This is a genomic window from Clostridium sulfidigenes (assembly GCF_052067195.1).
Classification (GTDB): domain Bacteria; phylum Bacillota; class Clostridia; order Clostridiales; family Clostridiaceae; genus Clostridium_J; species Clostridium_J sulfidigenes.
In genome coordinates this window covers 1-115,343 of record NZ_JBQHQR010000012.1, presented here as the reverse complement: position 1 = coordinate 115,343, position 115,343 = coordinate 1, and the positions used below count along the sequence as shown (strand labels likewise).

At 30.4% G+C, this 115,343-nt stretch carries 104 protein-coding genes, 9 tRNA genes and 1 riboswitch (1 of these 114 running past the window's edge); of the genes, 98 read left to right on the top strand and 15 right to left on the bottom strand.

Annotated elements, in window-relative coordinates:
• The 5 genes from ACTNBA_RS14010 to ACTNBA_RS13990 form a co-directional block, all read left to right on the top strand.
• Window positions 1–549: the 3' portion of an ABC transporter ATP-binding protein gene (locus ACTNBA_RS14010; RefSeq protein ID WP_147522031.1), read on the top strand. 162 nt of this gene lie to the left of the window's left edge; 549 of the gene's 711 nt are visible here — the last part of the coding sequence; the start codon falls outside the window, past its left edge; its stop codon occupies window positions 547–549.
• Window positions 542–2,131 carry a hypothetical protein gene (locus ACTNBA_RS14005; protein WP_441074811.1) on the top strand — a complete coding sequence of 530 codons (1,590 nt, stop codon included), beginning with the start codon at window positions 542–544 and terminating at the stop codon, window positions 2,129–2,131. The genes ACTNBA_RS14010 and ACTNBA_RS14005 overlap by 8 nt, the downstream gene beginning before the upstream one ends.
• 340 nt (window positions 2,132–2,471) lie before the next feature.
• Window positions 2,472–4,757, top strand: coding sequence for an RNA polymerase recycling motor HelD (gene helD / locus ACTNBA_RS14000; RefSeq protein ID WP_441074810.1), 2,286 nt, complete (start codon window positions 2,472–2,474; stop codon window positions 4,755–4,757).
• A 248-nt stretch (window positions 4,758–5,005) separates the two neighbouring features.
• The gene (locus ACTNBA_RS13995) at window positions 5,006–6,667 is read left to right on the top strand and encodes a glutamine--tRNA ligase/YqeY domain fusion protein (protein WP_441074809.1); all 1,662 of its coding nucleotides are present in this window, start codon (window positions 5,006–5,008) and stop codon (window positions 6,665–6,667) included.
• A 190-nt stretch (window positions 6,668–6,857) separates the two neighbouring features.
• Entirely contained in the window at window positions 6,858–8,906 is a 2,049-nt protein-coding gene (locus ACTNBA_RS13990; RefSeq protein WP_441074808.1) for a family 10 glycosylhydrolase, read from the top strand.
• Window positions 8,907–8,987: 81 nt separating this feature from the next.
• On the opposite strand, the gene ACTNBA_RS13985 is transcribed toward ACTNBA_RS13990, so the two are convergent.
• Window positions 8,988–11,015: a sensor histidine kinase gene (locus ACTNBA_RS13985; RefSeq protein WP_441074806.1), complete on the bottom strand. Its 2,028-nt coding sequence runs from the start codon at window positions 11,013–11,015 to the stop codon at window positions 8,988–8,990.
• Window positions 11,016–11,258: 243 nt separating this feature from the next.
• Here ACTNBA_RS13985 and ACTNBA_RS13980 point away from each other — a divergent pair, with 243 nt between their 5' ends.
• Window positions 11,259–12,359 (top strand): ion channel, encoded by a 1,101-nt coding sequence (locus ACTNBA_RS13980; RefSeq protein WP_441074804.1) that lies wholly within the window; start codon window positions 11,259–11,261, stop codon window positions 12,357–12,359.
• A 96-nt stretch (window positions 12,360–12,455) separates the two neighbouring features.
• Here the strand turns inward: ACTNBA_RS13980 and ACTNBA_RS13975 are convergent, their stop codons facing one another.
• Window positions 12,456–14,024 (bottom strand): MutS-related protein, encoded by a 1,569-nt coding sequence (locus tag ACTNBA_RS13975; RefSeq protein ID WP_441074836.1) that lies wholly within the window; start codon window positions 14,022–14,024, stop codon window positions 12,456–12,458.
• 197 nt (window positions 14,025–14,221) lie between these two features.
• Here ACTNBA_RS13975 and lexA point away from each other — a divergent pair, with 197 nt between their 5' ends.
• Window positions 14,222–15,724, top strand: a complete 1,503-nt coding sequence (gene lexA, locus ACTNBA_RS13970; RefSeq protein WP_441074803.1) for a transcriptional repressor LexA — start codon at window positions 14,222–14,224, stop codon at window positions 15,722–15,724.
• Between the two features lie 107 nt (window positions 15,725–15,831).
• Here lexA and ACTNBA_RS13965 read toward each other — a convergent pair whose 3' ends face one another.
• Window positions 15,832–16,200 carry a hypothetical protein gene (locus tag ACTNBA_RS13965; protein ID WP_441074802.1) on the bottom strand — a complete coding sequence of 123 codons (369 nt, stop codon included), beginning with the start codon at window positions 16,198–16,200 and terminating at the stop codon, window positions 15,832–15,834.
• 181 nt (window positions 16,201–16,381) lie between these two features.
• Here ACTNBA_RS13965 and ACTNBA_RS13960 point away from each other — a divergent pair, with 181 nt between their 5' ends.
• The 10 genes from ACTNBA_RS13960 (at window position 16,382) to ACTNBA_RS13915 (ending at window position 27,061) form a co-directional block, all read left to right on the top strand.
• Entirely contained in the window at window positions 16,382–16,915 is a 534-nt protein-coding gene (locus ACTNBA_RS13960) for a TDE2712 family protein (protein ID WP_035134804.1), read from the top strand.
• 193 nt (window positions 16,916–17,108) lie between these two features.
• Window positions 17,109–17,897, top strand: a complete 789-nt coding sequence (gene murI / locus ACTNBA_RS13955) for a glutamate racemase (RefSeq protein ID WP_441074800.1) — start codon at window positions 17,109–17,111, stop codon at window positions 17,895–17,897.
• Window positions 17,898–17,977: 80 nt separating this feature from the next.
• Window positions 17,978–18,493 (top strand): peptidylprolyl isomerase, encoded by a 516-nt coding sequence (locus tag ACTNBA_RS13950; RefSeq protein ID WP_035134808.1) that lies wholly within the window; start codon window positions 17,978–17,980, stop codon window positions 18,491–18,493.
• 15 nt (window positions 18,494–18,508) lie between these two features.
• Window positions 18,509–18,880: a DUF3783 domain-containing protein gene (locus ACTNBA_RS13945; protein ID WP_441074799.1), complete on the top strand. Its 372-nt coding sequence runs from the start codon at window positions 18,509–18,511 to the stop codon at window positions 18,878–18,880.
• A gap of 83 nt (window positions 18,881–18,963) precedes the next feature.
• On the top strand, window positions 18,964–19,656 hold the full coding sequence (locus ACTNBA_RS13940) for a helix-turn-helix domain-containing protein (RefSeq protein ID WP_346848788.1): 693 nt from the start codon (window positions 18,964–18,966) through the stop codon (window positions 19,654–19,656).
• Between the two features lie 59 nt (window positions 19,657–19,715).
• Window positions 19,716–21,437 carry a S8 family peptidase gene (locus ACTNBA_RS13935; protein WP_441074797.1) on the top strand — a complete coding sequence of 574 codons (1,722 nt, stop codon included), beginning with the start codon at window positions 19,716–19,718 and terminating at the stop codon, window positions 21,435–21,437.
• Window positions 21,438–21,530: 93 nt separating this feature from the next.
• A complete protein-coding gene (locus tag ACTNBA_RS13930; protein ID WP_441074796.1) occupies window positions 21,531–22,895 on the top strand; it encodes a peptidoglycan-binding domain-containing protein in 1,365 nt (454 codons plus the stop codon).
• Window positions 22,896–23,057: 162 nt separating this feature from the next.
• On the top strand, window positions 23,058–23,735 hold the full coding sequence (locus ACTNBA_RS13925) for a response regulator transcription factor (RefSeq protein ID WP_346879853.1): 678 nt from the start codon (window positions 23,058–23,060) through the stop codon (window positions 23,733–23,735).
• 1 nt (window position 23,736) lies between these two features.
• On the top strand, window positions 23,737–25,248 hold the full coding sequence (locus ACTNBA_RS13920; RefSeq protein WP_441074793.1) for a HAMP domain-containing sensor histidine kinase: 1,512 nt from the start codon (window positions 23,737–23,739) through the stop codon (window positions 25,246–25,248).
• Window positions 25,249–25,282: 34 nt separating this feature from the next.
• Window positions 25,283–27,061: a heme NO-binding domain-containing protein gene (locus tag ACTNBA_RS13915; RefSeq protein ID WP_441074791.1), complete on the top strand. Its 1,779-nt coding sequence runs from the start codon at window positions 25,283–25,285 to the stop codon at window positions 27,059–27,061.
• Between the two features lie 105 nt (window positions 27,062–27,166).
• Here the strand turns inward: ACTNBA_RS13915 and ACTNBA_RS13910 are convergent, their stop codons facing one another.
• On the bottom strand, window positions 27,167–28,063 hold the full coding sequence (locus ACTNBA_RS13910) for a radical SAM protein (protein WP_441074834.1): 897 nt from the start codon (window positions 28,061–28,063) through the stop codon (window positions 27,167–27,169).
• 162 nt (window positions 28,064–28,225) lie between these two features.
• A complete protein-coding gene (locus ACTNBA_RS13905) occupies window positions 28,226–29,299 on the bottom strand; it encodes a YkvI family membrane protein (protein WP_441074833.1) in 1,074 nt (357 codons plus the stop codon).
• A gap of 490 nt (window positions 29,300–29,789) precedes the next feature.
• Between ACTNBA_RS13905 and mnmL the strand changes: the two genes are divergently transcribed.
• The 3 genes from mnmL to ACTNBA_RS13890 all read left to right on the top strand — a co-directional run bounded on the left by mnmL (window position 29,790) and on the right by ACTNBA_RS13890 (window position 32,262).
• Complete coding sequence (mnmL, locus tag ACTNBA_RS13900; RefSeq protein WP_441074789.1) at window positions 29,790–30,725, top strand: tRNA modification radical SAM protein MnmL/YtqA; 936 nt, start codon at window positions 29,790–29,792, stop codon at window positions 30,723–30,725.
• Window positions 30,726–30,759: 34 nt separating this feature from the next.
• Window positions 30,760–31,476: a 2-phosphosulfolactate phosphatase gene (locus ACTNBA_RS13895; RefSeq protein WP_150845450.1), complete on the top strand. Its 717-nt coding sequence runs from the start codon at window positions 30,760–30,762 to the stop codon at window positions 31,474–31,476.
• Between the two features lie 531 nt (window positions 31,477–32,007).
• A complete protein-coding gene (locus ACTNBA_RS13890) occupies window positions 32,008–32,262 on the top strand; it encodes a phage holin family protein (protein ID WP_441074788.1) in 255 nt (84 codons plus the stop codon).
• 74 nt (window positions 32,263–32,336) lie between these two features.
• Here the strand turns inward: ACTNBA_RS13890 and ACTNBA_RS13885 are convergent, their stop codons facing one another.
• Window positions 32,337–33,512, bottom strand: coding sequence for a class I SAM-dependent rRNA methyltransferase (locus tag ACTNBA_RS13885; RefSeq protein ID WP_035134828.1), 1,176 nt, complete (start codon window positions 33,510–33,512; stop codon window positions 32,337–32,339).
• Between the two features lie 263 nt (window positions 33,513–33,775).
• Between ACTNBA_RS13885 and ACTNBA_RS13880 the strand changes: the two genes are divergently transcribed.
• From ACTNBA_RS13880 to ACTNBA_RS13725, 32 genes are all read left to right on the top strand, one after another.
• Window positions 33,776–35,332 carry an ABC-F family ATP-binding cassette domain-containing protein gene (locus ACTNBA_RS13880; protein WP_441074786.1) on the top strand — a complete coding sequence of 519 codons (1,557 nt, stop codon included), beginning with the start codon at window positions 33,776–33,778 and terminating at the stop codon, window positions 35,330–35,332.
• A gap of 283 nt (window positions 35,333–35,615) precedes the next feature.
• Window positions 35,616–36,290, top strand: a complete 675-nt coding sequence (locus ACTNBA_RS13875) for a SatD family protein (protein WP_441074784.1) — start codon at window positions 35,616–35,618, stop codon at window positions 36,288–36,290.
• On the top strand, window positions 36,280–37,104 hold the full coding sequence (locus tag ACTNBA_RS13870; RefSeq protein ID WP_441074782.1) for a DUF3307 domain-containing protein: 825 nt from the start codon (window positions 36,280–36,282) through the stop codon (window positions 37,102–37,104). Before ACTNBA_RS13875 ends, ACTNBA_RS13870 begins: the two co-directional genes overlap by 11 nt.
• A gap of 381 nt (window positions 37,105–37,485) precedes the next feature.
• On the top strand, window positions 37,486–38,655 hold the full coding sequence (fliB, locus tag ACTNBA_RS13865) for a flagellin lysine-N-methylase (RefSeq protein WP_441074780.1): 1,170 nt from the start codon (window positions 37,486–37,488) through the stop codon (window positions 38,653–38,655).
• A 179-nt stretch (window positions 38,656–38,834) separates the two neighbouring features.
• Entirely contained in the window at window positions 38,835–39,689 is an 855-nt protein-coding gene (locus ACTNBA_RS13860; RefSeq protein ID WP_441074778.1) for an AraC family transcriptional regulator, read from the top strand.
• 199 nt (window positions 39,690–39,888) lie between these two features.
• On the top strand, window positions 39,889–41,031 hold the full coding sequence (locus ACTNBA_RS13855) for a 1-propanol dehydrogenase PduQ (protein ID WP_035134840.1): 1,143 nt from the start codon (window positions 39,889–39,891) through the stop codon (window positions 41,029–41,031).
• Window positions 41,032–41,636: 605 nt separating this feature from the next.
• Window positions 41,637–42,467, top strand: coding sequence for a MerR family transcriptional regulator (locus ACTNBA_RS13850; protein WP_035134842.1), 831 nt, complete (start codon window positions 41,637–41,639; stop codon window positions 42,465–42,467).
• Between the two features lie 453 nt (window positions 42,468–42,920).
• The gene (locus tag ACTNBA_RS13845; protein ID WP_150843634.1) at window positions 42,921–44,012 is read left to right on the top strand and encodes a DMT family transporter; all 1,092 of its coding nucleotides are present in this window, start codon (window positions 42,921–42,923) and stop codon (window positions 44,010–44,012) included.
• A gap of 4 nt (window positions 44,013–44,016) precedes the next feature.
• The gene (locus tag ACTNBA_RS13840; protein ID WP_035134846.1) at window positions 44,017–44,283 is read left to right on the top strand and encodes a hypothetical protein; all 267 of its coding nucleotides are present in this window, start codon (window positions 44,017–44,019) and stop codon (window positions 44,281–44,283) included.
• A 120-nt stretch (window positions 44,284–44,403) separates the two neighbouring features.
• Complete coding sequence (locus tag ACTNBA_RS13835; protein ID WP_035134848.1) at window positions 44,404–45,516, top strand: membrane protein; 1,113 nt, start codon at window positions 44,404–44,406, stop codon at window positions 45,514–45,516.
• Complete coding sequence (locus ACTNBA_RS13830; RefSeq protein ID WP_150843637.1) at window positions 45,503–45,769, top strand: hypothetical protein; 267 nt, start codon at window positions 45,503–45,505, stop codon at window positions 45,767–45,769. Before ACTNBA_RS13835 ends, ACTNBA_RS13830 begins: the two co-directional genes overlap by 14 nt.
• Before the next feature lie 294 nt (window positions 45,770–46,063).
• A complete protein-coding gene (locus ACTNBA_RS13825) occupies window positions 46,064–46,360 on the top strand; it encodes a BMC domain-containing protein (protein ID WP_035134852.1) in 297 nt (98 codons plus the stop codon).
• Between the two features lie 25 nt (window positions 46,361–46,385).
• Entirely contained in the window at window positions 46,386–46,694 is a 309-nt protein-coding gene (locus tag ACTNBA_RS13820; RefSeq protein ID WP_035134854.1) for a BMC domain-containing protein, read from the top strand.
• 40 nt (window positions 46,695–46,734) lie between these two features.
• The gene (locus tag ACTNBA_RS13815) at window positions 46,735–48,228 is read left to right on the top strand and encodes an aldehyde dehydrogenase family protein (protein ID WP_441074776.1); all 1,494 of its coding nucleotides are present in this window, start codon (window positions 46,735–46,737) and stop codon (window positions 48,226–48,228) included.
• 49 nt (window positions 48,229–48,277) lie between these two features.
• Window positions 48,278–50,818 (top strand): choline trimethylamine-lyase, encoded by a 2,541-nt coding sequence (gene cutC, locus ACTNBA_RS13810; protein WP_441074774.1) that lies wholly within the window; start codon window positions 48,278–48,280, stop codon window positions 50,816–50,818.
• A 108-nt stretch (window positions 50,819–50,926) separates the two neighbouring features.
• Window positions 50,927–51,880, top strand: coding sequence for a choline TMA-lyase-activating enzyme (gene cutD / locus ACTNBA_RS13805; protein ID WP_150843640.1), 954 nt, complete (start codon window positions 50,927–50,929; stop codon window positions 51,878–51,880).
• A gap of 39 nt (window positions 51,881–51,919) precedes the next feature.
• Window positions 51,920–52,273 carry a BMC domain-containing protein gene (locus ACTNBA_RS13800; protein WP_035134859.1) on the top strand — a complete coding sequence of 118 codons (354 nt, stop codon included), beginning with the start codon at window positions 51,920–51,922 and terminating at the stop codon, window positions 52,271–52,273.
• A complete protein-coding gene (locus ACTNBA_RS13795; protein WP_035134861.1) occupies window positions 52,270–52,716 on the top strand; it encodes a EutP/PduV family microcompartment system protein in 447 nt (148 codons plus the stop codon). Before ACTNBA_RS13800 ends, ACTNBA_RS13795 begins: the two co-directional genes overlap by 4 nt.
• Window positions 52,717–52,722: 6 nt before the next feature.
• Window positions 52,723–53,403 carry a cobalamin adenosyltransferase gene (locus ACTNBA_RS13790; RefSeq protein WP_346873954.1) on the top strand — a complete coding sequence of 227 codons (681 nt, stop codon included), beginning with the start codon at window positions 52,723–52,725 and terminating at the stop codon, window positions 53,401–53,403.
• Window positions 53,385–54,230, top strand: coding sequence for an ethanolamine utilization protein EutJ (gene eutJ / locus ACTNBA_RS13785; RefSeq protein WP_035134865.1), 846 nt, complete (start codon window positions 53,385–53,387; stop codon window positions 54,228–54,230). Before ACTNBA_RS13790 ends, eutJ begins: the two co-directional genes overlap by 19 nt.
• A gap of 18 nt (window positions 54,231–54,248) precedes the next feature.
• Window positions 54,249–54,551 carry a BMC domain-containing protein gene (locus ACTNBA_RS13780; protein ID WP_035134867.1) on the top strand — a complete coding sequence of 101 codons (303 nt, stop codon included), beginning with the start codon at window positions 54,249–54,251 and terminating at the stop codon, window positions 54,549–54,551.
• Window positions 54,548–54,811, top strand: coding sequence for a EutN/CcmL family microcompartment protein (locus tag ACTNBA_RS13775; RefSeq protein ID WP_035134869.1), 264 nt, complete (start codon window positions 54,548–54,550; stop codon window positions 54,809–54,811). Before ACTNBA_RS13780 ends, ACTNBA_RS13775 begins: the two co-directional genes overlap by 4 nt.
• Before the next feature lie 78 nt (window positions 54,812–54,889).
• Window positions 54,890–55,552 carry a EutQ-related cupin domain-containing protein gene (locus ACTNBA_RS13770; protein WP_441074772.1) on the top strand — a complete coding sequence of 221 codons (663 nt, stop codon included), beginning with the start codon at window positions 54,890–54,892 and terminating at the stop codon, window positions 55,550–55,552.
• A 17-nt stretch (window positions 55,553–55,569) separates the two neighbouring features.
• On the top strand, window positions 55,570–56,247 hold the full coding sequence (locus tag ACTNBA_RS13765) for a BMC domain-containing protein (RefSeq protein ID WP_441074770.1): 678 nt from the start codon (window positions 55,570–55,572) through the stop codon (window positions 56,245–56,247).
• Window positions 56,248–56,281: 34 nt separating this feature from the next.
• On the top strand, window positions 56,282–57,868 hold the full coding sequence (locus ACTNBA_RS13760) for an acetaldehyde dehydrogenase (acetylating) (RefSeq protein ID WP_441074768.1): 1,587 nt from the start codon (window positions 56,282–56,284) through the stop codon (window positions 57,866–57,868).
• The gene (locus ACTNBA_RS13755) at window positions 57,868–58,518 is read left to right on the top strand and encodes a phosphate propanoyltransferase (protein ID WP_346870047.1); all 651 of its coding nucleotides are present in this window, start codon (window positions 57,868–57,870) and stop codon (window positions 58,516–58,518) included. The genes ACTNBA_RS13760 and ACTNBA_RS13755 overlap by 1 nt, the downstream gene beginning before the upstream one ends.
• Before the next feature lie 72 nt (window positions 58,519–58,590).
• Window positions 58,591–58,881, top strand: coding sequence for an ethanolamine utilization microcompartment protein EutM (gene eutM / locus ACTNBA_RS13750; protein ID WP_003358305.1), 291 nt, complete (start codon window positions 58,591–58,593; stop codon window positions 58,879–58,881).
• A 194-nt stretch (window positions 58,882–59,075) separates the two neighbouring features.
• Entirely contained in the window at window positions 59,076–59,852 is a 777-nt protein-coding gene (locus ACTNBA_RS13745) for an HAD family hydrolase (RefSeq protein WP_441074763.1), read from the top strand.
• A 26-nt stretch (window positions 59,853–59,878) separates the two neighbouring features.
• Window positions 59,879–61,198: an erythromycin esterase family protein gene (locus tag ACTNBA_RS13740; protein ID WP_441074761.1), complete on the top strand. Its 1,320-nt coding sequence runs from the start codon at window positions 59,879–59,881 to the stop codon at window positions 61,196–61,198.
• A 29-nt stretch (window positions 61,199–61,227) separates the two neighbouring features.
• Window positions 61,228–62,538 carry an erythromycin esterase family protein gene (locus ACTNBA_RS13735; RefSeq protein ID WP_441074759.1) on the top strand — a complete coding sequence of 437 codons (1,311 nt, stop codon included), beginning with the start codon at window positions 61,228–61,230 and terminating at the stop codon, window positions 62,536–62,538.
• A 62-nt stretch (window positions 62,539–62,600) separates the two neighbouring features.
• A complete protein-coding gene (locus ACTNBA_RS13730; RefSeq protein WP_441074757.1) occupies window positions 62,601–63,185 on the top strand; it encodes a DUF4269 domain-containing protein in 585 nt (194 codons plus the stop codon).
• A 101-nt stretch (window positions 63,186–63,286) separates the two neighbouring features.
• Window positions 63,287–63,477, top strand: a riboswitch (cobalamin riboswitch).
• Window positions 63,478–63,615: 138 nt separating this feature from the next.
• Window positions 63,616–64,041, top strand: a complete 426-nt coding sequence (locus tag ACTNBA_RS13725) for a hypothetical protein (RefSeq protein ID WP_150844605.1) — start codon at window positions 63,616–63,618, stop codon at window positions 64,039–64,041.
• A gap of 54 nt (window positions 64,042–64,095) precedes the next feature.
• On the opposite strand, the gene ACTNBA_RS13720 is transcribed toward ACTNBA_RS13725, so the two are convergent.
• Window positions 64,096–64,989, bottom strand: coding sequence for a DUF1002 domain-containing protein (locus ACTNBA_RS13720; RefSeq protein ID WP_441074755.1), 894 nt, complete (start codon window positions 64,987–64,989; stop codon window positions 64,096–64,098).
• A 237-nt stretch (window positions 64,990–65,226) separates the two neighbouring features.
• Here ACTNBA_RS13720 and pepV point away from each other — a divergent pair, with 237 nt between their 5' ends.
• Both pepV and ACTNBA_RS13710 read left to right on the top strand, forming a co-directional pair.
• Window positions 65,227–66,630, top strand: coding sequence for a dipeptidase PepV (gene pepV / locus ACTNBA_RS13715; RefSeq protein WP_441074753.1), 1,404 nt, complete (start codon window positions 65,227–65,229; stop codon window positions 66,628–66,630).
• A 332-nt stretch (window positions 66,631–66,962) separates the two neighbouring features.
• Window positions 66,963–67,418, top strand: a complete 456-nt coding sequence (locus tag ACTNBA_RS13710) for a YdeI/OmpD-associated family protein (protein ID WP_441074752.1) — start codon at window positions 66,963–66,965, stop codon at window positions 67,416–67,418.
• Between the two features lie 264 nt (window positions 67,419–67,682).
• Here the strand turns inward: ACTNBA_RS13710 and ACTNBA_RS13705 are convergent, their stop codons facing one another.
• Window positions 67,683–68,069 (bottom strand): YmaF family protein, encoded by a 387-nt coding sequence (locus ACTNBA_RS13705; protein WP_441074832.1) that lies wholly within the window; start codon window positions 68,067–68,069, stop codon window positions 67,683–67,685.
• Between the two features lie 363 nt (window positions 68,070–68,432).
• Between ACTNBA_RS13705 and ACTNBA_RS13700 the strand changes: the two genes are divergently transcribed.
• Entirely contained in the window at window positions 68,433–69,674 is a 1,242-nt protein-coding gene (locus ACTNBA_RS13700) for an HlyC/CorC family transporter (protein ID WP_441074750.1), read from the top strand.
• 91 nt (window positions 69,675–69,765) lie between these two features.
• Here the strand turns inward: ACTNBA_RS13700 and ACTNBA_RS13695 are convergent, their stop codons facing one another.
• On the bottom strand, window positions 69,766–70,446 hold the full coding sequence (locus ACTNBA_RS13695; protein ID WP_441074748.1) for a lysoplasmalogenase: 681 nt from the start codon (window positions 70,444–70,446) through the stop codon (window positions 69,766–69,768).
• A 437-nt stretch (window positions 70,447–70,883) separates the two neighbouring features.
• On the opposite strand from ACTNBA_RS13695, the gene ACTNBA_RS13690 reads away from it, so the two are divergent.
• Window positions 70,884–72,791, top strand: a complete 1,908-nt coding sequence (locus ACTNBA_RS13690; RefSeq protein ID WP_441074830.1) for an endonuclease MutS2 — start codon at window positions 70,884–70,886, stop codon at window positions 72,789–72,791.
• A 102-nt stretch (window positions 72,792–72,893) separates the two neighbouring features.
• Here the strand turns inward: ACTNBA_RS13690 and ACTNBA_RS13685 are convergent, their stop codons facing one another.
• Complete coding sequence (locus ACTNBA_RS13685) at window positions 72,894–73,337, bottom strand: hypothetical protein (protein ID WP_035132539.1); 444 nt, start codon at window positions 73,335–73,337, stop codon at window positions 72,894–72,896.
• 141 nt (window positions 73,338–73,478) lie between these two features.
• Here ACTNBA_RS13685 and ybaK point away from each other — a divergent pair, with 141 nt between their 5' ends.
• The gene (gene ybaK, locus ACTNBA_RS13680) at window positions 73,479–73,955 is read left to right on the top strand and encodes a Cys-tRNA(Pro) deacylase (protein WP_441074747.1); all 477 of its coding nucleotides are present in this window, start codon (window positions 73,479–73,481) and stop codon (window positions 73,953–73,955) included.
• Window positions 73,956–74,024: 69 nt separating this feature from the next.
• Here the strand turns inward: ybaK and ACTNBA_RS13675 are convergent, their stop codons facing one another.
• The gene (locus ACTNBA_RS13675) at window positions 74,025–74,678 is read right to left on the bottom strand and encodes an HAD family hydrolase (RefSeq protein ID WP_441074746.1); all 654 of its coding nucleotides are present in this window, start codon (window positions 74,676–74,678) and stop codon (window positions 74,025–74,027) included.
• 162 nt (window positions 74,679–74,840) lie between these two features.
• Here ACTNBA_RS13675 and ACTNBA_RS13670 point away from each other — a divergent pair, with 162 nt between their 5' ends.
• The gene (locus ACTNBA_RS13670; protein ID WP_441074744.1) at window positions 74,841–75,257 is read left to right on the top strand and encodes a hypothetical protein; all 417 of its coding nucleotides are present in this window, start codon (window positions 74,841–74,843) and stop codon (window positions 75,255–75,257) included.
• A gap of 152 nt (window positions 75,258–75,409) precedes the next feature.
• Here ACTNBA_RS13670 and ACTNBA_RS13665 read toward each other — a convergent pair.
• A tRNA-Pro gene (locus ACTNBA_RS13665) sits at window positions 75,410–75,485 on the bottom strand.
• 213 nt (window positions 75,486–75,698) lie between these two features.
• Between ACTNBA_RS13665 and ACTNBA_RS13660 the strand changes: the two genes are divergently transcribed.
• Together ACTNBA_RS13660 and ACTNBA_RS13655 are read left to right on the top strand one after the other, a co-directional pair.
• A complete protein-coding gene (locus ACTNBA_RS13660; protein ID WP_441074743.1) occupies window positions 75,699–76,124 on the top strand; it encodes a hypothetical protein in 426 nt (141 codons plus the stop codon).
• Window positions 76,125–76,204: 80 nt separating this feature from the next.
• Window positions 76,205–77,440 carry a glycoside hydrolase family 10-like protein gene (locus tag ACTNBA_RS13655; protein WP_441074741.1) on the top strand — a complete coding sequence of 412 codons (1,236 nt, stop codon included), beginning with the start codon at window positions 76,205–76,207 and terminating at the stop codon, window positions 77,438–77,440.
• An 18-nt stretch (window positions 77,441–77,458) separates the two neighbouring features.
• Here the strand turns inward: ACTNBA_RS13655 and ACTNBA_RS13650 are convergent, their stop codons facing one another.
• Together ACTNBA_RS13650 and murC are read right to left on the bottom strand one after the other, a co-directional pair.
• A complete protein-coding gene (locus ACTNBA_RS13650) occupies window positions 77,459–78,385 on the bottom strand; it encodes a PhzF family phenazine biosynthesis protein (protein WP_441074740.1) in 927 nt (308 codons plus the stop codon).
• A 77-nt stretch (window positions 78,386–78,462) separates the two neighbouring features.
• The gene (murC, locus tag ACTNBA_RS13645) at window positions 78,463–79,839 is read right to left on the bottom strand and encodes a UDP-N-acetylmuramate--L-alanine ligase (RefSeq protein ID WP_441074738.1); all 1,377 of its coding nucleotides are present in this window, start codon (window positions 79,837–79,839) and stop codon (window positions 78,463–78,465) included.
• Window positions 79,840–80,273: 434 nt separating this feature from the next.
• Here murC and ACTNBA_RS13640 point away from each other — a divergent pair, with 434 nt between their 5' ends.
• The gene (locus ACTNBA_RS13640; RefSeq protein WP_156964321.1) at window positions 80,274–80,417 is read left to right on the top strand and encodes a hypothetical protein; all 144 of its coding nucleotides are present in this window, start codon (window positions 80,274–80,276) and stop codon (window positions 80,415–80,417) included.
• An 80-nt stretch (window positions 80,418–80,497) separates the two neighbouring features.
• Here the strand turns inward: ACTNBA_RS13640 and hutG are convergent, their stop codons facing one another.
• On the bottom strand, window positions 80,498–81,520 hold the full coding sequence (gene hutG / locus ACTNBA_RS13635; protein WP_441074737.1) for a formimidoylglutamase: 1,023 nt from the start codon (window positions 81,518–81,520) through the stop codon (window positions 80,498–80,500).
• Between the two features lie 257 nt (window positions 81,521–81,777).
• Here hutG and ACTNBA_RS13630 point away from each other — a divergent pair, with 257 nt between their 5' ends.
• The 37 genes from ACTNBA_RS13630 (at window position 81,778) to ACTNBA_RS13450 (ending at window position 115,188) form a co-directional block, all read left to right on the top strand.
• The gene (locus ACTNBA_RS13630; protein WP_150844620.1) at window positions 81,778–82,011 is read left to right on the top strand and encodes a hypothetical protein; all 234 of its coding nucleotides are present in this window, start codon (window positions 81,778–81,780) and stop codon (window positions 82,009–82,011) included.
• A gap of 267 nt (window positions 82,012–82,278) precedes the next feature.
• Window positions 82,279–83,109 (top strand): pur operon repressor, encoded by an 831-nt coding sequence (gene purR, locus ACTNBA_RS13625; protein WP_035132520.1) that lies wholly within the window; start codon window positions 82,279–82,281, stop codon window positions 83,107–83,109.
• A gap of 95 nt (window positions 83,110–83,204) precedes the next feature.
• Window positions 83,205–83,489 (top strand): septation regulator SpoVG, encoded by a 285-nt coding sequence (gene spoVG, locus ACTNBA_RS13620; RefSeq protein WP_035132518.1) that lies wholly within the window; start codon window positions 83,205–83,207, stop codon window positions 83,487–83,489.
• A gap of 440 nt (window positions 83,490–83,929) precedes the next feature.
• Window positions 83,930–85,300, top strand: a complete 1,371-nt coding sequence (glmU, locus tag ACTNBA_RS13615) for a bifunctional UDP-N-acetylglucosamine diphosphorylase/glucosamine-1-phosphate N-acetyltransferase GlmU (RefSeq protein ID WP_441074736.1) — start codon at window positions 83,930–83,932, stop codon at window positions 85,298–85,300.
• 21 nt (window positions 85,301–85,321) lie between these two features.
• Window positions 85,322–86,281: a ribose-phosphate diphosphokinase gene (locus tag ACTNBA_RS13610; RefSeq protein WP_035132514.1), complete on the top strand. Its 960-nt coding sequence runs from the start codon at window positions 85,322–85,324 to the stop codon at window positions 86,279–86,281.
• A gap of 259 nt (window positions 86,282–86,540) precedes the next feature.
• Window positions 86,541–87,227 carry a response regulator gene (locus ACTNBA_RS13605; protein ID WP_346870894.1) on the top strand — a complete coding sequence of 229 codons (687 nt, stop codon included), beginning with the start codon at window positions 86,541–86,543 and terminating at the stop codon, window positions 87,225–87,227.
• Between the two features lie 3 nt (window positions 87,228–87,230).
• Entirely contained in the window at window positions 87,231–88,652 is a 1,422-nt protein-coding gene (locus tag ACTNBA_RS13600; protein WP_441074829.1) for a HAMP domain-containing sensor histidine kinase, read from the top strand.
• A 33-nt stretch (window positions 88,653–88,685) separates the two neighbouring features.
• The gene (locus tag ACTNBA_RS13595; protein ID WP_441074734.1) at window positions 88,686–89,813 is read left to right on the top strand and encodes a S1C family serine protease; all 1,128 of its coding nucleotides are present in this window, start codon (window positions 88,686–88,688) and stop codon (window positions 89,811–89,813) included.
• 127 nt (window positions 89,814–89,940) lie between these two features.
• On the top strand, window positions 89,941–90,510 hold the full coding sequence (pth, locus tag ACTNBA_RS13590; protein WP_441074732.1) for an aminoacyl-tRNA hydrolase: 570 nt from the start codon (window positions 89,941–89,943) through the stop codon (window positions 90,508–90,510).
• A gap of 23 nt (window positions 90,511–90,533) precedes the next feature.
• On the top strand, window positions 90,534–94,049 hold the full coding sequence (gene mfd / locus ACTNBA_RS13585; RefSeq protein ID WP_441074730.1) for a transcription-repair coupling factor: 3,516 nt from the start codon (window positions 90,534–90,536) through the stop codon (window positions 94,047–94,049).
• 86 nt (window positions 94,050–94,135) lie between these two features.
• Complete coding sequence (locus ACTNBA_RS13580) at window positions 94,136–95,137, top strand: peptidylprolyl isomerase (protein ID WP_441074728.1); 1,002 nt, start codon at window positions 94,136–94,138, stop codon at window positions 95,135–95,137.
• A gap of 148 nt (window positions 95,138–95,285) precedes the next feature.
• Window positions 95,286–95,834 carry a stage V sporulation protein T gene (gene spoVT / locus ACTNBA_RS13575; RefSeq protein ID WP_035132504.1) on the top strand — a complete coding sequence of 183 codons (549 nt, stop codon included), beginning with the start codon at window positions 95,286–95,288 and terminating at the stop codon, window positions 95,832–95,834.
• A 217-nt stretch (window positions 95,835–96,051) separates the two neighbouring features.
• Window positions 96,052–97,587, top strand: a complete 1,536-nt coding sequence (locus ACTNBA_RS13570; protein WP_441074727.1) for a putative polysaccharide biosynthesis protein — start codon at window positions 96,052–96,054, stop codon at window positions 97,585–97,587.
• 17 nt (window positions 97,588–97,604) lie between these two features.
• Window positions 97,605–99,068, top strand: a complete 1,464-nt coding sequence (gene yabN, locus ACTNBA_RS13565) for a bifunctional methyltransferase/pyrophosphohydrolase YabN (RefSeq protein WP_441074725.1) — start codon at window positions 97,605–97,607, stop codon at window positions 99,066–99,068.
• Window positions 99,069–99,178: 110 nt separating this feature from the next.
• Window positions 99,179–99,454, top strand: coding sequence for a non-specific DNA-binding protein Hbs (gene hbs / locus ACTNBA_RS13560; protein ID WP_035132498.1), 276 nt, complete (start codon window positions 99,179–99,181; stop codon window positions 99,452–99,454).
• A gap of 106 nt (window positions 99,455–99,560) precedes the next feature.
• Window positions 99,561–99,821: an RNA-binding S4 domain-containing protein gene (locus ACTNBA_RS13555; RefSeq protein ID WP_346848845.1), complete on the top strand. Its 261-nt coding sequence runs from the start codon at window positions 99,561–99,563 to the stop codon at window positions 99,819–99,821.
• A 76-nt stretch (window positions 99,822–99,897) separates the two neighbouring features.
• On the top strand, window positions 99,898–100,194 hold the full coding sequence (yabP, locus tag ACTNBA_RS13550; RefSeq protein ID WP_441074724.1) for a sporulation protein YabP: 297 nt from the start codon (window positions 99,898–99,900) through the stop codon (window positions 100,192–100,194).
• A 7-nt stretch (window positions 100,195–100,201) separates the two neighbouring features.
• Window positions 100,202–100,594, top strand: coding sequence for a spore cortex biosynthesis protein YabQ (gene yabQ / locus ACTNBA_RS13545; RefSeq protein WP_441074722.1), 393 nt, complete (start codon window positions 100,202–100,204; stop codon window positions 100,592–100,594).
• Between the two features lie 125 nt (window positions 100,595–100,719).
• Window positions 100,720–100,986 carry an FtsB family cell division protein gene (locus tag ACTNBA_RS13540; protein WP_035132490.1) on the top strand — a complete coding sequence of 89 codons (267 nt, stop codon included), beginning with the start codon at window positions 100,720–100,722 and terminating at the stop codon, window positions 100,984–100,986.
• An 81-nt stretch (window positions 100,987–101,067) separates the two neighbouring features.
• The gene (locus ACTNBA_RS13535) at window positions 101,068–101,484 is read left to right on the top strand and encodes a S1 domain-containing RNA-binding protein (protein WP_035132487.1); all 417 of its coding nucleotides are present in this window, start codon (window positions 101,068–101,070) and stop codon (window positions 101,482–101,484) included.
• 208 nt (window positions 101,485–101,692) lie between these two features.
• Window positions 101,693–101,781: transfer RNA gene (locus ACTNBA_RS13530), tRNA-Leu, on the top strand.
• A 5-nt stretch (window positions 101,782–101,786) separates the two neighbouring features.
• Window positions 101,787–101,862: transfer RNA gene (locus tag ACTNBA_RS13525), tRNA-Met, on the top strand.
• 3 nt (window positions 101,863–101,865) lie between these two features.
• A tRNA-Met gene (locus tag ACTNBA_RS13520) sits at window positions 101,866–101,942 on the top strand.
• A gap of 33 nt (window positions 101,943–101,975) precedes the next feature.
• Window positions 101,976–102,064: transfer RNA gene (locus ACTNBA_RS13515), tRNA-Leu, on the top strand.
• 5 nt (window positions 102,065–102,069) lie between these two features.
• A tRNA-Met gene (locus tag ACTNBA_RS13510) sits at window positions 102,070–102,145 on the top strand.
• 3 nt (window positions 102,146–102,148) lie between these two features.
• A tRNA-Met gene (locus tag ACTNBA_RS13505) sits at window positions 102,149–102,225 on the top strand.
• A 33-nt stretch (window positions 102,226–102,258) separates the two neighbouring features.
• Window positions 102,259–102,347, top strand: a tRNA-Leu gene (locus tag ACTNBA_RS13500).
• Window positions 102,348–102,352: 5 nt separating this feature from the next.
• Window positions 102,353–102,428: transfer RNA gene (locus ACTNBA_RS13495), tRNA-Met, on the top strand.
• A gap of 423 nt (window positions 102,429–102,851) precedes the next feature.
• Entirely contained in the window at window positions 102,852–105,254 is a 2,403-nt protein-coding gene (gene spoIIE, locus ACTNBA_RS13490; RefSeq protein WP_441074720.1) for a stage II sporulation protein E, read from the top strand.
• Window positions 105,255–105,420: 166 nt separating this feature from the next.
• Window positions 105,421–106,851 (top strand): tRNA lysidine(34) synthetase TilS, encoded by a 1,431-nt coding sequence (gene tilS / locus ACTNBA_RS13485; RefSeq protein WP_441074719.1) that lies wholly within the window; start codon window positions 105,421–105,423, stop codon window positions 106,849–106,851.
• The gene (gene hpt, locus ACTNBA_RS13480) at window positions 106,844–107,383 is read left to right on the top strand and encodes a hypoxanthine phosphoribosyltransferase (RefSeq protein ID WP_346848849.1); all 540 of its coding nucleotides are present in this window, start codon (window positions 106,844–106,846) and stop codon (window positions 107,381–107,383) included. The genes tilS and hpt overlap by 8 nt, the downstream gene beginning before the upstream one ends.
• Window positions 107,384–107,537: 154 nt before the next feature.
• Window positions 107,538–109,553: an ATP-dependent zinc metalloprotease FtsH gene (gene ftsH / locus ACTNBA_RS13475; RefSeq protein WP_441074717.1), complete on the top strand. Its 2,016-nt coding sequence runs from the start codon at window positions 107,538–107,540 to the stop codon at window positions 109,551–109,553.
• A gap of 190 nt (window positions 109,554–109,743) precedes the next feature.
• Entirely contained in the window at window positions 109,744–111,414 is a 1,671-nt protein-coding gene (locus ACTNBA_RS13470) for a formate--tetrahydrofolate ligase (RefSeq protein ID WP_441074715.1), read from the top strand.
• A gap of 304 nt (window positions 111,415–111,718) precedes the next feature.
• Entirely contained in the window at window positions 111,719–113,203 is a 1,485-nt protein-coding gene (locus tag ACTNBA_RS13465) for a carboxyl transferase domain-containing protein (protein ID WP_441074713.1), read from the top strand.
• 12 nt (window positions 113,204–113,215) lie between these two features.
• Window positions 113,216–113,590 (top strand): OadG family protein, encoded by a 375-nt coding sequence (locus ACTNBA_RS13460; protein ID WP_346848853.1) that lies wholly within the window; start codon window positions 113,216–113,218, stop codon window positions 113,588–113,590.
• A gap of 25 nt (window positions 113,591–113,615) precedes the next feature.
• Entirely contained in the window at window positions 113,616–114,032 is a 417-nt protein-coding gene (locus ACTNBA_RS13455; protein WP_441074712.1) for a biotin/lipoyl-containing protein, read from the top strand.
• 16 nt (window positions 114,033–114,048) lie between these two features.
• Window positions 114,049–115,188, top strand: a complete 1,140-nt coding sequence (locus tag ACTNBA_RS13450) for a sodium ion-translocating decarboxylase subunit beta (protein ID WP_346848855.1) — start codon at window positions 114,049–114,051, stop codon at window positions 115,186–115,188.
• The last annotated feature ends 155 nt before the right edge of the window (window positions 115,189–115,343 follow it).

Genomic DNA, 115,343 nt, shown 5'->3' with positions numbered 1-115,343 from the left:
GATTCAGGGGAGGTCATCTTAGAGAATGGATTGGGTAATGAAGGAGAGTTAGATTATTCTAATATAGGATTTGTTTTTGCAGATCCAGTATTACCAGAGTTTTTAACAGGTTATGAGTTTGTTAAATTCTATATAGATATAAATAAGGATAAGATTAATGACATTAAGACCGTAGAGGAATATTTAAATATCATAAAAATATCTAAGGTTGATAGTCATAGATTAATTAAAACCTATTCTCACGGAATGAAGAACAAGCTCCAGATGTTATGCTTTTTAATAAGTAGACCACCTGTAATTTTATTAGATGAACCACTAAGTTCTTTTGATGTAATTGTGGCGCTAGAAATTAAAAATTTATTAAAGGAAATAAAGAGTGAGCATATAATTATATTTTCAACCCATATATTACAACTTGCCATGGATTTATGTGATGAAATAGTAGTTCTTAATCATGGAATATTAGAGCAAGTTCCAAGTGAACTTATAAGAAGTGGAAAGTTTGAGGAAAGCATCATGGAAATTTTAAAGGAGGACAATTATGATTAGAACTTTTACTAATACATACAAATTCTCCTTTGTACAAGGTGCAAATACATTCATATATTTCATCAAGAGGATTCCGCTAATAGGTAAAAAAGTTCCAGAGAGTTTTTACAGTAAAACAAAGGCTAAAATTACTCTTGGAATTATATTTGAAATAATGTCTTTTTTATTTGGCTTTATTAAAAAAGCTGTTTATATTGGTGTGATGATAGCACTTCCTGCTCTGTACCTCTCAAAGGAAAGCGGAAATTTGCAGGAAGTAGCTCTTCAAATATTTTTTATTTTAAGCTTTATTCTAGGACCCATTATAAATACTACTTTAATGCCACGAGATGAAAAACCTTTCAACATGATAAGATTAATGAGGGTGGATGCTAAAAAGTACTTTATAAGTGAAATGGTTTATACCAGAATTTTAGCTTTTATACATTTTACTCCCGTGATGATGGTACTGTTTTCTCCAGTAAAGGGATTAATTTTGACCTTTGAGTTTATACTCATTAGATTCATATGGGAGTTTATACATTTATTTGTATTTAGTAAATTTAACAAGATGATATCAAATATGGATATATTTATTGGGACATTGGTGATTATTTGTCCTTTACTAGCTTATGTTCCTTTATTTTTTCATGTTAATATAGGACTTCATAGGTGGATATATGATTACAGGATTATTATCCTATTATTTTTATTGTCAGTTTTATCTCTTAGATATATCTTTAAATACAAAAGATTTAAGGATATTGGTAAAATTATATGCACTAAGGATAATGTTTTAGAGAAACAAAAATTAGTAAAAGATGTTAAGTTTAAAGATGTAGAAATAAATGAGAAGAAGATAAAAGTAGAAGACTTGAGTTCCAATATCTATGAAAATAAGCAAGGCTATGAATATCTTAATGCTATATTTTTCAAAAGGTACAAAAAACTTTTATCAAAGTCTTCAAAATATATAATTATAGGAAGTTTTATAGTAACAATGGTTGCCATTGGATTTATATTGTGGAAACCAAGTGGTAAGGTGGGGATTATAGATTTTTTCAAGAATAAAACTTCTAGTTGGATATTTGTAATGTACTTTTTATCTACTACAGAAAGAATTTGTAAGGCTATGTTTTTTAATTGTGATATAAGCTTACTTAGATATGGGTACTATAGACAAAGAGAAGCTATGTTTTCTAATTTTAAATCTAGGTTAAAAAGGGTGGTTGTCTTTAATATTCTTCCTGCTTTAGTAATTTGCTGTTGTATAATTTTCATACTAATAGCATCTGGAGACCCTAAGGCAATATTAGAATTAAGTTATTTATTTTTAAGTATAATAGCCTTGGCTTGCTTTTTTTCTATACATCATTTAGCCATATATTATATAATTCAGCCATATACTGCTAACTTAGAGGTTAAAAGTCCACTATTCAGAGGAATTAATACAGTAATGTATGTAGTTTGTTATATGTGTTCAGGAATTGATAGCTCTTCATATATGTTTAGTATAGGAGTAACCATATTCACTGTAATATATATGATTATAGCATTAATATTAGTTTATAAATTAGCACCTAAGACATTTAAGCTTAAATAGATAACAAATATTAAAAAACTTCTATTATTTTCTATAAATATAATGTATAATATATAGGCAACTCATAAACAAAGAAATATTTCATTATGATTATGATAAGCTCTTAGAAAATTATACAATTAATGCACAAAATAATATTACATTATAAGCAAAGAGGAAGAATCCAAAGGATTTTTCCTCTATATTTTTTCATAAAATAGATATGTTTTATTAAATTTAATTAGACTTCATATTACTTTAAATTTACCTTCTATTAATAGGCAATAGATAATATTGAGGTCTACTTGGTTTTGCTATTAAAAAATATCTACAAAATATAAGAAGTGAGAGGTGAAAAACAATGACAATTAATAGAGAAGAGACTTTGAAGGAAGAAATGAAATTCAGTAGTACTAAGGAATGGATAGAAGAACAACTTTTAAAGACTGAGAAAAAGTGTGAAGAGTATGAAAATAAAGTAGCAACTCTTAAAAAATCTTCAAGGGGTACTTTTAGTACAGAACTAATTTTAGCCCAAAACATTCAAGACTTCGCCAATAAAGATTTGCACAAGTATAGTGAAAGCAAAGATAATCCATACTTTGCAAGAATTAATTTCAAGGAAAAGATAAGAGAGGTGGAAAGCTTTTATATTGGTAAGTTTGGACTTATAGATGAAGTTAACAACGAAGAGGTTGTCATTGACTGGAGAGCACCTCTTGCCAATTTGTATTATAGTGGAACTTTTGGAGCAGCATCCTATACTGCCCCCATGGGAGAAATTCAAGGAGAACTATTATTAAAAAGAAAGTTTCAAGTTAAGGATGGAAAAATAGTAAATATCTTTGATGAGGGAGTAAATGAGTTAATAGTTCCAGTATCAGAAGATGGAGAAGAACTAGTAGATGAGTTTTTAAAAATAAATCTAGAAGAAAATATGAGCAAAAAGCTTAAGGATGTAGTAAATACCATTCAAAGAGAACAAAATGAAATTATTAGAGCATATAAAAATAAGCCAATAATTATTCAAGGTTCTGCGGGTTCGGGAAAGACTACAGTAGCATTACATAGATTAGCCTATCTAGTGTATACCTATGGAGATGAAATGAATAATAGGAACATACTAGTAGTTGCACCAAACCAGTTATTTTTAGACTATATTTCAGATATTTTACCAAACTTAGGAGTTAGTAATGTAAAACAGTCAACCTTTGAAGAACTTTGCAGTGCAATTTTAAACATTAAATATAAAATAATAACTAAGGATAAAAAGCTTGCACATATAATGGAATGTAAGGATGAGGAAGAAATTAAATACATTACTGCATCTAGCAAGATAAAAGGTACAATGACTTATAAAACCATTATGGATAGGTTTATAAAATATTTAGAAAGAAAGAGTTCTGAAGTAGAGGATATATTAGTAGATGAATACATTTTATTTTCAGCAAAGGAAATAAAAAGACTATATATAAAGGATTTAGAAAATTTACCCATTAACAAAAGAAAAGATGAAATAAATAAATACTTTAAAGGTAAGTTAAAAAATCGAGTAGAAGAAATTAAAGAAAAGATAGAAAATATATACTTTTTTAAGATAAAAGATATAAAGGATAGAAAAGACGTATCAGAGGAAGATAAGAGAAAAGATATAATTAAAACCTATGATGAACGAGATGAGCTTATAGGAGGACTAAAAACTAAAGGGAGTAAGGCATTAAAGGAGTTCTTTGGTAATTGGAAAAAGATAAGTGTAGTAGATAGTTATATAAATCTTTATAACGATGAAGAAGCATTTTCATCTGTAACAGATAGTTGCTTACCTAAAAAGTTAGTTGATTATATGAGAGATGAAATAAATAATAATATTGCCACTAAAAATATAGACTGCGATGATTTAACGGCATTAACATACTTACAATTGAAGTTAGAAGGAGTAGTGGGAGAGAATTATATTCATACTGTCATTGATGAAGCACAAGATTATAGCCTTATGCAGTTTAATGTATTGAAGGAAATATCGAAGAATAACTCAATGACTATAGTGGGGGATTTAGGGCAAGGAATCTATAATTATAAAGGAATTAATTCATGGGAAAGTTTAATAGAAAAGGTATTTAGCGAAGATGCCACTTATATAACTTTATCACAAAGCTATAGGTCTACAGTAGAAATAATAGAGTTTGCTAATAGAGTATTAGAAAAGCAAGAGTTAAATATAAAACCAGCTCTTCCTATATTAAGACATGGAGATGAACCTAGGGTTATTAATGCTAGAGAAGATGAAGAAATAAGAGTTATTGATTCTTTATTACAAGAAATATATAGTAAGAATAAAAAAACTGTAGCTATAATTTGCAAAACCTATACTGAGTGCAAGGAACTACATAAAAGGCTTAAGAAGGAGTCCAAATATAAATGGGAACTGATAGAAGAGAGTCAAAGTAAATTAGATATAGATAATTTAATTATACCTAGCTATATGACCAAGGGGTTAGAGTTTGATGCAACCATTGTTTATAATTGTGATGAAGATATGTATAGGAATGAAGTCTTAGATAAAAAGTTGCTATATGTAGCTCTAACTAGAGCATTACATCTTCAATATGTAATGTATAAAGAATCACTTTCTTCTTTACTTGTATAGGTATAAGCCTAGTTGCAATAAGGAATAATAGGTTATAGTTTAGAATGAAAGTTATTGTACTATAATTTTAAAGATAATAGAAAAAAAGTGCAAATTATGATATATTTAAGGTTGTGTAAGTCAAAATAATTAGATAATTTATTGATAATACGAATTATGTTTCGATAATGAAGGTATATGAATGCCATTATATTATTAAATTATTTGATAATAACCTAAATAAAATATAATAAGAGGAAGTGATTATTATGGGAGAAAATATAGGAAATACATCTTCAAATTTTATTAAAAGAATAGTGGTGGATGACTTACAGAGCAAGAAACATGACAATATAATTACTCGTTTTCCACCAGAACCAAATGGATATTTACATATAGGACATGCAAAATCTATAGTTTTAAACTTTGAGTTAGCAGATGAGTTTAATGGAAAGACAAACTTAAGATTTGACGATACAAATCCTACTAAAGAAGATACTGAATATGTTGAATCTATAAAAGAAGATATAAAATGGCTTGGATTTAACTGGGATGATTTATACTTTGCATCAGATTATTTTGAGGAAATGTACAATAGGGCAGTACTCTTAATTAAAAAAGGATTAGCCTTTGTATGTGATTTAACTCCTGATGAAATAAGAGAATATAGAGGAAGCTTAAAGGAGCCAGGAAAAGAAAGTCCTTATAGAAATAGAACCGTTGAAGAAAATTTAGACTTATTTGATCGTATGAGAAAAGGTGAGTTTAAGGATGGTGAGAAGGTTTTAAGAGCTAAAATTGATATGAGCTCTCCCAATATAAATATGAGGGATCCTATAATCTATCGTATATCTCATACAGCACATCATAATACAGGAGATAAATGGTGTGTATATCCAATGTATGATTTTGCACATCCCCTAGAAGATGCTATAGAAGGCATAACTCATTCAATCTGTACTTTAGAATTTGAGGATCATAGACCACTTTATGATTGGGTAGTAGAAGCGTGTGAAATGGAAAGTACTCCAAGACAAATAGAATTTGCAAGACTAAATATTACTAATACAGTAATGAGTAAAAGAAAACTTAAAGCTTTAGTAGATGAAGGTATTGCTGATGGATGGGATGATCCAAGAATGCCAACTATAGCTGGATTAAGAAGACGTGGTTATACTCCTGAGTCTATAAGAAACTTCTGCAGAGAAATAGGTGTAGCAAAAAATGATAGTACTGTAGATGAACAATTATTAGAACATTTTATTAGAGAAGATTTAAGCACTAAAGCACCAAGAACCATGGGAGTTATCAGGCCTTTAAAGGTGGTTATAACTAACTACGCTGAGGGTGAAGTTGAAATGTTAGAGATTGAAAATAATCAAGATGACCCATCCATGGGGAAAAGAATGGTACAATTCTCTAGAGAAATATATATTGAAGAAGAAGATTTTATGGAAGAACCACCTAAAAAGTACTTTAGATTATTCCCAGGAAATGAAGTTAGACTTAAGGGAGCATACTTTATAAAGTGTAATGATTTTATAAAAGATGAATCTGGAAAAGTTGTTGAGATTCATTGTACTTATGACAAGGAAACTAAGAGTGGAACAGGATTTACAGGTAGAAAAGTTAAGGGTACAATACATTGGGTAGATGCTAGCTCTGCTATACCAACAGAATTTAGACTATATGAGCCTTTAATAAAAGATGAAGAAATTGATGAAAACAAAACTTTCCTAGAATGTGTTAATCCAAACTCCTTAGAAGTATTACAAGGTTATGTTGAAGATAATATGAGGGGCGTAAAACCAGGTGAAAGCTTCCAGTTCTTTAGACATGGATATTTTAATGTGGATTCTAAATATTCTACAGAGAATAAACCTGTATTTAACAGAATAGTATCTTTAAAAAGTTCTTTTAAAATAAAATAAAAACACTACCTCTTAATTTGAAAATTAAGAGGTACTATTTTTTATAAAGTCTAATGTTATACTGATAAGCTGTTTATATATGAATTATCTGTTACTTTTTAGGAGTTAATATAAACTTTAAGAGTATAAGGGCGTTAATAATAATATATGGACAAGTATAAAAACTGTATATAAGAATAAAGGAGGAAGTATGAAAAAGTTATTATCTGGTTTACTAGGCATGTTTTTAGTATTTGCTGTTATGAACACAACTGCTTTTGCAGATACTAAAGAGATGAGAGGCGCATGGATTAGCACTGTTTGGAACCTTGATTGGCCAACTGTTGGTGCTAGAAATAATCAGGCTCAACAAAAACAAGAGTTTATAACACTATTGGACAAGCTACAAGCAACAGGGTTAAATAGTGTTATAGTACAAGTAAGACCTAAGGGAGATGCTTTATATAATTCTAGTCTTAATCCTTGGTCTGACATACTTACTGGAACTCAAGGCAAGAATCCAGGATATGACCCATTAGCATTTATGATTGAAGAAACTCATAAAAGAGGAATGGAGTTTCATGCTTGGTTTAATCCCTATAGAATAACAACTTCTGGTACAGACGTAAATGCATTAGCATCAAATAATATGGCTAGGAAGAACCCTAGTTGGGCCATAGCTTACAATAATGCATTATATTATGATCCAGGCAATCCAGAGGTAGTAAATTATTTAGTGGAAACTGTAGCTGAAGTGGTAAAAAATTACAAGGTAGATGGAATTCATTTTGATGATTATTTCTATCCAAGTAAATCTTTTAATGATGATACTAGCTACAATAAGTATGGGAATGGAATTAATAAAGATGACTGGAGACGTGCTAATGTCAACACATTAATTCAGAAGGTCTATACTAAAATTAATAGTATAGACTCATCAGTATCCTTTGGAGTAAGTCCAAGAGGAATATGGAAAAATGCAACTACTGATCCAGCTGGTTCAGCTACAAAAGGTGGACAAAGCTATTATGATATATATTGTGACTCTGTGAAGTGGATAAAAAGTGGTTGGGTTGACTATATAAATCCTCAGATATATTGGACTTTTGAAAATAGTGCAGCTCCCTATGGAACCCTTGTAGATTGGTGGGCAAAGCAAGTTAAAGGAACTAATGTTAAACTTTATATTGGGCATGATGTTTCTAAAACTGAGGTAGCTAATCAAATAGAAAAACAAGTAAATTATAGTAGAGATAATTCAGAAGTAGATGGAAATATATATTTTAGAGCAAAATTTATATCTGAAAATAGTACACTTCAATCAAAATTAAAACAGTTAAATAAAGTTACACATAAACAACTTAAGGGTTTAAATAGATATGAAACATCAGTAAAGGTAAGTAAAGAAGGTTGGAGTAGCGCAAATACTGTGCTATTAGTAAATGGTTATGCAAATGCTGATGGTCTTGTAGCAACTCCATTAGCATCGGCTTATGGAGCTCCAATAATTTTATCAGAGAAGAATTCATTACCAAGTGAAACTAAGGCAGAAATAAAGAGATTAAATCCATCTAAAGTAATACTTATAGGTGGGAAAACAGTTCTTTCAGATAATTTAAAAAAACAATTACAAGAAATCAAACCTAATTTGGAGATTGATAGAATAGGCGGTGCTACGAGATTTGATACTTCACTTTTAGTAGCTAAAAAACTAGATACCATAGTAGATGTGAATAAATCTTATGTATGCTATGGGTTAGGAGAAGCAGATGCCCTATCTATAGCAGCAAAGGCTGGAGAGGATAAGTCTCCTATAATTTTAGCTGAAAAAAATGCTATACCTAAGAGTACTATAGATTGGCTAAGAGTTGAAAGTCTTCAAACTGCATACTTTATTGGAGGAACAACCAATATAACTAAAGCTGTAATATCACAAATGAATTCTATAACATCTTCAGATGTAAGTGGAAATAGAGTTGCAGGTAATAATAGATATGATACAAATGCAGCTGTGATTAAAAAGTTTTATACTAACTCAGCTCAATCTGGTATTAGTGTTACTAAGGGATTAGTATTAGCAGATGCATTAACATCTGGTCCATTAGCAGCAAAATTAAAGACACCAATAGTGCTTGTAGATACTGAACTAAGTAACAACCAAAAGACGGTTTTAAGTACAAAACAAGCATCCTTAGTATATGAGATAGGAGGAGGTATAAATCCTTCTGCAGTTCAAGATGTTATAAATAGAGTAAGGTAATTTGAAATATTATTTAAATTAAATAAACTCAGTTAATGTAATGATAATTACGTTAACTGAGTTTTTTAATCTATGATATTATTATATGTTTATGTTAGAGTCTATGTCAGAAAACTCTACCATGAGCTTCTCGCTATTATTAGTAATATTTTGTGATATATGATTTTCCACATCTAAAGTGGCCCTATCAACTTCCTTTATAGGAAGGGTAAATATAAATTCACAACCTTTGTTTGGTTCACTTTTAAGGATAATGGAACCATCTAAAAGTTCTACTAGAGATTTTACCAAAGAGAGACCTATACCACTACCCTCTTTACTTTTAGATTTTTCATTTTTAACTTGAGTAAATCTTTCAAAGATGCTTCTTTGCTTATCTTTAGGAATTCCAATTCCAGTATCCTTTACTGAAACAGATATGGATTGTTTTAAACATTTTAAAGTTACGTATATACATCCTCCTTTAGGTGTAAATTTAATAGCATTTGAAAGAAGATTTAATATAATTCTATCTAGTTTTTCAGAATCTAGTGGCATATAAACCTCTTCTTCGTTAGTATCAAATACTATGGAAATTCCTCTAGCAGATGCATATTCAAGTACAGACATAGTGATATCTTCTACTACTTCTACTATATTCTTAACTTCAAATTCTACATGATAAAATCCAGAATCAATTTTTGTCATATCAATTAGATTATTTATAAGCTTAAGTAGTCGAAATCCATTTTGACGTATATATATTAGTTTAACTTCATCATCTTTATTAGCAAAAGTAAGTTTGCCGTTATCTTTATATATATCTAAAAGTTGTAGCCCAGATAGTATAACATTAAGCAAAGTACGTATTTCATGAGAAAAGTTAGCTAAAAATTCAGTTTTAATTTTATCACTTATCAGAAGTTCATCATATCTTTTCTTTGCAGCAATCATGTTTTTTGCATTATTTGTTTTTTGGATTGTTTGAATAGCTAACATTATCATGCATACTAGCAAAATTAGAAGTAAAAGAAATACTATACCTAGAGATACGCCTTTATTTATCCAACTATCATTTATAAATACAACATTCTCGGGAAGAGAAGAACGAGATATATTATTTGTTGTTACTTCTGATGCATCAAATAACAAGGTACTACCAGGATCGTATATACTTGGGATATCATTTGGTTTTGTACCATTTAGTACACGAATAGCAGTTTCATAAATGATTTTGCTGTGATTTTTTGCATATAATATATGTCCACCGATAGCTCCATTTCCAACATAAGTTTCCTTAAAAGTATATAATTGACCATTAGAATAGTTTTTTATAATATGTGTTGTATTCTTAGGTGAAATTATAATGTTGGAAGTATCTTTGAAATTACCAACAATTATTGAAGGTGTATTGCTAGGGTATTGAGATAATTTATAGCATAAATCATCAATATAGTCGCTTTTTATAAAATTAAATCTTAATACATTAGTATAATAGGGAATAGTATCTCTTACTTGGTTTTCTATATACTTAGATGCTATAGTATTATCCAATAAAATATTTATTTCAGAAGTATTTGGATTTGTATGTAAAATCAAATCAACTAGGGTACGTACATTAACTGGTTCCATTACTCCAGTAAAGTTATTAAATGGATAGGAAGACAGCTTGCTAACATCATTAATACCGCCATATACCACAGGTACATTTTTAAACATGGGAGTATTGTAATAATTTCCTACAAAATTTAAAGCTTCATCATCAAGAGTAACAATTAAATCAAATTTAGTATTTTCATATTTTAATGACCAAAGGTCAGCTTGCTTATCTAAATAGGATTTGTCATCATTTGTTATAGATAGGAATTCTGTTCGTGTATGAATATTTAAGTCGCTTGAAGTTAGTGAAGTTTTGAGATTATCGAGGAGATAAGATTCCCAGAGTTCATTTTCACTTTGAGAAGATAAAATTAATACCTCTTTATACTTTAAAAGGGATTGATCAGTATCACTTGATGGCGTAGCAAAAACTGTGATAGAGTTAAAGGACATAACTATGCCTAAAGCTAAATTCACTAACACATATATAAATTTATTTCTTTGGCAGGAGAGTACATATTTATCATTCATACAAATCACCTAACATATCTATACTTGATTTTAAAATATATTTAATTGACTTGGAATAAAGTATTTGAGCAAGTATCCCAAGAAAGTATATATATCGACATAATAATTATATCATGAAAATTAGATAGATAATAGAATATTTTTAACATTGTATTAATTATTAATATATTTATTATTATCTTAGAGAATATAATAAATACATTTCCATAAAATAATACTATTAAAATTGTGGTGGGAGTATATATGAGTAGTTATTATACTGTTAAATGTAGTAAATACGTTGATTACGATAAAATCTTAAAATTTAATTATGAAAATTTAAAACTTAATGGGAATACGAAATTAGATTATATTAATATTAAGTTAGAGGATGTATGTTATAGTAATTGTGAATTTAAAAATATGAATTTTGAAAATAATTGCTTTTCAAATGTTATATTTATTAATTGTAAGTTCATAAATTGTAGATTTATTAGAGGAAAGATAAATTTAAGAAATTTTTTGGAGTTTAATAATTGTATTTTAGACAAAATATATATTAATAATTGTAATTTTTCATCTTTATATATAAAGGAATGTTCATTATTTAAGGTTGATTTTAAAAATAGCTTTATGAAAGGTTGTAATTTTGTAAAAAATAGTTATGATGAGGTTAGATTTATAGATGATTGTAATTTAATGGACTGCATAATAAAAGATATGGAAGGAACCATGGATATAAAGTTTATTAATGAGAAATCTTATACTAAGCTTAATTATGGTTCTTATATAGGAAAATTCAACTATAAGGATATGAAAAAAAATAATACCTGTAGAAATAATAAAGAATCAAGTAATTGCATATGTAATTGTAATTATCTAAACATTAGTTTTAGTTACATGGATTTTGGTGAACAATATTTAAGAAATCATGTAGGCGGAAGATATGGTAGGTGTTTTTATCAAAGTAAATTAGCTTTTCATAGGACGCTTAAAGGTAGAAAGAAATTTTATTCTTCTGTGGCTAATATAGTATGTGGTTATGGCGAAAAGCCTTATAGAAGTTTTATGTTATCTTTAATTATAATTTTGATATTTGCTTTATTATACATGATTACTGGTATAAACTGTTCCAGCGGAGTAATTGGAATTAGTGGATTAGCAGGTGATTTTTCTGTTAAAATGCTATTTAAAAATATAATTTATTGTATTCACTTTAGTTTAGTTACATTTTCTACAGTAGGATATGGTGATTTATTGCCATATAATATGATGGGGGTTATACTAAGCAGCATAGAAATACTTATAGGAATTATAATGATAGGAATTTTGACATCTACTTTAGTTAGAAAGATGACAAGATAAGCAGATATACAATTATTAAATAAGCATATACATAAAATATAAAGTAAGGTAAATTTTATGGGAGGTCACTTTTTAGCGTCCTCCCATGTTTTATTGTTATATAAAACCTTCTATATGTTCTGCTCTTTCAAAGGAATTTTCTATGATTTCATCTGGATATCCAATATATTTTAAAAGTTTTATTGCATTTTTTGTTTGAGATACTCCTTGTTTCAGTTTGTAGTCAAAGGAAAGTCCTTCGCTACTATTTACATCTTCACTGAAATAAAAGAAATCATAGTAATCTTTAAGAATATCAGCTAGTTCCCTATCATGGGTAGCAACTATAGAAATTGCTTTTTTAGAGTTAATATATTTTAGAATTTCAGCGGAAGAAGCAATTCTTTCTACAGGGTTTGTACCTCTAAAAATTTCATCTATGGCACAGAAAATAGGAAGAGGTTTTTCAGTAGCATTTATAATTCTAAGGATGGATTCAGCCTCTGCCATGTAATAGCTTTTTCCTGAATTTACATCATCACTTGGACTAATTGAAGATACAACATTGAAAAAGCTAGCTTCGTAATTTTCAGCTAGTACAAAATTGAAACTTTGTGCAAATACTATGTTAATTCCGAGCATCCTTAAGAAAGTTGATTTTCCAGACATATTTGTACCCGTAAGAATGATACCATGTTTATTAATATTAATGGAATTTGCAACAGGATTCTTAACAAGGGGATGAATTCCTTCAGAAATATTTAACTTTAGTTCCTGATAAAATTTCGGCTTAGTATATGGTGTATCAAGTCCACTTTGGTAGCTTGCTACAGATGCTAAAGCTTCAATTTCTCCAATTATGTAATATAAGTCTAAGAGGTAATTCTTTTTCTCCTTAAGTTCACTACTAAGTTTATAGTAAGCGGCTTCTTCTAATAAAAGTGGTACAGAGATGAACTCAAAGAAACCTTCAAACATGGTGGTAAATCCAACAAGTCTAGTTCCTCTATCTATAGATTTTATATTGTTTAGGATATTGGTTATTTGCAATTTATAGTCCTTAAGTTCGGAAATATTAAGATTTTTCAACTTTTTTGCAGCAACAATTATTTTTCGTAGGTATAATAATCCTTTATCTTTAATATTTTTAGCTTCAACCATATTTATAAATCCATTAATCCATAAAATTGCAGCAAAACCAAGCATATACTTAGGATTTTTGGTAATTATAGATATAAGTATTATTAATATTGGTAGAAATTTTCCTAAGAAGGTATAAAGGTAATATTTACCTCTATTAACTTTAAGATATGTTTCTAGCATTTCTATAAAGCAGTCTTTATTATCAAATCCCATATTAAAAAAATGCATTTGAACCTGGCATTTTTTATCTTCATTATCCTTAAAGAAGCTAATTATATTATTTCTTCTGTTAAGTTCTTTTTCATCTATAATAATATTCCTTATCATAGAATATAAAGCAGATTCTCCTGCACTACTATAGGTTCTATCGAAATTTTCATAAACTCTATTCATATCTAAATCATTGAAACTTTGTTCATCTAGAAAATATTCAGTTTTAGGTCTGATATCAAATAACCGTCTAATAGACTTGAAGTTACGTACCCTTTCATTATCTCGTTTAGAATCTTCTTTAATATAGTTAAGTTTGACTTTAGACAATATATCACTTCCAATACATGTTATTATTTAACATTATAACTCATTATTACATTTTAGTCTAATAAGTAGGGATTACCTACTATTTTTTTAGGAAGAATATGAGAGTTTATGATATAATATGAGGTATATTATAAATGTAGTAAAAGAAGATATATTAATTATATATTTTAGTGGAATAGACAGTGAATGGAGGTGATTTTATGGATATTAAACAGGCTTTAAGTAAATTCAAAGAGGATAAGAAGCATAGATTTTTTATAATCAATGGCAAAGAAGGTATAGGGAAAACTAGAGCAGCTTTATCAAGAGCTATATTTTTACAAGATAATTATTGCATTAGAGAAAATGAAAATATATTGTTTATATCTAATGAGGTTTTAGGGGATACTTTAGAAGAGGTAAAGCAAGATGTAAATAGAAATAATACGTTCTTTGCATATTTAAATAATAATGTTGAGATCTGCAGTAAAAAACAATTAATAAATAAATGTTTCCAGTATATAACATCACGCAACCCTTTGAAAGGTAAAAGGTTTTGCAATAAGGATGTGACAAAGGCTTTCATTTTAGAAGGAATTGGAGAATTGCGACAGACGGAAAGAAGAATAAATAAAATTATATTAACAAAAAATATAGATTTTTTATTCGATGAAATTTTCTATATAAAACATTTGAATATAAGCTCCCTTGAAGAATATCAAAATTTAAATAGGAAAAAAAGAGGGTTTTCATTACGGAAGAATTCTAATAGTAGAGAAGCTATTTATAAATTATATTCATGGTATTGTAATTACATGGATGAAAATGGACTAATTGATTATATAGATGAGTTTAAAATTGTTTATGATAATATAGATAATCTTAAAGATTTAAAGTATGCACATATAATAATAGATAATGTAGAACAGTTAACCATTGAAGAAGTAAAATTTATTCGTGGACTTTTAAAAGATTTTACTTATAGTAACTTTATTTTGGTGAAAAATATTAATCCTATTGACACACCAAAACCTTGGCTTCAATACTTTAAGCGAAATAAGGATATTACTATTTTGGATAGTAATAAATATAAGGTTGTTAATTGTAGTAAAGTATCAAAGAAAAGTGTGACTAAAAAAGTTGTAGAACAAACTATCGAAGACCAAATTAATAAAGAGTTGAAGGAAGTTGAAATGGTTAAAAACAATGAATATATTGAAACCTATAAATATGTAGATTTAAAACATAATATATCCCATGATTTTGCTATAGATACTAGTAGTTATAATGAAGTTATTTTAAACCCTAACACTACTAGTGAGATAATCGGAGATAAGGAAATAAATAAAGTTCCAGTGTACAATGAGATTGCTGCGGGGCAACCTATTTCTATTAATGATGAAATAGAAGGTCAATTTAATGTTCCTATATATTGGCTTAAAGGTGTACAACAACCTTTTATATTAAAGGTTAAAGGGGATAGTATGATTAATGCTAATATTGAAGATGGAGATTATATAGTTATAAATAAGCAAACTATGGCAAATCATAATGAGATAGTTGCTGTAAGTATAGATGGAGAAGCTACCCTTAAGAGGCTGTGGTTAAAAGGAAATAAGGCAGTATTAATGCCAGAAAATGATAAATACTATCCTATAGAGATTAAGGAGGATAATGCATATATTATTGGGAAGGCTGTAGGGTTAATTAAGTCTACTAGCTAGCACCTATGTAAGTATTAAAATAGTAACAAATTATTTTATGAATACAGGTAGAGTAAATAATTTATTTAAGTTTACTCTACCTTTTTATTTTATAGTCTCAATAATGCTTATAAAATAAAAATCAACAAAATGTCGATAAAGCCACCTATAGCTATAGAAATCCAATTTAAGAAAAAATGAATGTTTATATTATTAAGGGTATTAAAAATATTATCTTTATCTTTTGTAAAATCCTTATTGTCCATATATTTAGAATGTATTTCATTTAGAATATAAACGGACATACCTAAAGATTTACTGTTTATAGCTGATGTAATAGACATTACTAACATGAGTAAGCCTTCTACAAATATAATATCTTTTAAGAAGAATTTAGTTAGTGGTGTAAATATCCCTGCTATAGCTAAAGTTAGAATACTCCACAACACACCACAGATAAATAGCTTTAAAGTTATTTTTACTGATACATTTTTCATGAAATTCACCTCGCTTGAAAATGAATTCTTATTGAATTATAAGAGTTTAATATAATATATGATTAAAAAGCCATTTAGGTAATGTAAATAAGAAAAATGTAAACCGTAGAAACTTACTAAGCCATGGTGTATAATTATCTGTGAAGTTTGGTTTAATCTGATTATGAGAGGGAGAGATTTTATGTTAAGTAGAGTGAGATTAAATTTAGAAGCAGTAGAAGCAATGCTTTATTATTGGCAAGCAGCATCTGAAAAGGATAACATTGCAGAATCATTTTTCTATGATGTAGCAAAAATGCCAGGATTAACTGTTGCTTATGATGATGAATTTAATGGGGAATCTGTAAGACGTGCTTTAAGCGCTATAAAAAATAGAGAACCTTTTGATGGAACTAAAAAAGAAAAGAAGTTCTGGAACAACAATATGTGGATGATGGAAGACTTAGAATTTACACATGCAATGGCAGCACCACTAAAAGTATTAAATTTAGATTCATTAGCAAGTGAATTTCAGAAGGTAGAAAATAAACATAATTATGATGAAGTAGAAGTTATTTTCTCACCATTACATTCTGATGAATATATAATCTCAGGAAATAAGTTAGTTATAAATTTCTTTAGAATAAAGATTGATTTAATGGATGGTAAAGCAACTATTGGAGATATAGAAATAATAGAGTATATTAAAGAAAAGATTAAGGAAGTATTACAATAGTGAGAATACTGTAAAATTAATTAAAGAAAGGGTGTTGTAAGATGACCTAAATTAGTCATAAACAATACTCTTTTTTAACTATATTTTTACATAATGCATGTCTCATACTTTTAATAATCTTTTAGCTGTAGTATTATAGTTATAGGATATATGAAGAAATATCTAAAAACTAAGTAGTGTGGTGTAATGAAGTATGGACAAAACTAATTTTAGTATAGGATTTTTTGATTCAGGGGTTGGAGGTATTAGTGTCCTAAAGGAAGCAGTGAAGCTACTACCTAAAGAAAACTACATATATATAGGAGATTCTTTAAATGCACCCTATGGAGTGAAAACTCCAGAGGAAGTTAGAAAGTTAACCTTTAATATGGTAGATAAGCTTATTTCTATGAATGTGAAAGCTATAGTAGTGGCATGTAATACTGCTACTAGTATTGCAATCGATGAATTAAGAAGGATTTATAAAGAAATCCCCATAATTGGAATAGAGCCAGCTTTAAAGCCGGCAGTAGAGAGTTATGGTAACGGAATAATAGTAATAATGGCTACACCAATGACTTTATCTGAGAATAAATTTAGTAAACTAAGAGAAAGATATAATAAGGCTTCTGACATTATTTCAATGCCATGTGATGGTCTGGTGGAAATTATTGAAGGTGGAAATATTAAGGGTGAAGTTGTAGAGGGGTATTTAAGAAATAGGTTTAAAGATGTACCTAAAGAGAGAGTGTCCTCTGTGGTTCTTGGATGTACTCATTATCCATTTATTAAAGAAGCATTAGTGAATGTTATAAATGATGATGTTGCTATTATAGATGGTAGTTTAGGAACAGTAAAACAATTGAAGCGTAAGTTAGATCAAAAAGGTTTATTAAATACTAATAATGAACAAGGCACTGTTAAAATATATAATTCTAAGGATGATAAAAATTTAATAGAATTGTCATATAAGTTGCTTGATGCAGATAAAAACAGCAAATAACTCTGTTTATCATCAGTATAATAAATTACATAAAAATAATTAAAGAATAAATAATATAAAGAAAGAAAAGAGGAAGATGTATGAATCCAATAGTAACTTTTGAAATGGAAAACGGAAAAATAATGAAGGCGGAATTATATCCTGAAATAGCTCCCAATACAGTAAAAAACTTTATAGACTTAGCTTATAAGGGATTTTATGATGAATTAATTTTCCATAGAGTAATACCAGGTTTTATGATTCAGGGTGGTTGCCCAGAAAAATCAGGAATGGGCGGACCAGGATATTCAATTAAAGGAGAATTTAGTGGAAATGGATTTAAAAATGATTTAAAACATACTAAGGGTGTTTTATCAATGGCTAGAGCTCAACATCCAGATTCAGCGGGTTCTCAATTTTTTATAATGGTTGCAGATTCACCACACCTAGATGGAAGTTATGCTGCCTTTGGTAAATTAATAGACGGTCAAGATGTAGCAGATGAAATAGTAAGCTCTCAAACAGATAGAAGAGATAGACCATATGAAGATCAAGTTATAAAATCTGTAACTGTAGAAACTTTTGATGTAAACTACGGAGAACCAGAAAAATTATAATGGAAGGTATTTAATATGAATATACTTAAAGATAGATTAATCATAGCTTATGGGCTTAATGATGAAGAGATAGATAAATTAAATATAAAATTCAAAGATATATGTATAAAACCATGTGTATCAATAAATGATAATATGGGAGAATATACTTTAGAGCATATATTAAAAGAAGAGAGCTTATCAGATAGTGATACTAAACTACCTGAAGAAAAAGTTATTATATTTAATGGATTTTTAGGTGTTTATCTTCAACAAGCTGTTAAAAAGGTTAGAGAAGTTTTAGGTGCAAAACCAATATTAGCGTCTACTACACCCAATTCTGTTAAAATGACTCTTCATGAATTGATAGATCATTTAGTAAAAGAGAGACAATATTATCAAAAATAATTTTTAAGTCTAATAATTTAGAAATCCTCTAGGACTAGAGGATTTCTATTTAGATTAAGGAGATACAGGGAGGATAATTAAGAATGAGTACTGTTGGAGAAAGAATTAAACAAGGAAGAAATGCTAAGGGAATGACTCAAAAGCAACTTGCTAAGAAGCTTGGAGTATCAGAAAACTATATAAATGATGTTGAGAATGGAAGAAAAGTTGTAGAAGAAAAGTTTATAGAAAGAGTAGGTAAGGTTTTAGGTGGAGATCTTGCAGAAATGACTACGCTGTTTGATAATATAGCTTATGAAGAAAGAAAATCTTCAGAAAGTAATTTAAAGACACATAATGTAGCGAAGGGTAATAAAGTAAAAGAAACTATAAATGAAGTATGGAATGATGCATTTAGTTCTGTTCTTAAGTCTGTAGGAATTTATAGCTATGATTTAAACAAGCCTATAGGAAAAAAAGAGTTACCTGTTATATCAAATAAAATAGAAGGATATGCTCAGGATAAGGTGCTATATATTAAAATTGAAAATGATGATTTATTAGGATTTAGAATTTGTCAAGGAGATTTAGCATTTGCTAACCTAACTTCTGAAATAGAAAATAATAAGATATATCTCATGGATGTAAATGGAGAAAGAGTGATAAGACAGTTAAAGAAGCTAGATAGTAATAAGGTTTTAATAATAAGTAATAAAAATATGGTTCGTACAGAAACAGCTCATCCTAAAGAGGTAAAGGTTATTGCAAAATTAAATAGATTAGAAGTTCAACTATAATCAATTTAATAACATTTTTAATATACATTCATACTATAACTATATAAGAATTTGGAGGTATGGGTGTGCAAAAGGCTGATGGGTTATTAAATTTACTTATAAATGTACCAGAGAGTATAAGAAATGAAATTATATATGGATATGGAATTGGAGATGTTGAAGAAACTAACATTGAACTAATTATACTTTATAGCGGCACTGCAGAGGTAATGGAAGAGAAAATAAATGCTATTGGAGGTGCCTTTGAAGATTTAGATTTCGGTTATGGAATTATAACTATACCTAGAGGCGATATTGAAAAACTAATAGGAATAAGAGAAATCAACTATATAGAGTTACCTAAAAATTTATATTTATCCTTTGAACCTAGTAATAGAGCTTCATGTATAACAGAAGTAAATACTAATTATGGATTAGAGGGAGAAGGGGTACTTATAGGATTCATAGATTCTGGAATAGATTATGTAAATCAATCATTTAGACTTGAGAATGGAGATACAAGGATTGATTTTATTTATGATTTATATGAAAATAGAAGGATTTATACAAGAGAAGAAATAAATGCAGCTTTAAGAAGTCCAGATCCATACTCATTAGTACCTCACGTTGATAGAGCAGGTCATGGTACTCATGTGGCTGGTATAGCATGTGCTGGAGGGAATATACCAAGGAGGTTTTATGGGGTAGCTCCTAGAAGTTCTATAGCTATGGTTAAAATGACAAGAGAGATAGGAGGACAGGGAGCAAAAAGTACCCAGTTAATGAGAGGGATTAAATTCTTAATTGATAAAGCTTATGAATTAAATAAGCCCCTGGTTATAAACATAAGTTTTAGCACGAATGATGGAGCACATACTGGAAATAGTTTGTTAGAGCAATATATAGGTATAGTTTCTACAGTGCAAAGAGTTAACATAGTTGTAGCAGCAGGAAATGAAGGGGATAGAGCACACCATGTTGGTGGTGAACTAGGTAGAGCACAAGAAATACGATTTAATGTTGGAATAGATGAGAGAATATTAATAATACAATTATTTAAGTCATTTTTAAAGGATATTAACTTAAATCTTATATCACCAAGTGGAACTAGTAGTGGTGAATTAAGATTAACCAATGCATTAAATCAAGGAAGAATAGGTAATACTGAGTATTTTGTATTCAATACAGGGCCAACACCCTTTAGTATAGATGGCGAAATAATAATTGTACTTTCAGGGGTTGGAGAAGAAAGCTTAGCTAGTGGAATATGGACTATGGACATGACTACTAATGAAAATGTTCTAGGAAGTTATGACATGTGGTTACCTATTGCAGAGGGATTAAATATTGCTACAAGATTCTTAGGACCTAGTACTGCTAATACAGTAGGTATACCGGGAACTGTACCAGATGTAATAACCGTAGGTAGTTATAATTTTATAAACTCTACTATATCACCTTTCTCAGGAAGAGGAAATGCTGAACTAAATCCTGTAAAACCTGATTTAGTAGCACCTGGAGAAAATATAGAATCATCTACTCCGGGAGGTGGGTTTGAGCCACGTTCAGGAACATCAATGGCTACACCTCAGGTGGCAGGGGCATGTGGACTTTTAATGGAATTTGGAATTATAAAAGGAAATGATCCTTATTTGTATGGAGAAAGAGTAAAATACTTTTTATTAAAAGGAGCCAATAGAAGTAGAGTAGATGTACAGTATCCTAATAATAGTTGGGGATATGGTACTTTATGTCTTGCAGGAGCTCTTAGGGTATGGAATAACGAAGTAGCTTCAAGGTAGGAATAAATTACAATTTTCCTATAAAGAATATGTAACTTTTCTATGATAGTCATCATAATATATATATTGAAGTATTATTTTAAGGAGAAATTTATGGCAGACATAGGTAGGTTGCAGGTTCAAGTGTATAGAGTAAATACAGCTATACCAATAAGTAATGCCAATATTACGGTATCAAGAACAGATGGAGAAACTAGAGAGCAAGTTACTACCCTAACTACTAATCCAGAAGGACAAACGGAAACTATAGAATTAGAAACTCCAGAAATAGAAAGGTCATTAAATCCAGATAATACCCTTATACCTTATGCCCTTTATGATATAGATGTAACGGCAGAAGGCTTTGATGAAATAAATATAAGAGGATGCCAAGTGTTGCCGCGACAAACAGCGTTACAGATATGTAATCTGATTCCAACAAGTCTTAATAGAGAGATCACAGAGGATGAAGATGTACAGGTAGTCAGGGTTATAGAGATTCCACCTAATGTTCAATTTGGTGATTTTCCACCTAAGATACCTGAGGACCCTAATAAAGCTTTGCCACCTCCACCAAGTGGTTTTGTAGTTTTGCCAGAGCCAGTTGTACCAGAGTTTATAATCGTACATGCAGGGGCACCAACTAATACAGCAGCACCAAATTATACTGTTCCATATACAGATTATATAAAAAATGTAGCTAGTTGTGAAATTTATGCAACTTGGCCAGAAGCAACTATAAGAGCTAATGTATACTGTATTATTTCATTTACTTTAAATAGAATATACACAGAATGGTATAGAAGTAAGGGGTTTAATTTTGACGTAACAAATTCTACAGCCTATGATCAAGCTTTTGTTTACGGAAGAAACATATTTGATAACATAAGTAGGATAGTAGATGAGTTATTTGCTACCTATGTAAAGAGGTCAGGAGCTAAACAACCTTTACTTACGCAATATTGTGATGGTAGAAATGTTCAGTGCCCAGGATGGCTTACTCAATGGGGCAGTAAGGATTTAGGGGCTCAAGGATGGATTCCATATGATATATTAAGAAATTTCTATGGAAGTGATATAGTTCTTGAAAGAGCTGAAAAGGTTTCTGGAAGTCCAAGGTCATATCCAGGTTTTACTTTACGACAGGGAGCCAGTGGAGAGCCAGTTAGAACCACTCAAACCTTTTTAAATAGAATAGCACAAAATTATCCTCTAATACCTAAAGTAGCTATTGATGGAAAGTATGGTTCTACAACTGCCAATCAAGTAAAAGTATTTCAACAGGTATTTGGTCTTCCGCAGACAGGTGAAGTAGATTATGCTACATGGTATAAGATTTCAGCTATATATACAGGAGTAACTAAAATAGCAGAATTAAGAAGTGTTCATGAGGAAGAAGTTGAATATTCATACTTTGTTCCACATTGGCCATATAAAGATGCACCGGATTTACCTAGAATTAAATATCCTAAAAATTGAGTATATAATCTATTAATGAACTTCGAAGTTATCTCGGAGTTCATTTTTGCATATAAAAACAACATGCAAAAAATATTTTAATAAAATATTCAAGTAAATAATTATTGAGTATAAAATAAGGTATAATTATTGTTAAGAAGAGATAGACAAGGAGTTAAGGATATGGATAATATAAAGGTATTATTAGTTGATGATGAAGAGAATATTAGAAACTTGTTGGAAGCTTATTTAAAAAAGGAAGGGTTTATAACATTACATAGCTCTAATGGTAAAGAAGCTATTGAGATTATAGAGAATGAATCAGTAAATTTAGTGGTACTAGATATAATGATGCCTGTTTTGGATGGGTTTGAGACATTAAAGGTTATAAGAAATAGATGGAATATACCAGTAATAATGCTTAGTGCAAAGGAAGAGGAAGAAGATAAGCTTTTAGCATTGGGATTTGGTGCAGATAATTATGAAACAAAGCCCTTTAGTCCAAAGGTTTTAGTAGCTAAAATTAAAGCATTAATAAAGAGGAGCTATGGAAGTAGTATAGATAAAAGTACGGGAATTGTGATAGGGAATCTTTATATAGATGAAGAAGGTCATAGAGTTATGGTAAGTGATGAAGAAATTAATCTTTCACCAACAGAATTTTCTTTGCTTATATATTTCCTTAAAAATAAAAATATAGTTCTTACTAGAGAGCAAATTCTTACAAAGATATGGGGTTACGATTTTGAAGGAGATATACGTGTGGTTGATACTACGATTAAGAGACTTAGAGAGAAGCTAAAGCACATGAATAAAGTCATAGTTACAGTAAGAGGCTTTGGTTATAAGATAGAGGTTTAGTATGAATAAAATAATTAACTATTATAAAAAGATAAAGGAAAATATAGAAAGAAGCATTACATTGAAAATGTTTGTTGTAACTACTGTGGTGTTTATAGCATTTTTGACTATTACTCTTTTAAGTCAGAGAATATTGTTTGAAAAGATATATAATGATAAAAAAGAAAATGATATTAAAAGTAATGTGATAAAGTTTAGAGATACTCTAAGTAATCCAAAGGATGAAAGGGAAATAATAGAGAGTATTAAGAAGTTTGAGAATAATTATAACACATCTATAGGAGTGGTAAACACAGAAAATAATATTATAGTGACCTTTAAAACTGACTCAGAAACTATAGATAGTAAAAATACAGAAATTTTTAATTATGTTATTAAAACTATAAAGACAGATCCGGAACTATTAAACGAGATGATTAATAAAAAACAGGTAACTATTTCATTTAAGAACAGCGAGAACACTAAATATTTAGCTTCTGCACTTCTACATGAGAATAATATAATAGTAGGATTTACATCTTTACAATATGTAAAAGAAGCCATGGGGGTTATAGGGATATTTTATAAGTATTTTTACTTAGGGGCTATAGTAGTAATAGTTGTATTAGCATTAATTTATTCGAAATTTATTACAAAGCCATTAAGAGAAATAAATAAAGTGGCTGTAAGAATGAGTAATTTGGATTTTAGTCAGAGATGCACTATGGTATATGAAGATGAAATTGGAAACCTTGGGGAAACATTAAATTTTTTAGGACAAAACTTGGATAGTTCTTTAAATTCATTAAAAGAAGTTAATAGAAAACTACAAAATGATATCCACAGAGAAAGAGAAATTGAAATTATGAGAAAAGAGTTTATAGCAGATGTATCTCATGAATTAAAAACTCCTATTACTTTAATAAAAGGATATGCAGAAGGTATTAAGGATGGAGTATTTTTAGAAGACAATATGAATTCATCATTAAATGTAATTATAGAAGAATCGGATAAGATGAGTAATTTAGTTAGAGATATGCTTCAAATATCATCTTTGGAAAGTGGAAAGGTAATCCTTAATAAAGAATTATTTTTTATTGATAATTTAGTGAAAAATGTTGTAAAGAAATTACATCATAGTATCGATAATAAGAATGTAAAAATAGATTTGAATCTATATGAGAAACAAATTTATGGGGATGCATTTAAGATAGAACAAGTAATAACCAATTTTCTTACGAATGCAATAAGGCATACTCCCTGTGAGGGAAGTATATTTGTTGAAATGTACCCACGGGTGAATATGACTCAATTATCTTTTGAAAATACAGGTGAGCTTATTAATAAAGAAGAAATTGATAAGATATGGGATAAATTTTATAAGATAGATAAGTCAAGAAATAGAAAAGATAGTGGTACAGGACTTGGACTATCAATTGTTAAAAATATAGTAGATTTGCACCAAGGCAAATGTGGAGTTGAAAATACCAAAAGAGGTGTAAGATTCTATTTTGAATTGCCAAATCAGTGCTAATATACTATAGCCATAGAAAAGAGGGGTATTAATTATGAAGGGCACAGTTGTATCAATATGGCTAAATACTTGTAGAAAGCTTTATAATGATTCACAAGTAAATGAAGCTATGAACCATGCTGGATGGGAGACAAATAAGATATTTTCTCCACTAGAAGAAGTAGACGACAAAGTAATAGCTAAGTTTATATCTAAACTATCAGAAACTAGAAGTTTAACTAAAGAGAAATTATGGAATGATATAGGAAAAGACAATATACAATCCTTTGTTAATGTATATCCAGTATACTTTAAAAAGAGAAGTGCATATGAATTTTTAAAATCACTAAACGATATACATATAGCAATAACTAAGAAAATTTCAGGAGCTAAGCCTCCAGCAGTAGATATTGTTCAGACATCTAAAAGAAAAGCGGTGATGACTTATTCATCTAAAAGAAAGATGTTTGATTATTTCTTAGGTATGCTTGAAGGAACTTTTGAATATTTTAATGAACAATTAGAGTATGAAATTTTAGAAAAGTCTGGAGATGTGATGAAAGTGGAAGTGACTTTTGAAAAAGAAATAAATAGCAAAAAAAGTTATGGATTTAATAAAATCTTATCCTTTGGATTTATAAAATCATTATCAGTCAAGGCATCCATATTTACTTTTATATTAACTCTTATTGGATCAACATTAATACTTGGAGTTAAAAGTATAATTCCAGCTTTAGAAATTACAGCTGTAGCTACAGTAGTAACCTTTATAGGTACATATTTATTATTAAGACCTGTTAAAGCTATCACTGGATTAAAAGAAGATAAGGAAAGGTCATATGATGTTATTAGCACCAAGGACGAGCTTGAAGGATTATATGAAGTTATAAAATCAGGAACTAATATATCTTCAATGGATATGACAGAGTTTGATGCTAATGTTAGTGAGATGGTAGAATATCTTAATAAGGTTAAAGCTATTTCAAATGTAATGGAAGGCTCATCTAAAGAAATATCTACAGTAGTAGAACAAATGTCAGAAACTAGTGTGGACCAAGCCAACAATACAGAAAGAGTAGCATCAGGATTGAATGATAATATTAGAGCTTTAAATAACTTAGTAAATAGTGAAAATGAAAATAAATTAGCTATGGAAGATACTATAACGAAAATTACTGCTGGGTTTGATGAAATAAAGACTGTAAGTAATAATATTCAAAAAACATTAGACAAGTTCCAAGAAGTAAAAGAAACTGGAATAAAGTTAAACAATAAAGCTAGTGATATTACTAATATAGTATCAATAGTAGCTCAAATTTCCGACATGACAAATCTTTTAGCATTAAATGCTTCCATAGAAGCAGCTAGAGCTGGAGAGCATGGTAGAGGTTTTGCTGTTGTTGCAGAAGAGGTAAGAAAGCTTGCAGAACAAACTAAAGATGCTGTTGAAGAAATTAATTTAAATCTTAAAGAATTTGCAGAGGATATTAAATATACTGTAGATAGTATAGATGAACAGTATGTAGCCCTTGAAAAACAAACTGATGGATTAGAAAGAATTAGAGATATAAGTGCGGGTACTACTACTGCTGTTGATAAAGTATCAGAATCAATGATTACTACAATCAATGATTTAGGTAGAGAAGTTGAAGCTATAGAAGGAATGTATGATAATGTGGAATCATTGGCAGCTATTGCAGAAGAAAATTCTGCATCATCTCAAGAAGTTAGTGCTAGTGTAAATACCTATACTGATGAAATGATTAAACTTACAGAAGCTATAGGTGAGGTTCAAAGAATTACAGAATATTTTAGAAGTACACTAGATGTATAATTAATGATGAAAGCATTCTTAAGGTAAAGTTCATGAGATTTTACCTAAGAATGCTTTTTATTTGTTTAGTTTTATTACAGTTAAGAGCTTTATTATATTTGAGTTTTAAATCCCTTGTAGATTGAAATCTGGTACATAAACTGTTGAGTTAGAGCCAGATTCTTGGATAAAGGCATTTTTAAAGCCTAAATCTATACAGTAATCTATTAAAGAGTCATAATGACTAGGGTTAAGAGGTTTATTAATTTCATCATATTCTGATGCTTTAAACATAGGTGTATACTGATTCATTAGGCTTAAGTATACTGAATCTTCAAAGGTTTTATATATGTAATCTACTATTTTTTTTGAATCGAATAAAAGTCCAGGGAGCATTAGATGTCTTATGATAACACCTCTAATCATAATTTCTTCATCATTAAATATTGGAATACCTACTTGATCCATCATTTCTTCAATAACTTTTGATGCTATGGTGAAATAGTTAGGAGCAGAAGAATACTTTATTGCATATTTATCGTTAAAATACTTTAAATCAGGAATATACACGTCTATGTATCCTTTAAGAGCTTTAATGCTTTCTACGTTTTCATAGCCATTGGAATTATAAACTACAGGGATATTAAGTCCATTTTCTTTAGCTTTATCCAAAGCAATTATTATTTGAGGTATATAGTGAGTAGGGTTAACTAAGTTTATATTATGGTATCCTTTAGCTTGTTGCTCTAAAAATATTTCACTTAATCTTTCTATAGAAACTTCCTTACCTATGTCAGACTGACTAATATCATGATTTTGGCAAAACACACATCTAAGGTTACAATTTGAAAAGAAAACTGTACCAGAACCATTAGTGCCAGACACACAGGGCTCTTCCCACATATGACCATAGGCCTTAGCAACTTTTACTTTAGCTCCACTTTTACAAAAGCCTACCTTTGCAGAGTTTCGATTTATACCGCAATTACGAGGGCATATATTACAATTATTGAGAGCAGTCAAATCTTTCATAATTAATTATCTCCTTACATAATAAACATAGCAAATACTATATTTATATTTCAAAGTAAATAAACACTACTAAAATAGTAGTGTTCATCTTATATAACATCAGTATAATTAAAGCGGAGCAAAAAGTGAAGTAGCCTATATAAGTTTTAATTATTATTTTACCTTATTCATTTTAAAGTAGAACCCAATGCATTGAGCTATAAATACCAAGCTAACTATTCCAAAACCGGGATATAAGAAAGTTATAAGCTGTTTAAAGCCTATTTGAGATATAGGAATGGCTATTAAAAGAATGAGTACAACACCTCTCTTATAAGGGATGTTGTATTTATTTTCAAGGGTTTTACCAACACTATATATATCTGAAACTTCCGTAGAAAACATCTCACACCAAATAATACATAAAAGAAGAATTTGCATTAAAGAGATAAACTTACTAGCTACAAAGAGTAGTGGAATTTCATATTTAAAGATTTCAGGTATATTTGCCATTAACATTGAATTTATTAAGAAAGCAAGTAGAGTAAGTACAAGAGCGCCAATGGTTAATCCAGAAATAATAAGACGTTTATTTTTAATTTCCTTACTAATTGGTACAAGAACTCCACTACAGGATAACATGTTAAATCCTGCATAGAGAAGTGATGATATAATCCACTGTTTATCTATAATAAGATTTTTATATACTGGTACTTGCTTCATATAATCTATAGATATAGTATCCTTTGAAAAGAGAAGATAAAGGACAAATATAGTAATAATTATAGTAGTAAGGCTAGGTACTATTATGGAATTAATAGCTATTAGTCCCTTAGTGTCATTTAATAAGGTAATAAGTGCTATTCCAGCCATTAGGAACACTCCAACAAGTCTTGGAATACCAAAGTGTTGATAAAGTAAAGCACCACTACCAGCAAGAATTATAGCAGCTCCTGAGATTAAAAAGAAGCTAGTAAGATAATCCGTTATTTTTCCAAAGAAACCAGGGCTTACAAGGGTTATAAAATCCGTATAAGAATTTAGGTCATATTTTAAACTTATAGACACTATAATGGAGCTTATTATTATGTAAAATACTGCACAGAGAAGAAGTCCATAAAAACTTGAAAACCCATAGGTAGAAAAAAATTGAGTTATTTCTTGACCAGAAGCAAGGCCTGCTCCTACAATGGTGCCAATAAAAACAGTGGCAGCTTGAAAAATTAATTTAAGATTCTTCAAAGTTATCCCCCCAAATTATGATAGCTTGTATATTTATATTGAAGTCCACAGAAGAATATGTGGAAAACTATTAATATGTGGAAAACTTTTTAAAGTGTTGTTAGTAAATTTTCATTTAGGTATCTGAAAATAAATAATAAGTCAAAGATGAGAAGTATATTTTGAGTTAGACAAGGAAACAGGTTCCGCAGATAGTAGCACTATCTAAGGGTTCTGTTGACGAAGTATAAACAGAGTTCTTAGCTTCTCTGAAGCTTTAGAAATCGTTATCCAGGGACATACCAGCTCTTAACTCCCACTTTGAAAAATATGGGAGTATTAGAGCTGGTAGTCATCGGATAACACAAAATAGACAAGCATTCTGACTTATTTATTTTTTGAAGATGCCTTAGTGGATTTTGAAAGATAAAAGAGTTAAACTATAATTGAATATAGAAGATTACTATATGGATATATTTAAAATAGATAACAGAAGAATAGGATAGGAAGATTAGAAATGAGAAAAGATTTTAATGGAAAGAGATATCATAATTTAAATTATTTTTTAAGAAAAAAGTTTAATGGACAAAAAACTTTTAAAATATCATTAGATGGTGGATTTACATGTCCTAATAGAGATGGAAAATTATCAAAAGGTGGGTGTATATTCTGCTCTGAGAGTGGATCAGGAGACTTTGCTGGAGATAGGTTAACATCTATAACTGAGCAGTTTGTTGATATAAAGGAAATGATGAATAAAAAGTGGAAAGATGGTAAGTATATAGCTTACTTTCAAGCCTATACAAATACCTATGCGCATGTAGAAGTATTAAAGAAAAAATATGATGAAGCATTAACACAAGAGGATGTGGTTGGACTTGCCATTGCTACAAGACCAGATTGTTTAGAAGAAGATGTGTTAGAATTATTAGAAGACTATTCAAAAAGGGTATATACTTGGGTAGAACTTGGACTTCAAACTAGCAATGATACTACAGCTACCCTAATAAATAGAGGCTACAAGTTAGAAATATTTAAAAAAGCAGTGGAGGAACTACATAAAAGGAATATAGATGTAGTGGCACATATAATCTTTGGACTGCCAGGAGAAAGTAAAGAGGATATGTTAAAAACCGTTAAGTATATTTCTAAGCTTCCCATAAAAGGAGTTAAGATTCACCTTCTTCATGTAATGAAAAATACAAGGCTAGAAAAGCTGTTAGATGAAGGCAAGATTACATTACTAGAAATGGATGAATATATTGACCTTGTAACAAAGGCTATAACAATGTTACCACAGGATATAGTAATTCATAGACTTACAGGAGATGCTCCAAGAAATTTATTAGTAGGTCCTATGTGGAGTTTGAAAAAGTGGGAAGTCTTAAACGCCATAGATAATAATTTAGTCATTGAAGACCTATATCAAGGAAAATATTATAAAGAAGATTAATTTAATTAAATGTATAATCAAGGGGGAATAGTACATGAATATTGATGTAGTTATATCTGCACAACATATTAAGCCAGAAAAATTTAAAGATAGGATAGTGGTTGTTATTGATGTCTTAAGAGCAACTTCAGTAATGGTTACAGCATTAAATAATGGTTGTGATAAAATAATTCCTGTAAAAGAGATAGAAGAAGCTATAGATATTGCAAGTAAAGATAAAAATAAATATCTTTTAGGAGGAGAAAGAGGGGGAATAAAAATAGATAAATTTGATTTCTCCAATTCACCTTTAGACTACATTGAGGATATAGTAAAAGGTAAGAGTCTTATAATGACTACCACAAATGGGACTAGAGCTATTAAAAATAGTGAGGAAGCAGAGAAGATATTTATAGGTGCTTTAATAAATGGAAGAGTAGTAGCAGAAAAATTAGCTAAGTTAAATAAGGATGTAACCTTTGTAAATGCAGGAACCGATGGAGAGTTCTCTATGGACGACTTTATAACAAGTGGGTATATAATCAACTGTTTAAGAGATATAATGAAAAACCATTGCACCTTAACAGATATAGCAAAAACTTCAGAATATGTATATATAAATAATCCTAGTATAATAAGTTTTGTAAAAGATGCACTTCATTATAAAAGGATGAAGGATCTCAGGTATAATGAAGATTTAAGATATTGCCTTTCAAAGGATTTAATAAATATAGTTCCAGAATACAAGGATGGAGAAATAAAGATATATTAATGAACAGAGTTCTTTGCTTCAGAGGGAGTTTTACTCCTACTGAAGCTTAGAAATCTATTTTAAGAACTGCTGCTTTTAGTAGTTCTTTTTCTTTTGGCTAAAGTTAAAAATATAACTTCATATACTACAGTATATAAGGTAAAGAGAGCTATGAAAATAATTTGCTCAATACCATTCATTTTAGAGGTAGCAAACAATATTATTATAGGGAAACAAAAAACAATCTGAACAAATCTTAGAATGGATAAGCCTTTCATAACATCACCTTTTACCAAATATTACTATATTATTATTGTTACACTTTTAGAACTAACATTCAATAAAAACTGTACAACAAATTTATATCTCATTATACTTATAATTTAAGAAAATCAAAGAATAAAATTACAATATGTAAAAATAAGTAAAATCATAAGTGATATGCATAAGTATACCTAGTAGTAGTAAACAACTAAAATTTTATTGAATTTATATAAAATAATGTACTCATGTAAGGATAAAATGAATAAAATATATAAAGGGGGAATGTTTATGGAATTCTTTAGTTATATTACAGAGAATGCATTGATACTAATACCAGTGCTATATATAATTGGTATGATTTTAAAAGGAATAGAAAAGATAAATGATAAATATATACCAATAATCTTGCTTCCTGCAGGTATACTGTTATCTATGGGAGTTATGCACAGTTTTAGTGCTGATGCAATAATTCAGGGTGTTTTAGTAACTGGGGCTAGCGTATATACTAACCAACTAGTAAAACAAAGTCAAAAGAAAGAGTAAATAAGAATTAAAAATAAGAGCTATATAATTTATAAATCAAAAAGATTATAGATTATATAGCTCTTTAAAAATAATTAAACCACTTGGAAGATATAAAATTTTAAGTAGTATGATTCATCACTATTCCAAAGAATTGGATGGTCAGGAGCTTGAGTTCTAAATTCTACTTGTCTTAGGGTAACCCTTGCATCTTTAGCTGCACTGGCAATGGTATCTCTAAACAGTTCAGGATTCATAAAGTGGGAACATGAACATGTTATAAAATAACCACCTTTATTAACTAATTTCATTCCTCGAAGGTTTATTTCTTTATATCCTCTTGTAGCACTTTTTATAGTAGAACGAGATTTGGTAAAGGCTGGTGGGTCAAGGATAACCACATCATATTTTCTGCCTTCATCAGACCACTCACGAAGTACATCAAAGGCGTTGTGACATTCAAACTTAACTACATCTTGTAGATTATTAAGCTCTGCATTACGTCTACAGAATTCTACTGCATGCTCTGATATATCTACTCCTAATACTGATTTAGCACCAGCAACACCAGCATTTAATGCGAAGGAACCAGTGTGAGTAAAGCAGTCTAGCACAGTGGCATCTTTGCAAAGCTTATGTATAGCAGCTCTATTTTCCTTTTGATCTAAGAAAAATCCTGTCTTTTGCCCATTTTCAACATCAACATAGTACTTAACGCCATTTTCAACTATCTGAATCATAGTATCAAAGGGTTCGGTTAAAAAGCCTTTAATCTGTTCCATGCCTTCAAGGATTCTAACCTTAGCGTCACTTCTCTCATAAATACCTTTAGCACCATATTCTTCTACTAGAATTTTTACTATGATATCTTTATATTTATCAATGCCTAGAGCTAGAGATTGAATAACGTAGTAATCTTCTAATTTATCAATTATAAGTCCAGGCACAAAATCAGCTTCTCCAAACAAAAACCTACAGCTAGAAGTATCTATTATCTTTTTTCTATATTCCCATGCAGCTCTAAGCCTTTTTCTAAAAAATTCTTCATCAATTTCTTCATCAATATCTCTAGTCATAATTCTTATAGTAATTTTAGAAACATCATTAATATAACCTTTTCCGATGAATTCCTCTCTGCAATTATATACTTCTACAATGTCTCCATTTTCATATTCACCATCATATTCTTCTATATCAGTAGAGTAAACCCAAAGGTGACCATTCTCCACACTTTTTCCTTTTCCCTTTAGTAGATAGAATTTACAAGCCATTTACATCCTCCTATTATCAAAACAATAAATTATTAATAATAATTTATATTGTCAAATTTAAAATTGTTCTATATAAAAAATAAATTTACTAAACTTTATTTAGACCTCTTATAGTATAAATTTATAGAGCGGATTTTGCAAATAAATTATTTAATTTTTACCATAGAAAAATCTTTGTTAGTAAAGTATAATATTCTTGGTTTGAATTTTTTGAACACATACCATTTGATGGTGATAGTCAGAAGGATATAGGAGGAAAATATATGAGTATACTTACAGTTAAAAATATAAGTCATGGTTTTGGGGATAGAGCAATATTTGAAGATGTATCCTTTAGATTATTAAAAGGAGAACATGTAGGTTTAATTGGAGCTAATGGTGAGGGTAAATCTACTTTTATGAATATAATAACTAGTAAACTTATGCCTGATGAAGGTCAAGTAATTTGGTCTAATAATGTGAGAGTAGGATATATGGATCAACATGTTGCTTTAGAACAAGGATTAACTATAAGAGATGTACTAAGAGATGCATTTAAATACCTATTTGATTTAGAGACCGAAATGAATGAACTTTATGGGAAAATGGGTGAAATGGACGAAGAACAAATGAATAAGGCATTAGAAAGAACTGCTGTTATTCAAGATATGCTAGATAATAATGGGTTTTATGTTATAGATGCAAAGGTTGAAGAAGTTGCTAAGGGATTAGGACTTTTAGATGTAGGGCTAGATAAAGATGTAACGGCTTTAAGTGGAGGCCAAAGAACTAAGGTTTTACTTGCAAAACTTCTACTTGAAACTCCAGACATATTACTTCTAGACGAGCCTACAAACTATTTAGATGAAGCACATATAGAGTGGCTGAAGAGATATCTGCAAAGCTATGAAAATGCCTTTATTCTAATATCTCATGATATTCCTTTCTTAAATTCTGTAATTAATCTTATATACCATGTGGAAGATAGAAAGTTAAGTAGATATGTAGGAGACTATGAAGAGTTTAAGAGAATATATGAAGCAAAAAAAGAACAGCTTGAAAGAGCATATGAAAGACAACAGGCTGAAATTGCAAAACTTGAAGATTTTGTTGCAAGAAATAAAGCCAATGTTGCCACATCTAACATGGCTAAATCAAGGCAGAAGAAGTTGGATAAAATAGATAGAATAGAGCTTTCTAAGGAAAAACCAAAGCCAACATTTAACTTCAAAACGGGAAGAGCATCAGGTAAGGTTATTTTTGAAACTAAAGATTTGGTTATAGGATATGATAGTCCATTAACAAAGCCTCTTAATATTTCTATGGAAAGAGGACAAAAGATTGCCCTTGTAGGAGCCAATGGACTTGGGAAAACTACACTACTTAAGAGCCTTATGGGGGACATAAAACCTATAAGTGGAGAAGTTACCCTAGGTGACTATCAACAAATAGGATACTTTGAACAAGAAGGTGCATCAGGAAATAAAAATACTTGTATAGAAGAATACTGGAAGGAATTCCCTAGTTGTACTCAATATGAAGTCCGTGCGGCCTTAGCTAAGTGTGGCTTAACTACTAAGCATATAGAAAGTATGGTTATGGTACTATCAGGAGGAGAAGCTGCCAAGGTAAGACTTGCAAAACTTATAAATAGGGAAACAAATATACTAATCCTAGACGAGCCTACTAATCATTTAGATGTAGAAGCAAAGGATGAGTTAAAGAGAGCATTACAAGAATATAAAGGAACTATATTACTAGTTTGCCACGAACCGGAGTTTTATAAAGATGTAGTAACTGATATATGGAATTGTGAGGATTGGACGACGAAGATTGTATAATGCATATTTAAAGTTATGTTGTTAGGTGAGGTGTTATTTTACACCTCATTTTTTAAATTTTAAAATATTGAATAAGTAAAATTGGTGGACCCAAAAAGGAAAAATGTAAAATATGATATAAGTACATCAAAAGCAATAATGCTATTATAAGTGCATCAAAGGTGATGATGCTATTATAAGTGCATCAACAGGGATGATGCTATTGTAAATGCATCATCATTGAAAAAGTATATAATAAATGTTAAAATTAAAGAAATATTTATGAAATTATGAGGTAATAAGCATGTACTTTGCAATTATAGGTGATATAGTTGAGTCAAAAAAGATATTAAATAGAAATGAAGCTCAAGAAAAATTAAATCATATATTAAAAGATATAAATATTGAATATGAAAGAAACATTGCTGCAAAATTTATTATTACATTAGGAGATGAATTTCAAGGCTTATTAAGTAATCCTATTCATTTATTTGATATTATTGATAAAATTAAGTTTAAAATGTATCCTATAAAAATTAGATTTGGAGTTGGGATTGGTAATATTGATACTAATATAAATAAAGAGATGGCATTAGGGGCTGACGGTCCAGCATATCATTATGCTAGAAAAATGATAGAGGAGATTAAAATATTAAATAAAACAAACAGTAAATCACAATATAATACAGATATAGGGGTTAGTTCGATTTATAAAACGGACATAGTTAGTTTAATTAATAATAATTTATGTTTATGTTACTTTATAGAAGAGAAGTGGACAGATAAGCAAAGAGAACTTATTGAAAAAATAATGTTTTCAAATAGGACTCAAAGGGAAATTGCTAATGAATTAAATTTAGTTCAATCAAGCGTACAAAGGAGATTAAAAAGCTCAGGATATTATAATTATATTTATGTAAAACATAGTTTAAATAGAGTGTTGATGGAAGTGTGGGGAGAATATAAATATGCAGATTAAATTTATTGTACTGTGCTTGATAGCACATGTAGTTGGAGATTATTATTTGCAAGATGATGAAATGTCAGAGTTAAAGAAAGAAAAAATAGGTGGCGTATTTAAACATTCAGTATTCTATAGCATTCCATTTATTTTAATTTTACTTTTGTTTAAAAAAAGTTATAAGATAACAGGATTAATACTATTATTATGTTTAGCTCATTTATTGATCGACATAGTAAAATATTATTCATATAAGGGGTATTTAAAAATATTTCATACTGCATGTAAAAAGAATAAAGTAAAGAAGTATATTAAACCATGGATGATATATATATTTGATCAAGTGGTACATATAATTTTACTTATAGCCGTAATAGTTTGTTTTAGGGAGAATTTATATTATCCAATAGATACATTGTATATTGGATATAGTATATTGGGTATCGATGGATTAATGGTCTTAAAATGGGCATTGATGGTGTTATGTATGCATAAGCCGGCAAATATAACTTTTAAAATAATATTTTCAGGATGTAAGCCTAAAGGAAACTTAGTTACTAGTAGTAATAATTCGGTAGTTAACAATAGCATCAATAGTAGCGTTGCTAATAATGGTAGTAATAATGGTGCAATTATAGGTTTTTTAGAGCGTATAATAATTGCTATGTTTTTATATAGTAATCAATACTCGGCTATAGGATTCATTTTAACAGCAAAGTCAATTGCTAGATATAATAAGATTTCTGAGGATGCAGAATTTGGTGAGTATTATTTAATTGGAACATTATTTAGTACTTTATTTGTTATAGTTATTTATAACTTTATTTTTTAATCAGTTAATAAGATATTTTAATATATTAACTTGAATTATTCACTGAAATTATTTTTATAAGGACAACTACTGCATAGTTTAAATGGTGATATCAAGCTATGCCTGGTTTTTTATTTTTATATGAATAATTTAGGGTAAAGTATATTTACAATATAAAATTATGAGAATATGATAAAATAGAATTTAACATAAGGCATCTTCAAAAAATAAATAAGTCAGAATGCTCGTCTATTTTGTGTTATACTGCGTCAACAGAACCCTTAGATAGTGCTACTATCTGCGGAACCTGTTTCCTTGTCTAACGCAAAATATACTTCCCATCTTTGACTTATTATTTATTTTCAGATACCTTAAATATATAATAAAACTTTGAGGTGAAAAATGAAAATAAGAGTACCAAAATATCTTAATAAATTTAAATGTATAGCAGATAAGTGTGAGGACACATGTTGCGCTGGTTGGGAAATTGTTATTGATGAAGAAACTTATGATTACTATGAAAATCTTAGTGGTAGCTTTGGAGAAAGACTAAGAAGTGAGATAATTAATGATGGAGAAGACAATATATTTGTATTGAAAAATGGAAACTGTGCCTTTCTAAATGAAAACAAATTATGTGATATATATAATGAACTTGGAGAAGATGGTCTTTGCTATACTTGCAAGAAGTATCCTAGGTATATGGAAGAGTTCGGGAACTTACGAGAAATAGGTATATCACTTTCCTGTCCAGAGGCAGCAAGGATAATGCTAGGTGATTCTAATAAGATGGAGTTTGAGTTAAATGAAAATGATGAGTTTATAACTTCTTATAACGATATTGATGCCATGCTATTTATCGACCTTATGCAGTGTAGAAATATAATTTTTAATATACTTCAGAATGGTAATATTGATTTAAATATAAGGGCTGCTATAATTCTTGACTTTGCAAAGGAAGTTCAAGATAAGATAGATGAGGATGACCTAACTAGTTTAAAGACCATTAAAGAAAGATATATGGATAAAAATTTTATAAACAAGACTAGTGATGATCTTAATAAAACTATTAGAGATAAAGAGCAATGGTATACTGATATAGAAGAGTATTTTTATGTATTTAAAGGCTTAAAGCATATAAATAACAATGATCCCTTAGGCTTAGATAAGGTGTTATATTATATTAAGAGTAGTGCTGAGAATAAAGATATTTATCTAGATAAATATAAGGAATTTAAAAAGTTTTATAAAGATAATATGTATAAGTTTGAAAATATATTAGTTTACTTTGTGTTTAGATACTTTATGAAGTCTGTCTTTGATTATGATGTGGCTGCTAAAGTGAAGACTGCTGTGGTGAGTTACTTAATAATTAAGCAGTTATGTGTAGTAAGGTGGATAGAAAGTGGAGATCTTAGTGATGAGGATATAGTAGATATAAGTCATACATATTCTAAAGACATTGAACATTTAGAGGAAAATATAGATACCCTAGCAGACATTTTTAAAATGAATCCTGTATTTAAAGAAGATAGAATTATAAATATATTAATAAATTTTAAAGGTGTTTGATGAAACCTATGAAAAAATAAAAATCATTGACGAGCCTACAAATCACTTATATGTAGAAGAAAAGGATGAATTAGAGATTACTTCCTAAAACACAAATTCTAACATGATATTATGGTGCATGAATTGCAAGGTTTTTCCTAATTTATAATGATATATTTATCTTGAAGGGAGAGATGTTTATGGATTGGCTAGACAGTATGAACAGGGCTATGGACTATATCGAAGTACACCTTACAGATAAAATTGAATATGAACAATTAGCGAAAATAGTTTGTTGTTCTGTATATCACTTTCAGAGAATGTTTTCCTTTATGAGTGGTGTATCACTTTCAGAATATATTCGTCGTAGAAGATTAACTTTGGCTGCCATTGAGTTACAAAATAGTAACACGAAAATCATAGATATTGCTATGAAATACGGATACGAATCGCCAGAGGCATTTTCAAGGGCATTTAAAGGTATGCATGGTGTTGCACCTAAAGCGACTCGCAATATGGGAATAATGCTCAAAGCCTATCCACGAATGACTTTCTATCTATCTATTAAAGGAGGTATAGAGATGAATTATCGTATTGAACAAAAGGAAAGCTTTGAGGTATTTGGTGTTGTGGGGAATATTCAGGCAGATAGCCAGGAAAAAGCCTTTATGGAGGTACCAAAATTTTGCATGGAATGCGATGAGAACGGTTCGGTTGATCGTATGAATGCTCTTTTAGGAAGGAGCTATGATTCAATGTTACATGCGGCTTTATTTGATTACACAGAGAATTCTTTCAAGTACATGATCTGCCAACATGTAACAGATAATGTGGTTATTCCTAAGGAATATGAAAGATTGTTTGTTCCAGCATTAACGTGGGCTATTTTCCCAGCTGACGACTGCGATATTCCTAGTATATGGAGGCGAATTTATACTGAATGGTTTCCAACATCAGGTTTTGTGCAAGTGGAAGGGCCCCAATTTGAGATGTATTATGGTAAAGCTCATAACGCAACAGGTGAAGTTTGGATTCCAGTGAAGAAAGCTAACTAGAGACTATATTAAAAGACTTTGCTTAATGCAAACTGGCAGAACCTTCTGTTGCAATAGTATTTTATTATTGATATAATGAATCAAGTAAAGTTTATTATAAACTTTTTTGATTGTTATAATTGTGGGTTAATTTTATTTTAAAGTAAAGAAAACTAATTCATTCATATCTTGAATATTTTTAAAATAGGAGAGATTGTATATGAAAGAATTTAGTATCAACACAAAGGTCTATTTTGGACAAGGCTCTTTAGAAAAACTAAATGAAATCAAGAATAAAAGAGTGCTAATTGTATGTGATAAATTCATGGAAACATCAGGTATGGCTGAGAAAGTAAAGCAAAAGCTTGTTGATTGTCAAGTAGCTGTATTTAGTGATATTGTACCTGATCCATCTGTAGAAGTTATTGCTGAAGGCATTCAGAAATTACAAAATTGTGATGCTCAGGTTATGATAGCTCTTGGTGGAGGTTCATCAATTGATGGAGCTAAAGCTATGAGAGAATATGCAAAAAAAATTACTGGTGGAGTTTCTTCTATAGAAGAATTCTATGCTATACCTACTACAAGTGGTACAGGGTCTGAAGTAACTGAATATGCAGTAATCACAAATAAACAAGAAGGATTAAAGTATGCTCTTGCAGATAAATCCCTTCTTCCAACAGTTGCAATTCTTGATCCAGAACTAGTAAAATCTGTACCTAAGGCTATAACTGCTGATACAGGAATGGATGTTATTACACATGCTTTAGAGGCTTATGTTTCAAAGAATGCTACTGATTTTTCAGATGCTCTTGCAGAGAAAGCACTTACTTTAGCTTTTAGATTTTTACCACTAGCTTATGCTGATGGAAATGATGTAGTGGCAAGAGAAAAACTGCACAATGCATCATGTCTTGCAGGAATGGCGTTTAATGCTGCTGGATTAGGAATTACTCATAGTTTAGCTCATGCTGTAGGTGGGAAATTACATATTTCTCATGGAAGAAGTAATGCAATGATACTTCCTTATGTAATAGAATATAATGCCAATTTAAATAAGGGTGCTTTCAATGTAGAATATGACATAGCATCTAAAAAGTATCAAAGAGTTGCCAAATTATTGAAGTTGCATGCGCCAAATGTAAATATTGGTGTTAATAATTTAATTAAGAGTATTGTAGAACTTCAAAAGACTTTGATGATTCCAACAACATTAAAAGAACAAGGTGCTGATATGGAGCTAGCTGAAGCATCAAAAGAAGAAATCATTAAAGCAGCTCTTAATGACATATGTACAACGGCAAATCCTAAAGAAGTAACAGGAGAAGATTTATCAAAAATTTTAGAAAAAGTTTTTGGATAAAATTTTGTATTTTATACCACTCATTAATGGGTGGTTTTTTTATTGGTTTTGCTAAACTCCTTAAATTTAGGCTGGAATGTTATATATTCAACTTGATGTAATAAATTTCCTCTTTACAGTTTGACTATAATATGTAATATTATTTATACGAATAATATATTTTTTCTTTAATTTCACATGGTAAAATATTCATTTTAAGGTTAAATATTATTCTTCAATTATTTTTGAATATTATCAAGCTCTGTTTATTCAAAATCACATAATTAAGTATTTATAATTCTCATCATAATCATAATAATATCCATTTATTTATACAAAAAGTTTGATATAACAACTAGCTAAAATTTCATTAGGATTTTTATTATATATAAGTTTATGATAAACATTTTGAAAATTGCAAAGAGTTCGTGGCTCTTAGAATAAATTTAAAATGTTTATAAATATTACATAAGGTGAAGTTATTTTTTAATGCTTATAAGGACTCCTCCTTATATTCTTTACATTTAGTGGGGGAAATTCTTTTTAATAAAGTTTTAAAATCTTTGGAATAAAATGATTTAGATTTTAAAAACGGCTAAAAATATTATAAAAGAGGTGAACTTAGTATGGGAGAAGAATTATATTCCATAGGAAAAGTGGAAGAGATATGTAAAATAACAAAAAAAGCACTGAGATATTATGATAAAATGGGCATATTATCACCTGATAAAGTAGCTGATGAAAGTGGCTATAGATATTACAGCAAGAAAAATTTACTATCTGTACCAGTAATAAAATATTATAAGCAAAGTGGATTTAAGCTAGAAGAAATGAGAGCTTTTTTACAAGGAACAACCTATGATTTTTTTGATAAAAGTTTTAGAACAAAAATTGATGAATTAAGAGAACTTGAGAAGGAAATAAATTTAAAGATAAGATCTGTAAGAGATTGGCATGCACTTATAGTTGAGGCACAGATGGTAATTGAAAATAATGTTTGTGATGTCTCTATAAAATATATAGATGAACGCAATTTAATCTTCTTAAATCAAAATTTTAATTATGATTATATGGAATGTATAATTAACATAGAGTTTAACAATTATATTGATAGTATAAATAATGCAATAACAGGTCCTGTAATTATATGTTTTCCATCTTTTGAGGATAAGATTAATGGAAAATGTAGTAAGATGAAAATAATGCAAGAGACTATTTTAAAGTGTAAGGACGAAGAAAGTATTGAATTTGGTGGATGGTTAGCAGCTTCTTGCTATCATATAGGTACTCATGAAACAATTAATGAAACATATAAAAAAATAAAAGAATGGGCTAAGGAACATGATTACATATGTTCTGAAGAATCTTATGAAAGATATGTAACAGATTATTGGACAACTAAAAACACTGACAAGTTTGTAACGGAAATTTTGATTAAAATTAGAAGAAAGAGATAGATTCATTAAACTGAAAATACTGAAAACGTTGACCGTAGGGTAAGGGATAAAATGTCGATAAAACTCGGTTTGTAAAAAAATACAAATATATCTTTTGAAAAAAATACATATATTTCTTTTATAAAATAAAATTTCTACTCCATGATATTGACGGAAACTAGTATTTAGCACTTAAAACAACTGGCACAACTAACTTACAATTATTTATTAAGTTAGTTGTGTTAATTTTTTTTGAATTTTGATGACAAATACATGTTGACTTTACCCCATAGGGAAAGGCATATAATTTAATTGTTAATAAAATAACCACAAGATATCAAATGAAAAGTTATTCAATAGTTTTAAAATGAAATATCCCAAATTATAACAATCACAAAACGTACTCATTGTAAATTTTTATTTAGTAATATAAATTTAAAAGTTATTATCAAATAAGTGGAGGGGATTTATTTTATGAAGGAAGTTTCGAAAACGGTAAGTTTAGAAGCCATTACTGCAAAAAACAAATTATCATCTGATTTCCTTAAAAAAGGTATTTCAATTGCTCTTTTTTCAGGTCTTATGTATGGATTTTATTCAGCATTTTTAACATTGGGAATGACTAAAGGAGTATGGGGTGACTGGTATGGTGCTAATACAGCAGGTTTATCAGCAGTAGTTATTACATATGTGCTTGGTGCCCTTGGTAGTGCCGTAAACGATACATGTAGTGCTGTTTGGGCAGTAATTTATGCAACTGTTAAAGGTAAACTTGGAGATTTCTTCAGATGTCTTAAAACCAAACCAGGTGCTGTAATGATATTGGCAGCTCTTATCGGAGGACCAATTTCAAGTACAGCTTTTGTTGTGGCTTTACAAATGGCGGGTTCAATTGTTATTCCAATTACAGCTCTTTGTCCAGCTATCGGTGCTATTTTAGGAAGAATATTATTCAAACAAAAACTAGACAAACGTATGATGCTTGGTATTGCCATCTGTGTTGTATCTAGCTTTATGATTGGAAGTACTAGTATTGGTGGAGATGCTCCAGCTGGAATGTTCCTTGGAATTTGTATTGCATTTATTGCAGCTCTTGGATGGGGATTTGAAGGTTGCGTAGCTGGATATGGTACATCTATGATTGACTCAGAGATTGGTATTACAATTCGTCAAGCTACATCTGGGCTTTCAAACTTAATAATATTAGTACCTTTATTTGGAATGATATTTGGAGATGGGATTAAATTTTCAACTAATTTAGTTAGTCAAGCATTTACAAGTGGTCCTGCAATGATATGGTTTGCACTAAGTGGTCTTTGTGCTTTTGTTTCATACATGAGTTGGTATAACGGTAATAGTATGTGTGGTGCTGCTCTTGGTATGGCTTGTAATGGTACATATTCCTTCTGGGGTCCATTCTGCTGTTGGATAATTCTTGGAGTGATAGGCGGTATGGACGGATGGGCATTACCTCCAATCGTATGGATTTCTGCGGTATTAATGATGTTCGGTATCCTTGTAATAGCTATGAATCCAATGGATTTGTTTAAAAAGAAGGAGGTATAAGATAATGAAGCCGCTTAATTATGCAATATTAAAATATTTTACAAAAATTAATGAAGCTTGCGCTGATGATGTTATAAATGCTCTAAAAGGTGAGTATGGCAACTTTAAAGCTTTGAAAAAGAAAGCTGTAATTACGGCGTTAATGACAGCGGAGGCAAATGGTCTCATTGAAGAAACAAGATTTGAATTAGATAAAAATGGTGAGTTAAGAGTTTATTATAGAGCCCACGAAGATGGTGCTGCTACAATCAACAAATATATAAAAGACTAAGAAAAATTTTTGAATTAATTAATTAAAAGGCTCATTGCTATAATTTATGTTTCATAGGGATGAGCCATAATTATTTATTAATATACAAAAGATATGGTTAATTGAAAGGAGTTTTATTTTATGAAGGAAGTTTCAAAAGCAGTAAGCCCACAAGCTATGGCTGCAAAGAAGAAATTATCAAGTGATTTCTTCAAAAAGGGTATATCTCTAGCTTTATTTTCAGGACTTACCTATGGGTTATATACAGCATTCCTGACTATGGGTATGACAAAAGGAGTATGGGGTGACTGGTATGGCATTAATTCAGCAGGTTTATCAGCATTTGTTATAGCATACTTACTTGCTGCACTTGGTAATGCAATAAATGATACATGTAGTGCAGTTTGGGCGATTTCATTTGCATTAGTAAAAGGTAAATTTAAAGACTTTGTAAGATGCATTAACACTACTCCGGGACGAATTATGATATTAGCAGCTCTTATTGGAGGACCTATAGCTGGTACTGCTTATGTTATAGCTCTTCAAATGGCTGGACCAATAGTTGTTCCAATATCAGCTCTTTGCCCTGCTATTGCTGCTATATTAGGTAAAATTTTATATAAGCAGGAATTAAATAAACGTATGGCATTAGGTATTGCAGTATGTGTATTTGCTAGTTTCTTAATTGGTAGTACAGGCTTTAGCGGTGGAGCTTCAGCAAGTACTTTAATTGGTATTTTAATAGCTATTATTGCAGCTCTTGCATGGGGATTTGAAGGTTGTGTAGCTGGATATGGTACATCAATGATCGATCCTGAAATTGGTATTTGTATTCGTCAAGTTACATCAGGTATAGCAAATTTATTCATCCTAGTTCCTGTTTTTGGAATTATGGCTGGTGGAATGAACATTTCTGTTGACCTTGCTATACAAGCATTCACAAGTGGTCCGGCAATGATTTGGTTTGCATTAAGTGGTCTTTTATCATTTATCACATTTATGACATGGTATGCGGGAAACAGTATGTGTGGAGCAGGACTTGGAACTGCATGTAACGGTACATATTCATTCTTTGGACCATTATTCTGCTTATTGTTATTAGGAGTATATGGTGGAATGGATGGATGGTCATTACCTTCAGTTGCTTGGATTGGAGCTGTAATAATGATGTTTGGTATCCTTACAATATCTATGAATCCACTTGATTTATTAAGAGGAAAAAAAGAGGGGGATAAAATAGATGAAGCCGCTTAATTATGCAATATTAAAATATTTCACTAAAGTAGAAGAAGCTTGCGCAGATGACGTTATAGAAGCGTTAAAGGGACAATATGGAAGTTTTAAAGCTTTAAAAAAGAACGCTGTAATTACTGCGTTAATGACAGCAGAAGCAAATGGTCTTATTGAGGAAACAAGATTTGAATTAGATAAAAACAACCAATTAAAGGTTTATTATCATGCCCATGAAGATGGTGCAGCAACAATTAACAAATACATAAGAGATTAATTTTTAACATTACCCATAGGGTAATGCTTATAAGGAAAAATCTCTTATGAATTTAGTAAAATAGTTATTCTTATTAAACATTAAGAAAAGACTTTACTCTTAACAGCATAATTTCTTGTAAAAATATTTAAGAATTTTAATGCAAGAAATATATTGACTTTCCCCCAAAGGGTAAGGGATATAATCAATATATAAGAACAAACAAAAGATGCATGCAAACATAAATATAATATATAGAAGTTATGTAGTTAAGCTAAAGTATATTGAGCTAAAAATAGGAAGGAGGAATTAGTAATGAGATATTATGGAGATGAGGCTTTAGGCCTTGTAGAAACAATAGGATTGGTTCCTGCACTTGAGGCTGCAGACAAAATGCTTAAGGCAGCTAATGTTGAATTGATTTCATATGAAAATGTTGGTTCAACACTTGTAACTATTATGGTAAAAGGTGATGTTGGTGCAGTAAGATCTGCTGTAGAAGCAGGTGCTGAAGCAGCGGCAGCAATTGGTAAATTAACAGCACACAATGTTATGCCACGTCCTATTAAAGAAGTTGGAGATATCGTTTCAGTACACGATATCGACGCATAAAGCATAGAAAGGAAATGATTTACATATGTCAAGATATGAAGCTTTAGGATTAATCGAAACTTTTGGTCTGGTTTTTGCTTTAGAAGCAGCAGACGCTATGTGCAAAGCAGCAGATGTAGAACTAATAGGATATGAAAACGTTGCGTCAGGTTATATATCTGTTTTAGTTCGTGGTGATGTTGGTGCTTGCAAAACAGCAGTAGATGCTGGTGTTGCAGCAGTTGAAGGAATGGAAGGTGGAAGCCTTTATAGTTCAATAGTTATTCCAAGACCACACCAAGATCTAGAAAAAATAATAAAACGTTATGCAATTACAAATCTTGTAACAGAATAATAAATAGAAAAATTTTTTATAAGAAAAAGGAGAGAGAAAAATGAATATTATTGATAATGATTTACTCTCCATGCAGGAAGCGAGAATTCTTGTTGAAAATGCTCGTGAGGCACAAAGAAAATTAGCAGCTTTCCCACAAGAAAAACTTGATGAGATAGTTGAACGTATGACCGAAGAGATTGAAAAACATTTAAAAGAACTTGCAAAAATGTCTAATGAGGAAACTGAATATGGAAAGTGGGAAGATAAACATATTAAAAATCACTTTGTATGTAAGTATCTGAAAAACAGACTTAAAGGTATGAATTGTGTAGGTATCATTAGTGAAGATAAAATGAACAAGACAAAGGATATAGGAGTACCAATGGGGGTTATTATAGCCTTTTCTCCATCAATGAGTCCTGTTTCTACAACCATATATAAGGCGTTAATTGCAATTAAGTCAGGAAATGCAATCATATTTTCACCTCATCCAAGAGCTAAAAATACAATTTCTAAAACAATTGACATTTTAATTAGAGCTGGAGAAGGGGTAGGGCTTCCGGAAGGTGCACTTGCATATTTGCATACAGTGACTTCAAGTGGTTCATTAGAACTTATGAATCATAAAGATACTTCACTAATAATGAATACAGGGGTTCCAGAAATGCTTGATGCAGCTTATAAGTCCGGCAAACCAGTAATTTATGGTGGCAATGGAAATGGTCCAGCATTTATAGAACGTACTGCTGATATTGAGCAGGCTGCTAAAGATATTATTGATAGTAAGAACTTCGATTATGGAGTTGTATCTGCTGCTGAACAATCAATTGTTGTAGATAGCTGTATAGTAGCTGAAGTAAAACAAGAACTTATTAAAAATGGTGGATACTTTATGACAGAAGAAGAAGCTGAAAAATTGGCATCAATCTTTTATTACAAAGACGGAAGTCCTGACATGGATATGATCGGGAGATCGCCACAATTTTTAGCAAAAAAGGCTGGATTCAGTGTTCCTGAAAATATAAGAGTTCTTATTTCTCAGCAAAAATTTGTATCTCAAAAAAATCCTTATTCAAGAGAAAAGCTTTGTCCTGTTTTAGCTTTTTATATAGAAGATGACTGGATGCATGCTTGTGAAAAGTGTATAGAATTATTACTTAGTGAGAGACATGGACATACACTTATTATACATTCAAAGGATGAAGAGGTTATTCGTCAATTTGCATTAAAAAAACCTGTTGGAAGAGTACTTGTTAACACTCCAGGAACTTTTGGAAGTATGGGAGCAACCACAAACTTGTTTCCATCAATGACTCTAGGCAGTGGATCTGCAGGGCATGGAATGACTTCAGATAATGTATCACCTATGAACCTAATATATGTACGTAAAGTTGGATATGGGGTTCGTAAGGCAGATGAAATTGTTGGCATGATGGACAATACAGAGGATTCCAACTATGAAGTTTTAAAAGATAAATTAAATGTAAATGAAATTGATAGTGTTAAGCTATTAGAGAGTATTTTGAAAAAAGTTTTAAATGACTTAAAATAATAGGTCATACGAAATGTATGAAATATATTAAAGAATGTGAGGGAATAAATTGGATATTCGTGAATTTTCAAATAAATTTATGGAAGCTACTCAAAACATGTCTGATGAAGAACGTGCTAGTTTAATGAAGATGTTTTCTAGTGTTTCCAAAGAAATAACAAAGGAAGAATCAACTACTAGCTGTGTTGTGTGTGACAATAATGGTGAAATTCCAGATGGAATAACAGAGCGTTTAGTTAAGTTAAAGGAAAAATACTTAACTCATGTACCAACAATCACTACTCACAAAGCAAGAGTTATTACTCAAATAGCAAAAGAAAACCCTGGTATACCTAAGGCAATTTTACGTGGTAAGTCTTTCAAGCGTTGCTGTGAAACTGCACCATTAGTAATTCAAGATAATGAGCTTATCGTTGGTGCACCAAATGGACAACCACGTGCTGGATCTTTCTCTCCTGATATATCTTGGAGATGGATGAGAGATGAACTTGATACAATAGGAACTCGTGCTCAAGACCCATTCTACGTATCAGAAGAAGATAAGAAGATCATGCGTGAAGAATTATTCCCATTCTGGGAAGGTAAATCAATTGATGAATACTGTGAGAGTCAATACAGAGAAGCTGGAGTATGGGAACTTTCTGGAGAATCTTTCGTATCAGATTGTTCATACCATGCATTAAACGGAGGAGGAGACTCTAACCCAGGATATGACGTTATCTTAATGAAAAAAGGTATGCTTGACATAGTAAAGGAATGTAATGAGAAATTAGCTGACCTTAGCTATGAAAGACCAGAAGATATGGAGAAAATATATTTCTACAAATCTCTAATCGATACTGCAGAGGGTGTTATGATATACGCTAAACGTATGTCAGATTATGCTGCAGAATTAGCTGCAAAAGAAACTAATCCTACTCGTAAAGCTGAATTATTAAAAATTTCAGAAGTAAATGCTAGAGTGCCAGCTCATAAACCAAGCACTTACTGGGAAGCAATTCAATCAGTTTGGACTATAGAATCATTACTTGTAGTTGAAGAGAACCAAACAGGTATGTCTATAGGACGTGTTGACCAATATATGTATCCATTCTACAAAGCTGATATTGAAGCTGGACGTATGACTGATTTTGAAGCATTTGAGTTATCTGGTTGTATGCTTATAAAAATGTCTGAGATGATGTGGCTTACAAGTGAAGGAGCTTCTAAATTCTTCGCAGGTTACCAACCATTCGTTAACATGTGTTTAGGTGGAGTTACTAGAGAAGGAAGAGATGCTACAAACGAATTAACATACCTTCTAATGGATGCAGTTCGTCATGTTAAGATATATCAACCAACATTAGCTTGTCGTATACACAAAGCATCACCTCAAAAATATCTTAAAAAGATAGTTGATGTTATCCGTGCAGGTATGGGATTCCCAGCATGTCACTTTGATGATGTTCATATAAAAATGATGTTAGCTAAGGGAGTTTCTATAGAAGATGCAAGAGATTATTGCTTAATGGGATGTGTTGAGCCACAGAAGTCAGGAAGATTATATCAATGGACTTCTACAGGATATACTCAATGGCCTATATGTATAGAACTTACTCTTAACCATGGTGTACCACTATGGTATGGTAAGCAAGTATGCCCAGATATGGGAGATCTAAGCAACTTCAAAACTTACGAGCAATTTGAAGCAGCTGTTAAAGAGCAAATTAAATTCATTACTAAATGGACAAGTGTTGCTACAGTAATTTCTCAACGTGTTCACAGAGACCTTGCACCAAAACCACTTATGTCTATGATGTATGAAGGATGTATGGAAAATGGTAGAGGAGTAGAAGCAGGCGGAGCTATGTATAACTTCGGACCAGGAGTAGTATGGAGTGGTCTTGCTACTTATGCAGACTCTATGGCAGCTATAAAGAAATTAGTATTTGAAGATAAAAAATATACGCTACAAGAAATGAATGAAGCTTTAAAAGCGGATTTCGTTGGATATGAACAACTTAAAAAAGATTGTTTAGAAGCACCTAAGTATGGTAACGATGATGATTATGCAGACTTAATTGCTGCAGATTTAATTAACTTTACTGAGCAAGAACATCGTAAGTATAAGACATTATATTCAGTTCTTAGCCATGGTACTTTATCAATCTCAAACAACACTCCATTTGGACAACTTACAGGAGCTACATCAAATGGACGTAGAGCATGGATGCCTTTATCAGATGGTATAAGTCCAACTCAAGGAGCTGACTTTAAAGGGCCTACTGCTATAATTAAATCTGTTTCTAAAATGTCTTGCGAGGATATGAATATAGGTATGGTTCATAACTTCAAGTTAGTAGCTGGTCTTCTTGATACACCTGAAGGTGAAAATGGAATCATTACATTACTTCGTAGTGCATGTGCCCTTCAGCTTGGAGAAATGCAGTTCAACTATTTAGATAACAAAACATTACTTGAAGCACAAAAACACCCAGAGCAATACCGTGATTTAATTGTTCGTGTTGCTGGATATAGTGCATTCTTTGTTGAGTTATGCAAAGATGTTCAAGATGAAATTATCAGCAGAACTGTGCTTACACACTTTTAATTAAAAAATTGTATAAAATCTGTAATCTGCAGCAGTGTTCTGTAGATTACAGATTATAAATAAGATATATATTAAAAATCAAGGTAATGAAACTGGAGAATGAAAAATATGAGTAATGAAAACTTAGGTATAATCGAACGAAAAGCGACGATTTTTAATATACAGAAATATAACATGTATGATGGAGATGGAGTAAGAACTTTAATATTCTTTCAAGGTTGTCCTCTTCGTTGTAAATGGTGTGCAAATCCTGAAGGACTAGTTAAAAAGCATAGAGTTATGTTTAAAAGTAATTCATGTGTTAATTGTGGGGCTTGCGTTTCTGTTTGTCCTGTTGGAATACATACCATATCTAATGAAACTTTAAAGCACGAAGTTAATCGTGATATTGATTGTATCGGATGTGGTAAGTGCAAAGAAGCTTGTCTTAAATCTGCTTTAACAATAGTTGGAGAAGTAAAAACTATTTCGGAACTTTTGGAGATTGTAGAGGAAGATAGAACTTTTTATGAAGTTTCTGGTGGTGGTGTTACATTAGGCGGTGGTGAAGTTTTAATGCAGCCTGAAGCAGCTTGCAGTTTGTTAATGGCATGTAAGCAATCAGGAATAAATACTGCAATTGAAACTTGTGGTTATGCAAAACTTGAATCAGTACTTAAGGTTGCGGAGTTTACAGATTTATTCCTATTTGATGTTAAACATATTAATTCTGATAGACACTTTCAGTTAACAGGTGTGAGGAATGAACAGATTTTAGAAAATCTGCAAGAACTACTTCGCCGCAAATATAATGTAAAGATTCGTATGCCTTTACTTAAAGGTATAAATGATTCTCAAGATGAAATTGAAAAGACTATGGAGTTTTTAACACCATACAAAGATTATAAAAATTTTAAAGGGATTGACTTACTTCCATATCATAAGATGGGGGTAAATAAATACAATCAATTAGGAATGGAATATCCTATAAAGGATGATCCAAGTTTAAAGAATGAAGATTTAGATAGAATAGAAGGATGGATTAAAAAGTACGATTTACCTGTAAAAGTAATCCGTCATTAAATAATTTTCAAATAGATAATAAGATGGAAGGTAAGGTTTATGGGAGATTTTCTTGATAGAAACATACAGCGTGTTATACAAGAGTCAGTGCCAGGAAAGCAGATTACAATAGCACATATCATTGCGTCACCTATGTCTGATATATATGAACGTCTTGGAATCGATGAAAAAGGAGCTATAGGGATTTTAACTCTTTCTCCATATGAAACTGCAATTATAGCTGCAGATATTGCTACAAAGTCTTCTAATGTTGAAATTGGGTTTCTTGATCGTTTTACAGGTTCTGTTGTAATAAATGGCGATGTTCAAAGTGTGGAAACAGCACTTGGAGCAGTAAACGATACGTTAAGAGATATGCTTGGATTTACTCCGGCACCCATTACAAGGACATGAGAAAAAAGCGCATAATGGTAATTGGACCTTCAAGATGTGGTAAAACCACATTAGTTAATGCCCTAAATAATTATGATGGTCCGCTAAAACGAACACCAGATTTAATTTATGGTAAAAACACTATTGATGTTCCAAGTGCTTATTTAGAAAATTCATGGATGTACAAGCATATAATAGCAGCAGCTCAAGATGCATCTCATGTGCTTATATTGGTTGATCAGTCTAATTGCAATGAAATATACTCCCATGGATTTGCAAAGTCTTTTAGATGCCCGGTGATTGGAGTTATTACAAAATGTGACTTGATACCTGAAAATGAAGAAAAATGTTTACGACAGTTGAAGAACATAGGAGTATCAAAGCCATATTTTAATATTAGTTTTCCAATGGGAACAGGAATTGATGCTTTGAAAAAGTATTTATTTGAAAAAGGTGAGGAGTAAAGGTCAATGATGAAATTTATTACCGAAGAGTATTTGAGAGATTTATATCGAAAAGAACCTTTTAATACCTACAAGTTACAACAAGGACAGCGCCTTACACCTGGAGCAGCTCAATATTTGTCTGATAAAAGAATAACAATGAATAATGATGATTCTAAAAAAGATAAAAATGTTTCTCAAGAAAATAAGACTGAAGCAGTAAAACCAGAGAGAAACACTAATTTATATTTGAAGAAACTTTGTTGTAAGTTGAAATCTATGGAGGCAGTATTTCTTGTTACTAGTAGTGAAATATTAAGAGAAGATATCATTTTAGCACAAAATGTTATGAATTTAGGTAGAAAAATATCAAACATCAGAAATGTTGTGGAAGGAAAAGGTGTTCTTGAGTCTATTTGCTGCAAAGAATGCACTGGAATTAATCCATTAAATTTCATGACTGACCTTGATGATTGTTTTGAAATAACAGAATTTCATATGCAGCTTGAAAAAAGCAATGCAATTTTAAAAATGAACGCACTACGTTGTGCTATGCGAGAATTACAATTTGATATAATTGATACCTACAAAAATGATGATGACGGTTTAAAAAATAGAATTATGGAGAACACTAATTCAATAATTAATTCGCTGTCTCAATTGATTTGTTCAGCAGTAGGAGGAAAAGAATGTCAAAGAAAAAATTAACTTTTGAATATTGTGATAAGATGGTTCAAGATTTTGAAGAGGTTATAGAAAAGCCAATCCTTAACGGTTCTTCTGTTTATTATACAGGTGTGGACTTAGGTACTGCTTGTGTAGTTTTGGCTGTTTTAGATGAAAACTATAAGCCGGTGGCTGGTGCATATAGGTATGCAGATGTGGTTCGTGATGGTATGGTTGTAGACTATATTGGTGCCATAAGAATTGTTAGAGAACTTAAGCAGGAAATAGAGGAAAAATTGAATACAGAGCTTCTTTATGCAGCTGCTGCAATTCCACCTGGAACAGATGCTTTAGATTCTGGAGCAATTAAAAACGTAGTTCAGTCAGCAGGATTTGAATTGACAAATCTGTTAGATGAACCTACTGCTGCCAATGCTGTACTTAAAATTCAAAATGGTGCAGTTGTTGATATCGGTGGTGGTACAACTGGAATATCAATTTTAAAAGATGGAAAGGTTGTTTATGTTGTTGATGAACCAACAGGAGGTACTCATTTCTCATTAGTTATTTCTGGTGCTTATGGAATGCCTTTTAAAGAGGCAGATAAGTTTAAAAGAAATAATGAAAATCACAAGGAAATTTTACCTGTGTTAAAGCCAGTAGTTGAAAAGGTGTCATCAATTATTAACCAGCATATTAAGAATCATGATGTGAATGAAATTTCTTTAGTTGGTGGTACTTGTTGCTTAACTGGAATTGAAGAAATTATTCAGAAACAGACTGGAGTTTATACTCACAAACCTAAGAATCCTATGTTTGTTACACCACTTGGAATAGCATTAAGTTGTACACAAGATATTATGGAATAATAAGGAGAGTGTTTTAAAGTGGATTTTAGAATTATAAAATCACCTTCCCAGAGCACTAAAGATATTCTTATAAGACGGATTGGTGGAAATTGTAAAACCAAATTAGACGGTGTTGATGCAATAGGACTTGTTCAAGGCAAACTTATCGATATGATATATGCTACAGATATTGCTGAGAAAAGTGCTGGTGTCACTGTTGAAGATATAAAGGGCACATGTCCCCAACACATGGTTTTAATTGGAATTTTTGGCGACACATCATCAGTTGAATCTGCAATAAATGAGATTAAACTGAAAATGAAAGAAGGAAAAACAATATGATAGTAGCAAGACTTATTGATAATGTATGGGCAACTAGAAAAGCTGAATCACTTAACGGACTTAAGTTTATGCTTGCTGAGGAAATTGGTGGAGTAGATGAAGGACGTAGATTTATTGTTGTTGATAATATCAGTGCAGGTATTGGTGATAGAGTTATCGTTAGTACTGGATCATCTGCTCGTAGAATGTTAGGCGATGATAATATACCTGTAGATGCAGTTGTTGTTGGAATAGTTGATAATGATTGTAACTTTGGTTAAACACAATCTTTCTTAAAAATAATCATAGGATTTTAGGTTTTTTATAGATACCAATATTATTTGAAAGGAAGTGAAAATATGAAAAAATTAATCTGTGCAAAAGATATTGAACAATTAATATTAAAGGGTGAAAAAGTATTTTATATAGATGGTAGTGAAATAATTACACCATCAGCTAAGGATCTTGCAAAGAACAATGAAATACTATTTACTACAGAAGCTCCTGCACCTAAGGTAGAGACTTTAGAAGCTAAAAAGGTTCCAAGCATAGAAGGTATGGATAGTGAAATGATGCTTAATTTCTTCAGAGCAATGATGGACAAGGGTCTTTTACAAGAAATGCTTGAATGCTTAAAACCAAAGAATCTTATATTTGAAGCTGAAAGTGATCCTAATGGACTTAAAGTTGTTAGAGGAAAAACAGTAAAAATGGACGTATTCGACACTGGAAATCCAAATGCAAAAGCTTATTTTCAAGAGTTAGTAAGCAAAGAAGAATCAAAAATGAGTGCTGGATTTTTAGTTATTGAAAATTCAAAATTTGATTGGGAATTAACTTATGAAGAGATTGACTATGTTATCGAGGGAACTTTAACAGTTGAAATCAATGGAAAAACATATACAGCTCATGCTGGAGATGTGCTATTTGTTCCATCTGGTTCTAAAGTAGTTTGGGGTTCTCCAGACAAAGCAAGGGTATTCTACACAACATATCCAGCTAACTGGGCAGATCTTTTATAAATTAGGGGGATTGACCTATGCAAGCACTTGGTTTAATAGAAACAAAAGGATTACTTGCATCTATTGAGGCAGCTGACACAATGGTGAAATCCGCAGATGTAAGTATTATTGAAAAGACCTATGTAGGTGGCGGTCTTGTTACAATTGCAGTTACAGGTGATGTAGGTGCAGTAAAAGCAGCTATAGAAGCTGGAGTAGCAGCTGTTAAAAATCTTAATGAAGAAGCTTTAGTATCAGAGCATGTAATTCCACGTCCTCATGAGGAGTTGGAAAGCATAATTGGATCTAAATCTTCAGTGGAAACTCAAGAGGCTTTAGTATCTGATGAAAAAGTTGAAGAACCTGAAGAGATTCAAGAGACTCAGCAGATCCAAGATGCAGAAGACTTAGAAGTTGTAGAAGAAATTCAAGAAACTGAAGAAGTTGAAGAAATTCAAAATAGTGATGCTTTAGACAATGATTTAGATAAACTTCATAAAGGAAGTTTAGAGAATCTACATAAACATGATGTAGATAATTTAGTTATTAAAAATGGTATTGAAAAAACCGTTTTAATATTATCTAAGCTAAAGGTAGTTAAGCTTAGAAATCTAGCTCGTGAATATAAAGATTTTGGTATTACAGGTAGAGTGATTTCAAAAGCAGGTAAAAATCAATTACTTGCTAAATTCAAATTGTATTACGAGAAAAATTAGATATTGTAAGGTTTACGAAAGGAAGTAATGACCAATGGAGAACTTTGATAAAGATTTACGTTCAATACAAGAAGCGAGAGATCTTGCTAGACTTGGAAAGGTGGCAGCTAATAAAATTGCTGATTATACTGAAGAGCAAATCGATAAAATTTTACGTAACATGGTTAGAGTTGCAGAAGAAAATGCAGTTTGTTTAGCACAAATGGCAGTTGAAGAAACTGGTTTTGGTAAAGTTGAAGATAAAACTTTTAAAAACCATTTAGCAGCTACTATACTATATGAATCAATTAAAGATATGAAAACTATCGATATAATTAGAGAAGATGAGGTAAACAAGCTAATAGAGATTGCTGAGCCAGTTGGTTTAGTTATGGGTATAGTACCTTCAACAAACCCAACTTCTACTGCTATTTTTAAAGCTATGATTTCAATTAAATCTCGTAATGCTATAGTATTCTCACCACACCCATCTGCTGCAAAATGTACAATTAAAGCAGCTCAATTAATGCACGATGCAGCTGTTGAAGCTGGTGCACCAGAGAATGTTATAACATGTGTAACTTCACCTTCAATTGGAGCTACAAATGAGTTAATGAAAAGCAAAGAAGTTGCTATAATAATAGCTACAGGTGGTCCAGGAATGGTTAAAGCTGCTTACAGTGCAGGAAAACCAGCTCTAGGTGTTGGTGCAGGAAACTCTCCAGCATACATAGAAAAAACTGCCAACATAGAACAAGCTGTTAGAAATATTATGGCAAGTAAAACTTTTGATAATGGTACAATCTGTGCATCAGAACAATCAATAATCTGTGAAGAATGTAATGAAGCTGCAGTTATTCAAGAGTTCAAAAAGCATGGTGGATACTTCATGACTAAAGAAGAAACTGATAAAGTTTGTAAATTATTATTCAAAAATGGACATGCAATGAATGCTAAATTTGTAGGAAGAAGTCCACAAGTTATTGCAAGTGCTGCAGGAATTGAAATTCCTCAAGGAACTAAAGTACTTATAGGAAGACAAAACGGAGTAGGTGAAGGTAATCCATTATCATTTGAAAAACTTACAACAGTTCTTGGATTCTATACAGTAAAAGATTGTTACCAAGCATGTGATTTAAGTATTGAATTACTTCAAAATGGAATTGGTCACACAATGAGTATCCATACTGAAAATAAAGATATAGTTATGAAGTTTGCTAAAAAGCCAGCTTCTCGTATCCTTGTTAACACTGGTGGAACACAAGGTGGAACAGGTGCAAGCACAGGTCTTAATCCTTCATTCACTTTAGGTTGTGGTACATGGGGAGGAAGCTCAGTATCTGAAAATGTTACTCCTGAGCACCTTATAAACATTAAGAGAGTTGCTTATGGTTTAAAAGATTGCGCAACATTAGCATCTAATGACCCAACTTTCAACTGTATAAAAACTGCTGAGAATTGTCACAGCGTACAAAATCAACTTATGAATATGAGTCCAGATCAAATTGCAGCAGCTGCAGCGGCTTTAAGTAAAGATAACGCTTGCGTTAACAATACTAATTGCAATACTGATAGCACAAAAAATGAAGAGATTTTAGACTTAGTTAACCAAATAGTTGCCGCTATGAAAGGGGCAAACTAATGGATAATTGTGAAGCAGTATTAAAACTTTTACTAGAAGCTGTGAAAAACGATGGACAAAAAACTGCATCTCAGGGAAATTCATCTGAGATTCCAGTAGGAGTTTCTAATAGACATGTACATCTTTCACAAAAGGATTTAGAGAGTCTTTTTGGTGCAGATTACAGTCTTACAAAACTTAAAGACTTATCTCAGCCTGGACAATATGCATGCAAGGAACTTGTAACAATTTGCGGACCAAAAGGTGCAATTGAAAAAGTTAGAATCCTTGGACCTGTAAGAAGTAAGACTCAGGTTGAAGTATTAAATGGAGATTGCATTAAACTTGGAGCAGCATCAAATGTAAGACTATCTGGAGATTTAAGCAGAACACCTGGAATTACATTAGTAGGACCAAAAGGTTCTGTTCAAATTGAAGAAGGCTTAGTAGTTGCACAAAGACATATTCACATGACACCTGAAGATGCTAAAAACTTAGGAGTTTGTGATGGAGATATAGTATGTATAAAATTTGACGATTTAAGAGGCGGAATATATAGTAATGTAGCTATTAGAGCTAATGATGCTTCAAAACTTGAATGTCATCTTGATATAGAAGAAGCTAATGCAATGGGCATTAACTCAAAATCAAAAATAACAATTGTAAAGTAAAAAAAGTAACAAAATAAGTGGTTATAATTAAAAATTATAATATAAATAAAAGATATTTAGGAGGATTATAAAATGAAATACGATGCATTAGGAATGATAGAAACAAAAGGTTTAGTAGGATCAATTGAGGCAGCTGACGCTATGGTTAAAGCAGCTAACGTATATTTAATAGGTAAAGAATATGTTGGAGGCGGACTTGTAACTGTTATGGTTAGAGGAGATGTTGGAGCTGTTAAAGCTGCTACAGATGCTGGAGCTGCTGCTGCACAACGTGTTGGAGAATTAGTATCAGTTCACGTAATCCCACGTCCACATTCTGAGGTTGAAGTAATTCTTCCATCTTCTAAAGAAGTTGCAAAATAGGATTTTAATAACATTTTAAAAATAGAAACGTCGCTAAAGATAATTTAGCGGCGTTTTCTTTTTTTCTTTTTTTGCTATTATAATATAAAGATAATTTTAGAATAACTAGATAATTATGTATTAAATGTATTATAATTATTAAATACTACAATTTAAGCTTTAATAAAGAAAATTAATTTAGTTGGGGGATTAATATGGAGAAGAAGATAAAATTGATTATAACTGATTTAGATCGGACCCTTTTAAGGACGGATAAAAGTATTTCTAACTATAGTTTAGATGTTATAAGAAGATGTAAGGAGCAAGGAATATTTATTGCTATAGCTACAGCTCGTTCTGAACGAGCAGCTGCTAAATACATTAAATTAATTAATCCTGATATTGTAATTTCTAATGGGGGAGCATTAGCAAAGTGCAAAGATGAAGTTATTTATAAATGTATGCTATCAGCACAGGTATCTGATTCCCTAATTAAAGATTGTGTGATGAGTTCAAATATTGGTGAAATAACTGTTGAAACTGAAAGTGGATATTATTCCAATAGTGAAGAGATAAATAAATTCGGTGAAGATTATACTCATGCTAAATATAATGATTATTCCAAGTCACTAAAATGTATGACTTATAAAATAACTGTGGAGGTTTTCGAAAGTAAAGCTGCAGAGGAGCTAGCTTCTAAGTATCCACAATGTAGTTTTCTAACTTACGTTGGAGAAGATTGGTGTAGATTTGCTCATAGAGATGCCACAAAAATTAATGCCATTAATGAAATCGTTAAATATTTAAATATTAATCTAGAAGAGGTAGCTGCATTTGGTGATGATATTAATGACCTAGGAATGATAAAACATTGTGGACAAGGCATAGCAGTATCAAATGCAATTAAAGAAATTTTAGAATGTGCATCACATATTACAGGAAGTAATGATGAGGATGGTGTAGCAGCTTATATTAGAGAAAATTTCTTATAATAAATTCATTAAGGGAGTGCTTTAATATGAAAAAGAAACTAAAACTTATATCAACATGTTTAATATCTATTCTTTGTTTAACAGCTTGTTCAAAGGTAAATGAAAATCCAGAAGTAAAGGCTTTGAAAAAAAGTGTAATACCAATAAGTACAGTGGAAGCTGATAATGGCTTTAAAGATTTAATGCCACTTAAGGATATATTAAAAGATAAGAAAATAGTTGCCATGGGGGAAGCAACTCATGGTACTAGTGAATTCTTTAAAATGAAGCATAGATTCTTTGAATTTTTAGTAGAAGAAATGGGATATAGAGTCTTTGCTATGGAATGTGACGGGGGTGGCGGACAAGTCATAAATGACTATATTTTAAAGGGGGAAGGTAATGTAGAGGATTCTTTAGATGGATTAGGATTATATAGAACTGAAGAAATAAAAAACATGATAGAGTGGATGAAGGAATATAATGATGATCCATCTCATAAAGAAAAAATTAGATTTTATGGATTTGATATGCAGGGGATAGTAGATACACTTCCTAAACTTAGTTATTATTTAGGAAAATTAGATAAAGAGCTACAGACTAAGGTAGAAGAAGATACTCTTAACACAATTTATAGAAATGATATTAAAGCTCTTACCAATGAACAACTTGATAGTATCCTATTAAATATAAATGAAATTCAGAAAGATATGGAGAATGCAAAAGAAAAGTACTTAAAGAACAACTTACAGAATGAGTATGAGTTAGCTATATGGAATCTAAACCTTGTATCACAATGTGTAGAATATCATATAGAAGTTAATAAAAGTGTAAATCATATAATTGAATCAGTATCAGTAATGAAGATACGAGATAAATATATGGCTGCCAATGTTAAATGGATACAAGAGCATGAAGGTAAATTAGGAAATGATAAAGTTATGCTATGGGCGCACAATGTACATGTATCATATATGGATGATATTTATAAATATATGGGTAAAAATTTAAAGGAAATGTATGGAGATGAATATTATTCTATAGGCTTTGAACTTTCTAGAGGAAGCTTTAATACAAGTGATATGTCTACTGGGACTTTGACAAGATTTGATATAGATAATAATGGTTCTGAATATTTAGCATACAAATTTGATAAAACTAAGATACCTATATCATTTTTAGACTTTAATTCAGCATCTAAAAGTGAAAAAATATCAGAAATATTATCGGAGAGTCAAAGTTTTAATCATAATGGTGGATTTTATTATAATGAAAATACTCCAAAAAGAATTCAATATATACCTAAAAATTTGTTTGATGGATTAATATATATAAAAGAAACTACAGAGTCTAAGCTCGTATACTAAAATAAAAAAGCTAATGGGGGATAATAAATATGAAAAAGAAATTAAGACTTATATCAATTGTTTTATTATCTATTCTTTGTTTAACAGCTTGTTCAAAGGTAAATGAAAATCCAGAAGTAAAGGCTTTGAAAAAAAGTGTAATACCAATAAGTACAGTAGAAGCTGGTAATGGCTTTAAAGATTTAATGCCATTTAAGGATATATTGAAGGATAAGAAGATAGTTGGCATGGGGGAAGCAACTCATGGGACTAGTGAATTCTTTAAGATTAAACATAGATTCTTTGAATTTTTAGTAGAAGAGATGGGCTATAGAGTCTTTGTTATGGAATGTAATGGTGGAGCTGGACAAGTAATAAATGATTATATTTTAAAGGGAGAAGGTAATGTAGAGGATTCTTTACCTGAATTATATAGAACGGAAGAAATAAAAAACATGATAAAGTGGATGAAGGAATATAATAATGATCCATCTCATAAAGAAAAGATTAAATTCTATGGGATGGATATTGTTGATATATTAGATACACTTCCTAAACTTAGTTATTATTTAGGGGAACTAGACAAAGAGCTACAGACTAAGGTGGAAGAAGATACTCTAAACACAATATATAGAAATGATATTAAAGCTCTTACAGCTGAACAACTTGATAGTATCCTATTAAATATAAAAGAAATTAAGAAAGATATGGAGAATTCAAAAGAAAAGTACTTTAATAACAACTTACAGAATGAGTATGAGTTAGCTATATGGAATCTAAATCTTCTATCCCAATGTGTAGAATATCGCATAGAAGCTAATAAAAGTGTACATCCATTTGTCCTATCAGTTGCAGCAAGTAATTTACGAGATAAATATATGGCGACCAATGTTAAATGGATACAAGAGCATGAAGGTAAATTAGGAAATGATAAAGTTATGCTATGGGCACACAATATACATGTTTCATCTATGGATGATATTTATAAATATATGGGTAAAAGTTTAAAGGAAATGTATGGAGATGAATATTATTCTATAGGCTTTGAATTTTCTAGAGGAAGTTTTAATGTATATGATGGTATGTCTACTAATAGTTTTACAAAATCAGATATAGATATTAGTGCTTCTGAATATTTAGCGTACAAATTTGATAAAACCCAGGTACCTATATCATTTTTAGATTTTAATTCAGCATCTGACAATAAGGAGTTATCAGAAATACTATCAAAGAATCAAATTTTTAATTTTAGTAATGCATTTTATGATGAGAGTATTCCAAAAAGCTTTCAATATATACCTAAAAATTTGTTTGATGGATTAATATATATAAAAGAAACTACACCTTCCAAAATACAATAAGGCATTAAAGTTTGAAAAATTAGTCAAATAGAAGAATAACATAGTTAAGAGGATAATTTAGTATGAACAATAAAGATTTTATAAATATAAACTACCTTAAACATGGTAATAAAAAACAACAAAATTCATATAAAGTACTTAAGGAGCTGGATATATTTAATGTTTTAAGAAAGTTTAATCCAATATTAGTAGGGACTATACCTATTAATATTGATATAGAAAACAGTGATTTAGATATAGTATGTGAAGTTTATGATTTTAAGGAATTTCAGAAGAGAGTAGAAGATAGGTATTTTATGTTTAGTAAATTTCATATAAGTAATAATAGTACAGATAATGAGACAATATTAACTGTAAACTTTTATGTGGAGGATATTGAAATAGAAATATATGCTCAGTCATTGGATAGTTGTAAACAGAATGGTTATAGGCATATGGTAGTGGAAGATAGAATACTTAGATTAGGTGGAGAAAGAACTAGAGAAGAGGTTGTTATCCTTAAGAAAAATGGATTGAAAACAGAACCGGCTTTTGCAAAACACTTAGGTTTAGATGGAAATCCATATGATGAGTTATTGAGATTAGAAGAATGCAGTGATGAGGAAATTAAAAATATGTTAAATATGATATTCAGCAATAAACATTAAAATAACTACTAAAACTTCTAATTTTAAGGTAAAACAATAGTTAGGGCTATAATTAATGGTTTGACATGAAAATTAGAAGGGTATAATATAATATTAACAATTGAATATTATGGAAGATGGGTTCGGTTATATTCTCCTATAACTGATTAAAAGAGAAGCTGGGTGAAAATCCCACACGGTCCCGCCGCTGTAAGAGAGGAGTTTTCTTCTAAGATGCCACTGTTTTTTATGGGAAGGCAGAAGAAAATAATGATACTTGAGTCAGAACACCTGCCTATTTTTTACGCTATAATTCTACGAGAGATGGAAGGGTGTGATTTAATCTATGATAAATAAGATTTAAGACCTTTTAGTTTTAGTAGCTAAGAGGTTTTTTAATTTACCATTAATAAAGCAATAAATTTAAATTATTAGTAAGGAGTGAGTGTATATGAAAAGAGCACAATTCGATAAGGAAAGTTTATTATTAGTTATATCAGAAGTACCAAAGGTTTTGAAAAACCTAGATAATATTATAGATAGGAATAATGAAAAAATAGATACTGAAGAAGGAAACTTTAAGGCGGAATTTACTAATTTTATAGAGCTTTTAGGAAAATATATGAGTAAATGCCTAGTGACTATAAGTGAGCCTTATAATGAAAATTTATATAGTGTAAGTATAGACAACTCAGTAGATGCTGGATTTTTACCACAAATATCATCTGAGTTTTATAACTATTTAAAAGGCTTTAAAAACTGTGAAGAAACTATAAAAAATGTATCCTATAAGGAACTATATAAATTCTACGTGGATAACCATGATAACATAGATAAATTATATGACCATATGATAGAGTTTACTAACAAATTATAAAAAATAAACCGTACCCTAAAAGGTGCGGTTTATTTTTATAATTAAATCTTTAATTTAGTTAAAAAGTGAACTGAAGAATTCGCTAATCCAGCTAAATAGTTTATCAAAGAAGCCTGAATCCTTAAGTTCTTTTCCTAGAGCATTCATTTCATCTTTAAATTTAGATGCACTTTTGTCTAAGGTATCCTTAAGTTTAGAATAGTCTAAGTCTAGGTCATTTATATTAGACATCAATGTAACCATATTGTTTTGAATGGTAGCACTTATATCTACATCATATTTTTTTTCAACTTTTTCAATAATTTCTTTAATTTCCTCTTCGCTAGAAGGCTTGTCTTTTATAACAGCTGTTTTAACTTCGTTGATAATTGCAGAAGCTTCTGTATCCCCTATCTCTTCAGCTAAGTCTAGGGATACGTCTATTTCCTCTTGAGCGGCTTTTTTATTAGAGGTAGATAATTCACCACCCATTATATTCTCAGCACCAGCAAGGATTCCAGCAAGAGCTGATTCTCCAGTTACTTCAAAAGGAGCTGAGGCTGTAACCTCTGCATTCAATATTCCAGAAGTAATTAATGCATTTGCAAGCATATCATTAGTTACTAGTGTTAAGTTAGAAGAGTTTACTGTTACGCCATTTTCCTTTTGTAATAGCTTAACATAGGCACTAGAATACCATCCACCTGTAAAATTGGCTAATTCTTTTTCATCAAGACCAAATTGTTTTAGTGCCATTTTACTGTCTACATATATAGCTTCAATATTGTCTGGAGCTTTAAAGTACTTTCTTAATTGAGCTTCTTGACTATCACTTAAATCAGAACCAAAGCTTAGAATTTCACCACTTGGGTATTCACCATGAATATCTGCAAAAGCAGTTGTAGGTATAGATATACATGTTAAAATACCTATAGTCATAGCTAATTTTTTAAAAAATTTCTTTGACATGTTAAATTCTCCTTATACTTAAAATGTAAGTAATACTATCTATATAATAAAATCTAGATAGTTACTTTATATATCTTATTATATATATTATATTTTATATTTATAGGATATAGAATAAATATTAATAAATTTGTAAGAAACGAAAAGAGTAAATTAACTGTAACATCTATGGAAATTAAACAATTTTAGTATTAGAATGGAATTATAGTTAAATTTTAAAATAAAGGTGGGATTTGGGTGTATAAAAATCAAATAGAAGAATATTTTCACAATCATAAGGATGAAATGTTAAATGACATATGTGATTTAATAAAGATAAGAAGTGATAGATCAGAGACTAAAGAAGATATGCCTTTTGGAGAGGGTCCAGCAAAAGCTCTTAAGGCTGCTTTAGAGCTAGCAGAAGGTATGGGATTTAAAACTACAAATTATGATAACTATGTAGGAGCTATTGATTTTAATGATAAAGAAAAGCAATTAGATATTTTAGCCCATCTAGATGTAGTACCGGTTAGTGATGATTGGACAGTTACAAAACCTTTTGAGCCAATAATAAAAGATGGTAAATTATATGGAAGAGGTTCAGCGGATGACAAGGGACCAGCATTAGCAGCTTTATATGCTTTAAAGGCTGTTAAAGATTTAAATATACCTTTAAGTAAAAATGTTCGTCTTATATTAGGAACAGATGAGGAATGTGGAAGTTCTGATATAGCATATTACTATAAAAAAGAGAAAGAAGCACCTATGACTTTTTCACCTGATGCAGACTTTCCTGTTATAAATATTGAAAAGGGAGGATTACATAGTCCCTTTGAAAGTAAGTTTGAAGAAGATAACAACTTACCAAGAGTGATTTCTATGACAAGTGGAGTTAAGGTTAATGTAGTTCCAGATACTGCAATTGCAGTTGTGGAAGGTTTCTCAGAGGAAGAAATAAATAAATATTGTATAGATGCGGCAAAAAGTACAAATTTAAAATTCACCTTTGATAAAGACGGTGAAAGCTGGGTTATTAAGGCTAAGGGAGCAGGAGCACATGCGTCTACTCCTGAAAATGGAAATAATGCTCTTACAGGAATGTTAGAATTACTCACATCTATGCCATTTGTAAGTAGTGAAGGATTTAAGAAACTATGTGCTGTTAGCAAGTTATTCCCACATGGAGATTTTAAGGGGGAAGCTTGTGGTATTAAGATGAGTGATGATCTATCTGGTGAATTAACTATAACTTTGAATATATTTAAATATACTACTTCAGAGTTAAGCGGAACCTTTGATTGTAGAGCACCACTTTGTGCAACTAATGAAAATGTGCGTGATGTTTTAAGAGACAATATGGCAAAGGATAATATAATCTTATCTAGTGATGATATGTTCCCAGCTCATCATGTTGATGAAAACTCTGAGTTTATACAAACTCTTTTGAAATGTTATGAGGAATATAGTGGACAAAAGGGTGAATGTATAGCCATAGGAGGAGGTACTTATGTTCATCATATTAATAATGGAGTAGCTTTTGGATGTACAATGCCAGGTACTGATAATAATTTACATGGTGATGATGAGTTTGCAGTAGTAGATGAACTTCTACTTAGTGCTAAAATATTTACTCAAGTAATTATTGATCTATGTAAATAATATTTTAATTTAATAAGCCTAGTTAGGATAAATAGAATAATAATTTCATTTATCTTAGCTAGGCTATTTTATAGTAGTTAAATAGGTAAGAAGAGTATTAAATATTCTTCTTATTATAACATGGATTTAACCATGTTATAAAACAGCAAAATCCCTGAAACCAGCATGAATAGAACAACTAGTTAACTAGTTTTATAGTTTTATAGTTAAATAGGTTTATATGTAAATAGTTTCCTAAGTGAGATTTTATTATAATTAGTATATGATATTATGTTATAACATATCGAAGTTATAGTGAATATTTTATTTCATATATAAAGGAGAATAATATAATGGAGAAGTTTGAAGGACAACTTAAAGAAGCAATGGGAAAAGGTGGAGCATATATAGAGATACCTTTTAATGTAAAAGAAATTTTTGGAGCTAAGAGGGTTAAAGTTAAAGCTACTTTTGATGGGGTGCCATATAGGGGATCTATTGTTAGAATGGGAACAGAGTGCCACATAATAGGTGTAACTAAAGATATAAGAAAAAAGATAAATAAAGATATTGGAGATTATGTTAAAGTTATAGTTGAAAAAGATGAGGAAGAAAGAAAAATTAATCTTCCTGAAGATTTTAAAATAAGAATTGAAGAATCTAATGAAGTGTATGATTTTTGGAATAGTTTATCTTACTCTAATCAGAAGAAATATGTGGATTATATAGATTCTTCTAAAAAGGAAGAAACACGAAAAAAACGAGTAGAGGATTCGATAAATAAGTTAATTAATAAAGAGAAGCTATAAATAAAGTCCCCAAATCCTATGTAGTACAAAGATTATTGATGAATAGTCTGTATAATAAAATCCCTGCAATACTATATTACAGGGATTTTAATAAGTTTTGGGTTGTATAAACTCTAGTTTCATTCCTTTAAAAGTACCTGGGGGGGACAAATTTTAAAAGGGAATCTTATGAAGCTAGAGTATGTATAGATAATATTATTTAAACTACAGCTCAGAATTTACTAGGCTGTAGTTATTATATTTTAAATTAAATTACTTTATATATTATTTATTATTTGGAAAAAAAGTTGGTGCTTCAATTAAGGTTGCAAAAATATATTCATGAGTATGGGCATTGTCTCTACTTGTTTTTCCTTTTACAAAGTGAACATGCTTACCGTTGCCAACATAAATAGCTGGTCCAGTAGTATCACAAATTTCATGGTAATGATTATAGAAATCAGTATTTGTTTCAAGTTTGTGAACGTGTGAGTTACGGTAAGGAATAGCTTCACCAGTTACACCAGCAAATCGATGGTTGTGAATATTGCTACAGTCTACACAACCAGATTTTGTAGAACCATTATATTCATGAACATGGGTTTGAACTTCATGTCTACAAGAATCATTAGAAGTATTGCTATTAGAATTATTACATTTATTGTGTTTTATATAGTCGTTACTGGCATCATATTCATAATTAGAATAGCTAGGATAATATTCATAATTCTCATAGTCTTCAAAAGCATCATTAAAATTATCATAGTTATTATACATATTACTCATTTATTTCCCTCCAATGCCTTAGAGGCATACTACATATTATGATTATTCTAATATATTGGTGACACCTTTATTATGATTTTTAAAAATATATTTTATTAAAAGATATATTTTTCTTATAAAACCTTTTAGATAATATTTTAGAGTGAAATGTAGCATAATTAAGATATATATTTTATTTCATTACTACTTTTAAAGTTTTATTTAATATCAATAGAAGTAGATATTAGTTAAGGGAGAGGAGGAGTAGGTTTGAGTTCAATAATATATATACAGATTATAGGATTAATAATATTAATAATACTATCTAGCTTTTTCTCTGCATCAGAAACTGCCTTAATGTCTATTAGCAAGATAAGGGTTAGACATATGGTAGAGGAAAACATAAAGGGAGCTAATAGAGTTAAGGAATTAACTGATAATCCTAGTAGCTTATTAGCATCAATTTTAGTTGGGAATAATGTTGTGAATATAGCATCATCTTCTTTAGCAACGGTTTTAGCTATTAGTCTTATTGGAAGTAGAGGTGTGGCTATAAGTACTATAATAATGACTATAGTAGTACTTATTTTTGGTGAGATTACCCCAAAAACTTTAGCTTCACAAAATTCTGAGCAAATATCACTAAGAGTTGCAAATCCAATATTTATTATAAGTAAGATGCTTAAACCAGTAGTTATCATAACTACTACAATATCAAAGTTCTTTATAAAATTACTTGGAGGGAAAAGTGATAGTAATAAACCATTTATAACAGAAGATGAATTAAAAATCATGGTAGACGTTAGTGAAGAGGAAGGTATACTAAAGTCAGAGGAAAAGGATATGATTCATAATGTATTTCAATTTGGAGACCTTTATGCAAAGGATGTTATGGTTCAAAGGGTAGACATAATAGCTTTAGATATAGAGGAAAGTTTAGATAAGATTATTTCAGTTATAAAGGAAGAGGGGTTTTCAAGAATACCTATATATTCAAATACTATAGATAATATAGTGGGGATATTAAATGTTAAAGATATTATATTTATGGAAGATACTAAGGGATTTAGTTTGAAAAACTATATGAGGGAAATAACCTATACCTATGAGTTTAGAAAGGTTACAGAGCTATTTAAAGATATGAATAAAAATAGGCAGCATATGGTAGTAGTCCTTGATGAATATGGTGGAACCGTTGGAATTGTAACTATTGAAGATTTAATAGAGGAGATAGTTGGAGATATAAGTGATGAATATGATGATGAAGAACCAGAAATATATGTGGTAAAGGAAGATGAGTATATAGTTGAAGGAAGTGTTAGAATAGAGGATATAAATGAACTTATAGGAACAAAAATTGAGTCCGATGAATTTGATTCCATAGGTGGATTTATAATAGGTGTGCTAGGAAGATTCCCTAATATAAGCGAAGAAATAATTTATAGTAATTATAGATTTATAATTGAAGATATAGATCGGAATAGGATAAAGAAAATTAGAATATATACATAGGTAGGAGTAAATAAAGAATAGATATTAATAAAACTTTACTAATATCTATTCTTTTATTTATAGAATTTATTTTGCTTATGTTGTAAAGCTGTTATAGAGCTAAACTAAGAGCTATAAGACCTTGTCCTACATAGTAACATAACAAGTTTAATGCTGTCATGTAAGATGGTGATTTTTTATGAAAATATATAAAGCATAAAATTAAATCAGATAAAAAGAAGAGACATGCACCTATAATTATAAGTATAGTACTTAAATAGTTTTCATGGATTAAGGGAGTTAATGACAATGCCCTTGTAACCATAAAACTAATTATAATTGAATAAGTAACAACTAGTTTATAGGCTCCTTTAAAATCAAAGCCTTTTATTAGATTTAAAAATAGAATAGAGATTATTGAAATTAGTATAAATAATAGAACATGCCAAATTAGCACTGGGGTAAGAGTAGCAAAGGCTAAAGAAAAGAATATATGAGCAATAGAAAAACTAATTAATCCATATACAAACATTTTGCTTACTTCATCATCTTCATTAGTATTAAAGGCAAGGAATACATCTCCAATTAAAGATGTTATTAATGCAAAAAGTATAAAGATGAAGTATTGGGTATTGAAGTAAAGAATTTTATAGCTAGATACGCATATAGCAATAAATAATAGACTAGTAATAGTCTTAACTATAGGCATTTTATAGCCATGAGGATGATAATTAAAGTATATTAGAAATCCTAGTGATATTAGCATAAATATAAAAAATGTAAGTGATAACATACTTAACCCTCCTTCAATAAAATATAAGTAATAAAATTATTATAGCATATGTTACATATAAGTAAAACAATGGAAAAGAAAATGTTTTATTAATAGATAAATATTATTTAATTAAAATGTATTGATTTTTTATAAATAATGCTTTAACATTAAATTACATAGATTTCGAAAATGAGAGAGAGGTATTTTTGTGAGTGTCTAGTATCTAAAATAGTAATTAAATATTAATCTTAAAAATTTGGGTAGTATATACCTTTATTTGTTGTGGGATTAATTAAAACTATTAAAGATACAAGTCCACGAAATTTACATTAGGATAGCTATAGCTATCTCTGTTAATGGCAAGTTTAAAGCTGTGGGAGTATCCATGGCTTTTTTTATTTTGGAAATCTATGAAGGATTTCATGGACTTAATAATAAGTAAAGGAATCGTGAAAATGAATATTAGTACATTGGAAAAATTACATTATAATAAAATAAAAGAAATTATTAAATCTTATTGTGTAAGTGGATTAGGAAGAGAGTTACTAGATAAACTTCAACCTAGTAATAATATTAAGCAAGTGAAAAGAATGTTAGAGGAAACATCTGAAGGTAGAAACCTTATTGATGCTTCTTATCACATGCCATTAAAGGGAATATTTAATATTGCTCCTTTGATAGATAAGATTGAAAAAGGCTCAGTGCTTGAGCCATCAGAGCTAACAACAATAGATAATTTTTTACGTGGATGCAGAAAGGTTAAAATTTTTATAGAAGATAAAGAAGGATATGCGCCAACTTTAAGTGCTTATGGTAAAAGTATCACAGAATTAAAATATATTGAAGAGGAAATAGAGACTTCAATTAAAGGAAGCATAGTGGATTCTAATGCTAGTAAAGAACTTAAGAGAATTAGACGACATATAGAAAGTTGTGAAGAAAAGATAAAAGAAAGGTTAGATAAGTTTATAAGAAGTAGTGCCAATAAAGAATATATTCAAGAATTTTTTATAAGTCAAAGGAATGGTAGATATACAATTCCTATAAAGGCTTCCTATAAGAATCAAGTTCAAGGGTCCATAGTAGAAGTGTCTTCTAAAGGGACTACTGTATTTATAGAGCCAAGTTCTGTATCAAAGTATACTGCAGAGTTAACTACACTAAAATCAGAAGAGACCATGGAAGAGTATAGAATACTTGCAACTTTAACTGATATGATATTTGAGAGGATTAAAGAGCTAAAGATAAATATAGAAGTCATTGCAGAATATGATATGATTCTAGCAAAAGCAAAATATAGTAAAGATATAGATGGAATACAGCCGATTCTAAATAATCATGGATATATAAATATAATTAAGGGGAGATATCCATTAATTAAAAATGCCGTTCCGCTAGATTTTAATATAGGAGATGACTATAGAACCTTGATTATAACTGGACCTAATGCAGGGGGGAAGACCGTGGTGTTAAAGACAGTGGGACTTCTTACATTAGCTACACAAAGTGGATTTCATATAGGTGCTGAATCAGGAAGCGAAATAGCCATATTTGAGAAAATATTCGTGGATATTGGAGACGACCAAAGTGTGGAAAATGCTTTAAGTACATTTTCATCTCATATTAAGAATCTTAGTGGAATTTTAAAGGAGAGTAATAAAAATACCCTTCTTCTTCTGGATGAGATAGGAAGTGGTACAGAACCTAATGAAGGAGCAGCACTTGCTATTGCCATACTAGAGGAATTCTATCATATGGGATGCATTACCATAGCATCTACTCATTATGGAGAGATTAAAAATTTTTCTCAAAATCATCCTGATTTTGAAAATGCAGCAATGGAATTCCAAAGAGAGACCTTAGATCCACTATATAAGCTTTCTATTGGGAAGAGTGGAAATAGTAATGCTCTTTATATTTCTAAGAAAATGGGTATAGCTGATAGAATAATAGAGAGAACAAAAAAATATATTGAAACTAAAAGTTATAACTATGAATTACTAAGGGATAGCAAGATTACTAAAAATAAAGAAGTTGATAATTATAGTGAAGAATCCTATAACTATGAAAAAGGTGATAGAGTTATTGTTCTAGATAAGAAGTTACCAGGGGTTGTGTATAAAGAAAAAGATGAATTTAATAATGTAATTGTATTTTTAGATGGTGATTTTATAGAAGTGAATTATAGGAGGTTAAAGCTAGAGGTTAGTGCTACAGAGTTATATCCTGAAGGTTATGACTTAAATCAGATTTTTATAGCTTATAAGGAAAGAAAGTTAGAGCATGATATAGAAAGAGGTTCTAAAAAAGCACTTAAAAAAATTAAAAAGGAATCCCAAAAGGGAATTATAAATAATAGCTAGTGTTAATATAGGTATATAATAAATGGCGGAGGATATCCTTCGCCATTTATTATGAGATTTTAATGTAGGTATTAACATATTTAATTGCTTTTGACTAAAGGCTTAATTTTTTATAATGTGGGTTTCTATAATTTGAAGTTCTTTAATCAATTCTTGTCTAACAAAACCTTTTGTATTTACTGAGTCAGAAGTTATAACTCGCACCTCGTACCACAAGGTTTCTAAAGCTTCAACTGCATCAAGAATTGCTACCCTTGAGTTAGATGGGATGGAGCGGAGTATAGGACTATTACTGAGAGGTGAGATATAAAGAGAGCACCTTTTTATTGTTTCACCAGTATTAAATCTAATAGGCCTAGAATAAACTTTTAGAGTTTCATTTGGCTTATTAATAGTGTTTAATTGAGATGTTAAACTATTATTTTGTTTTGTTAGAACTCTTACTTGAATATTTTGTTTGTTATATTTATCATTCAAAAGATAATATAAAATTCCTAATCCACCAGAGGTAAGAAGTAGGACATAAATGAAAAAAGTTTTTATCACGAATATACCTCCATAAAAGAGCTTGCTAGTATAAATATATTCCTTTTATTTATAAAATAGACTTAGTAAAATTAATATGTAACATTAATAAAACTAGCGAAAGTTTAGTGATATAATTCTATGTGAGGAGTTGATGAATAAATGGCTAATACTAAAACTAATGTGATGAGGATACTAGATAATAGTAATATAAATTATAATATATATACATATGAGGCTAAGGATAGTGCTGTAGATGGAATCTCAGTAGCTAACAAAATAGGAGTAGCAGTAGAAAAGGTATTTAAAACTCTTGTTACAAAAGGCCATAGTGGAGATTTTTATGTATTTGTAGTTCCTGTAGCAAAGGAACTGAATCTTAAGGCGGCAGCAAAGTGCGTTGGAGAAAAGTCAGTGGAAATGATAAAAGTAAGTGATATGCTTAAGATAACGGGATATATTAGAGGAGGATGCTCCCCTATAGGTATGAAGAAAAATTATAATACTGTAATTGATGATTCATCCCTGAATTTAGATAAAATCATTGTAAGCGGTGGTAAAATTGGATTTCAAGTAGAAGTATCACCAAAGGATTTAATTCAGCTGATAAATGCTGAAACTAGCCCCATTGTGAATTAAAATATACATAAAAGAAATAAAGGTTGTCCTAGAAGATAATTTAATTCTTACTAAGACTACCTTTAATTATTATATAGCTAAAGAAAATCTAATATAATCTAATATAAAATCATCAGCTAAAGCTTTCATGTCATTGTGCTGATCTAAAGAATGTTCATCATATACGCCTATAACCTTCATACCAGCTTTTTTAGCACCTTGTATAGCTGGAAGTAAGTCTTCAAAAACCATGCACTTATCTGGAGAAACGCCTAATTTATTGGCTGTTAGAAGATATACATCTGGAAAATCTTTTCCCCTTTTTACCTCATTAGTTAAGGTTATTGTATCAAAATATTCATATATTCCATTAGCTTTTAAGCAAGCTTCTAAAAGCAAAGTGTTATTGCTAGTAGCCAATGCAATTTTTATATTATTTTCTTTAAGTAGGTTAAAAAATTCTTTAACACCAGGTTTTAGTTTCACTTTATTACAATAAGCTTCATAAGCCATGTCATTCCAATGCTCTTTAATTTCTTCTAAGGTATAGGGTAAATTAAAGGAATTCTTAAAGTAAATAGCTACTTCATTAAAGCTAAGATGAGCAATGTCATTATTTAATGATGGAGGCACATCTAAATTATGTTTAGCTAGGTATTCTGTATCGATTTTATTCCATACCCACATAGAATCAACTATAGTACCATCCATATCAAAAATTGCAGCGTCTATATTTTTAAACATATATTATCACCCCCGCATATTAACATAACAAATAAAACTTTTAATGTAAAGTGTAATGAATATAATATGGAAACTATCTCTTACTACTAATAAAAATTAATAAAAAAGAATGTAATAAAATTAAAAACATATAATGTATTAGTAAAATAAAGGGGGAAAACTATGGATCTCTTAGGTAAGTTTTGGGGTATTATTTCGGTAATATTTACTTTAGGAGCGTTGTCAAGAGTAGTATCTTTAGGATTTTATAATAAGTTTATTAGAGGATTGTCAAAGAAAAAACATAGAGGCATAATAAATAAAACTATTAACATAAATAGTATTTTAGAAGAGAACCATGGCGTGTTTGGAGTGGGGGCATTTATTTCTTCTATAATTCATATGTTAATAATGAATTATAAGGAAAGTTTTTCTTTTTGGGGGATTGCAACCTTTGTGTGTGTTTTAATAATGGTAGCTACTGGAATTATAAATAAATTTATTTATAGAGATAAAGAGGGCCAAATAAGAAAATTTCATACAACTATAATATTAATATATATTGTATCTTTAGTAATGCATATAATTTTCACCAAATGATATATTATTTAAGAAAAGCTGTTAATAGGTGTAATAAAAAAAGATAGTGTTATTGTAACAGATTTAAGGTTTAGTTACAAAACACTATCTTCCTATAGTAAATCAAAACATATACGATAAAATAAAAAGGAACATGACATTCATGTTCCTTTTGGTCGGGGTGACAGGGATTGAACCTGCGACCTCATGGTCCCAAACCACGCGCGCTCCCATCTGCGCCACACCCCGCCGACAAAAATTATTATATGATATATTTAATAGGTTGTCAACATATTTTATGCAAAAAGTTTTGCTATATAACATATTATTTTTAAAAGGCCAATAAAAGGTGTTATAAAACCAGTATATTGTAAATAATAAAAGATGTTACTGAACGTAAAAAGTACAATAGATGTATTTACATAATATCATTGTCATTAAAAAAATGGAGGAGTACAAAAGATGAAGGAATATAGGTTTAGTGAGGCTTCAAAAAGATATATGAGAAAGCAATTGGCTAATAGTATACTTTTATCGAGTCTTTTACTGATAATTACAATAGGATTATTTATAAGGAATAATCTTTTTTATGGGAGATTTTTATTAGTGTTCTTTATAATAGGACTAATAGTTACAGGCCTTGTTACTAAAAAAGTAAGAATCATTGATGAGCTTAAATATATAAAAGTATATAAAGATAAATTTTGTATAAATAACAATATGAATGAAAAACCAAAAACTCTTTATTTTAGAGATGTAAATAAAGCAATGAGGGATAATAAAGGGATTATATTTTATGTGGGGAAAAGAGATTATAGAATATTATCTAGTTTTTTAGAGCAAAGTGAAGTCGATGAACTTTGGAAGAAGTTCTCTAGGTATAAATAGATATATTTACTATAATTAAAGTCTATAGATTAGATTATGAGCATAGGTATATATTATTCTTAAATTAAGGGGGAGCATAAATGAGTAAAATGAATGTTGCTACTTTAGGAGTAATTATATTAGTTATTTTGGGATTAGTGTGGATTATATGTTTTGATAATATAGATAATAGTAGCCATAAAATAGTTAATAAAAAAAGAGAAATAATAAATTATGATGAAATAAAGGGAATTTGGTTATCTTATTTAGATTTATCAGCTATGCTTAAGGGGAAAAATGAGAATGAATTTAGAAAAAACATATCACAAGCAATAGAAAATGTAGAAGCTATGGGATTGAATACTTTAATTGTACAGGTAAGACCTTTTTCTGATGCCTTATATAAATCTAAATATTATCCATGGTCTATATATTGTTCTGGCATAGAAGGTAATGCTCCGGGCTATGATCCTCTTCAAGTTATTATAGAGGAAGGGCATTTAAGAAATATAAGAGTAGAGGCTTGGATTAATCCCTATAGAGTTAGAAGTGATAGTGTTAAGTTGCCACTGTCTTCAGAGAATCCTGCTAGCAAATGGATAAAGGATGGTAGTGATAATATAATAAAATGTAATGGTGGAATATATTATAATCCTGGCAAAGAAGAAGTTAGGCAACTTATAGTAAATGGAGTAAAAGAAATAGTGGAGAACTATGAAGTTGATGGAATACATTTTGATGATTATTTTTATCCATCTAGTGATGTGTCTATAGATAGTAAAGCTTATGGCGAGTATATAAGTTCAGGAGGAGATTTAGATTTAGAGAATTGGAGACGTGAAAATGTTAATATTCTTGTAAGACAGGTTTATTCAATTGTTAAAGAGATAAGTCCAGAGATAGTCTTTGGAATAAGTCCACAAGGCTCTATGAATAATAACTATAATAGCCAATTTATTGATGTGAAGAAGTGGGTTCAAAACCCTGGATACATTGATTATATTTGTCCACAAATATATTATGGCTTTTTAAATGATAATAGCAATTTTCAACAAGTTATTGAAGAGTTTGATAGTCTTGTTGCTGAATCTACAGTAAATTTATATATAGGGTTATCTGTATATAAAGTTGGTAGTGAAGATACTTGGGCAGGTAATGGAAAGGATGAGTGGAGAAATAGTACAGATATATTAAAAAGACAGGTGGAAGCTTCAAGAAAGTTAAAAAAGTACAAAGGAATATTACTATTTAGGTATGACTCTTTGTTTAATCCATCATCAAATGTAAAAAGTCAGATACAACAGGAGAGAGAAAATTTAAAATCTTTATTTAAGTAAAAAAAAAGAAAGGGGTGACTATTTATAAGTCACCTCTATAGTTTTTTCTATACTTCCTATGCCACCAACTTTTATTAAATAGTCATTATGAATAGCTTCACCCGTGCAGATAATTTCACTTGGATTATTCATGTAATAACCTTGTTCGCAACATATGGTTAGTTTTTCTTTAAAATCAAGTATGTTATGTTTCATTATGTATGCACATAATGCACCATTAGATGTGCCCGTAGCACTTTCTTCATCGATACCTACACTAGGACCGAAGTTTCTAGTTGCAACAGTGCTTTTAGAATTTTCAGTTTCTAAAGAGAAGGCATGAAGACCTACTAAATTTAAGTTATCTGTGTATTCTTTTAGGTCTTGAAAATCTGGATTTATTCTTTTTAGAGCATTTAGAGATTTAACTGGGAACATTATATCTTTAAGCCCAGTAGAAATTATCATAGGTTTTAATGCATGACCTTGGATTCCAGCATCTTCTACGGTTATTCCTAATATATCACAAAGTTCTTTTACATCATCAATATATGAATAGAACTTAGGATTAGTTTGAGTCATAAGCACATAGGCAATTTTTTCATTATCAAAATAAATTTCTATGTCTAAAATACCGGCAAGAGTTTTTTGTTTTAATTTTACTGGACTTGTACTTGGTTTGATAAAGCCTAATTTAGCTAAGGCATAGAAAGTGGCGATGGTAGCATGACCACATAAATCAACTTCTATTGAAGGAGTAAAAAATCTAACCTCATAGTCATAATTGTCACATTTTGATTTTATCACAAAGGCAGTTTCGGAAAGGTTTACTTCTTTTGCGATAACTGCCATGTCATTGGACGATAAGTCATCACAATCAATAACTACACCAGCCTTGTTTCCACCCATATCATTGTGAGTGAAGGCATTAACTATGTACACTGTTTTATTAAAGTTTGAATTCATTTTGTCACCTCGTTTATATATTAAAAATATAGCTATCTCAATTAAAGGATAGCTATATTAATTGGTATAAGATAAAATTAATTAGCTAGATACATTTCACCAACAACATTTATATCTCCAGCACCTAGGGTAATAATAAGATCTCCATCTTTGGCCTTTGATTGTAAGTGATTAACTATTTCTTCAAAGCTATGATAGTTTATTGCATCAACTCCTGTAAGTCTTATAGCATCGCCTAACTTTACTGAGTTAACAATTCCAGTATCTTTTTCACGAGCAGCGTATATATCTGCTAATAATAAATGATTTACTCCATTGAAGGTTTTTACAAAGTCATCAAAAAGAGTTATAGTTCGAGTGTAGGTATGAGGTTGAAACACCACGTATAAATCTTTGTGAGGATAATTTTTACAAGCATTAAGAGTAGCTTGAATTTCTGTTGGATGATGAGCATAGTCATCTATTACAGTAACACCATTTTTAGAACCCTTAAATTCAAATCTTCTATGAGTTCCTCCAAAATTAGATAATCCTTTAATTATAGATTCATTAGAAATGTTAAGGGCTAAGGATGTACATATAGCAGCTAAAGAGTTAAGTACATTATGTTCTCCAGGCACATTTAAGACTATAGAAAATAACATATGGTCATTTTTATATAAATCATAAGAACCGCAACCAAGAGAGTTATAAGTAATATTTTTAGCTCTATACTCACCATTATTTATTCCATAAGTCATTATAGTACATTTATGATTATCTAATATATCAGAAACGTTACTATCATCACTATTGCATACAAGGAAACCATCCTTTGGTATGATATCTATAAATTTATTAAAAGTATCTTTTATGTGATTTATATCCTTATAAAAATCTAAATGGTCTGCATCTACATTTAATATAATTCCTATATAAGGATGAAATTTTAAGAAAGATCCTTTATACTCACAAGCTTCGGTAACAAAGTAATCACTATTTCCAGCAAGAACATTACCCTCTATAACATCTAATTCTCCACCTACTAATATGGTAGGATCCACTTGTTCTTCAATTACAATGTGGGCAAGCATTGAAGTTGTGGTTGTTTTGCCATGAGTACCAGCAACAGCTACATTATATTTATGGCCAAGCATAATTCTGCCTAAGAATTCAGCTCTATCCATCATAGGAATCTTTAGTTCAATGGCCTTTTCAAACTCAGGATTATCCTCACTGATAGCAGCAGTGTATACTACTAAATCTGAATCTTGTATGTTATCTGCACTGTGTCCCATATATATATTTGCACCTTTATTTCTAAGTTTTTCAACCATATTTGAATTTTTCATATCTGAACCAGATACAGTATATCCGTTTTTAAGTAGAATCTCAGCAAGACCACTCATACTAATGCCACCAATACCAATAAAGTGAACTTTTTTATTTTTATCTTGTAAAAAATCAAAACTCATATAATAACAACTCCTATATAAAATATAATACTACATTCATGAATTTGTATATTAAAACATAGTTATAGATCAACCTAATAACCATTGTATGTGTATAAAAATAAATGAATACCTAATATAAATTATATACAAAAATCTATATAAAAAACACATATATTTTAGAAAGCTTCGTAAATTATATATCTATAGGAAAAATGAATGAAAATATCCAAAAAATTTAAAAGAAAATTCAGAAAAAGGCTTTTCGGATAGAAATAAATATGTTAAAATAAAAACAAAGTTAGAGATGGTTTTTAAGTATAATAACTAATTATATTTATTAAGTATCTAAGTGGAAATAATAGATGTTCTCTAAGTGTATGTATATTTAATATCAATTACAATAACTACTAGGTCATAGGGCTAGTAGAAATTTTCTGGAGGAGTGTGTTAAAATGTTAACAATTGGTCTGAGAGAATATGTAAATTGGCAACTGAATATTAATGGTGAAGAAGAGGATAAAATGCTCAATACTTGTGAAGAGAATGATATCATGGGTATGGAGTTTGAATATTTATTGTGGCAATTTAGCTTGTAAATTGCCAAATCTATTTTAAAGTCCCTATAATAATCGTGAAAAAGTCCTTAGCTTAGACTAAGGACTTTTTTATTATGTAATTATGTTAAAAAATTGTGCTGTAAGTTTTGTAATTTGCAAAGAGTATTAACAATGGAGAATATGATTACTCCAGCCAAGTTAGAAGTGATATTATCTTTATCAAATCTAGGTGCCACTTCACATATATCAAAGGTTATAACCCTATTTGATTTTAAAATATGTTTAAGTAGTTTTATAACTATTTCAGGGTTTAGACCTAAGGTTTGTGTAGAACTAACCCCTGGTGCAAAAGAGGCAGAAAATACATCTGAGCAAATAGTTACATATATATAATCTTGATTTCTCATAAAGGTATTTAATTCTCTTAAAAGTTGCCAACCATCACTATATAGGATGTCTTTGGCGAGGGTGTATTGAACACCTAATTTTTTAGCGGTTTTAAATAGATCCACTGTATTGCTGTGTTGTTGTATCCCAATACAGAAATAGGAGAAATCCATATTTTTATCCTGACAAATATCAGAGATTTGTTTAAACATAGTTCCAGAACTTCCCTCGTTATTATATGGTCTAAGATCGAAGTGAGCATCAAAATTTATAATTCCAATTCGAGGTTTAGAAGATATTTTATCAAGATGAGATAGAGCCCCATTATAGTTTCCAAAGGCTGTCTCATGTCCTCCTCCTAGAACTATAGGAAAAATATTCAAATCAAGTAACTTAGACACGCAGTTGCTTAAAAGCTTTTGCCCTTCAGCAAGAGAAATGTCCTCAACTATGATATCTCCGGCATCAAAAATTTTTACCGATTGATTAAAAGTACAAGGTAGATTTGAAAGCTCTTTTCTGATGGATATAGGACCATTCATGGCGCCTATACGACCTTTATTTTTTTTAACACCTTCATGGCAGCAAAAGCCTAAAAGTGCAAAATTTAGTCCATCAAGAGGCTCAAGATCATCTCTTCGAAGATCAAGAGGTGTTATCCATTGATGCCACCTAAAGGCATCAAAATTATCGTCACTGTCTATTCTTCCTTGCCATAAGTTTTCGTTCATAGGTTCATAGTTTTTAATAAACATAAAATCACCCCACAAGTAACTTCTTAGTAGTATTATACGTTTTCAGTATAAGTCAAAGGAGATATATTATCAATGTTATATGTAAAATAGTAGTTATATTTTATTTGTTTTTGAATATACATATTTAAAGATAAAGAGATATGCAGTGAATTAAAAGTTATTGATAATAATTTTTAGTAATGAAATAAAAATAATATTGACAAATGAACGTATGTTCGATATCATATAAATATGAGAACAGATATGGGGGTTAAAGAATGGGAAACAAAGATTTATTCATTGAGTTAAAGTATAAGGCAGATGGGCAAGGACTTGAAGGTATAAATTTTTTAGAAGATGATAAAGAAATAGGTGGTCAGAAATACATGCTTTGTGGTGGAGTTTTAAATAAGAATGGAGGCAAACTTTTATTTAAAGCTAGAAATATACAAGAAGCTAATGAATTTACAAAAAGGAATCCTTTGACTTCGAAAATAGTGGTATGTAGTTGATAGATATTATAAAACAATATTGAAATTAAAGGCTATTTCAAAATGAAGATTTATTTAATCTTTATTTTGAAGTAGCTCTTTTTATTTACAATGAGGATATTTTTCGCTAATTAATCTGTGATTAACATAAAAGATGAATTTATATTGTTTTAAATAGTATATTAAAGAAAATAAAAAAAGTAATTGTAATATAGTAATAAAACAGATAGAATAAAGGTGAATAATAAAGGCAAAAATAAAGATAAAATTCGGAAAGGTATAGTTTGTATGGAGAAAATTAAGCATAAATTTAATAGAAACCAAAGGGTTATTGGTATAACAAAAGTTTTAACAGAAAATCCTAATAAGGTTATAACTTTAAATTTATTTACAGAGAAATTTAATGCAGCAAAATCTACTATTAGTGAAGATATTGTTATAGTTAGAGAAGTAATAGAAGGTTTATCCATGGGAAAGATAGAAACAGTAGCAGGTGCTGCAGGTGGAATAAGGTTTATAAATGAAAAATCAAATGAAGATAGAAAACAGTTTTTAGAAGATTTGTGTGAAGCACTAAGACAGCAATCTAGAGTTGTTCCGGGTAATTTTCTATATATAACAGATATAGCATATAATCCAAGTATTATTCAAAATTCAGCAATAATATTAGCTAGTAAATTTAAAGATATGAACGTGGATTATGTAGTTACAATAGAAACTAAAGGTATTCCATTAGGTTATGAGGTTGCAAAACAATTAGGAGTTCAGCTTGTTACAGTACGTCATGATACTAAGTATACAGAAGGTACTACAGTAAGCATAAATTATGCTTCTGGTTCAAGCAATAGACTTCAAACTATGACATTATCAACAAAGTCTATGAAAAGAAGTAGCAGATGTGTATTTGTAGATGACTTTATGAGAGGTGGAGGAACTGCAAAGGGAATTAAAGAGCTTTTAAGTGAATTTGATAGTGAATTATTAGGTAGTGGTTTTTTAATAGATAATGTAGAAGTTAAGGATAAGCTGGTAGATGATTATATTTCATTAGTAAATTTTTATGGTATTGGAGAAGATGGAATTGCGATTGTTAGTCCATCTAGTGAAAAAAACGAATAAGTTACAAAAAATATGGAAAATGTTTCGACAAATAGAAGGATTTACAATGCATTAGTAGAATAATACATGAAAGCACATCTTGGAGGTGGAATTTCATGATAATTACAGACGTTAGAATTAGAAAAATTACCACAGAAGGAAAAATGAAAGCTATAGTATCTATAACTTTAGATAATGAATTCGTGGTTCATGACATCAAGATAATTGAGGGTCAAAGTGGTAATTTTATAGCTATGCCTAGTAGAAGAACTCCTGATGGAGAATTTAAGGATATAGCTCACCCAATTAATACAGAAACAAGAGAGAAAATTCAAAAATCTATACTTGACGAGTATGAAAAAGTAAAAAATGAAGAGCAAGTAGAAGATGAAATAGTCTAATTATAAAAAGGAGCGTAGCACTCCTTTTTATTTTGTGTATCGTTAATAGTATATCGTTAATATATATTTTCATCCGATGACTATCAGCTCTAATACTCCCATCTTCTTTAAAGTGGGAGTAAAGAGCTGATATGTCCCTGGATAACGATTTACCCTAAAGGACAACGAATTCTAAGTATCGAAAATACTGATACTAAGAATTCTGTTAGTAACCTTTAGCGGGAGTAAAATTCCCTCTAAAGCAAAGAACTCTGTTAATGTAAAAAATATACTTTGGTTGAAAAAGTGTAACAGTTTCAATATAATAGTATAGAAGTAGTATATAATAATAATAAATATGATAGATTAATATTGAAAATTTAATAAATATTAGTTTTAAATTATTATAGAATAATTTATCAGGAAAGACTAATTACATTTTAAATGAAGAGGTGTATGAATTGTATAAATGTGCTATAATCCTTGCTGCTGGCGAAGGTAAAAGAATGAAATCTAATACTCCTAAGGTTCTACACAAAGTTTGTGGAAAAGAAATGATAAACCATGTTATAGATAATATAAGAAAGTCCGGGGTAGAAGAAGTAAGTGTGGTTATTGGAAAAGGTGCTGATAAAGTTAGAAAAGGCACTGAAAGTAGAAATATTTTCTACTCAGTTCAAGAAGAACAATTAGGTACTGGGCATGCAGTAATGTGTGCAGAAGAATTTTTAAAAGGTAAAAAAGGTTCAGTAGCTATATTTGTTGGAGATGGGCCTCTAATAACAGAAGAAACAGTTACAAAACTTACTAAATATCATGAAGAACAAAAATGTAGTGCTACAATATTGACATCTATAATGAGTGACCCTCTAAAGTATGGAAGAATAATTAGAAATTCTCAAGGAGAAGTAGAGAAAATTGTAGAGTTTAAGGATTGTAATGAAGAAGAAGTAAAAGTTAATGAAATTAACTCAGGGATGTATTGTTTTGATATAGACATATTATTAAATACTTTAGGTAAACTTAATAATAATAATAATCAAGGTGAGTACTATTTAACAGATGTAATAGAAATATTAAAAAATGAAGGTAAGAAAGTTGGAGCTATTGCTGTTGATGTAGAAGAAATTACAGCAGTAAATTCAAAGGCAGAGCTTTCTGTTGCTAATGATATAATGAGAAGTAGAATAAATAGAAACCATATGGATAATGGCGTTATAATTATGGATCCTAGAAGCACCTATATAGAGTGTGATGTAATTATAGGTCAAGATACGGTTGTATATCCAGGGAATATTATAGAAGGAACTACGGTAGTCGGTGAAAATTGTGTATTATACTCAAATAACAGAATAACTAATAGTATAATTGGTGATGATGTAACTGTAGAAAATTCTGTAGTATTAAACAGTAAGATTGGAAATAATACTACAGTTGGACCTTTTGCGTATATAAGACCAGAAACAACTATAGGTGATAATGCAAGGATAGGTGATTTTGTTGAAATTAAAAAATCATCAATAGGTGACGGAACTAAGGTATCTCACTTAACTTACATAGGAGATGCAGAAGTGGGAGAAAAATGTAATTTTGGGTGTGGAACTGTTGTAGTAAATTATGATGGAAAAGCAAAATACAAAACTACAATTGGAAACAATGTATTTATAGGATGTAATACTAATTTAGTATCACCAGTTGAGGTAGAAAGTAATACTTATATTGCAGCTGGATCAACAATAACCGAGAAAATACCAGAGGGCTCTTTAGCTATAGCAAGAGCTAGGCAAATAAATAAAGAGAACTGGGTATATGATAAAAATAAAAATAAATAAAATTTTAGGAGGACTACATAAATGATAAGCCATGGAAGAAACATTAAAATCTTTGCAGGAAACTCATATCCAGAATTAGCTGCTGATATTGCAAACCGCTTAGGGCTTTCTGTTGGAGAAAGTCAAGTTACTACTTTTAGTGATGGTGAGATTGCAGTAAATATTGGAGAAACTGTTAGAGGACTGGATGTATTTGTTATACAGCCAACTAGTGCCCCAGTAAACAATAATTTAATGGAACTTTTAATTATGATTGATGCACTTAAGAGAGCATCAGCAGGAAGAATAACGGCGGTTATTCCTTACTATGGATATGCACGTCAAGACAGAAAGGCAAAGGCAAGAGATCCAATTACAGCAAAATTAGTTGCTGATTTAATTACAGCAGCAGGAGCAGATAGAGTTTTAACTATGGACTTACATGCAGCTCAAATACAAGGATATTTCAATATTCCAGTTGATAATTTAGTGGGTTCACCAATACTAAGTGATTACTTTATAGAAAAAGGATTTAAAGATTGTGATGATGTAGTTGTAGTTTCACCAGATCTTGGTAGTGTTACAAGAGCAAGAAAGTTTGCTGATAAATTAAATGCTCCAATAGCTATTATAGATAAGAGAAGACCAAAGGCTAATGTAGCTGAAGTTATGAATATAATCGGTGAAGTAAAAGGTAAAAAGGTTATACTAATAGATGATATGATAGACACAGCTGGAACTATTTGTAATGGTGCTAATGCTTTAGTTAAAATGGGTGCTACTGAAGTATATGCTTGTTGTTCACATGCTGTACTTTCTGGTCCAGCCATAGAAAGGCTAGAAGCATCAGTGATAAAAGAGTTAGTTATGCTTGATAGTATTCATTTACCACAAGAAAAAATGCTTGATAAGATAAAAATATTATCTATAGCTCCGTTGTTTGCAGAAGCTATTAGAAGAATATATGAAGAAGTTTCTGTAAGCAAGCTTTTTGATGAATAATATTAAACATTATATGTATTCATAATAAGTTTGGACAGTAATTCGGTTTTATTTAGGGGAGGAAGTTTTTCTTCCCCTATTTTTAGTATAAAAAGGAATGTTTTAACCATAACTTTATAAATATTTTGTTAAAAATATTAATTTTAATGAGAAAATACTTGGACTTAAAGTTATTGTTATATAATATTATAAAAGATATTATGTAGAAATTATATTCGTAAATTAAATAAAATATCTTAAGTATTTAGGAGGGATATCAATGGAAGGTAATTTAGGAAAGATATTAGTTGTTGATGATGATAAAAATATATGTGAAGTAATAAAGATGTATTTGGAGAATTCAGGATACCATGTTAAGGTGGCCAATGATGGAAGAGAGGCTCAAGAAGCATTTACTAGTTATAAACCTGATTTAGTGCTTTTAGATGTTATGTTACCATACCTGGATGGCATAGATGTGCTAAAGTGGATAAGAAGGGATAATGAAACACCAGTTATAATGATAACTGCAAAAGGAGAAACTTTTGATAAAGTTTTAGGACTTGAGCTTGGAGCAGATGATTATATAGTAAAACCTTTTGAACCTAAGGAACTTATGGCTAGAGTTAAGGCTGTTCTAAGAAGATATACTGCAGAGGGTGATAGTAAAGAAACGTTAACCTTTGATAATTTAGTTATAGATATAAATTCATATAATGTAACATACATGGGACAGGAAATTAAAATGCCACCTAAAGAGTTTGAATTATTACACTTCTTAGCAAGTAATAAAAATAGAGTATTTACAAGAGAACAACTGCTTTGTGAAGTGTGGGGATATGATTATCCAGGAGATTCAAGAACTGTAGATGTTCATGTTAAGAGATTAAGAGAAAAAGTATCAGGAGGAGATAACTGGCAGTTAGAAACTGTTTGGGGAGTTGGATATAAATTTGAGGTGAAATAGATGGTGAAAAATAGCTTATTTTCTAAAATGGTTGTTACTTACACCATTATAATTACAGTAAGTTTTACTATTTTAGCTGCATTTCTTTCCTTTTGGTTTCAAGATTATTTTATAAAGACGAGACAAAGTGATCTTACTAGACAGGCAGATATAATTGAAGGTATTGCAACAAAATATTTAACTGGGGCATCATCATATGAAGATTTAACTACAAATATAAAGTTTATATCAACATATATAAATGATGATATAGTTCTCGTAGATAGTAATGGATATGTTTATTCAGTTACTAACATTAAATATACTCCACTCATAGGGAAACAGATTTTTCATGATGATTTGGAAAATATAAATAATAGTGATTATATAGATGCTTTTAATGAGTATGGAGTTTATATGGATGAGAAAGTATACGTTATGATGAAAGTTGTAAAAGATGCTAAAGGGCAATCTATGGGAGCCACTTTATTTAGTGTATCAACAGATATTTTAGATAAATCACTTTCTAATGTTTATCAAATTATTTGGTTATCTGCAGTTTTCGCTGTAATTGCTTCTTGTATCGTAATTTATTATTTTTCTCAAAAGATGATAGTTAATCCACTATCAGAAATGAGTGGGGTTGCAAGAAAAATAGCTCAAGGAGATGTAGATAAAAGAGTTGAAATTCATTCTGATGATGAAATGGAGGAGTTTGCAAATGCATTTAATGTTATGGCAGACTCGCTACAAAAGGTAGAACAAAATAGAAAAGAGTTTATTTCAAATGTTTCTCATGAGTTAAGATCTCCAATGACATCTATAAAAGGATTTATAGGTGGAATTTTAGATGGAGTAGTTCCTGATGAAAAGCATAAGTATTATCTAAATATAGCCTATGAAGAAATACAAAGATTAACAAGACTCATAAATGATTTACTTGATTTATCAGCAGTGGAATCGGGTACTTATAAGCTGGAGAAGGTACCTGTGGACATTAATGAAATAGTGAGAATATGCATATTGAGAAATGAAAATAGAATAAGAAATAAAAATTTGGATGTACAGGTATTTTTTGAAGGAAGTGAACTCTGGGTACTTACAGATGGAGATAAAATAACACAAGTTATAACTAATCTTTTAGATAATGCTATTAAATATGGAAAAGAAGATGGATTGATACAAATATCCTGTAGAAAAAAAGGTAAGAAGGCTAATATATCAATTTTTAATGAGGGATCTAATATAGATGAAGAAGATATTAAACATATCTGGGAAAGATTCTATAAAGTTGATAAATCAAGAACACAAAAAGTGAGTACAGGATTAGGGCTCTCTATAGTTAAAAAGATTGTTAGCTTACATGATGAAGAAATATGGGCGTGTAATAAAGAAAATGGAGTTGAATTTATATTTACTTTACAATTAGCAAAGAAGAGTATGTAATAATCTTAAGGAGCTAAGAGGAAGGAGGCTATTATGAGCAATTTTAATGATGATTATAAGGATGTTAAAGCAAAAATAACCTTTAACAAAATTAAGAAAAGACGTAAAGGTAAAATTGTTGCAATTACTATATTTTGCTTATTTGTAGCCTCCTTAGGTGGGGCTGTTACAGCTTTAGTGGTAAATACTGAAAACGAAAATTATTATGTTCAAGGTAATAATAAAGACGCAGAAGTTAATACCACTAATTCAAAGCTTCAATCAGCTGCTCACAAAGCAGCCCAATCTGTTGTTTCAGTTATTAAGGTTATTGCAGATGATAAGTGTATAAAAGAAACTAATGTAGGAGTAGGCGTTGTCATAGAAAATGGACAATATGTTATAACTAGCTATTTAGGTATTGAGGATGCAACCAGTGTTAAAGTGAAGTTACACAATGACATTGTATATAATGCATCTATAATAGGATTTGATAGTATTTATGATATTGCTATGATTAAAATAAATGGAGATGCATTACAACCTATGACTATAGCTAAAAATTCTACTAAGATTGAAAAGGGTGATAGAGTTATTAGTGTAGGAAATCCTCTAGGTAAATCTTTTAATGAAAATATAGAGGTAAGTACGGTGTTAAATACTAGAGAAAATATAGTATTTAAAAATAGAGAAACTAAAGTAGCTGAGTCTTTAAGAATGATAAAGACTTCAGTTATTCCTAAGTTTATCAATACTGGAGCAGCTTTATGTAACTTGGATGGAGAACTTATAGGAGTAAATAATACTACTATGACATATCACAATGAATTTTTAAAAAATAGTTTTTATATTTCCGCAGAGGATCTAGAGCCTATTACCTATGGAATTTTAGATAAGCAAGATTCTCTTATTAACCATATGGGAGTTTATGGCGAAGAGGCTATTTCCCAAAGTGAAAATGGTATTGATGGAGTATATGCAAAGGAAGTTACAAGAAATGGTTTAGCTTATGAAGCTGGAATTAGACCAACAGATATAATTGTTGAAGTGAATGGTATGAAAGTTAATACTGTCAGTGACATAAATTCTATAATGAGTAAATTTAAAAGTGGAGAGATAATAAAATATAAAGTATTCAAAAATGGTGATTATGTTGACTTTAAAATAAAGATTTCAGAGTAATATATAAAAAGTAGCATTTAGGGATGCTACTTTTATTTTATTTTAGGTAAAACTTCTAGTATAATAGTCAAAGAAGATTATTTTTATGTTAAGAGATATTATGTTATAGAATATATTGGAGGTAATTATGTATTTAGTTGTGGGATTAGGAAATCCGGGAGATAGGTATGATAAAACAAGACATAATGTAGGGTTTGATGTAGTTGATATGTGTGAAAAAAAGTATAACTTTAGTATAAATAGGACAAAATTTAAAGGAGTATACGGTGAGAGTAGTATAGCCAATGAAAAGGTTATATTTTTAAAACCTCAAACTTATATGAATTTAAGTGGAGAAAGCGTTAGAAGTATAATAGACTTTTATAAAATACCAGTAGAAAATATTATAGTTATATACGATGATATTAGTCTAGAAGTTGGAAGACTTAGAATAAAGGGAAAAGGAAGTGCAGGCGGTCACAATGGTATTAAGAATATAATTTCTCATTTAGGTACTGATAGTTTTTCGAGGATTAAAGTTGGAATTGGAGAGCCAACCTATGACTTAGTTGAGTTTGTTACAGGAAGATTCTCTAATGAAGATAGAGAGATTATTGAAAAATCTTTTGAGGCAGCAGTGGATGCAGTATCAGTGATCATAAATGAAGGAATTAATCAAGCTATGAATAAATTTAATTCTTTTAATGTAGGAAAGTAGTAAATAGTTTAAGAGGTGATATTTTGAGACTAAAAGGAGTAATGACACCTTTAAAGTTAAGTAGTGAATATAGAGATATAAAGAGATATATAAATGAGGAAAAGTTTCCATTAGGCATACATGGTCTTTCGGAATCTGGTAAGAGCTACTTGCTATATGGTGTTTATGAAGATATAGAAAAAAGTATGCTAGTGCTAACTCATAATGACATGGAAGCTAAAAACATATATGAAGATCTTAGCTTTTATTGTAATGATGTATATTATTTTCCTACGAGGGAGATAACTTTTTACAATGTAGAAGCTGTATCAGGGGACTTGAGATGGGAGAGGCTGAAAGTATTAAACAAGATTCTTCATGAGGGGAAATGTATTGTTGTAACTTCTATCGAGGCTTTAGCAGCATCCTATGCTCCTGTAGAGCTATTCAAGAAATTTTCATTTGAAATTTCTTTAGAAAGTACGATAGACATAAGAGAGTTGAGTGAAAAACTTGTGCAATGTGGTTACGAAAGGTGTAGTGTTGTAGAAAACATAGGTCAATTTTCAGTTAGAGGGGGGATTATAGATGTTTATCCTCCTATTAGTAGCATGCCATTTAGGATTGAGCTTTTTGATGATGAAGTTGATTCCATAAGAACTTTTAATAAAGACAATCAAAGAAGTATAGATAAAGTAGATAAAGTAGAAATATTTCCAGCTAAAGAGATAATTCTTACAGAAGGGGTTATAAATCTTGCAAAAGAAGAAATTAGAAAGGAATTAGATGGAGCTATATCAAGATTTAACAAATCTAAAGATAAGGATGCTTTAGAAAGAATAAATTCTACGGTTAAGACAAATTTGGAGAGTCTAGAGGAAACTTGGACCTTTGAAACTATTGATAGCTATATTCCTTATTTTTATAAAAATAAAACTACATTTTTAGACTACTTTAAGGATAGTTTAGTTGTAGTGGATGATGTAAATAGGGCTATGGGTAAGTTGGATAGTGTATACTTTGAATTTGAAGAGAATTATGAAAATTTTCTAAGTAGAGGTAATATTTTACCGAAACAAGGAGAACTACTAATACCTAAAGAAATGATTGGAGAAATTTTAGAAGTGAGTAAAACTATAACTTTACAGAGTTTAGGAACTGCTTCTAATGCATTAAAACCAAGAAATTTAATAGCATTTTCTCAGATTACAATCCATGATTATCATGGACAGTTAGACATGCTTATTGAAGATATAATAGAGAAAAAGAAAAAAGGATATAGAACTTTAATTTTGTCTGGTACAAGAACAAGGGGAGAAAGATTAATTGACACTTTAAGAGATAGAGGGATAGAAGCTACTTATAAAGACCTAGTTTCTAGCATTCAGCAAGGGGAAGTAGTGGTGACCTTTGGAAGTTCTATTAAAGGATTTGAGTATCCTGATTTAAAGATATGTGTTATATCAGACTCCGAAGTTTTCGGTCAATCTAAGAGGAAAGCCACAAGAAGAACTACTAAAAAAGGTGCAGGAAAAATAAAAAGCTTTACTGATTTAAAGCTTGGTGATTATGTGGTACATGTGAACCATGGAGTTGGTGTATATAAGGGTATCAATCAATTAGATGTACAGGGAAATAAAAAAGATTATTTGGTTTTAGAATATAATTCAGGAGATACTTTATATGTCCCTGTAGAGCAATTAGATTTAGTACAAAAATATATTGGCAGTGAAGGCAAATCACCCAAAATAAATAAATTAGGTGGAAGTGAATGGGCAAAGGCTAGAAGTAAAGTAAAAAAATCTGTTGAAGATATTGCTGAAGATTTGGTTAAGCTTTATGCTATCAGAAATACTTTAAAAGGGCATAAATATGCCAAGGACACCCCTTGGCAAAGTCAGTTTGAAGGAGAATTTCCATATGAGGAAACCCCGGATCAGTTAACTGCAATTGAAGATATTAAAAAAGATATGGAAAGCGATAAACCTATGGATAGGCTTCTTTGTGGAGATGTTGGATATGGGAAAACAGAGGTTGCGCTTAGAGCTGCCTTTAAGTGTGTTATGGATGGAAAACAGGTAGCTATATTAGTACCCACTACAATACTAGCAGAGCAACACTATAAAAATATGTTAAAAAGGTTTTCAGATTTTCCTATTAAAATAGGAATGATTAGCAGATTTAGAACTGCGTCTCAAGTTAAAGAAACTTTAAATGCTCTAAGAGAAGGAAATTTAGATATTATAGTAGGTACTCATAAGTTGCTTCAAAAGAGTGTGGTATTTAAGGATCTAGGTTTATTAATTGTAGACGAAGAGCAAAGATTTGGGGTTAGTCACAAGGAGAAGATTAAGGAAATAAAGAAAAACATAGATGTATTAACTTTAAGTGCTACTCCTATTCCTAGAACCCTACACATGTCTTTAACAGGAGTAAGGGATATAAGTATAATAGAAACTCCTCCTGAAGAAAGATATCCTATTCAAACTTACGTTGTAGAATTTAATGATCAACTTATAAGAGATGCAATAATTAGGGAAATGAATAGGGGAGGACAAGTATTTTTTGTATATAATAGGGTTGAAACTATAAGTGATATGGCAACATATTTGCAAAAGTTGGTCCCAGAAGCTAGAGTTGCTATAGGTCATGGTCAGATGACCGAAAGAGAATTGGAAAAGGTAATTATAGATTTTGTAGATAAAAAATACGATATACTTTTAAGTACAACTATAGTAGAGACTGGTATAGACATTCAGAATGCAAATACTATGATAATAGCAAATGCGGATAAGATGGGATTATCTCAACTATATCAATTAAGGGGAAGAGTAGGGAGAACCAATAGAATAGCATATGCTTACTTTACTTATACTAAGGATAAGGTTTTAACAGAGGTTGCAGAAAAAAGATTAAAGGCAATAAAAGACTTTACAGAATTAGGCTCAGGATTAAAGATAGCTATGAGAGATTTAGAAATAAGAGGTGCAGGGAATATAATGGGAGCAGCTCAATGTGGTCATATGTCTGCTGTTGGATATGACTTATATTGCAGAATGCTTGAAGATGCAGTAAGTATTGTAAAAGGTGAAGTAGATAAGGAACCTATTGAAACTACAGTAGATATGAAAATTGATGCATATATTCCTAGTAACTATATACAGGATGAAACTCAAAAAATTCAAGTATATAAAAAGATTGCATCTATTGAATCCTATGAGCATATGTTAGAGGTTATTGAGGAGATTGAAGATAGATACTCTAATATTCCAGAAAGTGTTTATAATTTAATGAATATAGCGTATTTAAAGGCAATTGCTAGAGAAATTGGGGTTTTAGAGATAAAGGATACTGGAATTCAAGTACAGATAACCTTTAAAGACAAGTCATACTTAACTTCTGAAATGGTAAAATATATACTAGACAATTATAAGAGACAAATCACATTTAAAATGGGAGATGTTCCAGTTCTAGTGTATAAGAGTAAGGATATTAATAAAAAGGAGCTATTAGATATACTTATAAATATTATTAAGGATTTATCAACAATGAGTAAATAGATTTAGCTACTATTTATTTAATAGTATTTTTATGGTAAAATTGAATAGCAATAATAACTAAAAAAAACCGAATGGAGGATAATAAATTGATAAAATTAAAGAAGATTTTAGCTGGTCTAATGGCTTCTACACTAATGCTTTCAGCAGTGGGGTGTGGAATGATAGAAAAAACAGAGGCAGGTATTAATAAGACAGTAGTTGCTAAGGTTTATAAAGAAAAGATAACCTTAGGAGAAGTGGACAGTAGGTTAAGTACGGTTTATGAGCAAGTAAAGGCTCAATACGGAGAAAATTATAAAGAAAATTCAGAGGCTATGGAATATATAAAGAAGCAAAGATTGAGTATACTAGATACTATGGTTAATGATATTGTCATAAAAAATAATGGTGAAAAGCTTGGAGTAGTGCCTTCTGATGAAGAAGTTCAGACTAAGGCTAAAGAGAAACTTGATGAGATAAAGAAATCCTTTAAAACTGATGAAGAGTATAAAAGTGCTCTTAAAACAGCTGGAGTTACAGAAGAGAGCTTCTTAGAAGAATTAAAACCTGCAGTAATATCTAATGCTGTATATGAAGAGGTAGTTAAAGATGTTACTGTTACAGATGATGAAATAAAGACTTACTATGATAGTAATCCAAATTCATATACTGAAAGTCCTAATAAAGTTAGGCCAGCACACATACTAGTTAAGACAGAAGACGAAGCTAAAGACATAATTGCAAGATTAGATAAAGGTGAAGATTTTGCTAAGCTTGCTACTGAAAAAGGTACAGATGCTACAAAGGACAAAGGTGGAGACTTAGATTGGATTGAATATACTAGCAATCAGTATGATAAAACTTTCTTAATGGCAGCTATAAGTCTTAAGAAAGGGGAATATACTAAGGCTCCTATATCAACTCAATTTGGATTTCATGTTATAAAGTGCTTAGATAAAGAAGAGTATCCTGTTAAGCCTTTAGAAGATGTTAAAGGAGCGATTAAGGATGTTCTATTAGAACAAAATAAATATAATGTGTGGGTAGAAAAAGTAACTGCTTGGCAAGAAGAAGCTAAAATAAAATTATATGAAGATAAACTAAGTTAATAATTGGTAAAAAGAGATTGATGTCATATTTGGCATTAATCTTTTTTTTATTTTTTATTAATGAAAAAATTTCTAGGATGTATAAAATTTGCGTTAAGAAGGATAATAATAGCATTAATACTATTTACATAAATAAGGAGGATATTTAATGAAAGCTACAGGAATAGTAAGAAGAATAGATGACTTAGGTCGTGTTGTAATACCAAAAGAAATTAGAAGGACATTAAGAATTAGAGAAGGAGATCCGCTGGAAATATTTACAGATAGAGAAGGGGGAGTTATATTAAAAAAATATTCACCAATAGAAGAATTGAGTGAGTTTTCTAAGGAATATAGTGAAGCGCTACATCAAACTATTGGTAATATAGTGATAATCTGTGATAAAGACTCAATCATATCTGTAAGTGGTGGGACAAAGAAAGATTATTTAGATAAAAAGATTAGTAATGAAGTAGATAAAATTATGGAAATGCGTAAGGCTACTCTTCTAGATAAAAACTCTCAGGGACTAATACCTATATGTGATGGAGAGACAGCAGATGAATATACAACACAAGTTGTAGCACCAATAATTGCAGAGGGAGATACTGTAGGTACAGTAATTATAGTTTCAAAAGAAAATGTAAAGTTCGGAGAACTAGAGTTAAAGCTTGCGGAAACAGCAGCTTCATTCTTAGGAAAACAAATGGAACAGTAAATGTTAAAAAGCATAAATATCTATACGATAAAATTAAATAAAGAGTATAATATGTAATTATTGCCATAGGATTGATATTAATCACATCTTATGGCAATTTTTTTATTGTTAGATAAGTTAAAGTTAATTGATATTAGGTATATATTATATGCATTAAGTAATAAAATGTTTCTCATCAAAATACTTATTAACTATACAAAGTATTTTAGGAGGAAGTATGAAAAAACAATCGCTTTTAAAAGGAACTATGATTTTAGGAATAGCTACTATTTTTGCACGATTTTTAGGTTTGTTTTTTAGAATACCAATACAAGGATTAATTGGTGACCAAGGGATGGGATATTATCAGATGTCGTACCCTATATATATGACTTTTGTAGCAATAGCATCGGGAGTACCTATTGCTATGTCAAAATTAATATCAGAGTATAATGCGCGCAACGATACCAATGCTGTTAAACAGGTACTTAAGGATACTCTTAAAATAATGATTCCACTTGGGATAATAATATCATTTTTAATGTTGTACTTTGGAGATAATATTATAAATATCTTAAGGTGGGATAATAAGTCATATCAATCCTTTATGATTATATCCTCAGCACCTATATTTGTATGTATTATGTGTACATTTAAAGGATATTTCCAGGGACTTCAGAATATGAATAATACTGCAATATCTCAAATTATAGAACAGATAGGTAGGGTGGTTTTTGGCGTTATATGTGCATATTTATTACTTCCTAAAGGAATTGAATATGCAGCAGCAGGAGCTGCATTTGGAACGGTAGCTGGAGGATTGCTGGGAAGCATTTACTTGGTAATAAAATATTTATTTGTTAGATCAAAGTCTTATAAATTAAAAGTGAAAAGGAGTAATAAAATACTATCAAACTTAGTACAAGCAGCATTTCCTATATCTGTAGGAGCTGCAGTTGGAACGATTATGGCTTTAATTGATTCTATAATAGTACCTCAAAGACTCTTGTTAGCAGGTTATACTATTCAAGAAAGTGCCATATTATATGGTCAATTTACAGGTAAGGCTATGACTCTTCAAAATATCCCACTGGCACTTTCTATTGCTCTATGTTCAGCTTTAGTACCTATAATATCAGAGGTATATTCTATGCATAATCAAAATGAATTATACAGAAGGGTAAACATGGTATTTAAGTTATCTTTTGTTATAGGTATTCCAAGTGCATTAGGGTTATTTTATCTTTCAAAACCTATTATGGGATTAGTGTTTATGGGGGATGTAGCAGGGCATGAAATACTTAAACTATTATCTTTATCAATACCATTAATTATAATAACACAGACTACTACATCGCTTTTACAAAGTTGTGGTAGATATATGAAACCGGTATATTATCTTGCTATAGGGTGTCTATTTAAGGTAATCATTACCTATGTTTTAGTAAGTAACTCTAGATTTAATATATATGGTGCAATAATTGGAAGTATAGTTGGATATGCAGTAACTAGCATTTTAAACTTGAAAGAGGTTAAAAAACTGCTCAAAGTAAAGATAAACCTATATGAAGTAGTTATAAAACCTTTATTTGTGTCATTAATTATGATAATATCTGTTGTTTTTATATATAATAATGTCTATAATTATACACAGAGTAATGGAATATCTTGCTTAATAGCTATTTTCCTTGGTGTGGTAATATTTGGAATACTATCGATTGTATTTAAAATATTTACCATTGAAGATATAAAGGGAAAGCTCATTAAAAACTAAAAGAGGAGTAGATTCAAATGATTACAGTGGTTGGTTTAGGACCTGGTTCTAAAGATGCTTTAACCATAGGTGTACTAGAAATTTTGAAAAGTAATAAAAATATATACTTTAGAACAGAAAAACATCCTAATGTTAAATACTTAGAATCTATGGGTGTAAAGTTTAATACCTATGATAATTTTTATGAAGAATATAATAATTTTGACCATATATACAAGGCAATTGCAGAGGATCTTATAAAAATTTATCAGCAAGAAGGAGACTTAGTATATGCAGTTCCAGGTCATCCCTTAGTTGCAGAAAAATCTGTAACTATATTATTAGAACTCTGCAAGGAGAATGGAATAGAAGCTAGATTAATGCCATCAGTAAGCTTTGTAGATGCAGTTATAGAGAGCTTAAGGATTGATCCAATAGAAGGGGTAAAAATAATAGATGCCTTTGATATAAGGGAACAGGTTATGGATAAGAGATTAGGAGTAATAATAACCCAGGTGTATAACAAATTTATTGCTTCTGAAGTGAAGTTAGCTCTATGTGAATATTATAGTGATGATAGTGATATATACTTTGTAAGAGCAGCAGGCATACAAGGAGAAGAAAGTATAAGAAAAATTAAACTATATGATTTAGATAGACAAGAGGATATTGATTATTTAACTTCCATATATATTCCTAAAGATCTTAAAGGTCCTAAAGATTTTAAGGATTTAATTAATGTGATGTCTACTCTTAGGAGTGAAAATGGATGTATGTGGGACTTAGAACAAACTCATGAATCTTTAAAAAGAGGTTTAATTGAGGAATGTTATGAAGTTATTGAAGCTATAGACGAAATGGACGATAATAAACTTATTGAGGAGTTAGGAGATGTACTTTTTCAAGTAATATTCCACGCTCAAATTGGTAAGGAGGAGGGTTATTTCAACATAAATGATGTAGTAGAAGCTATAACTGAAAAAATGATAAGTAGGCATCCACATATATTTTCAGATGTAAGAGTTAAAGATACAGATGAAATATTGGAGAACTGGGATGAAATTAAAGTTAAAGAAAAGAAATTTACTAGCTATACCGATGAATTAAAACATGTTCCACGTTGTATGCCCGGACTTATTAGAGCAGAAAAGGTTCAAAAAAAGGCTGGTAAGGTAGGGTTTGACTGGGATGACGTAGAACCAGCTATGGAGAAAGTTATAGAAGAATTACAAGAGATAAAAGATGTATATAAAAATTCAGATGTGTCAAAAATACAGGAAGAGGTAGGAGATTTAATCTTTGCCACAGTAAATATTGCAAGACTTCTTGACATTGACCCAGAATTTGCAGTAAATTATACTATAGATAAATTTATAAAACGCTTCCAATTTATTGAGGAATCTGGCATTAAAAAGGGTATTGACATGAAGGAAATGACATTAGAAGAAATGGAAACCCTTTGGAGTGAATCTAAAAAGTATAATTTATCAACAAAAAGATAAATTTTTTCAAGAAAAAGAAGGATTCTAGGTAACTTGTAAGAATATTGTAAGTATTATTTTATGTAATTAAAATATAAATTACGTAAAATTAACATTAAGGAGGTACTATTGTGAACAAATCAGAATTAATAGCAAAAATGGCTGAAAAGTCAGGACTAACAAAAAAAGATAACGAGGCGGTATTAAAAGCATTTATAGAGAGTGTTGAAGAGGCTCTTGAAGGTGGAGAGAAAGTTCAACTAGTTGGATTTGGTACTTTTGAAACTAGAGAAAGAGCTGCTAGAGTAGGAAGAAACCCAAGAACAAAAGAAGAAATACAAATACCAGCATCTAAAGTTCCTGTTTTCAAAGTTGGAAAAGAATTTAAAGACATAGTAAATAAATAATTACTTGAAAAAGCCTAGAAATGTTCTGGGTTTTTTCTTCTATTCAAAGGGATACAGGATAAAGTATAATTTCATTAAAATTTTTATATAGTTTAAGGAGGCAACTATGAGATTAGATAAATATTTAAAGGTTTCTAGAATAATTAAAAGAAGAACTGTTGCTAAAGATGTATGTGAAAATGGTAGAGTATCCATAAATGGAAAAGTAGCAAAACCAAGTACTACTATAAAAGAAGATGATATAATAGAAATTCAATTTGCAAATCAATTATTAAAAGCAAGAATTATAAATATTGCTAATCATGTTAATAAAGAAGAGGCTAAGAATATGTATGAAATAATCAGTGGGGAAGAGGATAAGGAATAAATAGTAGCATAAAATATTTTTAAATGAATATATCTTTATAGAAAGCTAATATGTTTTTAGGTTTAAGGGGGATATTATGGAACCAAATAAAGATATGTCGGTAGAAAATAAAAAGAGTTTTATTGCGTTAGAAAATAGAAAAAAGATGACTTTAGATGGAGTTTTAGAAATACTAAGCTTCAATGATGAACAGATACTTATAATAACTGTGTTGGGAGATATGGATATCAGAGGTGAAGAATTAAAGATGACCAAGCTAGATGTTCAAAATGGAGATGTGGTAATAACAGGGAAAATATCTTATGTAGTATATACAAGTGAAGAAAAGAGACCAAAGAAGCGAAATAGTATTATTTCTAAAATATTTAGGTGATTGAGTTATGATATTTGATATGGGTAGGCAAATAGCATTGTTTATATTCTCCTTACTTAGTGGAATGCTAGTTGGTATTTTCTTTGATGTATATAGAGTAATAAGAGGTTTTGAAGAGCCGGGGACTATCACAACAGCAATACAGGATATGCTATTCTGGATATTAACTGGCATTATAGTATTTATTTTTATGATGTATACAAACTATGCTTACATGAGCTTTAATGTGTTTGTATATAATTTAATTGGATTATTTATATACTTTAAACTATTTAGTAATATATTTATATTAGCATACGGAAGCATATTAAATGCCATATTAACGTTTTTTAGAGTAATATTTTATTATATATTCTATCCTATAAGAATTATTTTCAGCAAAATAACAAAAAAAATATAAAATTTATAATATTAAGGGTTGAAGAAAATAAAAATTCAAATTACAATATAGCTATAGGTTAATTTGACTACTTGAAAATAAAACCTATGACATGTTACTATTTGTAATAAGGAAGGAAAATCGATATGAAGAAATTCAGCATAAAAAAGATAGGTCTTTTACTTATAGCTCTTTACGTAGGCTTTACATTTATAAATCAACAAATAATAATGTTTAGACAACATAAAGATATTGATAACTATACTTCGGAGTTACAAGCAGCACAAGAAAAGAATCAAAAGTTACAGGATGAGATTAAACTATCACAAGATAGTCGGTATATAGAAAAACTTGCAAGGGAAAAGCTTGGGTTAATTAAAGAAGGAGAATCTCCTGTAATAGACAGTAAATAAAGTGAAAATTACTATGACTAATTATTATTAGTTATAGTATATATAAATTTAAATTATAAATTTAAGGAGGGTCTTTTCAATATGACCTTAAAGGCTGGAAGCATTATAGAAGGTAAAGTAGTTAATATCACAAACTTTGGTGCATTTGTTGAAGTGGAAGGGAAAACAGGCTTAGTTCATATATCGGAAGTATCTGATGTATTTGTTAAGAATGTACATGATCATTTAAAAGAAAATGATGTGGTTAAAGTTAAAGTCATTTCTGTAGATGATAATGGTAAGATGAGCTTATCCATAAAGCAAGCTGGTACACCAAAAAAATCTTTTAAACCCGTAGATATAGATTGGGAAAAGGAAAAATCTAAAACTACAAGTTCAGGAAGTTTTGAAGACAGGATGTCAAAATTCTTAAAAGATAGTGAAGAAAGATTTCAAGATCTTAAAAAACACCAAGATGGTGGAAAAGGTAGAGGATATAGCAGAAAAGGATATAATTAAGCTTTATACCGAAAGGATTAAAGAGTGCTTTTTAAGCACTCTTATTTATTTTAATGTCAGTTAAATTAAACCCTAGCTTTTTTTACATTTAGTTATAATAAGTGAAGAAGAAATAAATAAAAAATATAAAAAACTATATAAATACTGTTGACATAGTTAATAATATACCATATAATAAATATTGTCGCTGAAAGGTGATGACACAAATGCTGGAGTGGCGGAACTGGCAGACGCACAGGACTTAAAATCCTGCGGTGGTTAAACACCGTACCGGTTCGATTCCGGTCTTCAGCACCAAATAACGCGGGGTGGAGCAGTTGGCAGCTCGTCGGGCTCATAACCCGAAGGTCGTAGGTTCAAGTCCTGCCCCCGCAACCATGTGGCGGAATAGCTCAGCTGGCTAGAGCATTCGGTTCATACCCGAAGGGTCGTAGGTTCAAGTCCTATTTCCGCTACCATATTTTTAAAATAAGTAAATTGCCAAGTAATATGCTGGAGTGGCGGAACTGGCAGACGCACAGGACTTAAAATCCTGCGGTGGTTAAACACCGTACCGGTTCGATTCCGGTCTTCAGCACCAAATAACGCGGGGTGGAGCAGTTGGCAGCTCGTCGGGCTCATAACCCGAAGGTCGTAGGTTCAAGTCCTGCCCCCGCAACCATATGGCGGAATAGCTCAGCTGGCTAGAGCATTCGGTTCATACCCGAAGGGTCGTAGGTTCAAGTCCTATTTCCGCTACCATATTTTTAAAATAAATAAATTGCCAAGTAATATGCTGGAGTGGCGGAACTGGCAGACGCACAGGACTTAAAATCCTGCGGTGGTTAAACACCGTACCGGTTCGATTCCGGTCTTCAGCACCAAATGACGCGGGGTGGAGCAGTTGGCAGCTCGTCGGGCTCATAACCCGAAGGTCGTAGGTTCAAGTCCTGCCCCCGCAACCATAAAAGTGGATTGAATATATATTCAATCCACTTTTTTCTTTTAAATAAGATTATTTAATTTATAATAAAGTTTAATGAATTGAATTTATAAATAGATTTCAAAAATGAATATAAATATAAGTATATTAATTAATTATATTTATATGAAAAATATTTTCCCCATGAAACCTTTTATAATTATTATTCATGACATAAAAATATAATATACGAAGATAAGAAAATTAAGAGGTATAAATTTACTAAAGTCATACTATAAGCGGAATAACTTAATAATTTAGAACCATAAACTAAAAATGAAAACAGAGGTAAAATGGAGTTTATTGTAATAAATTTCCTTATGCAAGCCTCCATTATATTACATTTATTTCCAATAGGTATTGATATAATTAACCTGTAAAAAAAATACAGGTGGGTGAAATTATTATGCAATATGGAGAAAATATTAGGACGTATAAAAGAGTAAAAAGCAGTATGGTTATTAGTAATGATAGGGATGGTGACGGAGCAAAAATAGTAGCGAAGAGTATTGTGTTTTTCTGTGTTGCTATATTAGTTAGTAGAGTAATAATGATAAACAAATCTGCACCTTTTGGGATTGCATTTTTACTTACAATACTATTCTTAGAGGATAACAAATTATCTTTATTTGTTGGACTTGGATCTATATTGGGCTACATAACTACAATAGGTGTAGTAGAGAATTCCTTAATGTATATAACTATAGTTCCAACTTTGGTTATAATATGTTTAATTTTAAATAGTTTTATAAAAAGGAATATTAAAAAGTTTGTTATTATAGGAGCAACTTTAATAATGATTTTTGCATATACTATGTTAGTGAATCAGTATACACTACTGTTGGCACTTGGAAATACTGCATTAGAAGGAGTAAGCATAATACCTGTTTACTTAATACTGGAGTATAGTATTAATAGTTTTAAAAACATAAGAACAAAGCATTTATTTTCAAATGAAGAAATAGTTTCTATGAGTATATTAATAGCTTTAATAATTGCAGGTACTTGGGGTATTGAAGTTTTCAATATATCAATTTTAAGTGTATTAAGCATTGCCGTTGTATCTATTATAGGCTATGTTTGTGGTACAAGCATAGGTGCTACAGCAGGAATTGCGATGGGTGTAATTGTGGGAATGTCTAGTCAGAATATTTTTGGTTATGCAACAGTATTGGGAGTATGCGCCTTGACTTCAGGGATATTTAGAGAAGGTGGAAAGTTGATTTCGTCTTTAGCATCATTTATAGTATTTTGCATAATGAAGATATATATAGCTACTTATATACCAGAAGGAATTTCACAATTTATATTGGCAGAAGGGATTTTATCTACAGCGTTATTTATAGTTATACCTAATGGTATATATGAAACTATATCTGGGGAGTTAGATGTAGAGAAAAAAAGCAAAAGATATGAAGAAGGATATGCTAATAAAGTAAAAGGAATTTTCACAGATAGGTTAGATAAATTTTCTGAAGTGCTTCTAAATATGGCTGGTACGTTGAATAATTTAGCTGATAATGATAAGCTAGATATGAGTACTAAAAGTAGTGGGCTTATAGAGAATTTAGCTAATAGAGTATGTAATAGCTGTGATACATGTGGAATATGTTGGGGAAGAGAAATGATAAATACCTATAAGGCTTTTGGAGAACTTTTAGAAAGTGCTCAGAATAAAACTAACATTTTTCCACAGTTATTAGAAAAGAAATGTATAAGGAAGGCTTCGCTAATAAGAAATACAGAAGATATTATAAATAAATTTATTATAAGTGAAATGTGGAGAAGTAGATTAGCGGAGGGCAGAGAGCTAATTGCAAATCAATTCAATAACATGGCTAAGTCTGTAGATGAGATTATGGAAGAGTTTTCAGCAGACTTTAATGAAGATAAAGATTCAGAAAAAAAGATTATGAGAATTCTTGAAAAGTACGATATAGAAGCTGATGATGTATTTGCAATAAAAGACAAGAATGAAAGATTAAATATACAGATAACCTGTAATTCTTGTAATGGAAGAAATTTATGTGTAAAAAAAATACTACCTTTAATTAATGATTGTGTGGATTATAAAATGAAATTAAAAGCCGACGGTTGTAAGATTAATCCTGTAACTAATAAGTGTACAGCTATGTTTGAAGAAGTACCTAAGTTTGGAGTAACTACTAGCGTATCTAGGGCATGCAAAGATGGACAAACTATCTTTGGAGATAATTTTAACTTTGGAGAAGGATATGATGGTAGTTACATGATGGTTATTAGTGATGGAATGGGCTCAGGTCCACAGGCAGGAAGAGAAAGTAAGGCTGTAGTTGAATTAATTGAGAAATTTACAAGCGCAGGCTTTAGCAGAACTACAGCTATAAATACAGTTAATTCTATAATGAGCCTTAAATTTTCAGAGGATGAAAAATTCTCTACAGTAGACTTAAGTGCAATTGACTTGTATAGTGGAGAAGTAGATTTTATGAAGGTGGGAGCAGTAGCTAGTATTGTAAAGAGTGGTGATACCATAGATATTATTAAATCTAGAAGTTTACCTATTGGAATACTAGATGAAGCAGATATAGAGATTCATAGTAAGAAAGTAAAAAATGGCGATTTGATTGTTATGTTAACAGATGGAGTTACAGACTGTGATGAAGAATCTAGTGGAAAGATAGATTGGATATTGGATTATTTATGTAGAAATGATAATGTGAGTCCAGAGGAACTATCTAAGGGTATAATTAATGAAGCGAAGAGAATAGGAAAAAATAAGGTTAAGGATGATATGACAGTTATGGTTTCTAGAGTTCACACAGCTTAATTTGGGTTAAGTAAATTGGAAAGTTAATTATAGCTAATTTATAATGGTTATAATAAAAAAAGTGAAGAGGTGTGTAAACATTTCTTCATTTTTTTATTATATTTGTTTTAAAATTCTTACATTTATGATATTATGACTTAAAACTATATTTTTAGGAAGTGTTTTTATGGGAGATAAAGAGTGGCCGAAAGTACATAATAATAGTATGAGAAATCAAGTTATCAAAACTATTGAAGAAAATGGAATGTTAAATAAAGGAGACAAAGTTATAGTTGCATTATCTGGAGGTCCTGACTCTATAAGTTTATTGCATGTTTTGTCTACGTTAATAGATGATTATAATATAAAACTATATGCAGCTCACGTGAATCATATGTTAAGAGGTAGTGAATCAGATGAGGATGAAGCTACTTGTAGAAGGTTTTGCAAAGAAAATCAAATTGAATTCTTTAGCAAGTCTGTAGATATAAACTTAATAGCTTGTGAAAACAATATCTCCACAGAGATGGCTGGTAGGGATGCTAGATATGAATTTTTTGAAGAGCTTCTAAAAAAGCTTAATGCAAATAAAGTTGCATTAGCTCATAATGTTAATGATCAAGCAGAAACAGTACTTATGAGGTTAATGAGAGGAACTGGAATAGAAGGGCTTATAGGAATTAAACCTGTAAGAGATAAAGTATATATAAGACCGATAATAAATGTGAGCAGACAAGAAATCGAGGGTTACTGTAAAGAAAACAATCTTCCGGCTAGAATAGATCAAACAAATTATGAGCCTATATATTCAAGAAATAAGATCCGATTAGAGTTGATACCTTATATACAACAAAACTTTAACGCGGATATAATTACAACCTTAAATAGAATGTGTGAACTTATCAAACGTGATGAGGATTATATTCAAGAAAATGCAATCAAAGTTTTTCAAAAATATTGTGATATAGGAGAAGATAAGGTTATAATATATAAAGATGTATTTTATCTTCATCCATCTTTAGTAAGTAGAGTGATAAGAAAAGCTCTATTAGAAGTTAAAGGGGATATAAATAATATTCAAAGCATACATATCGATAATATTATAAACTTACAAAAATCTGGTACAGGAAAGTTTACAATTGTTCCAAAAGAAATATTAATCAAGAATGTATACGGTAATATTGAAATAACAAGGCAAAAAAAACAATGTAAAGTTGATATAGATACTATTATAAATCTTAATATGGGTAATAATTATATTGAAGAGCTAGGACTTAAAGTATATATAAGATATATAGATAGTGACAAAAAAATGAATTTTAAATCTAATGATAACATAAAATATTTTAATGGTACTAATATAAAACATATAACATTAAGATTTAGAAGGAATGGGGATAGATTTTCTCCTCTTGGACTGAAAGGTAGTAAGAAGTTAAAGGACATATTTATAGACTTAAAGATTCCAAGAGAAGAAAGAGATTTTGTGCCTCTGCTTTGTTTTGATGAAGATATTTCATGGATAATAGGATATAAAATAAGTGAAAAATTTAAAATCCATGAAGGAGTAAAAAAAATTATAGAAGTAAGTGTGGAAAGGCAGGAAAAACATGAATAAGGACATTAAAGAAGTTTTATTAACTGAAGAGGTTTTGACAGAAAAAATTAAAGAAATAGGGGCTGAAATATCAAAGGAATATGCAGGGAGAGATTTAATTGTACTTGGTATTCTAAAGGGTTCAGTAATGTTTATGTCTGATTTAATGAAAAACATAACTATACCATGTAAGATGGATTTTATGGCTGTATCTAGCTATGGAGACGCTACACAATCTTCAGGAATAGTAAAAATAATAAAGGATTTAGATTTTGAAATAAAAGGCAAGGATGTGTTGATAGTAGAAGATATTATAGATAGTGGAGTAACTCTTAAATATCTTATGAAATACTTAGGTGCTAGAAATCCAAGGAGTCTTGAAATAGCTTGTTTACTTAATAAACCTGAAAGAAGAAAGGAAGAACTAGATGTTAAGTATCTTGGTTTTGATGTTCCGGATTATTTCTTAGTAGGATATGGTCTTGACTATGCTGAAATTTATAGGAATCTTCCTTATATAGGAATATTAGATGAACACGTATATATGAAGTAGTAAAGTTTTATACTATATAGATATAATCTTATTTATTTTTAAAATAGAATAGAATAGTAGTTCATTAATAATTAATATTATTGATGTTGTAAAGGAAAAACTCATATGATAGAATTTTTAGTGATATTGAACCGTAGAGAGAGGGGGGCTTTAAATGAAAAAAATTTCTAGTGCAACAATTTGGTTTTTAGTATTAATACTAGTTATATTTTCTGCACTATCATTATTCGATAGTACAGGAACTTTAAAAGAAATAAGTGTAACAGAATTTGAAAAATATATGCAACAAAAACAAGTATCAGCCATACAAACATCGTCTGATGGTACATCAGTAAGGGGTAAATTAAGTGATGGTACTGAATTCAGTGTAAATATTTTACAATCAAGGTATTCTCAAATACTTAAAGAAAATCCAAACCCTAATATGAATGAAAAATATGATCCACCTGCTACAGTTCCAGTTTGGATGAGAATTTTACCTACGCTTCTTGTGATAGGAATGGTAGTGTTATTTTGGGTAATGTTTATGAATCAATCGAGTGGAAGCGGAGGCGGAGGCGGCCGCGGGGTTATGAGCTTTGGTAAAAGTAAAGCTAAGATGGCTGTACCTTTAGAAGGCGATAAAAAGGTTACCTTTAAAAATGTAGCTGGAGCTGATGAAGAAAAGCAAGAGCTTGAAGAAATAGTAGATTTTCTTAAAAATCCTAAGAGATATATGGAAGTAGGAGCTAGAATTCCAAAAGGAGTACTATTAGTTGGTCCTCCGGGAACAGGAAAAACTCTTTTAGCAAAAGCAGTAGCTGGAGAAGCTGGAGTTCCGTTTTTCAGTATATCAGGGTCAGATTTCGTTGAAATGTTTGTGGGAGTTGGAGCTTCAAGAGTTAGAGATTTATTTGAACAAGCGAAAAAGAACTCTCCTTGTATAATCTTTATAGATGAAATTGATGCTGTAGGTAGACAAAGAGGTGCTGGTATGGGTGGAGGCCATGATGAAAGAGAGCAAACATTAAACCAACTTCTTGTTGAAATGGATGGATTTGGTGTAAATGAAGGCATAATAATGGTAGCAGCTACAAATAGACCAGATATTTTAGACCCAGCTCTTTTAAGACCAGGTAGATTTGATAGACAGATAGTTGTTGGTGTACCTGATGTTAAAGGAAGAGAAGAAATATTAAAAGTTCACTCTAAGAATAAACCTTTAAATGAAGATGTAGAATTAAAAATACTTGCAAAGCGAACACCAGGATTTACTGGGGCAGACCTTGAAAATCTAATGAATGAAGCTGCTTTATTAACTGTTAGAGCTAGAAGAAAAGTTATAACTATGGAAGAGTTAGAAGAATCTATAACTAGAGTAATGGCTGGACCAGAAAAGAAATCTAGAGTTATTAGTGAGAAAGATAAGAATTTAACTGCATATCATGAAGCTGGTCACGCAGTAGTATCTAAATACTTACCTAATTCTTACGCTGTGCATGAAATTAGTATTATTCCAAGAGGTATGGCAGGAGGATATACTTTACATCTACCTAATGAAGATACAGCATATACATCTAAGTCTAAACTTAGAGATGATATGGTTGGTCTTTTAGGCGGAAGAGTCGCTGAAGCTTTAATTCTTGGAGATATAAGTACAGGAGCAAAAAATGATATAGATAGAACTACATCAATAGCTAAGAAGATGGTTATGGAATATGGTATGACAGATGCTCTAGGACCTATATCTTTTGGAAAAGATGATGGTGAAGTATTCATGGGAAGAGACTTTGGAAGAACAAGAGATTTCTCTGAAGAGGTTGCATCTAAGATAGATAGAGAAATTAAAGCTTTAATTGATGAGGCTTATGAGAGAACAGAAACTATTCTTAAAGAGAATATAGATAAACTTCATGATGTTGCAAAAGCTCTACTTGAAAGAGAAAAACTTACTGCAGAAGAGTTTAATGCAATAATGGAAGGGAAAACTCTTGCAGAATTCGATGCGGAAAAAGTAGTGGTAGATTCTCCAAAAGCGGAAAATGATGCTCCTGTAGAAGAGAATAGTATTAGTTCTAATGATAAGTTTAAGGATTGGAATGTAGAAACTCTTAATGATGAAGTGTCAACAGATGAAAATCAGATAGAAGAAGTTTCAAATAATAAGAGTAACACATATAAAGAAAGTTAATACATTGTTTTAAAAGCACAGCTATTGCTGTGCTTTTTTTATAAAAGTAATTATGTTATAATGAACTTGAAAATAGAAGTGTATTGAAGAAACTATTGAGACAACTATATTTATAGTTATCATAGCTTAATTTATTTCTGAATTTTGAAAAAAATAATACAAATAAATATAATACTTGGGGGGTTAATTTATGAAAACTGATATTGAAATTGCTCAAAGTTCAAAGATGATACCGATTTTAGAGGTAGGAAAAACCTTAGGTTTAACTGAAAATGATTTAGATCTTTATGGAAAGTATAAAGCAAAGATATCCCTAGATGTTCTTGCAAATAGAAAAGATAAGGGTGATGGGAAACTTATATTAGTTACAGCAATTAATCCAACTCCAGCAGGAGAAGGAAAATCTACAGTAACTATAGGACTTGGTCAAGCACTTTGCAGTTTAGGCCAAAATGCTGTTATAGCATTAAGAGAACCTTCATTAGGGCCAGTTTTTGGAGTTAAGGGAGGTGCTGCTGGTGGCGGATACGCTCAAGTAGTACCAATGGAAGATATAAATCTTCATTTCACGGGAGATATGCATGCTATTACAACAACAAACAATTTGTTATCAGCAGCTATAGATAATCATATTCATCAAGGAAATGAACTTCGAATAGATTCAAGAAGAATTATATTTAAAAGAGTTTTAGATATGAATGATAGAGCTCTTAGAGATATAGTGGTTGGTATGGGTGGCAAGCCTAATGGATTTTTAAGGGAAGATGGATTCACAATTACTGTTGCATCTGAAATTATGGCAATACTATGTTTATCTAACAACCTTATGGATCTTAAGGAGAGATTTGGGAAAATACTTGTGGCATATGACCTTGATGGAAATCCAATATATTGTAAAGATTTAAAAGTTCAAGGTGCAATGGCTATGCTAATGAAAGATGCTATAAAACCTAATCTAGTACAAACATTAGATAATACGCCAGCAATAATTCATGGAGGGCCGTTTGCAAATATTGCTCATGGTTGTAACAGTATACTTGCAACTAAAATGGCGTTAAAGCTAGGAGATTATGCTATTACTGAAGCAGGATTTGGCGCAGATTTAGGAGCAGAGAAATTCTTTGATATTAAATGTAGGTATGGAGGATTAAAACCAAACTGCGTAGTTATAGTTGCAACAATTCGTGCATTAAAACATCATGGTGGAGTTAAAAAAGATGAATTAAATATTCCAAATGTAGAAGCATTATCTAGAGGTGTTGTGAATTTAGAGAAACAAATAGAAAACATACAAAAATTTAATGTTCCAGTAGTTGTGGCTATAAACAAATTCATATCAGATAGTGATGAAGAAGTTAAGTTCATAGAAGAGTTCTGTAAAGCTAAGGGTGTAGAAGTATCTTTGACCGAAGTTTGGGAAAAAGGAGCAGAAGGTGGAAAAGACTTAGCTAATAAAGTTATTTCAACTATTGAAAATAAAGAAAGTAAATTCCAAGTATTATATAATGAAGAACTCGACATTAAAGAAAAAATAAAAGTTATTGCAAGGGAAATCTATGGAGCAGATGATGTTGAGTTTACAGCATCGGCTAAAAAACAGATTAGTGAAATCGAAAAATTAGGACTTCACAAAGTACCTATCTGTGTAGCTAAAACTCAAAATTCTCTTTCAGACAATCCTGCTTTATTAGGAAGACCAACAGGATTTAATATATCTGTAAAAGAAGTTAAATTATCAAATGGAGCAGGTTTTATAGTTGCTTTAACAGGAACTATAATGACTATGCCAGGACTTCCAAAGGTTCCTGCTGCAAATAAAATAGATATTCATGAAGATGGAACTATAGAAGGTCTATTCTAAATTCTTTAAATTTAAATTAGATTATATATTAATCAGCTTAACAATTAATCAGATATAATTAAAAATTAAAGTTTATTCACTAATCCTATGATTTTCATAGGATTAGTTTTTTTTATAAATTTTAATAGACAGGAATTAAAATTTATTTAAACAGAATACTATAACTAAGATTATCTTAATTGTAGGAATTTTTAAATAAGAAATTCACAGAAAAATGAATTAAAACTTGCAATGAATATATACAAATGGTGTTAAATGTGTTATTATTATATACGGTAAAGTTAATATGTCAGGAGGCAGTAAAATGAATAAACTTGAAGTGTTTAATTCGCTTAAAGAGACATCACATTTAGGTGGTGGAGATAGTCAATTGCAAATGCAACACAACCTAAATAAACTTACAGCGAGAGAAAGAGTTCTTGCATTATTAGATGAAGGAACATTTGTAGAAATTGGTGCTCTTGTTTCAGACAATGGAGCCGGTGTAATTACTGGTCACGGAACTGTAAATGGTAGACTAGTATTTATATATAGTTGTGACTATACAGTTGAAGGTGGAACTTTTACAAAAGCTATGGGAAGAAAAATAATAAATATTCTTGATAATGCTGCTAAAATAGGTGCTCCTGTAGTTCAAGTTATTGATTCCATAGGTGGAAAATTAAATGAAGGAATAGAATTACTTGGTTCCTATGGATTAGTTTTAAATAAGTATGCTAAGTTAAGTGGTGTAGTTCCAAGAATATCAATTATATGTGGTCCTTGTAATGGGATAACATCATTAATTGGTACAATGAGTGATATAGTGGTTGCTGTAGATGAAATAAGCGATTTAAGTGTATCTTCTTTAGGGAAGCTTACTGAAAAAGAAGGTAAATATGTGGATAAATCAATGGTGAGCAATGGAGTAAGTGCTAATAAAAATAGTAATGCGCACATAAATACTGCTACTGAAGAAGAAGCATTCCAAGTTGTGAGAAATATAATTTCTTATATGCCATCAAATAATTTAGAATTACCTACTGTTAGTAATGAAGATTTAAATTTAAATTTAAGTAAGCTAAATCTTGATGAAATGGTTGAAAAGGACAATTATTCCTTAGATGAAATATTAAATACTATAACTGATGTAGATAGTATTATAGAGATATATGGAGGATTTGCTGCAAACTTTAGAACTGTACTGGGAAAAATCAACGGTTTGACAGTTGGAGTTATATTAAACTCTAGCAATAAAGAAATTGATAATTTAGGAGCAAATAAAGTTGCAAGTTTTGTAAAATTATGTGACAGTTTCAACATATCAATTTTAAGTTTAGTAGATACCAAAGGAGCATCAGTTTCTTTAGAAGAAGAAAATAATGGACTTGCTAAAAATATAGGAAAGCTTATGTATTCGTTAATTGATGCTTCAGTTCCAAAGGTTTCTTTAGTTATTGGGGAAGCATATGGCCTTGGATATGAAGTATTGGCTTCAAGAGAATCAGCTTTTGATGTTACAATGGCTTGGCCAACAGCAAAGGTATGTTTAACAAATCCAGAAGAATATATAAAAGGATTGCACAGAGATGAGATATTTAACTCAGAGGATCATAAACAAGGGGAAAAAGATGTAATTGCTAAATATTATGATGAAGTAACAACTCCATATAATTTAGCTAAAATGGGAATTATAGATGATGTAATAAAACCAAGCGAAAGCAAGCAAAGGATATTTGCTATGCTAGATATGTTACAAAGTAAAAGAGAATTAAAATATCCTAAAACACATGGTAGTACACTAGTTTAGGAGGAATAAGATATGAAAGAAACATTATTCAGAAACTTCACTCTAGATAATTTATCCTTTGCATTAGGTGTATCTGCCATTGCTATGATAATAGTGTTTGGAGTATTAATAGCACTTATGCTAATAATTAAGTTACAGAGCTTTTTATTAGGAAGAGATTATAAAAAGAAATCCAATACTAATGATGAGCCTAAAGAAGAATCAATTACGGTAAGTGAAGTTGATAACACTGTGCAAGCAGTAGATATTAATAAAGAATATGAGTTAGTGGCAGCTATAATGGCATCACTATCTGCTCATACTGGTAAACCACTAGATGAACTAAATATAAAGAGTATAAAAAGGATTAATAATAATTCAAGTTGGAGAAGTGCTTCTATTAAATAGAAGCATTGTTAGGAGGATATTTCGTATGAAAAAGTATAATATTACAGTTAATGGAAGTTTATATCAAGTAGAAGTAGAAGAGGTAAAGGGTGAATTTGCTACACCAGTAGCACCAGCAGCACCAATAGCATCAGCAAAACCAGTACAACCAACACAACCAGTAGCTCCAGCGGCATCATCAACTCCAGCACAAGCTCCAGCTGCATCACCAGTTGCATCAACAGCAGATGGTGCAAAGGTAGAAGCACCAATGCCAGGAACAATAGTTAAGGTACTTGCAACTAAAGGGGCAACAGTTAAACAAGGAGAGGTTCTCTTTGTACTTGAAGCTATGAAGATGGAGAATGAAATAATGGCTCCAGCAGATGGAACTGTAGTAGAGATAAATGTAACACAAGGAGCCGCAGTTAATACTGGAGATATATTAGCTGTTATTGGATAATAGGAGGTCAACTTAAATGAATGTTTTTGAAGTAATTAAGGATTTGTTTGCCTCTTCTGGGTTTGCGGCCTTAACATGGCAGCAAGCAGTGATGATAGGAGTATCTTTAGTTTTCATATGGTTAGCAATTGGTAAAAAATTTGAACCTCTTTTGTTATTACCTATAGCCTTTGGTATGTTACTTACTAACATACCATTAGGTAATATCATGGCTGAGCCAGTAGGTAAGGAAGTAGGAGGATTGTTATATTACTTATCAAGAGGAGTTAAGTGGGAAATATTCCCTCCGCTTATATTCTTAGGGGTAGGAGCAATGACGGATTTTGGCCCATTACTTGCTAATCCATCTAGTGTACTTATGGGAGCGGGGGCACAATTTGGTATTTTCTTTGCTTTTGGAGTAGCTATTCTTTTTGGATTCACACCACAAGAAGCTGCATCTATAGGAATTATAGGAGGAGCAGATGGTCCTACAGCTATATTCTTAACTAATAAGCTAGCAGGACATTTGTTAGGACCTATTGCAGTGGCAGCATATTCATATATGGCACTAGTGCCACTTATACAACCACCAATAATGAAGGCTCTTACAACTAAAGAAGAGCGTAGAATTAAAATGGGACAACTTAGACAAGTTAAGCAAATAGAAAAGATTGTATTCCCTATAGTTGTAACTATAATGGTAACTTTATTATTACCATCCTTATTGCCATTAATAGGAATGTTAATGCTTGGTAACTTATTTAAGGAGTCTGGAGTAGTTGGAAGACTTTCAGATACTGCACAAAATGCCTTAGTAAATATAGTTACTATATTCCTTGGACTTTCTGTTGGAGCAACTGCAACAGCAGAGGCCTTTATAAATCCTAAAACCATAGGAATAGTTATAATTGGAGTGGCTTCCTTTGCTGTAGCTACAGCAGGAGGAGTACTTGTAGGTAAAATCATGTGTAAATTAACTAAAGGTAAAATAAACCCATTAATTGGATCTGCTGGAGTATCAGCAGTACCTATGGCAGCTAGAGTTTCTCAAGTTGTAGGTCAAAAGGAAGATCCTACTAACTTCTTACTTATGAATGCTATGGGAGCAAATGTATCTGGAGTTATAGGAAGTGCAGTTGCAGCAGGTGTATTATTAACCTTATTCGGAGCTTAATATTAAGTTAAATTGTAAATAGTTTATAAAAAAGGTATGTACTTTTTAAAATGTACCCTAAGTCAAGGACATTTTATAAAAAGACCCTAAGATAAAAGATGATTTCTGTATTGAACAGGAGTCATCTTTTTTAAGTTCCATTGGCATCTATACTT

Bases quoted from the DNA above. Each gene is read 5' to 3' on its own strand.
- ACTNBA_RS14005 (WP_441074811.1), top strand. From the start codon at position 542: ATGATTAGAACTTTTACTAATACATACAAATTCTCCTTTGTACAAGGT.
- helD (WP_441074810.1), top strand. From the start codon at position 2,472: ATGACAATTAATAGAGAAGAGACTTTGAAGGAAGAAATGAAATTCAGT.
- ACTNBA_RS13995 (WP_441074809.1), top strand. From the start codon at position 5,006: ATGGGAGAAAATATAGGAAATACATCTTCAAATTTTATTAAAAGAATA.
- ACTNBA_RS13990 (WP_441074808.1), top strand. From the start codon at position 6,858: ATGAAAAAGTTATTATCTGGTTTACTAGGCATGTTTTTAGTATTTGCT.
- ACTNBA_RS13985 (WP_441074806.1), bottom strand. From the start codon at position 11,015: ATGAATGATAAATATGTACTCTCCTGCCAAAGAAATAAATTTATATAT.
- ACTNBA_RS13980 (WP_441074804.1), top strand. From the start codon at position 11,259: ATGAGTAGTTATTATACTGTTAAATGTAGTAAATACGTTGATTACGAT.
- lexA (WP_441074803.1), top strand. From the start codon at position 14,222: ATGGATATTAAACAGGCTTTAAGTAAATTCAAAGAGGATAAGAAGCAT.
- ACTNBA_RS13965 (WP_441074802.1), bottom strand. From the start codon at position 16,200: ATGAAAAATGTATCAGTAAAAATAACTTTAAAGCTATTTATCTGTGGT.
- ACTNBA_RS13960 (WP_035134804.1), top strand. From the start codon at position 16,382: ATGTTAAGTAGAGTGAGATTAAATTTAGAAGCAGTAGAAGCAATGCTT.
- murI (WP_441074800.1), top strand. From the start codon at position 17,109: ATGGACAAAACTAATTTTAGTATAGGATTTTTTGATTCAGGGGTTGGA.
- ACTNBA_RS13950 (WP_035134808.1), top strand. From the start codon at position 17,978: ATGAATCCAATAGTAACTTTTGAAATGGAAAACGGAAAAATAATGAAG.
- ACTNBA_RS13945 (WP_441074799.1), top strand. From the start codon at position 18,509: ATGAATATACTTAAAGATAGATTAATCATAGCTTATGGGCTTAATGAT.
- ACTNBA_RS13940 (WP_346848788.1), top strand. From the start codon at position 18,964: ATGAGTACTGTTGGAGAAAGAATTAAACAAGGAAGAAATGCTAAGGGA.
- ACTNBA_RS13935 (WP_441074797.1), top strand. From the start codon at position 19,716: ATGGGTGTGCAAAAGGCTGATGGGTTATTAAATTTACTTATAAATGTA.
- ACTNBA_RS13930 (WP_441074796.1), top strand. From the start codon at position 21,531: ATGGCAGACATAGGTAGGTTGCAGGTTCAAGTGTATAGAGTAAATACA.
- ACTNBA_RS13925 (WP_346879853.1), top strand. From the start codon at position 23,058: ATGGATAATATAAAGGTATTATTAGTTGATGATGAAGAGAATATTAGA.
- ACTNBA_RS13920 (WP_441074793.1), top strand. From the start codon at position 23,737: ATGAATAAAATAATTAACTATTATAAAAAGATAAAGGAAAATATAGAA.
- ACTNBA_RS13915 (WP_441074791.1), top strand. From the start codon at position 25,283: ATGAAGGGCACAGTTGTATCAATATGGCTAAATACTTGTAGAAAGCTT.
- mnmL (WP_441074789.1), top strand. From the start codon at position 29,790: ATGAGAAAAGATTTTAATGGAAAGAGATATCATAATTTAAATTATTTT.
- ACTNBA_RS13895 (WP_150845450.1), top strand. From the start codon at position 30,760: ATGAATATTGATGTAGTTATATCTGCACAACATATTAAGCCAGAAAAA.
- ACTNBA_RS13890 (WP_441074788.1), top strand. From the start codon at position 32,008: ATGGAATTCTTTAGTTATATTACAGAGAATGCATTGATACTAATACCA.
- ACTNBA_RS13885 (WP_035134828.1), bottom strand. From the start codon at position 33,512: ATGGCTTGTAAATTCTATCTACTAAAGGGAAAAGGAAAAAGTGTGGAG.
- ACTNBA_RS13880 (WP_441074786.1), top strand. From the start codon at position 33,776: ATGAGTATACTTACAGTTAAAAATATAAGTCATGGTTTTGGGGATAGA.
- ACTNBA_RS13875 (WP_441074784.1), top strand. From the start codon at position 35,616: ATGTACTTTGCAATTATAGGTGATATAGTTGAGTCAAAAAAGATATTA.
- ACTNBA_RS13870 (WP_441074782.1), top strand. From the start codon at position 36,280: ATGCAGATTAAATTTATTGTACTGTGCTTGATAGCACATGTAGTTGGA.
- fliB (WP_441074780.1), top strand. From the start codon at position 37,486: ATGAAAATAAGAGTACCAAAATATCTTAATAAATTTAAATGTATAGCA.
- ACTNBA_RS13860 (WP_441074778.1), top strand. From the start codon at position 38,835: ATGGATTGGCTAGACAGTATGAACAGGGCTATGGACTATATCGAAGTA.
- ACTNBA_RS13855 (WP_035134840.1), top strand. From the start codon at position 39,889: ATGAAAGAATTTAGTATCAACACAAAGGTCTATTTTGGACAAGGCTCT.
- ACTNBA_RS13850 (WP_035134842.1), top strand. From the start codon at position 41,637: ATGGGAGAAGAATTATATTCCATAGGAAAAGTGGAAGAGATATGTAAA.
- ACTNBA_RS13845 (WP_150843634.1), top strand. From the start codon at position 42,921: ATGAAGGAAGTTTCGAAAACGGTAAGTTTAGAAGCCATTACTGCAAAA.
- ACTNBA_RS13840 (WP_035134846.1), top strand. From the start codon at position 44,017: ATGAAGCCGCTTAATTATGCAATATTAAAATATTTTACAAAAATTAAT.
- ACTNBA_RS13835 (WP_035134848.1), top strand. From the start codon at position 44,404: ATGAAGGAAGTTTCAAAAGCAGTAAGCCCACAAGCTATGGCTGCAAAG.
- ACTNBA_RS13830 (WP_150843637.1), top strand. From the start codon at position 45,503: ATGAAGCCGCTTAATTATGCAATATTAAAATATTTCACTAAAGTAGAA.
- ACTNBA_RS13825 (WP_035134852.1), top strand. From the start codon at position 46,064: ATGAGATATTATGGAGATGAGGCTTTAGGCCTTGTAGAAACAATAGGA.
- ACTNBA_RS13820 (WP_035134854.1), top strand. From the start codon at position 46,386: ATGTCAAGATATGAAGCTTTAGGATTAATCGAAACTTTTGGTCTGGTT.
- ACTNBA_RS13815 (WP_441074776.1), top strand. From the start codon at position 46,735: ATGAATATTATTGATAATGATTTACTCTCCATGCAGGAAGCGAGAATT.
- cutD (WP_150843640.1), top strand. From the start codon at position 50,927: ATGAGTAATGAAAACTTAGGTATAATCGAACGAAAAGCGACGATTTTT.
- ACTNBA_RS13800 (WP_035134859.1), top strand. From the start codon at position 51,920: ATGGGAGATTTTCTTGATAGAAACATACAGCGTGTTATACAAGAGTCA.
- ACTNBA_RS13795 (WP_035134861.1), top strand. From the start codon at position 52,270: ATGAGAAAAAAGCGCATAATGGTAATTGGACCTTCAAGATGTGGTAAA.
- ACTNBA_RS13790 (WP_346873954.1), top strand. From the start codon at position 52,723: ATGATGAAATTTATTACCGAAGAGTATTTGAGAGATTTATATCGAAAA.
- eutJ (WP_035134865.1), top strand. From the start codon at position 53,385: ATGTCAAAGAAAAAATTAACTTTTGAATATTGTGATAAGATGGTTCAA.
- ACTNBA_RS13775 (WP_035134869.1), top strand. From the start codon at position 54,548: ATGATAGTAGCAAGACTTATTGATAATGTATGGGCAACTAGAAAAGCT.
- ACTNBA_RS13770 (WP_441074772.1), top strand. From the start codon at position 54,890: ATGAAAAAATTAATCTGTGCAAAAGATATTGAACAATTAATATTAAAG.
- ACTNBA_RS13765 (WP_441074770.1), top strand. From the start codon at position 55,570: ATGCAAGCACTTGGTTTAATAGAAACAAAAGGATTACTTGCATCTATT.
- ACTNBA_RS13760 (WP_441074768.1), top strand. From the start codon at position 56,282: ATGGAGAACTTTGATAAAGATTTACGTTCAATACAAGAAGCGAGAGAT.
- ACTNBA_RS13755 (WP_346870047.1), top strand. From the start codon at position 57,868: ATGGATAATTGTGAAGCAGTATTAAAACTTTTACTAGAAGCTGTGAAA.
- eutM (WP_003358305.1), top strand. From the start codon at position 58,591: ATGAAATACGATGCATTAGGAATGATAGAAACAAAAGGTTTAGTAGGA.
- ACTNBA_RS13745 (WP_441074763.1), top strand. From the start codon at position 59,076: ATGGAGAAGAAGATAAAATTGATTATAACTGATTTAGATCGGACCCTT.
- ACTNBA_RS13740 (WP_441074761.1), top strand. From the start codon at position 59,879: ATGAAAAAGAAACTAAAACTTATATCAACATGTTTAATATCTATTCTT.
- ACTNBA_RS13735 (WP_441074759.1), top strand. From the start codon at position 61,228: ATGAAAAAGAAATTAAGACTTATATCAATTGTTTTATTATCTATTCTT.
- ACTNBA_RS13730 (WP_441074757.1), top strand. From the start codon at position 62,601: ATGAACAATAAAGATTTTATAAATATAAACTACCTTAAACATGGTAAT.
- ACTNBA_RS13725 (WP_150844605.1), top strand. From the start codon at position 63,616: ATGAAAAGAGCACAATTCGATAAGGAAAGTTTATTATTAGTTATATCA.
- ACTNBA_RS13720 (WP_441074755.1), bottom strand. From the start codon at position 64,989: ATGTCAAAGAAATTTTTTAAAAAATTAGCTATGACTATAGGTATTTTA.
- ACTNBA_RS13710 (WP_441074752.1), top strand. From the start codon at position 66,963: ATGGAGAAGTTTGAAGGACAACTTAAAGAAGCAATGGGAAAAGGTGGA.
- ACTNBA_RS13695 (WP_441074748.1), bottom strand. From the start codon at position 70,446: ATGTTATCACTTACATTTTTTATATTTATGCTAATATCACTAGGATTT.
- ACTNBA_RS13690 (WP_441074830.1), top strand. From the start codon at position 70,884: ATGAATATTAGTACATTGGAAAAATTACATTATAATAAAATAAAAGAA.
- ybaK (WP_441074747.1), top strand. From the start codon at position 73,479: ATGGCTAATACTAAAACTAATGTGATGAGGATACTAGATAATAGTAAT.
- ACTNBA_RS13675 (WP_441074746.1), bottom strand. From the start codon at position 74,678: ATGTTTAAAAATATAGACGCTGCAATTTTTGATATGGATGGTACTATA.
- ACTNBA_RS13670 (WP_441074744.1), top strand. From the start codon at position 74,841: ATGGATCTCTTAGGTAAGTTTTGGGGTATTATTTCGGTAATATTTACT.
- ACTNBA_RS13660 (WP_441074743.1), top strand. From the start codon at position 75,699: ATGAAGGAATATAGGTTTAGTGAGGCTTCAAAAAGATATATGAGAAAG.
- ACTNBA_RS13655 (WP_441074741.1), top strand. From the start codon at position 76,205: ATGAGTAAAATGAATGTTGCTACTTTAGGAGTAATTATATTAGTTATT.
- ACTNBA_RS13650 (WP_441074740.1), bottom strand. From the start codon at position 78,385: ATGAATTCAAACTTTAATAAAACAGTGTACATAGTTAATGCCTTCACT.
- murC (WP_441074738.1), bottom strand. From the start codon at position 79,839: ATGAGTTTTGATTTTTTACAAGATAAAAATAAAAAAGTTCACTTTATT.
- ACTNBA_RS13640 (WP_156964321.1), top strand. From the start codon at position 80,274: ATGTTAACAATTGGTCTGAGAGAATATGTAAATTGGCAACTGAATATT.
- hutG (WP_441074737.1), bottom strand. From the start codon at position 81,520: ATGTTTATTAAAAACTATGAACCTATGAACGAAAACTTATGGCAAGGA.
- ACTNBA_RS13630 (WP_150844620.1), top strand. From the start codon at position 81,778: ATGGGAAACAAAGATTTATTCATTGAGTTAAAGTATAAGGCAGATGGG.
- purR (WP_035132520.1), top strand. From the start codon at position 82,279: ATGGAGAAAATTAAGCATAAATTTAATAGAAACCAAAGGGTTATTGGT.
- spoVG (WP_035132518.1), top strand. From the start codon at position 83,205: ATGATAATTACAGACGTTAGAATTAGAAAAATTACCACAGAAGGAAAA.
- ACTNBA_RS13610 (WP_035132514.1), top strand. From the start codon at position 85,322: ATGATAAGCCATGGAAGAAACATTAAAATCTTTGCAGGAAACTCATAT.
- ACTNBA_RS13605 (WP_346870894.1), top strand. From the start codon at position 86,541: ATGGAAGGTAATTTAGGAAAGATATTAGTTGTTGATGATGATAAAAAT.
- ACTNBA_RS13595 (WP_441074734.1), top strand. From the start codon at position 88,686: ATGAGCAATTTTAATGATGATTATAAGGATGTTAAAGCAAAAATAACC.
- pth (WP_441074732.1), top strand. From the start codon at position 89,941: ATGTATTTAGTTGTGGGATTAGGAAATCCGGGAGATAGGTATGATAAA.
- spoVT (WP_035132504.1), top strand. From the start codon at position 95,286: ATGAAAGCTACAGGAATAGTAAGAAGAATAGATGACTTAGGTCGTGTT.
- ACTNBA_RS13570 (WP_441074727.1), top strand. From the start codon at position 96,052: ATGAAAAAACAATCGCTTTTAAAAGGAACTATGATTTTAGGAATAGCT.
- yabN (WP_441074725.1), top strand. From the start codon at position 97,605: ATGATTACAGTGGTTGGTTTAGGACCTGGTTCTAAAGATGCTTTAACC.
- ACTNBA_RS13555 (WP_346848845.1), top strand. From the start codon at position 99,561: ATGAGATTAGATAAATATTTAAAGGTTTCTAGAATAATTAAAAGAAGA.
- yabP (WP_441074724.1), top strand. From the start codon at position 99,898: ATGGAACCAAATAAAGATATGTCGGTAGAAAATAAAAAGAGTTTTATT.
- yabQ (WP_441074722.1), top strand. From the start codon at position 100,202: ATGATATTTGATATGGGTAGGCAAATAGCATTGTTTATATTCTCCTTA.
- ACTNBA_RS13540 (WP_035132490.1), top strand. From the start codon at position 100,720: ATGAAGAAATTCAGCATAAAAAAGATAGGTCTTTTACTTATAGCTCTT.
- ACTNBA_RS13535 (WP_035132487.1), top strand. From the start codon at position 101,068: ATGACCTTAAAGGCTGGAAGCATTATAGAAGGTAAAGTAGTTAATATC.
- spoIIE (WP_441074720.1), top strand. From the start codon at position 102,852: ATGCAATATGGAGAAAATATTAGGACGTATAAAAGAGTAAAAAGCAGT.
- tilS (WP_441074719.1), top strand. From the start codon at position 105,421: ATGGGAGATAAAGAGTGGCCGAAAGTACATAATAATAGTATGAGAAAT.
- hpt (WP_346848849.1), top strand. From the start codon at position 106,844: ATGAATAAGGACATTAAAGAAGTTTTATTAACTGAAGAGGTTTTGACA.
- ftsH (WP_441074717.1), top strand. From the start codon at position 107,538: ATGAAAAAAATTTCTAGTGCAACAATTTGGTTTTTAGTATTAATACTA.
- ACTNBA_RS13470 (WP_441074715.1), top strand. From the start codon at position 109,744: ATGAAAACTGATATTGAAATTGCTCAAAGTTCAAAGATGATACCGATT.
- ACTNBA_RS13465 (WP_441074713.1), top strand. From the start codon at position 111,719: ATGAATAAACTTGAAGTGTTTAATTCGCTTAAAGAGACATCACATTTA.
- ACTNBA_RS13460 (WP_346848853.1), top strand. From the start codon at position 113,216: ATGAAAGAAACATTATTCAGAAACTTCACTCTAGATAATTTATCCTTT.
- ACTNBA_RS13455 (WP_441074712.1), top strand. From the start codon at position 113,616: ATGAAAAAGTATAATATTACAGTTAATGGAAGTTTATATCAAGTAGAA.
- ACTNBA_RS13450 (WP_346848855.1), top strand. From the start codon at position 114,049: ATGAATGTTTTTGAAGTAATTAAGGATTTGTTTGCCTCTTCTGGGTTT.